Origin of the sequence: Pseudorhizobium xiangyangii (assembly GCF_020531965.1) — a bacterium.
GTDB lineage: Bacteria > Pseudomonadota > Alphaproteobacteria > Rhizobiales > Rhizobiaceae > Neorhizobium > Neorhizobium xiangyangii.
On sequence record NZ_JAJAWH010000001.1, the window covers coordinates 1 to 114,823 of the forward strand.

Here is a 114,823-nt window from a genome sequence, read left to right on the forward strand (position 1 = left end):
GCCGCGTCGGCCGACGCGGCTTTTTTTAGCATCTGCTGGTGAATTTAGCTTTTCACCGCGGTTATTGCATCCTGCAGGCTGGAGAACATCTTCTGCCGGATGTCTTCGTCCGAGACAGAAACACCAGCTGCGTCGAAATCCGCCCGGATCTTGCGGAAAACGTCTTCGTCACCGGCCTCGACGAAGTCGGCATCGATGACTTCCTTGGCATAGGCGTCTGCATCGCGACCCAGAAGGCCGGCTGCCCACTGTCCAAGCAGCTTGTTGCGTCGAACGATGGCCCGGAACTTCTGTTCCTCGTCGAGAGCAAACTGGGTTTCGAAGGCGCGTTCGCGGTCTTTCATATCGGTCATCATCCTGTTCTCCCGGTATCGGTTCGAATTTCGAGCATAAATCAAAACCGGGATCAAAGTGCAATGTGATTTGTCAAAGCAGTGGAAGCCCGGCCGTCCGCCGAATTCATGTCGCATTCAACGACTAGCAATTGCGATATGTCCGCGACAAGCTGCTATCGGCTCTGGATGAATCCACTGGTTCGATGCGCCCTTGGAGAAGGCTCCGCGGGAATCACGTTTGCAAAAGGCTTCGCTCAACACCACTTCTTGTGGTCGTAGCTGCTTTGGCATCGCGGCAGAATCGCGTCATTGTGATTCTTGTTCGTTTCCGCTATGGGACCGCTCAACCGACCTTTCACTGCGCCTCAGTTGCGCCAAACAACGAGACATCAGAAAATGAACCGTCGCCGCCGTATCTACGAAGGCAAGGCCAAGATCCTGTATGAGGGCCCCGAGCCCGGCACGCTGATCCAGTTCTTCAAGGACGACGCCACTGCCTTCAACAAGAAGAAGCATGACGTGATCGATGGCAAGGGCGTTCTGAACAATCGCATTTCAGAATTTCTCTTCAACCATCTCAACAACATCGGCATCCCGACGCACTTCATCCGTCGCCTCAACATGCGCGAGCAGTTGATCAAGGAAGTCGAGATGATCCCGTTGGAGATCGTCGTTCGCAACGTCGCCGCAGGCTCCCTTTCTTCACGGCTCGGCATCGACGAGGGAACCGTTCTTCCCCGCTCGATCATCGAATTCTATTACAAGTCGGATGCACTCAACGACCCTATGGTGTCGGAAGAGCACATCACGGCTTTCGGCTGGGCAAACCCTGCCGAACTCGACGACATCATGGCGCTGGCGATCCGCGTCAACGACTTCCTCTCCGGCCTGTTCCTCGGCGTTGGCATCCAGCTCGTGGACTTCAAGATCGAATGCGGCCGTCTCTATGAAGGCGACATGATGCGCATCATCCTGGCCGACGAGATTTCGCCAGACAGCTGCCGCCTGTGGGATATCGAGACGAAGGAAAAGATGGACAAGGACCGTTTCCGCCGCGACATGGGCGGGCTTGTCGAGGCCTACTCCGAAGTGGCCCGGCGCCTTGGCATCATCAATGAGAATGAACCGATCCGCGGCACCGGCCCGGTTCTGGTGAAGTAAGACACGAAGGGGCGACTGGTGATTAAGGCACGTGTAACGGTAACGTTGAAAAACGGCGTTCTGGACCCGCAAGGCAAGGCAATCGAAGGCGCGCTTTCAAGCCTTGGCTTCGAAGGCGTAGGTCATGTTCGTCAGGGCAAGGTCTTCGACCTCGAACTCGACGGCGCGGACAAGGCCAAGGCCGAATCCGACCTCAAGGCGATGTGCGACAAGCTGCTGGCGAACACCGTAATCGAGAACTACAGCATCGCTATCGACTGATGAGTTGAGAGTGGCCGCGTTGACGCACTGTCAGCACGGCCGGTCGCATTGAAACCGCCTGGAAGCATACGCTGTCCAGAAAGCACAAGCAAAGTGTGAGGCCGTCCATGAAATCCGCAGTCGTTCAGCTTCCTGGTCTCAATCGTGACCGTGACATGATCGATGCCCTCACCAAAATATCCGGCCAGGCGCCGGTCACGGTGTGGCAGACGGAAACCGAAATCCCGGACGTCGACCTGATCGTCATTCCCGGCGGCTTCTCCTATGGCGACTATTTGCGGTGCGGCGCCATAGCGGCGCGGATGCCGGTCATGCAGGCCATTCGCGACAAGGCCGAAAAGGGCGTCAAAGTCCTCGGCGTCTGCAACGGCTTCCAGATACTCGTCGAAGCAGGCCTGTTGCCCGGCGCGCTGATGCGGAACACCTCCCTGCGTTTCGTCTCCAAGGAAGTCATGCTGGAGGTCGTCAACGCCGACACGCATTTCACGCGCACCTACGAAAAAGGGCAGCTCATCCGCTGCCCGGTGGCACATCATGACGGCAACTACTTTGTCGACGACGCGACGCTTGCAGCACTTGAGGACGGCAATCAGGTCGTCTTCAGGTATGCGGCCGGGACCAATCCCAACGGCTCGCTCGGCGATATCGCCGGCGTCATCAACGCCCATGGCAACGTCCTCGGCATGATGCCTCATCCGGAGAACCTGATCGAGGCAGCGCATGGCGGCAACGACGGTCGCGGCATTTTTGCCTCGGCGCTCGAGGTGATCGCCGCCTGACGCCCAGACTATCGCAATCCACACCCAGCCGCAGCGCCAAGCTCAAGGATACTCATCCATGTCGTATCGTCCTGCAGCCGGTCTGCTTGCGCTCTTTGTAGTCGCGGCCTTCGGTCTTTCCTCCTGTCAGTCCGACCGCAGCGCCGCGCCGACAGCCAATCGGGCAGCTCTTCCCACGATGGAACGCGTCGCCCTCAACGCAAATGCCTGCTGGTTCAAATCCGGTGACGCGACCTTCAAGCCCTATCGTCTGGCACCCGAGCTGAACTCTTTCTCAGGGCGCCCGCGCATCCTTGCGGTGCCACGCAACAGCCCTGAATCGCGCCCTGCCCTTGTCGTGCAGGCTGAAGGCAATCCCGCAAAGCTCGATGCCTTCGGCCCTCTGATGGATGGCGAATCGGGGAAACGCATTCGGCATGACGTGCTGAAATGGGCCGGCGGCAACAAGGGCTGCTGACCGCCAGGTTGCAACCGGTCAATCACCTCATCAGGAAGTAAATAGTCACTCCGATGGTAGCCACACTCACCACTTCGGCTGTCGCGTGCCCGGGCTGATGGCCAGCCATAGGTTTTGAGAGACGCTCCCGCTTAACAGCCTGGGTAGAACTGAGGCGTGAAAGGAATTTTCCTATCGCGCCTTTCTCATGCTTAGGCTAAAGAGACGGCCAATTCCCGTCCCAGCCAGAGAAGATTATGACCATTCCGAACAGCATTGCGATTACGCCGGAACTCGTTGCCTCGCATGGGCTGAAGCCGGATGAATATCAACGGATCCTCGACCTGATCGGGCGCGAGCCGACCTTTACGGAACTCGGCATCTTTTCCGCTATGTGGAACGAGCACTGCTCCTACAAATCCTCGAAGAAATGGCTGCGCACCCTGCCGACCAAGGGTCCGCGGGTCATCCAGGGCCCGGGCGAAAACGCCGGCGTGGTCGATATCGATGACGGCGACGTCGTCGTCTTCAAGATGGAAAGCCACAACCACCCATCCTACATCGAGCCCTATCAGGGTGCTGCCACCGGTGTCGGCGGCATCCTGCGTGACGTATTCACCATGGGCGCCCGACCGATCGCTGCGATGAACGCGCTTCGCTTTGGGGCTCCCGACCACCCCAAGACCAGGCATCTCGTTAGCGGCGTCGTGGCTGGAGTGGGCGGCTATGGCAATTCCTTCGGTGTTCCGACAGTGGGCGGCGAAGTCGAGTTCGACGAGCGCTACAACGGTAACATTCTCGTCAACGCCTTTGCGGCGGGCCTCGCGAAGTCCGACGGCATCTTCCTGTCGGAAGCCAAGGGCGTCGGACTGCCTGTCGTCTACCTCGGTGCCAAGACCGGCCGCGACGGCGTCGGCGGCGCTACGATGGCGTCCGCTGAGTTCGACGAAACCATCGAGGAAAAGCGCCCCACCGTCCAGGTCGGCGACCCCTTCACGGAAAAGTGCCTGCTGGAGGCCTGCCTTGAACTGATGAAGACCGGCGCCGTCATCGCCATCCAGGACATGGGTGCGGCCGGCCTCACCTGCTCGGCCGTCGAGATGGGCGCCAAGGGCGGCCTCGGCATCGAACTCGATCTCGACAGCGTGCCGGTTCGCGAAGACCGCATGACAGCCTACGAGATGATGCTCTCCGAAAGCCAGGAGCGCATGCTCATGGTCCTGAAGCCGGAGAAGGAAGAGGAAGCCAAGGCCATATTCGTTAAATGGGGCCTCGACTTCGCCATCGTCGGCAAGACCACGGATGACCTGCGTTTCCGCGTCCTCCACCAGGGCGTGGAAGTTGCCAACCTGCCGATCAAGGAACTTGGTGACGAGGCGCCCGAGTACGATCGCCCCTGGAAGGCGAGCGAGGCACGCCCCGCCCTTCCTGCTAGCGAAGTCGCGGAGCCAGACGATTACAATGCCGCGCTCCTGCAGCTGATCGGCTCGCCGAACCAGTCGAGCCGCCGTTGGGTCTGGGAACAGTACGACACGTTCATCCAGGGCAACTCGCTGCAACGCCCGGGTGGCGATGCGGGTGTCGTCCGCGTCGACGGTCATCCGACAAAGGCGCTGGCCTTCTCCTCCGACGTCACGCCGCGCTACGTCGAGGCCGATCCGGTCGAGGGCGGAAAGCAGGCTGTCGCCGAATGCTGGCGCAACATCACGGCCACCGGTGCAGAGCCGCTTGCCGCAACCGATAACCTGAACTTCGGAAATCCGGAAAAACCGGAAATAATGGGCCAGCTCGTCGGCGCCATCCAGGGCATCGGCGAAGCCTGCCGCGCACTCGATTTCCCCATCGTCTCGGGTAACGTGTCCCTCTACAATGAGACCAACGGTGTCGCGATCCTGCCCACGCCGACCATTGCGGGCGTCGGCCTGCTGCCCGATTGGTCTAAGATGGCTCGCATCGGCGGCATGCAGGACGGCGACGTCCTGATCATGATTGGCGGCGACGGTACGCATCTTGGCTCGTCGATCTACCTCCGCGACGTTCTGAATTCCACGGAAGGCCCTGCCCCGTTTGTCGAACTGGCTGCAGAGCGTCAGAATGGCGATTTCGTGCGAGGTCTGATCCGCAATGACCAGGTGACCGCCTGCCACGACATCTCCGACGGCGGTCTCGCTCTGGCGCTCGCTGAAATGGCAATGTCGGCAACCAAGGGCATGAGCGTGAGCCTGGTGGACCAGCGCGGCGCCACCCACGCATTGCTATTCGGCGAAGACCAGGCCCGCTACATCGTTGCCGTCCCGTCCGACCTTGCCAATTTCATCGGCGCCGGTGCTGAAAGCGCGGGCGTGCCGTTCCGCAGGCTCGGAACCGTCGGCGGCGATCGTCTGGTGGTGGATGGCGTCATCGACGTTGCCATTGTCGATTTGGTAAACGCCAACGAGAGCTGGTTCCCGGCCTTCATGGCTTAAGCGTTAATCCTTCGGACAGGCTTCCCGAATGCCATCGTGGGGCCGCCGCATAAGTCTGCGACGTGGATATGAAGTACATCACGAACATGGTGTTGAACTGGCTGAGTTCGCCGGGTGCCGTCTGGCATTACCGGCGGATCTGGCTTGATGCCTTGGCACTTGCGATCCTTGCCACCGCTTCAGTGTGGCTGATTTCAAGCGCTCGCGGCCTGAGCACAATCCAGATATTTGACGAGAATGCTCCGCATGAGATGTTGCAGTCCGTATTTCTCGGATTGGCGGTAATTCTGGCAGTGGTCGCCGCCTGGCGCGCCGAAGCGTTTGGCCGGTATCTGTCGATCTCGATCGCCCTGATCTGCTACATTTTCTTCTTCCGGGAAGTTCCTGTCTGCAAAGGTGAAATCGTGTCGTTCTGCACGTCACGCCCGCCGCATGTCCTGTCGATCGCAGGCGGGGCGATTGCTTTGCTCATCTGCACGATCTTCTATGAGATCCGACATCGCGGGACAGTGCTCAAGGCGGTCCATCCCGCCCTTTCATGGCCGCTCGCCATTGCAGCATTCTCCCTATTCGGCAGCCAAGTGATGGAACGTTTCCATTTCGTGGCGGTTGAGGAAACGCTTGAGCTTTATGCTTACGCGGTCCTGTTGCTCGCGTCCCTGTGGCTCATGCGGAACAGCGGCCGCTACCGGTAGTACGGCGGATTTGGGAAAGTTCGCATCCGCTGGGCACACGTCCGGTAGCCCCTGCGCCATTCCTTTGACCCCAACGTGGCTTTGAGGCACTCTCGCCTTGGCTTACCCCGCGAATCTGCGGAACGAATTGAAACAAGGATCACACCATGCCAATGAACCCCGGCGACATTGAAGACATGATCAAGGCAGGAATACCCGGCGCCAGGGTGACTATCCGAGATTTGGCCGGCGATGGAGACCACTACGCCGCTGAAGTCGTTGCCGAGGCATTCCGGGGGATATCCCGCGTTCAGCAGCACCAGATGGTCTACGAGGCTCTCAAGGGCAATATGGGCGGCGTCCTTCACGCTCTTGCCCTCCAGACCTCTGCACCCGACTGACCAGCAACCGACACATCCTCACCCGACCGGCGACACATAAGGGAAATTGATCGCTTCGAGTGGTCGCCTATGCTGGAATTTCGCCAAGCACATGCTATTTAGAGGGCGAGCAATCCGGACCTTGAACCCGGACAAATAAGGACATCGACATGAGTGGAATTCAAGAATTCATCGCCAACGAGGTGAAGACGAACGACGTCGTTCTCTTCATGAAGGGCACGCCGCAGTTTCCGCAGTGTGGCTTCTCGGGCCAGGTGGTTCAGATTCTCGACTACCTCGGTCTGGACTACAAGGGCGTGAACGTCCTGGCCGACCAGGAAATTCGTGACGGCATCAAGCAGTATTCCAACTGGCCCACGATCCCCCAACTGTATATCAAGGGTGAATTCCTCGGCGGTTGCGACATTGTGCGCGAGATGTTCCAGTCCGGGGAACTGCAAAGCCATCTTCAGGAAAACGGGATCACCGTGCGGGCTGCATAAGCTCACCCCCGGGTTTCAAAATCTAAATCTGTTCAAGGCGCCGTCCCCACGGCGCCTTCGTTTTCTTTGGGATTTTTTACCGTGACAGCTACTTCGCAAGCCGCAACCGACCGTCTAGGCGGAATGGGCAAGGTTGAATTCATCGCTCTCATGGCGATGCTGATGGCGCTCAATGCCCTTGCCATCGATATCATGCTGCCGGGATTGCAGGAAATCGGCGCCGCTCTCGGTGTCGAGAATGAAAATCACCGGCAATACGTCGTCTCAGCCTACCTCCTCGGATTCGGCGTTGCACAGCTCGCATACGGTCCGATCTCGGATCGCTTCGGCCGCCGCCGTCCGATGCTGGTGGGACTGGCAATCTACGTGATCTCCTCGCTTGCTGTGGTCGCGGCGCCGTCCTTCGCCGGCCTGCTCGCGCTCCGTTTCATCCAGGGGATTGGCTCCGCCGCTATGCGGGTCATCACCATCTCGATCGTCCGCGACATTTACGGTGGCCGGGCCATGGCCGAAGTCATGTCGCTTATCATGATGGTATTCATGGTCGTTCCGGTCATTGCGCCCGGAACCGGACAGATCATCCTCCTGTTCGGAGACTGGCACCTGATCTTCGTCTTCATGGCGGTCATGGCACTGGCGGTTGCTCTCTGGATGCATTTCCGACTGCCGGAAACCCTGCACCCCGAAGATGTCCGTCCCTTCACCGTACGCTCCGTTCTCGGCGGCTTCCGGATCGTGCTCACCAACCGGATCGCCCTCTGCTACACGATCGCGAGCATGTTCATATTCGGGGCCCTGTTCGGCTTCATCAATTCGGCACAGCAGGTCTACGTCGGAATCTACGGCCTTGGCGTCTGGTTTTCCGTGGCCTTCGCGGCAGTCGCCCTGTTCATGGCGCTGTCATCCTTCGTCAACGCTCGACTGGTGGGCCGGTACGGAATGCGCGGGCTCTCGCACGCGTCTCTGCTCGGCTTCGTCGTCGTCACCCTCCTGTGGCTGCTGGTGCAGATCTTCGGGCCGCAGCCGATGCCTTTCCTTCTGTTCCTCGCCTTTTTTGCTGTGGCGATGTTCCAGTTCGGCTGGATTGCTTCGAACTTCAATTCGCTCGCCATGGAGCCGCTCGGTCATGTCGCCGGCACAGCGTCTTCGGTCCTCGGCTTCATGGGAACAGTCGGCGGCGGCATTATCGGCGCGCTGATCGGGCAGGCGTTCGACGGAACGGCGCTGCCGATGGTGGCGGGCTTCTTTGTGGTCTCGGTGATCGGGCTGATCTTCGTGCTGATCGGCGAAAAGGGCCGCCTGTTCCAACCCCAGAACCCGCCCGTGTAGTTCTTGGAGGACAACCGTCAGGATCAAAAAGGGGATCCAGTGCCGCGCGCCATCTGGCGCGCTGCGCGTTAAGAGGCTGCGCATCGTACTTTCCGAAACCCAGTTCAGGCTTTCGGCTCGATGCGCCGGCCCCTTTTACATCTCCAGGATTTCGCGCCTCAGCATGTGCCAGCTTTCCTTGTCGGTTGCGGCAAGCAGACCACCTTCGAGGTGGTGCGGCAGATAGGGCGACCCGTCGAAACGGGCCACATAGCCGCCAGCCTCCTGCGCGACCAGCGTCCCCGCCAGGTGGTCCCAGGGCATCAGCTTGTTGTACATGATGAAGTGCACATGCCCGCCGCCGAAGGTGCGATATTCATGGGCGGCGCAACGGTAGCTCGCTACGAACCGGACCTTGGCCAGATTGCCGAGCACCCGCTCGCGAACTTCGCCGAAGAAATAACCAGCGGAAGCCATTCCTACCATGCTGTCGACGCTGGTCGGCGCGGCTACAGAAAGGCGCTCGGCCTCGCCATTCGGACGACGCAGGTATGCACCTGCCCCCTTCTCGGCGATCACCCAATCGTCTCCCATGGGATCGTAGATGATGCCGGCTACTGTTTCGCCTTTCCAGACGACGGATGCCATGACGCCATAGGCAGGGATCCCGGAGGCAAAGTTGAAGGTGCCATCGATGGGATCAACGACGATGGCAAAATCGGCCGACGCCAACTTGCCGAGAAGATCAGGATCCGCCGCCACCGACTCTTCGCCGATGAAGAGCGCATCCGGCGCAATGGCGGCAATTTCCCGCCGGATCATCCGTTCCGCGGCTTCGTCTGCTTCCGTCACAAGGTCGGTGGGCTCGCTCTTCGAGCGAATATCGCCGGCCCCCAGCTTACGGAAACGCGGCAGGATTTCGGTCTTGGCCGCCAGCCGCAAGCAGTCAGCCAGCTTCGAAACGTCTACGGGATTGGTCATGAAAAACTCAGGAACGGGTTGTGGCCGCAAGGCCGGAGAAATCGAAAAGCTTGGTATCGAGGAGATGAGACGGGTTGGCGTGCGCAAGCGCGCGTAGCATCGTATCCTTGCGCCCCGGCATGCGTGCCTCGATGTCGGCCAACATGGCTTTCATCGCGTTGCGCTGCAGGCCGTCCTGCGAGCCGCAAAGATCGCAGGGGATGATGGGAAACGCCATGGCGGAGGCGAACTTCGCAAGGTCGTCTTCGGAGCAATAGGCGAGCGGCCGAAGCAGCATGAGGTCGCCTTCGTCGTTCAGCAGCTTCGCAGGCATTCCCGCCAGGCGGCCGCCGTGGAAGAAGTTCATGAAGAACGTTTCGAGGATATCCTCCCGGTGGTGGCCGAGAACCAGTGCATCGCAGCCCTCTTCCCGCGCAATCCGGTAGAGATTTCCGCGCCGCAGCCGGGAACAGAGGGAGCAATAGGTCCCACCCGCCGGTACCTTTTCCTTCACGATGGAATAGGTGTCGCGGTATTCAATCCGGTGCTTCACACCGATGGAGGCCAGATATTCCGGCAGTATATGCTTGGGAAAGTTGGGTTGCCCCTGATCGAGGTTGCAGGCGATCAGATCAACCGGCAGCAGGCCCCGCCACTGCAGATCCATGAGGATCGCCAGCAAGGCATAGGAATCCTTGCCGCTCGACAAACCAATCAGCCAGCGTTTCTGGCCCTTCAGCATCTGGAAATCTTCGAGAGCCTGACGAACCTGCCGTAGCAACCGCTTCCTCAGCTTGTTGAAGCTGACGGACTGAGGCGCATCCGCAAAAAGCGAAGGGACCGGCCCCTCGCCCTCCGCATCCAGCCGATCATCGATTGGACCAACCAGTCCCATTTCTTCTCCAAGCTTGCCCGACTGCCGAGTGCGGGAATCAGGCACCCAGTACCGCGGCAACAGCCTCGATTGCTTCTGCCGCCTTCGAACCGTCCGGACCACCGGCCTGCGCCATGTCGGGGCGGCCGCCGCCACCCTTGCCACCCAGAGCGACAGAGGCTGTACGGACCAGATCGACCGCGCTGAAACGTTCCGTCAGGTCTGGCGTCACGGCAACCACGGCGCTCGCCTTGCCGTCCGCCGAAACGCCAACAAGCGTGACGACGCCGGAGCCGAGGCTGGCCTTGCCTTCGTCCGCGAGGCCCTTGAGGTCCTTGGCGTCGATGCCTTCCAGCACCTTGCCGAGATACTTGATCCCGCCGACTTCCCTGAAGTCGTTTTCGCCCGCTGCTCCGTTTCCACCGCCCATCGCCAGGCGGCGCTTGGCGTCGGCCAGTTCGCGTTCGAGCTTCCGACGCTCGTCGATCAGTGCTTCGACGCGGGAAACGACCTCAGAGGGCTGTACCTTGAGAGCGGTGGCGAGCGTTTTTACGCGGTCGTCCTGCTCGGCCAGATAAGCACGCGCTGCTGCACCCGTCACCGCTTCGACGCGCCGCACACCTGCGCCTACAGCGCTTTCGCCCAGCACGCGCACCAGCCCGATATCGCCGGTGGCATTGACGTGGGTTCCGCCGCAGAGCTCGATGGAATACGGCTTGCCGGCCTTCTCACCCTCGATCGCAGTGCCCATCGAAACGACGCGGACCTCATCGCCGTACTTCTCGCCAAATAGCGCCATGGCGCCTTCGGCAATAGCGTCATCGACGCTCATCAGCCGGGTCGTGACCAGCGCGTTCTGGAGAATGATGGCGTTCGCCATCTCCTCCACCTTCTGCAATTCCTCGACGCTCATCGGCTTGGGATGGGACACATCGAACCGAAGGCGCTCAGGCGCAACGAGCGATCCCTTCTGGGCGACGTGCGTGCCCAGGACTTCACGCAGCGCTTCGTGCAGCAGATGGGTGGCGGAATGGTTGGACCGCAGTTGCGAGCGACGGCCGTTGTCGACGGTCAATGCCACCGGTTCACCGGCCTTGATCGTGCCGGAAACGACCTTGGCGATGTGGACGAACAGGCCCTCGCCTTTCTTCTGGGTGTCGGTCACTTCCAGGCGGGCATGGTCGGTCGAAATTACACCGGTGTCGCCCATCTGCCCGCCGGATTCGCCGTAGAACGGCGTCTGGTTCACCACGATCTGCACCTGCTCGCCAGCGGACGCGGCTTCCACCGACGCGCCATCGCGAACGATCGCCTGGATCACGCCTTCGGCCGTTTCCGTGTCGTAGCCAAGGAACTCGGTGGCGCCATGCTTCTCCTTGAGCTCGAACCAGACGGTTTCGGTTGCCTTGTCGCCGGAACCGGACCAATGGGCGCGCGCCTCGGCCTTCTGGCGCTGCATGGCGTCGTTAAAGCCGGTGAGGTCTACACCAATCTCGCGTGCGCGCAGGGCATCCTGCGTGAGGTCGAGCGGGAAACCGTAAGTGTCGTAGAGCTTGAAGGCCGTCTCGCCATCCAGGCTGTCGCCTTTGGTAAGGTCGGCAGTCGCGTCGGAAAGCAGCGTAAGGCCGCGGTCGAGCGTTTTGCGGAAGCGGGTTTCTTCCAACTTCAGCGTTTCGGAAGTCAGCGCTTCGGCCCGCACCAGTTCCGGGTAGGCGCGGCCCATCTCCTGCACGAGCGTCGGCAGCAGCTTCCACATCAGCGGCTCACGAGCGCCGAGAAGCTCCATGTGGCGCATGGCACGACGCATGATGCGGCGCAGGACATAGCCCCGGCCTTCGTTCGACGGCAGTACGCCGTCGGCGATCAGGAAGGCGGAAGAACGAAGATGGTCGGCGATGATGCGGAAGCTTGCCGCCTGGTCGCCTTGCGCCTTGACACCAACAACCTCTTCGGTCGCAGCGATCAGGTTCCGGAAAAGATCGGTTTCAAAGACACTCTGTACACCCTGCAGGATGCAAGCCATGCGCTCCAGGCCCATGCCGGTGTCGATGGAAGGGCGGGGTAGCGGCGTACGTTCGCCGGGCGCCGTCTGGTCGAACTGCATGAAGACGAGGTTCCAGAACTCAAGGAACCGGTCGCCATCCTCTTCAGGAGAACCGGGAGGTCCGCCCCAGACGTGTTCGCCCTGGTCGATGAAGATTTCCGAGCAGGGGCCGCAGGGGCCGGTATCGCCCATCTGCCAAAAGTTGTCCGAGGTCGGAATGCGGATGATCTTGTCGTCGGAGAACCCCGCGATTTTCTTCCAGAGTTCGGCGGCCTCATCGTCTTCCGCATAAACGGTCACAAGCAGGCGGCCCTTGGGCAGGTCGAAGCCCTTGGTGACAAGGTCCCACGCAAACTCGATGGCTTGTTCCTTGAAGTAATCGCCGAACGAGAAATTGCCGAGCATTTCGAAGAAGGTCAGGTGCCGGGCAGTATAGCCGACATTGTCCAGATCGTTGTGCTTGCCGCCGGCGCGAACGCATTTCTGCGAGGACGTCGCCGTCGAATAGGGACGCGATTCAAGACCCGTGAAAACGTTCTTGAACTGCACCATCCCGGCATTCGTGAACATAAGCGTGGGGTCGTTGCGCGGCACCAGCGGGCTGGAGGACACTACCTCGTGGCCATTCTTTCGGTAATAGTCGAGGAAGGTCGACCGGATGTCATTCACACCGCTCATGCTGGGCCCTTTATTCCGCCCCCCTGAGGCGGCTCGTCACTGAAAACCATTGGCTTTTATAGCCCGCGCCGGAGACTGTCCAGCCAAACGAAAACCGGCCGCGCATCTTTGACGATGGCGACCGGTATAAAAGTAAGGGATCAGGCTTGCAGACGTTTACATGTCATCGCCACTATTGTCCTGCGCGTCCGGGCCACCGTTCTGCAGAAGCCGGTCGGCTATGAGGCCGGCATTCTGCCGCAACGACAACTCGATCTCTCGCGCCAGCTCCGGGTTTTCGCGCAGGAAGGTCTTGGCGTTCTCGCGGCCCTGTCCGAGACGCTGGCTGTTGTAGGAGAACCAGGCGCCGGCTTTCTCGACAATGCCGGCTTTCACGCCGAGGTCGACCAGCTCGCCGGTCTTCGACACGCCCTCGCCATACATGATGTCGAATTCGACCTGCTTGAAGGGGGGCGCCATCTTGTTCTTGACGACCTTGACGCGCGTCTGGTTGCCGACAACCTCCTCGCGCTCCTTGACCGCACCGATCCGGCGGATGTCGAGGCGGACGGACGCATAGAACTTCAACGCATTGCCACCGGTCGTCGTTTCCGGAGACCCGAACATCACGCCGATCTTCATGCGGATCTGGTTGATGAAGACGACCATAGTCTTCGACTTGGAGATCGACGCGGTCAGCTTGCGCAGTGCCTGGCTCATCAGACGAGCCTGCAGGCCCGGCAGGCTGTCGCCCATCTCGCCTTCGATTTCCGCACGCGGCGTCAGCGCCGCAACCGAATCGATGACGAGAACGTCGATCGCGCCGGAACGAACCAGCGTGTCGGTGATTTCAAGCGCCTGCTCGCCCGTGTCCGGCTGCGAGATCAGCAGGTTCTCAAGATCAACGCCCAGCTTGCGGGCATAGACCGGATCGAGGGCATGCTCGGCGTCCACGAAGGCGCAAATGCCGCCCTTTTTCTGGGCTTCCGCGATCGTCTGCAGCGCAAGCGTCGTCTTACCCGAGCTTTCGGGGCCGTAAATCTCGATAATTCGTCCCTTCGGCAGCCCGCCGATGCCAAGCGCGATATCGAGGCCGAGAGAGCCGGTGGATACCGTCTCGATCTCGACCACGTTCTCGTTTGAGCCGAGCTTCATGATCGACCCCTTGCCGAAGGATCGCTCTATCTGCGACAGTGCTGCCTCCAGCGCCTTGCTCTTATCCACTGTTTTGTCCTCTACAAGCCGCAAAGAATTTTGTGCCATCTGATCCACCTTTAGGTTATTGACGCCGCGCAGGCAACGAAGCAGCCGATAAAGATCATGTACACGTTTTGTTCTACTATTGCAAGACCAAGTCAAGCCATTGGTATTATGACGTATTCAAGGACGTGTTCTTTTCATGTTCCGGATGCGGCGTATCCGGACGCCTTGGAAGGCGATAGGCAATGGGATCGGTCCCGTTCCGGTCGAATCGCGACCTTCTTCTCGACGTGTCCGGTCCTGTCATGAGCCACCGGATTGTCGTGCTTGGCGGCGCCCATCTGGATCGCCGCGGACGGATCGCCGGCGAAACCGCTCCCGGTGCCAGCAACCCCGGCTCCTGGCAGGAGGATGTCGGCGGCGGCGCCTTCAACGTCGCCCGCAATCTGGCGCGTCTGGGCCATGACGTACAGATGATTTCGCCGCGCGGCGGTGATGCGGCTGGGGAGAAAGTAACGGCGGCGGCGCTTGCAGCCGGGATCGAGGACACACCTTTCGTATTCCTCGATCGCGCAACGCCGAGCTATACGGCGATCCTCGAACGGGACGGTAATCTGATGATTGCGCTGGCCGACATGGATCTCTACCGCCTGTTCACGCCTCGCCGCCTGCGCACCCGCTCGCTGCGTGACGCCATCGCCCGGGTGGATCTCATCATCTGCGATGCCAATCTTCCGTCCGAGACGTTGAGCGCCCTTGCGGCGTTGGCACGCGAAAAGAACCTGCCCATCGCCGGTATTGCCATCTCGCCGGCAAAGGTGGTTCATTTCGAAAACTGCCTGCCGGACCTGACCTATCTGTTCATGAATGCCGCCGAGGCGACCGCGCTTGCCGGTCGTCGCGCCCTACATGCCGGCGAATGGCCGGAACTGCTGCGCATCCGGGGCCTGAGAGGCGGCGTCGTAACAAGGGGTGGCGACGAGCTGGCCGCCTTCTCCGATGCTGGGAGCTTTACGGTTCATCCCCCCGCCACCCCGGAGATCGCCGATGTCACGGGAGCGGGCGACGCACTGGCCGCAGGTACACTGGATGCGCTTCTGAGCGGCCGGCCGCTCGCGCAATCCCTGCGATTCGGCATCGCCGCATCGCGGATCACGCTCGCCTCGCCGCATGCAGTTGCACCTGAATTCAACCGCGACCTTTTGCGGCGTGAAGCCGCGCTTGTGGCAAACCCTGAAACAGTATCCTAAGACCGTTGTTGGAGATCCTCACCATGAACCAGTCCGCCCCTGCCCTTCCGATCGTCTATTCCCAGGAAGTCGCGGCTGCCCGCAAGAAGGGCCTCCCGCTGGTCGCACTGGAATCCACCATCATCACGCATGGCATGCCCTATCCCGGCAACCTCGAAATGGCGCGAAGCGTGGAGGCCATCATCCGCAACGGCGGAGCCGTGCCCGCCACGATCGCGGTCATCCGCGGCACGCTTCATGTCGGGCTTGAGGAACAGGAACTGGAAGAACTGGCACAGGCCAAGGACGTCATGAAATTGTCCCGTGCCGACCTTGCCTTTGCCGTTGCGCTCGGGCGCACCGGCGCCACGACGGTCGCGGCAACGATGATCGCCGCAGCACTCGCCGGCATCCGCGTCTTTGCAACAGGCGGTATCGGCGGCGTCCACCGGGGCGCGGAAACAAGCTTCGACATCTCCGCCGATCTGGAAGAGCTTGCGAAGACGGACGTTATCGTCGTCTGCGCCGGCGCCAAGGCGATCCTCGATGTCCCGAAGACACTGGAAGTGCTCGAGACGCGCGGCGTACCCGTCGTCACCTACGGTTCAGATGAATTCCCAGCCTTCTGGTCGCGCGCATCCGGCCTGCCGAGCCCGCTGCGGATCAACGACGCACAGGGGATTGCAGCCTTCCAGCAGTCCCGGCGCGCGCTTGGCATCGAAGGCGGCATACTGGTGGCCAACCCGGTTCCGGCAGCGGATGAAATTCCGCGCGCGGAAATGGAAACCTTCATCCAGACGGCACTGAGTGCGGCTGATAAACAGGCAATCGTCGCCAAGGCGGTCACGCCGTTCCTGCTCGATCACATCTTCCACCAGACGTCCGGTCGAAGCCTGAAGACGAATATCGCACTCGTCGAGAACAACGCGCGCCTGGCCACCGAGATCGCTGTCGCGCTGGCAGCGTGATCCGGCGCCAGCCGAAATACCCCCTGACCGCCGGAGCCTCACCGTGACGTCCATATCGAATGCCGCTCGCGCGCCAGAGCAACGCGCAGCCCTTGCATGCCTCGTCCTCGGCGGCATCGCCATTGGCGCCTCTCCGATCTTCGTCAGGCTCTCGGAGGTCGGACCGATCTCGACGGGGTTCTGGCGGCTGGCACTGGCACTGATCCCGCTTTCGATCTGGAGTATCGTCAGCAGCCGCAAGGACGAGGTCGGGCCGGTCGGCCTGCGCGACTATCTTCTCCTCATCCTGCCGGGACTGACACTCGCGGTCGATCTCGTCGCCTGGCATATCTCCCTGCACATGACGTCTGTCGCCAACGCTACCCTCTTGGCAAACCTGGCGCCGGTCTTCGTCACACTCATCGGCTGGTTCCTGTTCAAGACGGTGGTGTCGCGCATTTTCCTGCTGGGGCTCGGGTTGGCGATCGCCGGCGTCGTCACCTTGAAGGGCGGCCCTGCAGCGCTGGCCGATGGCCACCTGACAGGAGATGCGATTGCCGTTCTCGCGGCCGCCTTCTACGCCTGCTATATCCTGGCGATAGGACGCTTGCGGAGCCGCTTCGGCACCAACCGCATCATGATCTGGAGCTCTGCGTCGGCAGCGCTCTCCATTCTTCCCTTCGCTCTCTATTTTGAAGGCAACATTCTGCCCTTCAGTCTTTACGGCTGGGCAATCGTTGCTGGCCTTGCGTTCATAAGCCATGCGGGAGGACAGGTGGCGATCACCTATGCGCTGGCCTATTTGCCAGCAGCCTTCTCGTCGCTCACCTTGCTGCTGCAGCCGGTCGTCGCTGCCATCCTCGCCTGGTGGATACTGGCCGAAGCCGTCACACCTCTTCAGGCAACGGGCGGGATCATCGTTCTGATCGGCATCCTCGTCGCCCGTCGCGGCTGAATAGCCGCGATACCCAGGATCAGCGCATAGACCCGAAAACCGGAGTTGGTTTTCGGGTCTATGGAAATTTTAGCTGTCCAGCATTTCACGGACTGCGACCGCCAGTTGCTTCAGCGAGAATGGCTTCGGCAGGAAGCCGAACTTCGCGTCAGCGGGCAGGTTACGGGCAAATGCGTCCTCGGCGTAACCCGATACAAAGATGAACTTCATGTCCGGGTAGATCTTGCGCAACTCACCGAGCAGCGTCGGCCCATCCATCTCCGGCATCACTACGTCGGAGACGACAATATCAACCTTGCCTTCGAGCTCTTCCATGATTTCGAGCGCTTCGGTGCCCGAACCGGCTTCATGGACAGTATATCCCCGCGTTTCCAGCATTCGCTTGCCGCCACGACGCACCGCTTCCTCATCCTCGACGAGAAGCACGACAGCAGAATTGCCGGTGAGATCCAGCGGCTCGCCAGCGGGCGCGGCCGACGCATTCGGTACGGGTGCAGCCCCTAGAGCGGCAACCTGCCCTTCCGGGACGATCACGATTTCAGGAATATGGCGAGGCAGGAAGAGGCGGAAGCTCGTTCCGCGCCCCATCTCCGATTCAGGATAGATGTATCCGCCCGACTGCTTGACGATACCGTAGACCATGGAAAGGCCAAGCCCTGTCCCCTTGCCCACTTCCTTCGTCGTGAAGAAGGGCTCGAAGATCTTGTCCATGATCTCCGGCGGAATGCCCGTGCCGCTGTCGGAAACCTCGACCATGACGAAATCCTCGGCTGGAAGGTCCGCTTGCGGGAAGTTCGCCGTCTCTGCCGCGGTCACATTGCGGGTCTTCAGGAGGATAGCGCCGCCGTCCGGCATTGCATCGCGTGCGTTGACGCAGAGATTGATCAAGACCTGTTCGAACTGCGAAAGATCGGTACGGACCGGCCAGAGATCACGGCCGTAGTCGACCTCGAGCTTGACGTTCGTGCCGGAAATCAGCCGGTCCACGAGCATGCGCAGGTCGCCGACGACATCCGTCAGGTTGAGAACCGCCGGCCGCATCGTCTGCTTGCGCGAGAAGGCCAGCAACTGGCGCACCAGCACTGCTGCGCGATTGGCGTTCCGCTTGATCTCCATGAGATCGGCAAAGCTGGCATCAGATGGCCGCGCCTGCAACAGAAGGTGGTCGGACGATAGAAGGATCGCCGTCAGCACGTTGTTGAAGTCGTGCGCGATCCCGCCTGCCAGGGTGCCGACCGCATTCATCTTCTGGGTCTGCGCCATCTGCGTCTCGAGCGCCTTCTGCTCGGTCGTCTCCACGGCATAAACGATCGCGACCTCTTCGGGTGCCTCGTCGCTCTCGTCGATCACGGCATTGACGTAGAAGCGGACGTAACGGCCCTCATCGCCGGGATGACGGGAATCGATCGGGGCGATATCGCCCTGCCTGTCCTTGGCGGCCGCCAGCGCATCCATCAGTTGCTGCCGCGCACCCTCGTGGACGATCGCGTCGAGATGCGCTCCCCCATCGACATCGTCACGCGAGACCACGCCCGCGAACACGCGCAGGAACGGCGCGTTGATACGCAGAATCTTGCCGTTGCCGTCTACGGACGCAATGGCCATCGGCGTGTTGTTGAAGAACCTCGTGAAACGCATCGCCGAGGCCGATTGGTCCCCTTCGGCACCCATCTGGCGACCAAGCACGATCGTCCGGCTCTCACCGGGTGCACCGTCACGCATGGAGGTAACCGAATGGATCAGCCTAGCCGGCAGGCTCTGACCATTGGCCCGGCGAAGATCGAGATCGAGCGTCTCCGTGCGCTGTAGACCCGGCGCAGCCTGCACAGACTGGATCAAGGCCATGCCTTCGCCCGCGACCAGATCGGAAATGCTGAGCGACCGCGGGACGAACTTCGTCAGGTCGATGCCGAGCCACTCTGCGAGCGTCGCGTTGATATAAAAGACCTCTCCCTTGCGCCCGGCCGAGAAGAAGCCCGCAGGCGCGTGGTCCAGATAGTCGATGGCGTTCTGCAATTCCCGGAAAAAACGCTCCTGGTCGTCGCGCTCGGGTGTAATGTCGGTGATCTGCCAGATGTCGAACCGGTCCGACTTGCTCTCGCCGCTGCGGAAGATCCGAGCCTTCAGCCGATACCAGTGCGCACCGGAGCCGCTGCCGGTCGCACGCCCGAGCGGCTGCGGCAGCCGGAATTCCTCATGACCTTCGCGTTCTTCGCGCAAGCCGTTTGTGAGCCGGTAGAGAGCTTCGCTGGATTCGCGGTTGCGCGCCAGAAGCGGCTCCAGCGACTGGACGTTCGTGGTTTTGGCAGCGCCGGTCAGCCTCCCGTAGGCGGCGTTGGCATAGACGATGCGTCCCTTGGCATCCGTTACCAGAATTCCATCCGGATGGTTGGCAAGGAAACCCCGCGACAGAACATCCGAACGGGACTGCGGCATGACCTCCACGAAGCCGATGACCGAGGAGACGAGGAAAAATATCCCGACCATTGCCAGGATACCCAGGATCCCGAGCACGATCTCGTTGTCCAGCGCATGCTGGAAAAACACGAATCCCACGGCGACGCCAATAAGCACAAGGGCAAGCAGAAGAATCCGGATGACCGTTCCACTGCGCCCACTACGCTCGACCAGTGGCGCTTCGTAGTTGCCGCTCTGCTGCAACTTCGTCATCAACCCCTCACACTTCGGTTGTGCGTCAAGGCACCTACCTGAAATTTGCCGGCAAAGCGCCGCGATTCTCTCTTAGCAAGTTGCGAATGAAGCCAAAAGCGCGCAAGCGCAGAAAAGCTGGGATAGAGCGACAGGCGTTACCGGGTATTAGCGCCCACACTTGCCACTCTGCTAAAAAAGTCGTCACTATCTACCTACATATAGTCAAGGAGTACGAGCGATGGTGGAAGAACTGATGGGTGCCTATGGAGGACGGCTGGTTATCGCCGTTCTCGGCGTTGCAGTCGGTCTGGCCTGCCTGGTTGGCGTGCTCTGGCTCGTCCGTGGAAGGCGAGGCCCTTCCCCGTTTGTCCGGGGCGGCAAGAATCGCCAACCCCGCCTTCAGGTTCTGGATGCCGCAGCCGTTGATACCCGCCGGCGCCTGGTCCTCGTGCGTCGAGACGATACCGAGCACCTCATCATGATCGGCGGACCCACCGATATCGTCATCGAAACCGGCATTTCCGCTGGCCGCGCTCCGGCAGCCGTCTCGACCGAAGAAAGCTCTACTATTTCACGACCCGCGGAACAGGCGGAAAGGCCTGCCGCGCCGCCCCGCGCACCGGCCGTCGCGACCGCTCACGAACCTCGGCGCGAACAGCCCAGGCCATTGCCCCAACCCGTTGAAGCCGCGCCACGGAAACCGGTGGCGCCTCCTCAGCCACAGGCACCACAAGCGCCAGCCGTCGCGGCACGAATCCCGGAGCCGACGATTGCTTATGTCGCCAATCCGATAGCCCCACCAGTCACCGTTCCCCCGCGAACCGAGCCGGCTCTGGACAACGCGGCGGACATTCTCGATGCGGCCCGCATGCGTGTCTTCCAGGGTCCGACAGTCCCCGTTCGCACTCCACCGCCGGACCTTCTCATTCCGACAGGCGATGGATCGAAAGGGCTCGGCAGCGACTTTGAACGCGTCCTGGAGGAAGAGATGGCAAGCAATCTCGCGGCCCGCGAGGCCGGATCGCCGCCGCGCCCGACCGGCAAGCCACCCATTACGGGCACAACGGCTGAGCCTTCCCTCCAGTCGGAAGTCGCCCGCATATTCGGCGAGATGTCGGTGACCCGGGAGAAGTAGCACCCTGCGTTACAGTCACCATCAAACAAAAAAGCCGGGCATCACGCCCGGCTTTTTTTCTGCATCCAGTGCCGTCAGGCGGCGTAGCTTGAACCTGACCGATCACCATAGGCAGCACCAGAACCGCCCGCATCCCCGGTCTTGAAGCGATCGATCTTGTCGGTAAGCAATTCAACGCGCTGGCGAAGTCCGTGGATCTCGGCGTTGTTTTCCTCCACCATCGCAGCGTTCTGCTGGGTAATGAGCTCGACCTCATGCACGGCCTGCGTCACCTCGTTGATCCCGGTGGACTGTTCACCGGTCGCCGTGGAAATAGCGGCCACCAGCTTCCGGACGTCGCTGACATGGGCAATGATCTTGCCGAGCGCCTCGCCGGTCTCTTCGACCAGATGAACGCCACTCTTGACCTGGGTGGAGCTGGCCGAAATCAGTTCCTTGATTTCCCGCGCGGCACCCGCGCAGCGTTGCGCCAGTTCGCGCACTTCCTGCGCAACCACGGCAAAGCCGCGACCCGCCTCTCCCGCACGCGCAGCTTCCACACCCGCGTTCAGCGCCAGAAGATTGGTCTGGAATGCAATCTCGTCGATCACACCGATAATGGTGGCGATTTTCTCCGACGAACGGCTGATCTCGCCCATCGCGCCGACGGCGCGCGACACGACCTCGCCCGACCGCACCGCGAACTCCTCGGTCTCGTTGACGGAGCTTGCTGTCTGGCGCGCGCTTTCAGCTGTCGAGCGGACGATATCGCTGAGTTGCCGCAACGCACGCGAGCTCTGCTCGAGTGCCGAGGCCTGCTGCTCCGTCCTGCGGGCAAGATCGTCTGCCGACGCAGCCAGATTGCCGGTCCCACCATGAATTTCCTCTGACGTCGCCCTTACGTCGTCGAGCGTCGCCCGCAGTGCCTCGACGGCCGTATTGTAAGTCCGCGCCATGGGAACGAAGTCCTCGGCGAGGTTCTCATCCATGCTCCGTTCAAGGTCACCTTCCGCCAGCTGTGTCAGCGCACTGGAAAGTGCAGCCAGCGCAGCGCGTTGCTCGGCGGCAATGCGAGCGCGCTCTTCGGCACGGCCGGCAGCTTCGGCGCTGGACTGGTCCCGAGCGGTTGCCGCCTCCTGCTCGAGGCGGACGTTTTCAAGAGCCGCATCCCTGAAGACGGTCACGGAACGCACCATGTCGCCGATCTCGTCGCGGCGGTCGCGACCGTCGATATTGACCGCCAGGTCGCCTTCGGCCAGCCGTTTCATGATGTCTGTCACGCGCTTCAAAGGTCCGCGGAGTGTTTCGACGAGCATCAAGCCGCCGGCGATCGCAAGCAGTGTGCCCACCACCATCGCCACGACAGAGAGGTTGGCGGACCGTTCGCTGTCCTCTTTTCCGACTTCCTGCGCCTGGGCGATGAATGTCTGGAGACCTGCCATGCCTGCCGAAAGTGTCCCGGAGGCTGCGGCTCTGGCAGCATTCCATTCCGTCTCGATCGTCAACATGTCGGAAGACGCCTGCTCGAGGTTCGCAAGAGGTGCCTCGAGGTCAGCCGCAAAGTTGCTCATGGCGGTGTTCGAGTTGCCCAGCTCCGAAATCTTCGCGCTGGCGGTCCTGAGGGCTGCAATATCGTCGACGACCACCTGTCGGGCGTCTTCGGTGAGAAGGCTCCGCAGCCGCTCCATATGCAATTGAAGGGCATCGACCAGCGCCAGCGACGTTTCCACCTGTGCAAGCAGGTTCTTCAGCGTCATGACGTCATTTTCGAGCGTTACGAAGCGTTCCGCCGCATCGCCTGATCTCTTCAGGACGTTCTGCTGGAGTTCGTTCTGGAGGCGCATGAAGCCGCTCGCCGCTATCCGCAGGTTCTGCGCCTTTTCCACGATGGGAGTGTCGCTGACCGCCAACTGGACCAGAGCTTCGGTCGCCTCCCGAATCGGCTGCATGCTCTGCATGACCTTTTCGGTCACCAGCGGCTTGACCGCCTCGAACTCGCTCAGCAGAACCTCCGTCTGAACGACGGCTGACTTGACCGTCGCGTCGTCGGCACCCGCGTTGCGGATCCCATTGCGCAGATTGTCTATGCCTTCCGCAATCGTTTTGAAGGCGAACGATTCGAAAAGCGCGCTCTTGGCAAAACGCTCCTGGCCGTCAAATTTCTTGCGCAGATTGCCGAGCCTTTGGTTCACCTCGGCAGTCACGCCTGCAACCGCATCGAGATCGGAAGCGATCAGTCCGGCATTGGCGTCACGTTGTTCCTTGACGGCCCAAAGCGTCGCGGTCCGTTCCCTCATCGCCGGAGCAAGCTGCTCGACAACCGCGATGCGCTGCCGATCCTCTGCACTTGCGAGCAGCTTCCCGAGCACGGCAACGCCCTGTTCCTGCCGGTCGATGCCCTGCTGCAATTCTGCAAGCGTCGCGTCATCCGGCGTTTCGTTGAAATTCTGCAGCACGGATTGCACGTGCTCGAAATCGGCAATGTTCTCGATCGTTGCACGCGTGACGGTCATATGGCCGTTCAACATGTTCGACGTGTAAAAGCCGGCCAATCCCACGCCCGCGATCAGAAGGACAAGGGGAACGACAAACAGCAGGACCTTCGTGACGATACGACGGCTTTGAAGAAGGCGGTCGATGAAAGACATGCGCACTCCGCTGAGAACCTGGCCCCTCTGCCATCCATTGCAAAGCGGCTGACTACCGATTCCTGCGTCATGCTGGAGGCCGCACAATCCGCCAAATCCGTTGATCAAGCGTTAATTCAAGGCATAGCCGCACTATGCTTAGAAATTGGTCAGCTTGTCCGGCAACCCATCATCAAGTACCGCTCCTGCCCGAACTGATCTGGCCGCCTTCGGGGCGATGCAATAGAACGTTTCGCTGCAGTGGCAAGGAATCGTTATGGCATCCTCTGAAAACTCCAAGGGCGCGCTCTACATGTCGCTCGCAATGGCTTCCTTCACCTGCAATGACGCTCTCGTAAAATCTGTAACGTCATCTTTGAGCGTCGCGCAGATCATGACGGTGCGCGGCGTCATGACGACGATCCTCGTCTATTTCGTCGCCCGTCACTTCGGGGCATTGCGCCCGTTGAAGGTGGTCCTCAATCCGCTGATCCTCCTCAGGACGTTCTTCGAAATCGGCGCAACCCTCACGTTCATCACGGCCCTCGGGCGCATCGATTTTGCCAATGTCGCATCGATCATGCAGTCCCTGCCTCTGGCCGTGACGCTGGGCGCGGCCCTGTTCCTGAGAGAGCCGGTCGGCTGGCGTCGATGGACGGCGATTGCCGTCGGGTTTTCGGGCGTGCTGATCATCCTTCGTCCGACCACGGAAGGGTTCGCACCGGCGTCCCTCCTGCTCCTTGCGGCTGTCTTCTTCACATCCGGGCGCGATCTCGTAACGCGGCGTATTGTTGCCAACATTCCATCACTGACCATTACCCTGTTCACGGCAGCGGCCAACACCGTAGTCGGTGCATTCCTCATTCTGCCCATGGGTGGCTGGCAGCCGGTTTCCCTCGACAACTTCCTTCCGCTCGTCGTCGCTGCAGTGCTGACCTTTGCCGGCTATCAGGCAGTCATCATGGCGATGCGGACAGGTGAGATTTCCTTTGTCGCCCCCTTCCGCTACACAAGCCTCATATGGGCGCTCGTCATCGGCATCCTCTTCTTCGGCGAGCGTCCGGACGTTTTTGTCTTCGTAGGTGCTGCGATCATCATCGGCTCGGGTCTCTACAGCTTCTACCGCGAGAACGTGCGAAGGAGGCGCGCCGAGGCGGCCATCCAGCAAGCGCCATCCGTGGCAGAATGAGCTTTAAGGGAAAGGGGAAACGGCATTGAAACAGGCACGTTTTCTGGACAGCGGGACACCTCCGCACATTGCGACGCTCGTGCTTGCTGCCGGGCTTGCCGCCATGTCCATGAACATCTTCCTGCCCTCCCTGGCGACGATGGCAACATACTTCGGCACCAGCTATGCAGTGATGCAGTTTGCTGTTTCCGGCTATCTCGCCGGAACTGCGGTCATACAGCTTGCGATCGGTCCGCTGTCGGATCTGTTCGGCCGCCGGCCGGTGATGATCGCCGGGATAGCGCTTCTCCTCGTCGGAACCGTCATCTGTGCGCTGGCACCCAATGTGCTTGTCTTCATGCTCGGCCGAATGATGCAGACCGGCGTCGTTGCAGGCATCGTGTTATCCCGCGCCATCGTCCGCGACATGGTGCCTATGGATGAAGCCGCCTCGATGATCGGCTATGTGACGATGGGCATGTCGCTGGTGCCGATGATCGCCCCGACCCTGGGCGGCGTGCTGGACGACCTGTTCGGCTGGCAGGCCAGCTTCGTCGCTCTCTTCGTCGTCGGGATCGCCACCCTGCTTCTCGTCTGGCGTGATCTCGGGGAAACGAACCAGGCGCAGGCAACAAGCTTTGGCGCGCAGTTCCGAAGCTGGCCGCAATTGCTGCGCTCGCGGCGCTTCTGGGGCTACACGCTGACCGCGGCATTTTCGTCCGGCGTATTCTTTTCGTTTCTCGGAGGCGCACCCTTCGTCGGCACTGTCATATTCAAGCTGTCCCCGTCGGCGCTCGGCCTCTACTTCTTCAGCATCGCCGGCGGCTACATGTTAGGCAACTATCTGTCCGGGCGCTATGCACGCCGCTTCGGCATCGGTCCGATGATGCTGTCCGGAAACATCGTCAACATGGTAGGCATAGCCGCCGCCTTCCTGTTCGTCCTACTGGATGTGGCGCATCCATTCGCCTTCTTTGGTCCCATTTCGCTGATCGGCATCGGCAACGGCCTGACGTTGCCCAGCGCCAATGCCGGAATGGTCAGCGTCCGTCCCCACCTCGCCGGCTCCGCCTCGGGGCTCGGCGGCGCAATCACCCTGGCCGGAGGCGCGGCGCTTTCCGTTTTGGCCGGCGCCGTCCTCACGCCACAGACGGGAACCGTTCCCCTTTTGGTGGTCATGGCTGTCACTGTCGTCCTGGCGATCGCCGCCACGGAGTATGTCCGCTGGGTTGACCGCCGGGAGGGAGAATTGGAAGGGAGGTCCACGGATGACTGACTTGAAACCGCCTGCCCTCATCCTTGCAGGAGGCAGGTCGCTTCGAATGGGCGCTGCCAAGGCGTGGCTGCCGTTCGGCTCAGGCACACTGCTCTCCCACATACTGCAGCGCCTGGAACCGCAGGTCTCGGACATCGCCCTCAATGTCAGTCCAGGAGTGCCTGTGCCGGCAGGGATCCGTACCGTCTCCGACACGCTCGCAGGACAGCCCGGCCCGCTTGCCGGCGTGCTGGCGGGCTTGCGCGATCTCGGCACCCGGGAAGCCAGGGCATCGCATCTCCTGACCGTCCCGTCCGATGCTCCGTTTCTGCCCCTGGACCTTTCAGAACGTCTCACGGCCGCCTGCGCCCCCGATACGATCGTCGTGGCTGCCTCGCTGGATCGGGCACATTACGTCTTCGGGCTCTGGCCCCTCTCGATAGCCGAGGATCTGGAAGATTGGCTGTCGGATGCGGATCACCGGCGCCTGTCCGACTTTACTGCGCGTCACCGGTCGGTGACCGTGGCTTGGCCCGCGACACAGACCGCCGTCGGGACGCTGGATCCGTTCATGAACCTCAATACGCCGGCCGACCTTGAAGAGGCACGCCGCTTTCTCGAGGTGCTGTCATGAGCGCACCACGTATCTTCGGCATCGCCGGCTGGAAGAACTCGGGCAAGACCGGCCTTGCCGTTCGGCTGGTGGAGGAATTCACCCGCCGCGGCTACCGCATCTCCACCATCAAGCATGCGCATCACGACTTCGACATCGACAAGGTTGGCGCCGACAGCTACCGCCACCGTCAGGCCGGGGCCACCGAAGTAGCGCTCGTGTCGGGCACGCGCTTCGCCATCATGCACGAACTGCGGGGAGAGCCCGAACCGGCGTTCGAAGACATCCTGGCTCGACTGGGGCCTTGCGACCTCGTCCTTATCGAAGGCTACAAGCGGGAGCCCGTTCCCAAGATTGAAGCTCGACGGCTGGACGCTGCGAAACGGGAGCCGCTTGCTCCGACCGACCCTCATATCGTGGCGATTGCAGCCGACCATTCCGTCGAGGAAACCGGTCTTCCGGTCTTCGACCTCGATGATACCGTCGCGATCGCCGACTTCGTTGCGTCCGTCACCGGGTTGCCGCCGAAGCCCTGATCTGCCTTCGCCACGGGATGCGACCTCCCAAACAAAAAAGGCCGGCTTATCAGCCGGCCTTTTTGTTTTCAGATCCAACGGCACTCAGCCGTTGGCGACCATCCGCTTCTCGTCGCGGCCGGTCTTCATCCGCTCGGCGAGCAGGAAGGCCAGCTCGAGCGCCTGGTCAGCGTTGAGGCGTGGATCGCAATGGGTGTGGTAACGATCCTGAAGGTCGCTGGCGGCAACAGCGCGCGCGCCGCCCGTGCATTCGGTCACGTCCTTGCCGGTCATCTCGATGTGGATGCCGCCCGGATGAGTGCCTTCGGCGCGATGGATCTGGAAGAAGCTCTCGACTTCCGACAGGACCCGCTCGAACGGACGGGTCTTGTAGTTGTTGAGCGTGATCGTGTTGCCATGCATCGGGTCGCAGGACCACACGACCTTGCGGCCTTCGCGCTCGACCGCACGGATCATCTTTGGCAGATGGTCCGCGACCTTGTCATGGCCGAAGCGGCAGATCAGCGTCAGGCGGCCGGCTTCGTTTGCCGGGTTGAGCGCGTCGATCAGTTCCAGCAGGTTGTCGGGCTGTAGCGAAGGGCCGCATTTAAGGCCGATCGGGTTCTTGATCCCGCGGCAGTATTCGACATGCGCATGATCCGCCTGGCGGGTACGGTCGCCAATCCAGATCATGTGGCCGGATGTCGCGTACCAGTCGCCAGAAGTGGAATCGACGCGCGTCAGCGCTTCTTCGTAGCCAAGCAGCAGTGCTTCGTGGCTGGTGAAGAAATCGGTCTCGCGCAGGCTCGGATTGTTGTCGGCGCTGATGCCGACAGCCTTCATGAAGTCCATGGTTTCGCTGATGCGATCGGCGAGCTTCTTGTAGCGCTCGCCCTGCGGGCTGTCCTTCACGAAACCGAGCATCCACTGGTGCACGTTTTCGAGATTGGCGTAGCCACCCATCGCGAAGGCCCGAAGCAGGTTCAGCGTCGCAGCCGACTGGCGGTAAGCCATCAGCTGCCGCTCGGGGTTCGGGGTGCGGGCCTCTTCGTTGAACTCGATGCCGTTGATGATGTCGCCGCGGTAGGACGGCAGGCTGATGTCGCCCAGCGTCTCGATATTGGACGAGCGCGGCTTGGCGAACTGGCCGGCAATACGACCGACCTTCACGACCGGCTGCTGGGCGCCGAAGGTAAGGACGACAGCCATCTGCAGGAATGCCCGGAAGAAGTCACGGATATTGTCCGCGCCATGCTCCATGAAGCTCTCGGCGCAATCACCGCCCTGAAGCAGAAAGCCGTTGCCTTCTGCTACATTGGCAAGATGCTTCTTCAGCCGGCGCGCCTCACCGGCAAAGACCAGTGGCGGAAAGGTGGCGAGTTGCGCTTCCGTCGCGCTGAGAGCAGCAGCATCCGGATATTCTGGGACCTGCTGAACCGGTTTTTGCCGCCACGTGCTCGGGGTCCAGTTCTGTGCCATATTCCCACCTGTCTTGGCTCCGGCGAGTGCGTGAGCCTCTAAGCTTCAATTTGGCGCGGCTTATAAACCTTCCCCCCCCTTTTGCCTAGTCTTTTACACCACATTGCCGCCCACCTTGCGACATGCGAACGGGTTTTGCCGGTAAGGTCTCCGTTAAGCATCTTCGTTGGCATTTTAGCGATATCGCCGCGCTAATTCCACATTAGTAAAGCCGCATGAGCCGGCCATCCAGCAGCATGAAGCCGCGACAGTTCGGAATATCTATCGGGGCGCCTACCATGCTTGCTATGTTGAAGACGCTGCTGCGCGATCGCGCCGGCAATTTTGGAATGATGACCGCCTTGCTGGCCGTACCTATTGCCGGCGCCGCCGGATTGGCCATCGATGTGACGCATGCCCTTGCGCTTCGCACACAGCTCTATTCAGCGGCCGACGCTGCTGCGGTGGGGGCAATCTCGGAAAAATCCCTGGCGGTTGCCGAAGCGATGGCCATGCAGGGGGACGGCACGATCACGATAGGCTCCGGCGATGCCGAAAACGTCTTCATGAGCCAGATGCATGGCGAGGCCAGCGAACTGCCGGTCGATCTCGAAATCAGCGTGACAAAGGCCGGTGGCGTCATCGAGTCGCGCGTCGCGTTCAGCGCCTCCGTGCCAACCACCTTCATGCGGGTGCTTGGCCACGAGAGCATTACCATCGGCGGTGCGGCAACCGCGCGCAACCAGACGCCCGCCTTCATGGACTTCTACATGCTGTTGGACAACACGCCGTCCATGGGTGTTGCCGCGACACTGGATGACATCACAAGGATGGAGCACGCGACCCGTTTTGGTGACCCCGCCGGGGGAAACAAGAAATGCGCGTTTGCCTGCCACATTGTCAGTGAGAGCGGCGTCGACGACAAGTCGAGCTTCTACAACGTTGCCCTGAACAACGGCATCCCGATCCGGATCGATGTCGTCGCCCGGGCGACGAAAGCCCTGATGGAAACCGCCAAGAATACGCAGACGGTGGAGAACCAGTTCAGGATGGCCGCCTACACGTTCGGAAAGACCGCCCAGGACGCTCAACTCTTCAAGGTTGCCGAACTCAGCGAAAACCTGGACACGGTCGGCGATGCCACGAGCAAGATCAAGCTGATGAGCATCCCTAAGCAGAACTACAACTATGACCAACAGACCAGCTTCGATAGCGCTTTGGTCAAGATCGGTGACGAGATAACCGAAACGCCTGGCAACGGGACCAGCGCGGCCGACCGCCAGAAGATCGTGTTCTTCGTGTCGGATGGCGTCGGCGACCACTACAAGACGCACGGCTGCGGCAACAAGAAGGGGAAAGTCCCCAACACACCGGGACGCTGCATCGAGCCCATCGACACCAAATTCTGCGAAGACCTGAAGAAAAACAACATCAAGATCGCAATTCTTTACACGACCTATCTGCCATTGCCGAACAATGACTTTTACAAGACCTGGGTGAAGCCTTTCAGCGACAACATCCCGAACAAGATGAGGGAATGTGCAACACCCGGCTACTTCTTCGAAGTCTCGCTCAAGGACGGGATAGAGGACGCCATGAACGCTCTTTTCAAGAAGATCGTCAGCAGCCCCCGTATCACCAGCTGAAGCGCATGCTTGCGAAACAGGGCTGAAGCGGGCGCGTCAGACGCGCTCGCCGTTTCTGACGCGGTAGGTCGGCTGATACATCGTCACCAGTTCCTCAGCGGCAGTCGGGTGCACGGCCATGGTGCGGTCGAAGTCCTCCTTCGTGCATCCGGCCTTCAGTGAAATGCCCAGAAGCTGCGCCATCTCGCCGGCGTCATGGCCCAGCACATGGGCACCGACCACCTTCCGGCTGGCAGAATCGACGATCAGCTTCATGATCATCTTTTCGGCGCGCCCCGACAACGTCGCTTTCATGGGGCGAAACTCCGCCCGGTAGACTTCGATCTCCGGGTAGCGCTTGCAAGCAGCCTCCTCCGACAGCCCTACGGTGCCGATTTCCGGTTGCGAGAACACGGCCGTCGCGATCAGGTCGAGGTCGGGCGTCGTCGGATTGTTCCTGAACTCCGTCTCTATGAAGCACATGGCCTCGTGGATCGCCACCGGCGTCAACTGTACCCGGTCGGTGACATCGCCCAGGGCAAAGATATGCGCAACGCTGCTGCGCGAGTACTCGTCCACGACGATCGCGCCACGTTCGGTCACCTCGACGCCTGCGGCTTCCAAACCAAGTCCCTGCGTGTTCGGATCCCGTCCCAGCGCCAGCATCACCGTGTCCACGGCCAGGGTCTGGCCTGCCAGCGTCCGCGCGACAAGGCCGCCTGCGGGTGCCTTCGACACATCCTCGATCACATCCGTGCAGATGATCCGGATGCCCTTCTCCTCCATCGCCTTGTGCAGGCCCCGGCGCATGTCTTCGTCGAAGCGGGACAGGATCTCCTTGCCGCGATAGATCAGCGTCGTGTCCACACCGAGGCCGTTGAATATGTTGGCAAACTCGACCGCAATATAACCGCCGCCGGCAATCAGGATCGACCGCGGCAGCTCCGGCAGGTCGAAGGCCTCGTTCGAGGATATGCACAGCTCGTGCCCGGGCAGTGCGGCGTGCGGGTTTGGCGCCCCGCCGGTAGCGATGAGGATCCTCTCCGCGGTAACCGTCTGCCCCGTCTTCACGAGCCGAACGGTATGCGCATCGACGAGTTCCGCCCGGGTCTCGAGGATCTCCGCCCCCGCGTTCTCCAGACCACGGCGATAAAGCCCTTCGAGGCGCGCTATCTCACGGTCCTTCGCAGCAACGAGTTTCGTCCAGTCAAAGCTCGTTTCGCCAACCTGCCAGCCGAAACCGGCGGCATCCTCGAAATGTTCAGGAAACTGGGAAGCGTAGACGAAAAGCTTCTTCGGCACGCAGCCGCGGATGACGCATGTGCCGCCGAACCGGTATTCCTCGGCGATCGCAACCCGCTTGCCGAGCGACGCTGCAAGCCGTCCGGCCCGAACCCCGCCGGAGCCTCCGCCGATCACGAAAAGGTCGTAGTCAAAGGCGGTCATGTGAGGCTCCTTGGTCTGCGTGGCGTGTCGGCTCATATAAGGGTTGAAGCCATAAAAGAAAAAGCCCGGATTGCTCCGGGCTTCTTCAATACACAGTCATGATGCAGCGTTACTGCTGCGCCGGGGCTGGTTGTCCGGCATCGACCGCCGGCGGCTGGATCGCGGCGGCGTCGATGACGCCGCGCAGCTTTTCCGTGGCCTGGTTGGTGAGATCGCGCGAAATGCCGTTGGCCCAGATCTCGACCGCCCTGGTCAGTTCCCGCGCAACCAGCGGGCCGTTGGACAGCAGCTTCTTGCCGGCTTCGGTGGCGTAAAATGTCGAAATGGCCTGCAATTCTTCCTGCGTGAACGATTTGGCGTAGATCGTCGCCGCCTCGCGCTCGAGATCCGCGCGACGCGATGCAAGCACCAGTGCCTGCTCATCGACAGCCGCCGAAATCTGCTCCTGGAAGTTGGGCGAGGCCTGAATGAACTCGGCCTTCAGACGCTCGGCAAGTCCCGGAAGAATATTGTCGTAACGGTCTGTGGCGTTGATCGCGGCAATTGCTTCGCGGGCAGCGGTAAGATGCGCTTCGGAAATTTCCTGCGCCCGGAGCGGCATCGCGAGGCTGCCTGTGACGATGACAGCAAGAGCGGCGGCGCGCCCGAAAACCGCGAGTCTGGTCATGGATAGTGTGCTCCTATCTTTCACTTTGCCTTGAGTGTCCGTGCACCCGCCTCACCGGCGATGATCGCGAACGACGCTATATTTATAAACAGCCCATGCTCGACAACGCCGGGTATGGAATTCAATTGGATTGCGAGTGCCTCTGCATCAGGAATACGGCCAAAAGATGCGTCGAGAATATGGTGTCCACCGTCTGTGGTGAACGCATCTTCGGCTGCCTGGCGTAGCTTGATTTCGCCACTTAGGCCAAGTCTTGCGGCAAGCTTCTCAACCGCGATCCGGGTGGCGAGCAAGCCGAAGGGATTGACTTCGATCGGCAACGGAAACGCGCCGAGTGTGTCGACCACCTTGGTCTCGTCGGCAATGACGATCATCCGGGATGACGCCGCCGCCACGATCTTCTCGCGCAGAAGAGCACCGCCGCCGCCCTTGATCAGGCGCAGGTCGGCATCCACCTCGTCGGCGCCGTCGATCGTCAGATCCAGTTCCGGCAGCTCGTCGAGAGATTTCAGCGGCACGCCAATGTCAAGGCACAGCCGTGCGGTCCGCTCGGATGTCGGCACGCCCTGAACCTGCAGGCCATCAGCCACTTTCTCCGCCAGAAGCCTCACGAACTCCTCGGCTGTCGATCCTGTGCCGATGCCGAGCCGCATGCCGTCTTCGACATGTGACAACGCCGCCTCTGCGGCCTTAATCTTCATTTGACGGGCGTCCATGCGCCAGAAGCTCCCCCGCTGTTTCGCCGATGCTGTTTACACGCCTACCCGTGCAAGGGAAAGTCCCCTCGCCCTGCTTGCCGTTTGCTTTTGCCGTTCCGGTATCCTAAGCGAAGCGCAGCACGCGTTCAGGCTTAGAGGTACCCATGACTGTTCCCCTGGTGATCTTCGATCTCGACGGCACCCTTATCGACACGGCACCGGATCTTGTGTCGAGCCTGAACCACACGATTGCAGCCGCCGATCTGGCGCCGGTCACTTATCAAGACCTGACACATCTCGTCGGCCAGGGTGCCCGCGTCATGATCCGCCGCGCCTTCGAGCTTCGCGGCCGCACGATTGATGACGCGTCGGTGGAGCCATTGCTGCAGCGTTTTCTCGAGCACTACAAAAGCGAAATGCCGGGTGGCAGCAAGCCCTACCCCGCGCTCATCGAAGCGTTGGATCGGCTGGCTGATGCTGGCATGAAGCTTGCCGTCTGCACCAACAAGCTTGAGGAACTGGCCATTCCCTTGATCGAAAAGCTCGGCCTGTCCGACCGGTTTTCGGCAATTACCGGAGGCGACAGCTTTCCGGTCAGGAAGCCTGACGCGCGCCACATATTCGGCACGATCGAAAAGGCCGAGGCCGATCCTGCATCGACAGTCATGATCGGCGACAGCATCAACGACATCCTGGCCGCCCGCAACGCCGGTGTTCCGTCGATTGCCGTTACCTTCGGTTATTCGGATGTACCCGTTGCAAAGCTCGATCCTGATCACATCATCGAACATTACTCGGAGCTGACCGCAGACCTCGTGCGCGATCTTCTCGCCGGTCGGATCGGCCAACCGATCGCCTCTGCCGGCTAAGACAGGCGACAGGGAAAAGCGGACAAGGAAAAGGCGGCTCAAGGCCGCCTTTTCGCAGGGTATTGCTGTTTTCTCAGATCGATCGCGCCGTGGTGGTCGCCGCCATCGCTTTCAGCGTGGCCGCGTCGCGGTCGTAGACGTCGTCGAAGTATTCCACGATCCCGTCCTTGTTCGGCCAGGCGGTGAAATAGGCGATGTAGACGGGAATTTTCGCGTTTACCTTCTCGCCTATATTCTTGCCCTGCGCGATGCGGGCGGCAACGTCCTGCTCGGTAATTCCGAGAACTGCAGCCGCCATCTTTCGCGGTTCGGCCAGGCGGATGCAGCCGTGGCTGAGAGCTCGCGTATCCCGGTTGAAGTAGCTCTTCGAGGGCGTGTCATGCATGTAGATCGCATGATCGTTGGGGAACAGGATTTTCAGCTCCCCGAGCGCATTGTCGCTCGATGGCGGCTGCCGGACGGCGATCGCCTGGGTTGATCCGTGCCAGTTGACGCTGGTCGACGACACCGGCCGACCGTTGACCTCGACCTGGTAACCCATGCGGTCGAGATACGAAGCGTCGGCCCGCAGGTGAGGCAGCATCTCGTTGATGATGATCGACTGCGGCACGCCCCAATACGGGTTGAACTCCACCGTCTGCAGCTCGTCCTGGAAGAAATAGGTCTGGTTTGCCTTCGAGCCCACCACGACGCGCATGGAGAACTGCTCGGTTCCCTTGTCGTGATAATAGGCCATGTAGGCGGGCTGGTTGATGAAGACGTTGCGCTCGCCAAGATCGTTCGGAAGCCACCGCGCCTGCTCCATCGCCACGATCAACTTGTTGATCTTGGCTTCGTCGCTGTGGCCAACCAGCGCGCGCACGGTTGCACGCCCGATGACGCCATCCGGCTTCAGGCCGACTTCCTGCTGAAAGGCTTTCACCAGATCGACAAGCTCGGGCGTGTAGTCGCCCGTTTTCTGGTAACTGGCGAAGGTTACCGCATGGCTCGTCTTCAGCGTCTCCGATCCATTCTTCTGAATCGCATGGACGACACCCGCCATGTCGGGGCTATTGTTGCCCGGCTTCAGGAGCAGGTCGTCGCTGATCGCGATCCGGTCACCCACATCGGCAAGCTCCGCCTTCAGCGTGGAGAGTTCGGTCTTGAGAGCGAGGAAATGTGCGCTCTGCGGCGCGAGACTTTCGAGATAGGCAGCCGAGTCGGACTTGGCGAACGGCAGCACCACCGAAAGATTGACGTCCTTCCGCTTGAAGTCGTGATAGCCCGAGATCCGATTGGGATCGATCCGGCCGCGCACCATGTCCTGCGCGAATGTCAGGACCTTGGCTGACATCGCGAGTTCGAACTGCATGAGCGCGATGTCGTGCCCATCCGCGGCTGTCGCTGCGGTATCCGTCGTCGATGCTGAAACCGGCTCTACGCTTGCGGTCATCAGTTCCGGGACTGCGACATCGTAGTCTGCCGGATCCAGACCGTAGTCTCCGGCGCGTGCGAAAAGCGCGATCACGCTCCGCGCCCTCTCGTTCACGTCGCCGTCTGTGACCCAGATCGGCTTTGCGTTCTTGCCGTAGAAACTTTCAACCGCCGCCGCCACGTCGGATGGTGCAGCAACCTTTGCGGACGCCAGCAGACGTTCGCTGCCCGTCGCACCGAGAGCGGCAAAACCACCCGTCTTCACAGTGCGCAGAACTTCCGGCTTGTACGCGTGGTACTTAGGCCCGGCGACCTTCGGCAGCGGCTGTGGATCGACGTTACGCTGCTGGGGCGCGGGATTTCCGCGAACGCCCGGCAGTCCATTGCCGGGTCCGCTGTCGCGCTTGCCCGGCCCGCCTCTGATGAGGTCCATCAACGTTATCGCATGGGCCGGCGCCGCTCCGGCAGCGAACATGGAAAAGCTGGAAACGAACGCCAGTGCGATCGAAGTTCGTCTGGATATGGTCTGCAATTTTATCCCCGTCGCCTTTTGGTGGCCAATTACCGGTGCGCCTCACGCTCTAATGGATCGCGTGAGGTATGGAAAGAAAGCGGTACGCTACGCGGAGAAACTAGATACTGCCCGTGCGACGCAAACCTGCATCGCCAACGTTAAGGAAATATTCGTTAAATTTTTACTGATAAGAAAGATATGGACGCAAATGAGCCGCGTCTGCATTTCCCACAAATCCGTCACCGTGTTATAAATAGCACGAATACATGACTGCCTCCATCGGCGCGGGCCGACCCTTCCCCGGCGATTCGACTTTGCCATCAAAAGCCGCCGTTGCCCTTGCGCGCCGGCTGTTTGTTGAATAACTCCGCTGCATCATCCTGAGCAGCAGAGGCAGCAAAATGGCACCCAACCGCACCGAAACCGACACATTTGGCCCGATCGAGGTCGCAGGCGACCGCTATTGGGGCGCGCAGGCTCAGCGTTCGCTTGGAAACTTCAAGATCGGCTGGGAAAAGCAGCCGCTCGCCGTCGTGCGTGCCCTTGGCATCGTCAAGCAGGCCGCTGCGCGCGCCAACATGGAACTCGCCGGCCTCGACCAGGCGACCGGCAAGGCGATTATCGAAGCGGCACAGGAAGTCATCGACGGCAAGTTGAACGACCATTTCCCGCTCGTCGTCTGGCAGACCGGCTCGGGTACGCAGTCCAACATGAACGCCAACGAGGTGATTTCGAATCGCGCCATCGAAATGCTCGGCGGCGAGATGGGCTCGAAGAAGCCCGTGCATCCGAACGATCACGTCAACATGAGCCAGTCGTCGAACGATACCTATCCGACGGCCATGCACATCGCCTGCGTCGAGGAAATCGTCCATCATCTCATCCCGGCGCTGACGAAACTGCATGCGGCGCTGGAAGATAAGGTCAAGGCCTTCTCCCACATCATCAAGATCGGCCGCACCCACACGCAGGATGCCACCCCCCTGACGCTCGGGCAGGAGTTTTCCGGCTACGCCGCGCAGGTTGCTTCCGCCATCGCCAATATTGAAATGACGCTGCCGGCGCTTTCCAAGCTCGCCCAGGGCGGCACCGCCGTCGGCACCGGGCTCAACGCGCCGGTCGGCTTTGCCGAGAAGGTGGCCGAGGAAATCGCCAAGATCACCGGCCTGTCCTTCGTTACCGCGCCGAACAAGTTCGAGGCGCTCGCCTCGCATGACTCGATGGTGTTTGCCCATGGCGCCATCAACGCGGCGGCGGCAGCGCTCTTCAAGATCGCCAACGACATCCGCTTCCTCGGTTCCGGCCCGCGCGCCGGCCTTGGCGAGTTGTCGCTGCCGGAAAACGAACCCGGCTCGTCGATCATGCCGGGCAAGGTCAACCCGACCCAGTCGGAAGCACTCACCCAGGTCTGCGCCCACATCTTCGGCAACCATGCGGCACTGACTTTCGCCGGTAGCCAGGGCCATTTCGAGCTCAACGTCTATAACCCGATGATGGCCTACAACTTCCTGCAGTCGGTCCAGCTTCTTGGCGACGCAGCGGTCTCCTTCACCGACAACTGCGTCGTCGGCATCGAAGCTCGCGAAGACAACATCAAGCGCGGCGTCGAGAACTCCCTGATGCTGGTCACAGCCCTCAACAGCAAGCTCGGCTATGACAACTGCGCCAAGATCGCAAAGACCGCGCACAAGAACGGCACGACCCTTCGGGAGGAAGCTGTCGGCGGCGGCTACCTGACAAACGAGGAGTTCGACCAGTACGTTCGCCCCGAAAATATGATAGGTCCGCGTTAATCGAAATTTGACGACCACCTCTTCCGGGCGGCAGCTTTTCAGGTTCTCATGAACTTGCATCTGCCGCCCGCATTCGTTCCGGCGAGCGGTTCAAGTCCGAAAAGCACAACTAAAGTATAACTTAAACAAAACGTTAGTGCAGAACAGAGGCTGAAACATAGCCCTCCCCTTACATGAGAAGGCGGTCACATTTCTAAGCGGCCCCTTAATTGTTTTCCAACATTTTTCATATAATGCTTATCAAGTATTTTTTTGAGAGCTGGGGGCATTGATGACGACGCCTACTGCGCCGAAAGCGCAATCGAACGACGTTGTCGGTCAGATCGTATACGCATTGCGTACTATGGGCGTGGCACCGATCCCGAGAAACTACCAGCTATTCTATGAAGCCTATATCGGCTCCAATGGGGTGCTCACGCAGCAATTGGCAGCGCTTGGCACCCATGCCAGCCAGGAAGAACTCGACGCGCTGGCGGCACAGCACCTGGGAACCGGCCATGTCGAAGTCATCGAGAAGGCGCACGACAAGCTTCTCGTTGAGCTCGACAACCTTCTCCGAGTGCTGAGGCAGGAGCAGCGGTCGATGGAGGGTTACGCCAAGCTCCTGGGCGAAACTGCCTCGCATGTGAATTCCAAGGCCAACGTCTCTAACGACATCATCAGCAACGCGATCAGCCTGTTGGCCTCTGCCACGTCGGATACAAAGGCACACGGCGAGAAGACAGTCGAAACGGTGGCGGAACATTCCAACGAAATGGATCAGGTCCGCCGGGAGCTTGACGAGTACAAGCGCATAGCCAACACCGATTCATTGACGCGCCTTTCCAATCGCCGCGCGTTCGATGAGAAGCTGGCCGCCATATTCGACGGGACAGGAAACCTGCCGGTAACCGCACTCGTGCTTGCGGACATCGACAACTTCAAGAAGATTAACGATACCTACGGTCATCCAGTCGGTGACAAAATCCTGGCCACTGTCGCATCCGTGATCCGTTCCAATGTCCGCAAGGACCTGTTCGTAGCGCGAACCGGAGGCGAAGAGTTCGCGGTTCTGGTGGAAGGCAACACGGCCGATGAGGTGAGGGTTATCTGCGAGCGCATTCGCGGGGCGCTCGAGACCCGCCAGTTCCGCAACTCGCGCTCCGGCGTGCAATACGGCCCGGTCACGATATCACTCGGCTACTCCATGGGCTCACAGGCAGACGATGCCGGCGGGCTCTATGCGAATGCGGACGTCGCGCTTTATCACGCAAAGCACTCCGGCAGAAACCGGACGATCTTCTTCAACGAAGTCATGCGCAAGGACTATGTCGGCAAGAACTGGCTGATCTACAAAGCCTAGGGTGCCGGTCCAATCGACCTTCACCACATGGTCGCTGATGCCCGCCCTGCCCATTCCCTGTCATAGGTCTCCTGGTCGAAGTCCGCTTTCGCGGCCTTCAACAGTGCGCCGGATGTGGGCAGCTTGGCCGGATCGACGAACCGTTCCGGATTCCAGAGCTCGGCACGCATCAATGCGCGGGCGCACTGGAAATAGACTTCACCGATGGTGATGACCACGATGCTTCGCGGATGCCGGCGATCCATCTCGAAACTCTCGATCAGCCTCGGATCGACGGAGACCACGGCGCGACCGTTCACGCGCATCGTGGTGTTCGATCCGGGTATAAGAAACATCAGCGCCACGCGCGGATCGCGCACGATATTGAGAAGCGAATCGATGCGGTTGTTTCCACGCCAGTCGGGCAAAAGCAGGGTCGCATTGTCCTGCACCCTGACGCAGCTGCCGGCATCTCCACGCGGCGAGCAATCAAGACCTTCAGGCCCGACCGTCGCAAGCGCCATGAACGGCGACGCCTCGATCATCTGGCGATACTCGGCGGTGAGCGTCTTCGTCACCTTGGCCACCGACGCCTCGGCGACGCCGCTGTAGATTTCCCGCAATTGCTCAACGGTCTGGATGATGGTCATGACGCCCTCGCCCGCCCCCTATGACGGTCAACGACGACACTAGGGTGACAGGTGCCGGCGATCAACGGTTCATGCAGCGGAACTGCGATCTCGCTCCACCTCGTCGGAGGTCATGAACCTGCAAACCGCTTCGATAACCTCGGGCGCGCTGATGATTCGCCGGTGACCGTGACCGTTGGCCCAATGGATCCTGGCGCTCGGGGTGGAGGCATAACGGCGGGCATGGCCCGCATCGACTTCCTTGTCTTCCTCCGCATGAACCACGAGCAGCGGCGTCCCGATTCGTTGGGCGACCGCTACCGCGTCGAATTCCGCCAAGGTCGTGCCGGCAACATTCTCCGCATGCCGGATCAAACCCTGCTTGACCACCGCACTCAGCCCGACCTGTTGCGAAAACCCATCGAACAGCCATTCGATTCGGGTCGGCGAGCCGATGACCGCGAGGCGACTCGGCGAGATCCGCCCTGCCCCGGGCAGGACGCCACCCGCAGCCAGCATGAGACTGGCACCGCCGAACGAATGGCCGACGGCACCGTCGAACGGGCCAAACCGGCGCTCCGCCTCAACGATGGCCTCTACCGCCATACGCATGTTCAACCGCCTGCCGCTGGAGCGGCCATGGCCAGGAAAATCGAGAACGACCACTTCCGCCCCTTCGACGGCCAGCCCCTCTGCCAGCGCGGAAATATAGGAGGCGGACGATCCCCAACCGTGCACGACGAGGATACGCCGACGCGGTTCCGTTTGGCTCCCGTTGAACCGATAGGCCATCACACTTGTTTTTCCCGTCCGAAAAGGCATGGTTTCGGCGGTGGCAAGACGTTTGTGCCCTTCCGCGTGAACCCGGCGAGCCTTGGCGCCGGCGGGGCGTCGCGAGGGGGTCAGGCAGAACAGCTCGAAGGCTAACCGGCCGGCCAGCTTCGGCGACAAAGCGCTGGTGGCGGCGAAAACCGAACGGATGACCTTGAACGCAAACGGTGGCATTGTGAGACATCCTCTGATAATGTTCAACAATGAACAATAAAGTACAAGAATGAACAAAAATCAATCCCTGCCGTGGGATCATCCGCGCTTTAAAAGCTGGATCACCGTCGCCCGTGCGTGCCAGCTGATGCAAACGGTCCTGACCCGCGAGCTCGCACCGCTCGACATCAAGCCGCCGCATCTGGACATCCTCATCAACCTCTATCGCTTCGAGGCGATCTCGCAACAGGAACTGGCCCGCAAGCTGCTGGTCGGCAGATCCAATATCAGCATGACCCTGCCGCAGATGGAGAAACGGGGACTGATCGAGCGTCGCGGCGACAAGCGCGACAAGCGCGTGCTTCGTCTTTTTCTCACCGAAGAGGGCCGCCGCATCACGGTGGAAGCCATGAGCATTCAGACGGCGCTTATCGACCGTATCCTCTCGGCAACCCCGATCGAGCAATGTCTGGCGATCGCCGAGGACATGGAGCGTGTGGTCGGCGCCCTTCAGGCCGAAATCGTCGAGGACGCCGAGCCCGGCTGAGCCGCAGGGCTGGGTTGAGAGCCCGAATCTCTTGCCGGAATGGCACGCCAGGCAGCAAGAGATACGTCCTTCACCTCTGCGGCGGATCGCGACTGAGCCCCTTTTCCGTCAGTTCGCGTTCGTAGTCGGCAAACAGCCGCTCGCCATCCTCGCCAAGCTCGCGCAGATATGTCCAGGTGAAGATGCCGCTGTTATGGCCATCCTCGAAGCCAATTCGCACGGCGTAGTTGCCGGTGGGAATGAGGCTGCCTATACCGACGTTGCGCTTGCCCGGCACCGTCACCTTCTGCCCCGGCCCGTGGCCCTGCACCTCGGCGGAGGGTGACAACACCCGGAGCATCTCCGCCGCCAACGAATAGGCCTGACCGTCGTTGAAGGTGACATTGAGCACCCGTCTGTCCTTTGATACGCGCAATTCGGTGGGCCAGATATCGCTCATGTCGCTTCCGTTCGCTCCCTGAAAAATCGGCACAGGATTAGAAGCTTGATGCCTCTGTCGCAAGCCGCTTCCCCCTTGACGCGCCCGCCAATGCCGCCCACTTTGAGATCTCAGGAGGATAGTCCTTGAACTCTTTGGCAAAACCACCGAGCGACGCTCGCCCGCTTTCAAACGAGAAGGCACCGATGATCGATCCATTCGGCCGCGCCGTGACCTATCTGCGCGTGTCGGTCACCGATCGCTGTGATTTCCGCTGCACCTATTGCATGGCGGAAAACATGACCTTTCTGCCAAAGAAGGACCTCCTGACGCTCGAAGAGCTGGATAGGCTCTGTTCCGCCTTCATTGCCAAGGGTGTGCGCAGGCTGCGGCTGACGGGCGGAGAGCCGCTGGTGCGCAAGAACATCATGCACCTGGTGCGCGCGCTCGGTCGCCATATCGAGACGGGCACCCTCGACGAACTCACCCTCACCACGAACGGGTCGCAGCTATCCCGCCACGCCGAGGAACTCTATGACTGCGGCGTTCGCCGCATCAACGTGTCTCTGGATACACTCGATCCCGACAAGTTCCGGACGATCACACGCTGGGGCGACTTTTCCAAGGTCATGGAAGGCATCGATTCCGCCCAGAAAGCGGGATTGAAGATCAAGCTGAATGCGGTCGCGCTCAAGGGTTTCAACGAAGACGAAATCCCCGACATGCTACGCTTCGCCCATGGTCGCGGCATGGACCTCACGGTCATCGAGACGATGCCGATGGGCGAGATCGAAGAAGACCGCACCGACCGCTATCTGCCGTTGTCGAAGGTTAAGGCGGATCTGGAGCAGCATTTCACGCTGACCGACATTCCCTACAAGACGGGTGGCCCGGCCCGCTATGTCGAGGTCGAGGAGACGGGTGGTCGTCTCGGCTTCATCACGCCTCTGACGCACAATTTTTGCGAAAGCTGCAACCGTGTCAGGCTTACCTGCACCGGGACGCTCTACATGTGTCTTGGCCAGAACGATGCAGCCGACCTGCGAACGGCGCTGCGTGCATCCGATGACGATGCCCTTCTGTCGCAGGCAATCGACGAGGCGATCCTTCGCAAGCCGAAAGGTCACGACTTCATCATCGACCGCACGCACAACCGGCCGACCATCGCTCGCCACATGAATGTCACCGGAGGGTGATGCCTCGGCGTTAGCCGTCCAGACGCCGCGATCTTTTCACGGACATGAAAAAGGGCGCAGTTTCCCGCGCCCCGAATTTCTGGTGATCGGCTGGCGTTCTACTCGTCCCTGTAAACCTTCTCACGGCGCTCGTGGCGCTCCTGAGCTTCGATTGACAGGGTCGCGATGGGTCGGGCGTCCAGACGCTTCAACCCGATCGGCTCACCGGTCTCCTCGCAGAAGCCGTAAGTGCCTTCATCGATCCGTTGCAGAGCCGAATCGATCTTCGCGATGAGCTTGCGCTGTCTGTCGCGAGCCCGAAGTTCGATAGCCCGGTCCGTCTCGGAAGACGCCCGGTCGGCAAGGTCAGGATGATTGGCACTTTCTTCCGCGAGATGACCAAGCGTCTCGCGCGCTTCCCGAAGAATGTCGTTCTTCCAGGCAATCAGCTTGGCCCGGAAATACGCCTTCTGGTTTGCATTCATGAACTCGTCGTTTTCAGAGAGCACATAATTGCCAAGATCGATCTTCTCACTCAACGCGATTCTCCCGAAGAACATCTCAAGGCGCGCTCTATATCCCAATCAGCTAGGGCCATTCAAGCCCGTTAAGCATTGTCCAGTACTTTTTTAAAACTGTCACATTGTTAGGCTAACGGCCTAATATTTAAACAGTATATTCCTTCAGCGATATTGAATGCTTCCTTGGGTCTGCGACAGTAACGCATGAAGTCCGGAGCCGTGGCCGTGGTTGACGGAACTTTCGCCGAGGGCTACGCATCGCGAGAGCTTTCCTCAGGCGGCGGACAGATGAACCTCACTTCCCCTTCCCGCATCTATCTGCTGCGCCATGCGAAGGCGGCGTGGGCCCAGCCCGGCGGGCGCGATTTCGACCGACCACTGGATGACGAGGGATACTCGGAAGCCGAAGTCGTGGCCGAAAAAGCGGCAGATCGCAACTATCGCCCGGATCGGGTCGTCAGCTCCACCGCAACGCGGTGCCGCCAGACGGCGGACGCGGTTCGCCGGGCAATGGACGTGGATATGGACGTGAGCTTTGTCGACGAGCTCTACAATGCTCCGGTCGATACCTATCTCGAGCTTGTGTCGACCAACGGTGGCGCATCGCTGATGTTCATCGGTCACAATCCGACAATCGAGGAAGTGCTCGAGAGGCTGGTCGGCCCCGACCAGGCCACGGCGGCCATTCCCAGCGGCTACCCGACCGCGGGACTTGCTGTTCTCGATCAACCGCCCGCCACCGGCGGGCGATACTGGCGGCTCGTCGATTTCCTGACGGCCTAGTGGCGGGCGATGCCAAAGGCTGCTTCTTTTCTCTTTGGTTTCAGACCCCTATATAGGCGGAAACGAAGGACCCTGCCTTGCCGCCCTCTCTGACCAGCTTCACCGACGACGCCCGCATCGCGCTCGACAACCTCGCAGACAGGGCATCCGGTCTCGTTCATCCCACGGTAAGGCTCGGCGTTACCGGGCTGTCGCGGGCCGGCAAGACCGTGTTCATCTCCTCGCTTGTCCACAATCTGCTCAACGGCGGACGCCTGCCCCTGTTCGAGCCGGTCCGATCTGGCCGGGTTTCGCGGGTCAGGCTGGAGCCGCAGCCGGACGACGCCATCCCCCGCTTCCAGTACGAGGACCACATCCAGGCACTCGTGCGCGAGCGGATATGGCCCGATTCGACACGTGCTATTTCGGAACTGCGCATCACATTGGACTACCAGAGTGCCAGCGGCTGGGGACGGTTGTTTTCTCCGGGGCGCCTGTCGATCGACATCGTCGACTATCCCGGCGAATGGCTGCTGGATCTTCCCTTGCTGGGACAGGATTTCCGCACGTTCAGCGCCAATACCGTGGCCCTCGCCCGCACAGGCATCCGCGCCGAACTCTCCCGGGAATGGCTGTCGCTGGCAGCCAGCGTCGACATGAATGCCGCAGCCGATGAAATGACGGCTCGACGGCTGTCTGAGGCATTCTCAGGCTACCTGAAGGCCTGCAAGGCCGACGAGCGCTCGCTTTCCACCCTGCCTCCGGGCCGCTTCCTGATGCCGGGCGATCTCGAAGGTTCCCCCGCCCTCACCTTCGCACCCTTGCTGGAAATGACCGAAGAGCGCGCGCCGAAGGACTCGCTCAGGGCGATGATGGAGCGCCGCTTCGAGGCCTATAAGTCGGTTGTCGTAAAACCCTTCTTCCGCGAACATTTCGCCCGTCTCGACCGGCAGATCGTCCTGATCGATGCGCTGCAGGCGATCAACCGCGGACAGGAGGCCATTCTCGACCTCGAGCGCGCCCTGGGCGACGTGCTGGCGTGCTTCAGGCCGGGCGGCAACAGCCTTCTGTCCTCGCTCCTCGGCAGACGGATCGACAAGGTTCTTGTCGCCGCGACAAAGGCAGACCATCTTCATCACGAGAGCCATGACCGGCTGGAGAGGATCACCACCCGCTTCGTCGATCGTGCGATCCAGCGTATAGGCATGGCCGGTGCCGGGATCGAAGTCATGGCGATCGCATCCGTCCGTGCTACCCGCGAGGCCACCGTGAACGAAGGCGGCCACACGCTGCCGGTCATCGTCGGCACCCCGATGGCCGGAGAGAGAATCGGGTCGGACCTGTTCGATGGAAACAGAAAAACCGCTGTATTTCCGGGAGACTTGCCGGAGGATCCTGAAGTGTTGTTTAAGCATCTCGAAACGGGATCCGCCGATCTTCCCGACATCAACTTTGTTCGATTCCGTCCACCTGCACTGGAGGAAACCAGCGGCGGCATGAAGCTTTCCGTTCCCCACATCCGTCTGGATCGCGCCATGCAGTTCCTCCTGGGAGATCGCCTCGCATGACGTCATCGGACAACAATGGACGCCGGCCAGGCGCCTTTCCCGTGGAGGAGGAGCGGAAACGGGAGCCTACCCCCACCGTCCGTCGCGCGCCCCGCAGCTTTGAAGGCAACGTCGTCGTCACCTCGGACGAGAACGACCCCTTCCTGACACCGCCCGAACTCGCGGGCCGGGACGTACCTGTCGCCGAGCCCAGACGCCGTCGGCGCTTTTCTTTCGGCAACATGGCGCTTGCCGCATTCGGCACATTTCTCTCGCTGGCCTTCGGCCTTTGGGCGGATAGCGTCGTGCGTGATCTTTTCACCCGCGCCGACTGGCTGGGTTACGCTGCCCTGACGACGCTGGCGATGGGGCTGATCGCCATTTCGGTCGTAGTCGGGCGTGAGGTCTACGGGTTGATGCGCCTTGCGGCCGTCCAATCCCTGAAGAGCGAGGCGGAACAGGCCGCTGCGGCACCTATTCCGGCTGCTGCCCGCACTGTGGTCGCAACGCTTTCCCGCATCCTCTCTCACCGGGCGGAAACGGCCAAAGGCCGCGCTGTTCTCGATGCCACCAAGGATGAGATCATTGACGGACCGCACCTGATCGACCTTGCCGAACGGGAACTCCTCACCCCTCTGGACCGGCAGGCCCGCGTCCTCATTCTCAACGCGTCCAAGCGGGTGTCCATCGTCACGGCCGTTAGCCCCCGCGCCATTGTCGATCTTGCTTACGTCGTCTTCGAAGTGTCGCGGCTCGTCCGCGCGATGGCAGAACTCTATGGCGGCAGGCCCGGCACCCTCGGACTTGTCCGGCTGATGCGCGACGTGGTCGCCCATCTGGCGGTGACCGGCTCCATTGCCGTCGGGGACGGTCTTGCACAACAGGTGCTCGGCCATGGCGTCGCGGCCAAACTGTCCAAACGGTTGGGCGAAGGCGTGATCAACGGAATGCTCACCGCACGTATCGGCATCGCCGCTATGGACCTCTGCCGCCCGCTGCCCTTCCGGGCGCTGAAACGACCGGGAATCGGCGATTTCCTGGCCGATCTTGCACCTCTCGGCGGCAGCCGGCAGGACCAGAATTGATCCGGATTACAGCCGGCGCCAACAGCGCGGATACCACTCGTTAACCATTCCGACGGTAGACTGGAGGCTAGAAAACGGCTCCGGGCCTGGCCAAGGAAAACCACATGTATCTGCGCATCTTTTCCCTGATTGGCGGGCTTGCCGCCGCATTTGCAGCCACCTCGGCTCTCACGCCCGATGCGTCGGCAGCGCCACGCGACAAGGCGTTCTTCCAGTCCGTCGCGGGCGCATGGAAAGGACCGGGCGAGATCGTTGCCGGAAAATACAAGGGCACCAAGTTCAACTGCAACCTGATCGGTGAACCGGCGCTGAGCGGCGAAGTCGGCATCAAGCTCGACGGCACCTGCCGCGTCGGCGTCTTCAAGCAGCCGATGTCCGCCGTCATCACGCAGAAGGGCAAGGGCTATACGGGTCAGTTCCTCGACGGTGCTGAAGGCAAGGGCCTCGACATCGTCTCCGGCGCCGTCAACGGCGACAAGGTCGTCATGGGCATCAATCGCGCCCAGCTGAACGGCGCCATGGTTGCCAGCCTGCGTGGCGACAACATCATGAACATCACCATTTCGGTGAAGGTCGAGGATCAGATGGTGCCGGTAATCGGCCTGACGCTTGACCGGGACCTGGACGCGATCGCCGTCGGCTCGATCCGCTAAGCGACCAAGGCGGGGGCTAGCTCTCCCGCCACCAATTCCCGTTCGCGCTTGCGACTTCGATCCCGCTCGTATCGACGCTCGGCAGCCACTCTCGCACAGTTTTGCCTTCGACAGGCAGGTTGTCGGCGATCTCTGCCAGCGGCAAGAGCACGAAGCCGCGCTGCGTCATGCGTGGATGCGGCAATTCCAGCCTTTCCCCTTCACTATGACGTCCCTCATAGGTGAGGATATCGATGTCGATGGTTCTCGGCCCCCAGCGCTCGATTCGCTCCCGCTTCATGCCGCGCTCTATGGCGAGGCAGGCGTCCAGCAACGCTTCCGGCTCCAGGAATGTCCGGACCACGGCACAGCAATTGATGAAATCAGCTTGATCCGTCTTCCCCCATGGGGGCGTCTTGTAGAGACGCGAAACCGCAATTACCTCGCAATCGTCCCGCTGGTCCAGCTGCCGAAGGGCCTCGGCCATGGCAGCGCGCGGGTCGCCGATATTGCCGCCGAGACCAAGCGATGCGGTCCGGCCAATCGCTTCAGCGACAGTGCTCAACGCGCACCTCGGCATAATCGAGAATTCCCTGCACCGGCGCGCTCGGCTTGCGCACGGTGATCGCCGCCCGGACAATCTGCGGAAAGCGGTCGCAAAGCGCCTTTGCGATATCCAGAGCCAGCGCCTCGATAAGCTTTCGCTGCCGGCCGGTCACCACGTTTTCGATCAGAGCAAACGCTGCTCCATAATCGACGGTCTGCTCGACAAGGTCCGTCTCCAGCGCATCGCCGGCCTCCACGTCCAGCACCGCATCCACGAAGAAGCGCTGCCCGATCGCGTTCTCTTCGGCAAGGACACCGTGGCGCGCGAAGAACGCGCAGTTCTTCAGGGTAATGGTATAGGTCTTCATATGCCGCTCTCCGTCGCCTGGGCCGACAGCAAGGCATCCGCCATCGCCAGTGCATCCCTGTTCATCGCTACGTTGTGGACGCGAAAGATCGACGCTCCGGCAAGCCGCAGGATTGCCGTGGTTGCCGCCGTGCCGACATCGCGTTCCTCCGCGTTTTCGCGGCCGGTCACCGAACCGATGAACCGCTTCCGCGAGGTACCAACCAGCCACGGCAGTCCAAAACGCTGCAGCTCCGCAAACCGCGCCATGAGTTCGATGTTCTGCGCGGCATTCTTGGCAAACCCGAAGCCCGGGTCCAGCATGATCGTCTCGCGCTTCACGCCGGCTGCATCCGCAATGCCGAGCGATATGTCGAAGAACGACTGCTGATCCGCGATCACGTCGTCGACCATCTCTCCCTCACGCCCTCGCCCGGTATGCATGATGCAGAGGCCCGCGCCGGTTTCCGCAGCCACCGAGGCTATCGCCGGCTCTCTCTGCAAACCATGCACATCGTTGATGATATGCGCGCCGGCCGCCATCGCCAGCCGAGCCGTCTCCGCACGATAGGTATCCACGGAAATGAGCGCATTCGTCTCGGCCACGAGCGCCTCGATCACCGGCAGCACTCGGTCCTGCTCCTCGGAGGCACTCACTTCGGCCGCGCCCGGCCGCGTCGATTCTCCGCCGATATCCAGGATTGCAGCCCCTTGCGTGACGCACCTAAGCGCGTGCGAAACGGCCCGCCCGGCATCGACATAGCGCCCTCCATCGGAGAAAGAGTCCGGCGTTACATTGATGATCGCCATGATATGGCCGCGGTTGCCGAGTTCAAGAACACGACCCTGGCCCATCAGCCAGGACTTGTGGCCAGGCGATGCCTGCTCGACGTCATTTGTCTGGGAGGAACGCAAATTTTTATGCCTTTGTGTTGCGCTGCCGACGCCTATGCCCCAAGCTTATCCGAACTTCAACGTCCGCAGGCCCAAGAATGTCGCTGATTTCCAGTTTCCGCCGCATCATCGGCGGGCTGCTCTTGTCGTGTATGCTTTCCACTGCAGCTACCGCCGCCCCCTCGATCGCCAAGACCTACGGCTATTTCAGCATAGGCGGCAGGACGGCCGAGGACCTGGACCGTGAGTTGGGTCGCCGCGGACCGATGACCAACGCCACCGGCCACCGCCACCCGGGCGCCACCGAAATCAAGTTCGGCGGCGAAGTTACCTATGTCGAACGCGGCGGGCAATGCTCCGTCGGCGAAGCCAAGGTCACCTTGCGCACGCACCTCATCCTGCCGCGCTGGAACAACCGTCGCCGCGCGGAAAAGGATCTCCGCTTCATCTGGGACACGCTCTCGGCCGATATCAAGCGGCACGAGGAACGTCATGCCGAGATTGCCCGCAGCTATGCGCGCACTCTTGAGCGGGATCTGCTCAACCTGAAGCCGACGGGAACCTGCGAGAACCTGGAGAAAAAGGTCGGATCGACCACGAAACGTGTGCTGGAAGCGCACGACCGCGATCAGCTGCGGTTCGACAAGGTGGAATCGAAGAACTTCGACAACCGCATGATGCGCCTCCTGAAATACCGGCTGGAACAGCAGGGCGGCTAGATCTGGGCGTCTTTCATCCTGCGAGCACAGGAAACGCTTTCGCCTTCCACACGCCCCACAGGGCATCGGCATGACCGGCCGTCACCCCATCCGTTAAACGCTTTGCGCTTCGGACCCTACAAGCCCTTGGTCAGGCCTGCCGCTCGGGGACGTTCACGACAAGGCCATCCAGCGCGTCCGTCATCTTGATCTGACAGGACAGTCTGGAGGTCGGCCTCATGTCGTATGCGAAGTCCAGCATGTCCTCTTCCATGGCGGTCGGCGGACCGACCGTTTCCGTCCATCCGTCGTCGACATAGACATGACAGGTGGCACAGGCACAGGCACCGCCGCATTCAGCCTCGATCCCGGGCACCGAGTTGCGGACTGCATTTTCCATCACCGTCGATCCGTTGCTCGCATCGATATCGAAGCGCGTTCCGTCGAAGGCGACGATCGTCAATTTCGTCATGATCTGGAAATCCGATAAGAATAGTCAGGCACAGTGGATTGCTCATTGAACATATCCGCCAGCCAGTCAACATAGGTTGCGCCATGCCACGCCGCAATGGCGGGCCGGCCGCGGCTTTTAGCGACAGAGCTTCAGGATGAAGTTCTCGGCTTCCAGTACCGCTGCACCCAACTTGGCCAGAAGTGCCGCATCCGGCCCCTTCTCTTCGAGACGGAGTGCCGCGTCGGCCACGATGAAGGCGCCCACGGCAGACGCCGCGCCCTTGAGCCGGTGAGCCGCGGCGATGACGTCCGCAGGCTTGCCTTCCGTCATTTCCTGCAGCGCGCGCCGCGCCTGGCTTGCGAAGAGCTGCAGCACCTCGATCTCGAGGGTCTTGTCCCCCATGGTCTGCCCTGCCAGATGAACGAGATCGATCGGTCTGGACTGCGACGGGCAGATTGCGCGGGCGTTGACTGGCGCTTCGAATGCGAGAGTGGACACGGCCATGAAACTTGATGATCCTCTGGAACCTGGCTGCACCGACTTTTGCCGGATGGCACGTTCTATCCCGTTAAATTCCGGCACAATCGAGGTAGGAATCTGGCGCTATGGTTAATTTCGACTAAGGCGCTTGATTTGTAGGACTTTCCACGGACTTTATGGTTTAAATCCTGTTAACAACCAGAAACCCATCCGCCGCACCCGGGGCTCGCTGAATTGTTAAGGCAACGGAGATGTGCCACTACGATACGCTTGGATTGGCGGGAGTCCGCTCCCACTTCCAAGGATGGCCTGATGGTAAGTATTCCTTATCATCCGTTTGTAAGAAGGCCATCTAAGTGTGAATGAAAAGGAAAATGCTGACGCCATGACGGCGCAGCTTTCCGGCAGGCATAATCTCATCCTGTATCTGCAAAGGCGGGCAGAAATGGATGGGTTTGGCCGGGCGAGTATGTAGCGAGGCGTAACCGCATGGCGAAGAAGACAAGCAACGAGTCGATCGACGAAACGGCATTCCAGGCATTGGAAGACGCTCTGAAAATCGATTTCATTGACGAGCAGGATGCACGTCGGCAAGCGACGCCTGCCGCCTCGGAGGCCAGAGTGTCTGAACCAAAGCAGCGACCCGCCCAGGCGCGCCGGGAGAACCCGGCTGAGCCGCCACGCACCCAGCCAGCCGAGCCCGCGGCCCGTACGCCTTCATTCGAACCGGCGAACGACGGCAGCCGGCGCAGCTCCGTGAATTTGCTGAAGTCGCTCGAAAGCGGGACCATGCAGTCCTCGCTGCGCAGCGCGGCGATCGTATCGGTGCTCTGGACAATCGGCGGCGTCGGTCTTGCCCACCTCATCTACGGCAACCAGCTTTGGCAGATCGGATCCGTTTCCGCGCTTCTGGCCAATCCGGGTATTGTCGCGATCCTGATCGGCATCGTCGTGCCGGTCATGCTGTTCTTCGCCTTCGCGACAATGATGGCGCGCGCCCAGGATTTGCGCAACGCCGCCCGCTCCATGGCCGAAGTGGCACTGCGCCTGTCCGAGCCGGAGACGGTTGCATCCGAACGGATCATGTCTGTCGGCCAGGCCGTCCGCCGCGAAGTGTCGGCCATGAACGAGGGCATCGAGCGCACGATCGCCCGCGCGACCGAACTCGAAACCCTCGTCCATTCCGAGGTCAACGCCCTCGAGCGCAGCTATGCCGATAACGAGCTGCGGGTTCGCGGTCTCGTGCACGAACTCGGCACGGAACGCGATGCCGTGGTCAATCATGCCGAACGCATCCGCTCGTCCATCGTCGGCGCCCATGAACAGCTCAAGGAAGAACTGTCGCTGGCGACGGAAGAGATTTCCATCCGTCTCGCAACCTCGGGCGAAGCCTTCGCCTCGATGATCGACACGCGCGCAGCCGCCCTCACCGAGAAGACCAATGCCGCAGGCGAGGCTCTCGGCTCGCTTCTGGCGGCAAAGGCCGACGATCTGGTCCAGACGCTCAGTTCCTCCGGCATCGCCCTTGCCACCGAGTTCGATACACGCCTCGAATATATCTCGCTGACGCTCGTCGAACGGGGACAGGCGCTGCTTGGCGAGTTCGAGACACGGGCATCCACGCTCGATGCCAATACGGAAAAACTCAACGCCGCTCTCGCGGATCGTACCCGCCAGCTCAACGAGACGCTCGTCGCGCGTACCCGCGAAATTGCCGAGGGTCTTTCCGAGGGCGAACGTTCCATCACCGGCTCGCTCGATACGGTCATTGCCTCGCTGAACCACGCACTCGATACCAAGGGCGCCTCGTTCCGTCAGAGCCTTCAGTCAGCCGCCGACGATGCCGTCATGGATATCGATCTCCGGACCGGCCTTTTCGAGGAGCGGATGCTGGCAACCGTCGGCCAGCTCGGCACCACGTTCGACGATGGGCTTGCAGAGTTCACCACCGCCTTCGACCAGCGCGCCGGCAGCCTCGACAGCAAGCTGATGGACAGCCTGGCCCGCATCAACGAAACCGTCGCTGGCGGTTCCGAATCGCTCGAAGGCATCCTCAGCAGCAGCATCGAGCACATCGGCAACACGCTGACCGATCAGTCCTTTGCCTTGGCAACCACGCTGGGTACCGGCCAGGAAGTGCTCGATTCGATGTTCGAGACCCGCAGCCGCGAACTGAATGAAGCACTCGCTGCACGCACCGGCGAGATCACCAATGCCTTCGGTTCGACCCATGAAGCGATGGATAGCGTTCTCGCCGTACGCAGCAGCGCCCTGATCGGCGCGTTGAGCGACAGCCACAGCAAGTTCGAACGGACGTTCGGCGAGCGCTCGGACGCCGTCATCAATGCCCTGGAAAGCGGCCAGGAACGGATCACCAATGCTCTGGACCACAAGACAGCGGCCATAGAGTCCGCCGTATCCGAAGCCCCCGAGCGACTGGCGAACCTGCTGGACGAGCGTGCATCCACGATCGCCCGCCACCTGCAGGAAGGCGAGCAGCGCCTCACGGAAGGCCTCGATCGTCGCGTCACGGATCTCGCCCAGACGCTGGGTGCGAACGGTGACCGGATCGGCGAACTCCTCGACGACAAGACGATGGAAATCAGCACCGCCTTCGCCCTTGGCGAAGACCGGATCGCCGGCATCCTCACCAATCTGGCCGATACGCCAGAGCGCCTCTCCAGCGTCCTGGACGAACGTGCAGCCTTGATCGCCCGCCACATCGAAGAAGGCGAACAGCGCCTCGGCGAAGACCTCGACCGTCGTGTGAGTAGCCTCACCCAGGCGCTGAGCTCCAACGGCGAACGCATCGGCGAGCTCCTCGACGACAAGACGATGGAAATCAGCACCGCCTTCGCCCTTGGTGAAGACCGGATCGCCGGCATCCTCACAAATCTGGCCGATACGCCAGAGCGCCTCTCAAGCGTCCTGGACGAGCGCGCAGGCCTGATCGCCCGTCACATCGAGCAAGGCGAACAGCGCCTTGGCGAAGACCTCGACCGCCGTGTCGCGGACTTTTCGAAGACGATCATCGCCAATGGCGATCGGCTCGGCGAAATCCTCGACGACAAGGCAATGGAAATCAGCACGGCCTTTGCACTCGGAGAGGATCGTCTCGCCACGTCCCTGGAAGACAAGGCCAGCGTCCTGCTCGCCGCAGCGTCCGAGGCGGGCAACCGCATCGAACAGTCCGTTGGCCAGGTCTCGGAGCAGATCGGCAGCATCCTTGGTGACGGTTCGCGCCGCTTCGAGGAAAGCCTGACCGGCGGCGCAGACCGTATCGAGGCAGCGATTGGCACGGGTCAGGAGCGCATTGCCGCCACCATCGGCCTTGGCCATCAGCAGTTCGCAGATACCGTCTCCTCCGCGAACCAGCAGATGGAAGAGACGCTTGGAACCGGCTACGAGCGCATGCGCGCCACTCTGGAAGAGCGTAGCGAAGTGATTTCGTCTGCACTTTCGCATGCACACGAGCAGATCGCGGAATTGATGTCCGATCAGGTGACGACGATCGGCACCACGGTCGCGACCAGTGCCGGAATGCTCGAAATGTCCCTGGAAGGCCAGCAGGATGCCATTCGTGCCGCCATCAACGGCGCAGGCTCCGATCTGGAGCAGCGTCTGAGTTCGACAGCCGGCGACATCGCCCTCAGGCTCAACAACGCCGCACAGGAAATCAGCCGCTCGGCAGACGATTTCTCTGGCCGCATCGAGCAGACTGTCGGCAGCGTTACCGCAGCACTCGACGATACCGGCGTCCGCATCGAAAGCACCTTCGGTGGGCTGGAAGGCCGGATCCGCAACGAACTGTCGAGCGTCACCGATCTCGTCGACGGCGCGGGCCGCAACATCGGGGAAACTCTCGCGGCGCGTGCAGCAGAACTCGAACGCGTCAGCACCGAAGCGCATGATCGCATTGCCGGCACCATGGATTCCGGCACTGCCCGCTTCGATGAGCGCCTGTCCACCATGGACCGGGCCCTCACGGTCGGTCTCGACAACGTCACCAGGACCATCGAAGGCAAAGCAACCAACCTCGCAAGCGCCCTCCGCGATGCCGTCAGCGCCGCAGCACAGGGCATGGACAGCGAAGCCATGCGCTCGGCAGAGATGCTGACCCGCGCCGGCTCCGAGTTCACCGAAGAGCTGTCGAACCGCAACGCCGAGTTCACGCGCTCGATCGAAGAGCGCTCGACCGACATCGTCAGCCGGATTTCTGAAACCCAGAACCGCCTCGCGGGTCAGGCCGCAACCGTGGCACAGGCCTTCTCAGAGGCCGGAAACGCGATCGTCCACAAGGTCGCGGAAGCCGATTCGCTTGTGAAGAAGCAGGTTGCGGCAATCTCGCAAGCCCTCGGTGAAGCCGAGCAGGCCTTGGAGGCCCGTGGCGGCTCGCTTCGCGGCTCGCTGTCGGAAACGGCAACCGAGTTGCAGAACGCCATGGATGGCGTCGACAAGGCCCTGGCGGCCCGTGGCGACGCAATCCGGTCCGCGCTCGACAGCCGCGCCCGCGATCTCAACTCCATGCTGGCAAGCCGGACAACGGAACTGTCGCGCCTCATCGAGGAGCAGGCAAAGCCCGTCGTCGAGCAATATGCCGAAGCAAGCCGCACTGCCGCCGAGCAGATCGCAGCGGCTGCACAGGAAAGCACCGACCGTCTGGTCGCTGCAGCTCACGAAAACTCCGGCCGGATCCGCGACGAAAACAGCGCGCTTGTGGACGCCATTGCAGCGCGCACCAACGAGGCACTCTCGGCTCTCTCGCAACGGACGGAAAACACCACCGGTGCCATCCTCGCCGTCGAACGCGGCTTGTCGGGCAGCGTCAACGCGCTGATCGAAAAGCTTGCCGACAGCAATTCCGGCATTGCCGATCTCATCCACCGGGCAGCGGAGAGCATCACCTCGGCTGCGGATCAGGCCGCCGAGCGTCTCGCAGGTGTGGACGAAAAGCTCGACGCCACCGCGAACCGGTTTGCCGAGTCGGCAGGCCATGCGGCCGACATGGTTTCGGGATCAAGCCGCCTGCTCGAAAACAACATCGACCGCCTCGCCACCATCTCCGGCGAGACGCTTAATCAGGTCGGCGGTATCGTCGGCCGCTTCGACGAGCATTCGAAGGTCCTTGCCCAGGCGTCCGAGCTTCTCGGTGCTGCACAGTCCAACCTGGCGAATACGCTCGATGAGCGTCAGACCGCGCTGCGCAGCCTGTCCGCCGGACTGGTCAAGCGCTCCGAGGAAATCGAGGCAACGATGCGCGGCCTCACAAATCTGGTCGACGGAGCCTTTGAACGTGCCGAAGGCCGCTCCAATCAGGTTGCCTCGCATCTGCGCGACAGCCTGCAGGGCGCCTTTGCCGACATCGGCCGCACCTTGGGTGAAACCCAGCAGCGTGCGGATGTCACGGCACAGACCATGCGCAGCGCCTTCATGGGTGCAACCGAAGAAGCAAATCGCACGATCGACAGCACGATGGCCGAGGCCGAACAGCGTGCGCGGGGTCTCTCCGAGCGCATCCGTGGCGGCGTCGAAGGCTCGCTCGCGGACGTCGAGCGCATGCTCGGCGACGCGACCAGCCGCTCCGACAACGCGGCTTCCCAGCTGCGCGATACCCTTCGCAAATCCGTAGAGGAAGCGGTTGGCCGCTTTGCCGGCGCGACCGATGAAATCCGCCGGTCGGCCAACGAGATCCGCGAAGAACTCGACAGCACCCGCACGGAACTCAAGCGCGGCGCCTTCGATCTTCCGGAGGAGGCAAAGGAGAACGCCGCTGCCATGCGTCGCGCCGTCGCCGAGCAGATCAAGGCACTGCAGGATCTGTCGCAGATCGTCGGCCGCTCGGCGCAGCAGCTGGAGGTCTCGCAGCCTGCTCCGACCCGCGTCGCCGCACCTGCTCCCACAGCCGCAGCACCTACGCCTGCAGCGCGTCCGCAGCCCACTGCCGCAGCGCTGCCCCCGCAGACGCCGGCTGCCCCGCGCAACGACATCCTCTCTACAGGCCTGCGCGGCAGCCTCAACATGGACCGTGGCACCCAGCCGCGCCCGGCGGAGCCTGCTCCGCGTCGTGAGGACGGTGGCTGGATCAGCGACCTTCTGCGTGGCGCCTCGCGCGAAACCCAGCCGCAAACCCCTGCCCGACCGGCCACACGCCCGCCGGAACAGGCAGCCGCTCGCGGCAACGGTGACAACCGCAATCCGCGCCATATGGTCGAATCGCTGAACTCGCTGTCCGTGGATATCGCCCGCGCGATCGACCACGATGCCTCGGTGGACCTGTGGCGTCGCTATCAGCGGGGCGAGCGCGACGTGTTCACCCGTCGCCTCTACACGCTGAAGGGCCAGCAGACGTTCGACGAGATCAAGCGCAAGTACGAGCGGGAGCCGGAATTCCGCACCGCCGTCGACCGCTACATCGCCGATTTCGAGAAGCTGCTCGCGGACGTGGCTCGCACTGATCGCGACAAGTCGGTAACCCAGAGCTACCTGACGTCCGACACGGGCAAGGTCTATACCATGCTCGCCCATGCGGCCGGCCGCTTCAGCTAACGGCAGAGAGTGTTTTCAAAACCAAAAATGGCCGCCCGAAAGGCGGCCATTTTCTTTAGAGGCAATTGATCGTGGGGGCATAACCGGAGCGAAGACGCAGCCATTGCGGCATGTGCCTATGCAAACGCTGTAGCCGGAAAGATCCGTCAGGTGCGAACGGGGCTAAATGCGCGAAGGGGCTTCGATTTGCGGAAATGCCGCCATCGGCCGGCCGTTGAGCCAGCCGCCATTTTGACGCCTTACGAATTCACGATCCAGGTTGCGGTCACATGACCCCCAGCGACCACTCGACGATTTCCGCACCCACGTTGGCAAAGGCACGGTCCAGCCCGGCAATGAAGTCCCGGTTCGCCGAACCGGATACCGGCACGCTGGCGCGGAAGACCTGCTGTGCCCGCACGGTGCCGTTGCGATCGTTGAGGATTTTCACCGAGATTTCCACGTTCGCCACGTCGGCGCCGCTCGTATCGACCTCGAAGCTCCGGATGTTGGTGACGACCTGATAGTCGATCGCCAGGCCCTGCCCCGGTCTGCCGACCCCGCCGAGCCTGCCGCTGTTCTCGAAGGCTTCCACCAGCTTCGACTGAACCATGCGCGGCAACGTGTCGCCCCACTGCGAATTCGCCAGATACTGGATCTCGGAGGGCGAAATGCGGATCACGACCTGCTCGCTGTCCAGCGGCTTCAACGCCGTCGGCTCGGTAACGAGGATCTGCCGGCTGCGTGCCGCAGGCCCGCTGCTGGCAGGCGTGATGGAAAGGTCGAACGTATCGTTCTTGGCCTTGGACCCGCAACCTGTCGCCAGAACGGCGACGAGCGGCAGCACGACCAGTGCGGACGGGCGCCAGTTTTCTCGCCTGAAGTAGCTCGATCCGGTCATGAAAACTCCGCTCTTATCGACGTGTCCTGCCGTCATATTGCTTTACCGTTTCCCCGCCGAAGATAAGCCGCTGCGGGTTCTCGTCGAAATTGCTGATCGTATCGTTGAGGCTGCGAACCGTCCGGCGGGTATCGTCCACCAGCGTCTGGATGTCGCGCAGCCCGGAAGCCGAGAAGCGCTGCAGGTTGTCGGCAATCGGGCCGACGCGGGCATTGATGTTGTCGGCGACCGTACGGAAGGATTCCAGCGTACGGCGGGCCTCGGCAAACAGGGACTGCGAATCGCCGCCGGACACCATCGTGTCCACCTTGGCGAGGATCCCATCGACGCGGCTCGAGGCACTATTGAGTTTCTGCGCCAGTTCGGTGAAGTCGCCGATGGCCCGGTCGATATCCTCCCGTCGGGCAGCCACATCGTCCACGACACCGCGCGCCGACGAGATGGCGCTGCGCGCATCCTCGCTCGCCGCGGTGATGTTGTTCACGGCCGTGCCGATGTTCTTCGGGTCTATCGCCGCCATCAGCTCGTCCGCCCTTTTCAGGACGGTCTGCGCATCGACGGTCGCCCGCTGGAAGCCGGATGCAGCGTCGCGAACGTCCTGGGCGATCTCGTCGAAATTCTCCGATGCGTTGGCAATGTTGCGGGTTGTGCGTTCCGCATTGGAAACGACCTGATTGATCTTTTCGGCGTCCACCGCGCGAACCAGTTGCTCGGCGGCTTCAAGCGTAGAATCAAGACGTTCCGATATGCGGTTGAAGGTTCCCGAGAGAGCCGACATGCTGCCCAGGAATTCATCGATCGCACCGGCATTGTCGCTGAGCGCCGCCGTGAATGTCTCCGCGTTGCGGATCGTCTGCGTAAGTGGCCCACGGGAATCGGCAACGAACCCCTGGATGTCGCCGATCGCCTGATTGGCGCGGTCGAGGATCTTGTCCGCGGTTGCCAGAAGGTTGGTCACGCTCGACTGATCGGCGATCAGCACGGCGGGACGCTCCGTCTCGATGGCCTTCTGGAGGATGTTCTCCTCGCCCTTGTTACCACCCGAAAGCTCGATATAGGCGGCGCCTGTCAGGCCCTGCACTTCAAGAACCGCGCGGGTCGAGGGGTAGACAGGGGCATCCGCCCGCACTTCGGTGAATGCGATGGAATACTGCGGATCATCCGGGTCGATCGAGAGATTGCGGACCGATCCGACCGGAATACCGTTGAAGCGCACCGGCGATCCCACGGAAAGACCGTTCGCGGATCCGGGGATTCGGATTGCAAGCTCTGCCATCGGTCCACCGCGTCCGGACTGAGCCATCCAGTAGACAAAACCGAATGCGGCAGCGATCACCAGAATGGTGAAAAAGCCGACGATCGCATAATTTGCTCTGGTTTCCATGGCGTCAGATCACTTTTCTGCAGGGCTTGCGGCGGGCTGCTCGCTCGTCACGACGGAGCGGGCGCGTTTGCCGCGGAAGTAGGATTGGACCCACGGATCGTCGAAAGCGAACATTTCCTCTAGTGTCCCTTCCACCAATACCCGCTTCTGTCCAAGTACGGCAATACGGTCACACACCGAAAAAAGGCTGTCGAGATCGTGGGTTACCATGTAGACCGTCAGCCCGAGCGTGTCTCTCAGCCTCGCGATCAGCATATCGAATTCCGCAGCGCCTATCGGATCGAGCCCTGATGTCGGCTCGTCGAGGAAGACGAGATCCGGGTCAAGCGCAAGCGCCCGCGCCAATGCGGCGCGCTTGATCATCCCACCGGAAAGCTCGGACGGATACTTATCGGCCGCGTCTGGCGCGAGGCCGACCATCTCGATCTTCAGATAGGCCAATTCGTCCATCAGCGACTGCGGAAGGTCCAGGTATTCCCGCATGGGAAGCTGGATGTTCTCCTTGACGGTCAGGGCGGAGAACAGCGCACCGTGCTGGAAGAGAACGCCGAGACGGGTATCGAGCTTCATTCGCCCCTCGTCGTCCGCCTCGTCATAGTCGGTCCCGAGAATCTCGATCTTGCCCGACTGCCGCGGCAAAAGCCGCAATACCGTCCGCATGAGGACCGATTTCCCGGTACCGGAAGCGCCAACGAAACCCAGGATTTCGCCGCGATAGACATCCAGATTGAGTTTTTCGAGCACGACATTGGAGCCGAACGCGACAGTAACGTCGCGAACGGACAGCACCACCTGCCTGTCCCTGCCGTTCTTGTCTTTTACCGTACCGTCCACCCGCCGCCCCTAAAAATCGATTGCCGAGTAGAACATGGCAAACAGCGCATCCATGAGGATCACCGCGAAGATCGCCTTCACCACCGAAGCCGTCACGTGCCGTCCGAGTGATTCGGCGCTGCCGCCCACCTTCATGCCTTCTACTGCCGCTACGATGCCAATGGACAGCGCCATGAACGGCGCCTTGATCATGCCGGAAGCCACCGACGTGTGGTCGATTGCCTCGTGCAAGCGGGAAAGGAACGTATCGAAGGTGATGCCGGAATAGACCAATGCCACCACGGCGGCTCCGTAGAGTGCCGAGAAATTCGCGATGATCGTCAGCAGCGGCAGGACGATGGTCAGCGCCACCAGCCGGGGGAAGATCAGCACGCCCACCGGGTTCAACCCGATAACCGTCAGCGCATCGATTTCCTCGCGCATCTTCATCGAGCCGATCTCGGCCGTGATGGCGCTTCCCGAACGGCCGGCGATCATGATCGCTGTCAGGAGCACGCCGATTTCGCGCAGCTGGAGAATACCAACCAGGTCGACCACGAAGATTTCCGCGCCGAAATAGCGCAGCTGGAAAGCACCCTGCTGGGCGATGATCGCGCCGATCAGGAACGACATCAGCATGATGATCGGGACCGCGCGGACGCCCATATGGTCTATCTGGTTGACCACCGAGGCGGGAGAAATCCCGCCGCCACGTCCGAATTTCATCTGGGCGCCGCGCACTGCCGAGCCCAGAATATGCATGGCCGACATCAAATCCCGGCCAAACGCAGTGACGACCTTGCCGACGGGCGTGAAGACACGCTCGAACAGCGTACCCTCCGGCCCCGTATTTGCCGGTGGCGCAGGAGCCTGCTCGGGGAGAATCGCCACCAGCTCGTCGATGGAGGCTGGTGCGCCGACAAGGGCCACGTCGCGGCCCTGCGCTTGTTTCGCCGTGATCAGGCGCCGGATCAGCCAGGCGCCCGCCGTGTCGATTGCCTCCACGTCGGAGACGTCGATTTCCAGACGCCCAGTTCCGGAGCCTTTTTCCAGCTTCTCGAGCGTGGGCAGAACCTTGGCTATTCGATGGTTTCGCCAATCGCCGCTCGCAACAAAGCGCTCGCCATCGCCCCCGGGCATTTGTTCGGCGGCCATTTCGGCAACCCGGGTTTCAATCGACTGTGACGGCACTGGCATCTTTCGCGGTTTTACGGTGGGCATCGACGCCGAGGTTGTTGATCGGGCGAAGCACTCGGCAATATAACGGGCTCATCTGGAAATACCACGCACAGGACGCTCAAAAGCATGCGCCGTAACCTCGAAGCCACAATCGAGACCTTCCCCATCGCCGGTCTCTTCACGATCTCGAGAGGGTCGAAGACGACTGCCGACGTGGTGGCATGCACCATCGTGGCGGAGGGGGTGAGCGGCCGTGGCGAATGTGTGCCCTATAAGCGCTACGGCGAGACGCTTGATGGCGTGATGGCGGAGATCGAGGCTGCAAGCCGGGCAATCCGCGAAGGTGCGGATCGAAATGCGCTTCAGTCCATCATGAAGCCCGGGGCTGGCCGTAACGCCGTCGACTGCGCGCTCTGGGACCTGGAAGCGAAGCTCTCGGGAAGGTCTGCCGCATCCCTGCTCTGCGTTTCACCCGTCCCGATCACCACGGCTTTCACTCTTTCCCTCGGCGAACCGGAGTCGATGGCGTCAGAGGCTGCCAAAAACGCTCACCGCCCGCTCCTGAAGGTGAAGCTTGGCACGCCTGACGACGAATCACGCATGCGCGCGGTGCGGAAGGCAGCACCTCAATCCGCCATTATCGTCGATGCAAACGAGGGATGGACCGAGGCGAACCTTGAACGGCACCTGGAAATCGCACTCGAAACAGGAATAGCGTTGATCGAGCAGCCACTGCCCGCGGGCAAGGACCAACTGCTCGCGCAGATCGACCGTCGCGTTCCGATCTGCGCCGACGAGAGCGTGCATTCGACAGGAGACCTGGCAAGCCTCCGCGACCTCTACGATGCCGTGAACATCAAGCTCGACAAGACAGGTGGGCTGACGGAAGCTCTCCGCATGAAGGCGGAGGCAAAGCGTCTGGGGTTCCAGGTGATGGTCGGCTGCATGGTGGGAACCTCTCTTGCGATGGCGCCCGCCGTCCTGCTGGCACAGGACGTCGAATATGCGGATCTCGACGGCCCGCTCCTGCTTGCGCGTGATCGCCAGCCGGGATTGCGTTACGAGGGGTCGATCGTATTTCCGCCGACCGCAGAGCTTTGGGGCTGACCCTCTAGCGCAAGCGCGATCCGTTCAGGCAGCCTTCATGTCGCTGACGACCTCGGCTTGACAGGTCCGGGAAAGGAGCACCGCCGCGGACCCCTGCCAGGTGATCATCTCCAGAGTGCCGTCATGCCGTTCCGCCACCGCGGTGCAGCTTTCCACCCAGTCGCCGGTATTCACGTAGTGGATCCCGTCGATATCTTCCATCACGGCGTGGTGAATATGGCCGCAGATGACGCCGTCCACATGGTTGCGGCGGGCCTCGTCGGCCACGACGCGCTGGAACTCGCCTATGAAGTTGACGGCCTGCTTCACCTGCAGCTTCGCCCAGGCGGAGAAGGACCAGTAAGGCATGCCCAGCCGACGCCGTACTGCGGCGAGAACAACGTTCAGCGCGATCGCAGCGTCGTATGCCCAGTCACCGAGATAGGCGAGCAGACGGGCATTGCGGACCACGACATCGAACTCGTCCCCGTGCAGCACGAGATATTTCCGGCCATTCGCCGTCTCGTGGATGATACGCTCGGCGACTTCGATGCCGCCGAAATGCATGCCCGGAAATTCCCGCAGGAACTCGCCGTGATTGCCCGGAATATAGATGATGCGTGTTCCCTTGCGGGCCTTGCGCAACAGCTTCTGCACCACGTCGTTGCAGCCCTGCGGCCAGTGCCAGCTCCGCTTCAGCCGCCATCCATCGACGATGTCGCCGACAAGTACGATCGTGTCGGCCTCGTGATGACGGAGGAAATCGAGGAGAAGGTCCGTCCGCGCCGCCTTTGAACCCAGATGGACATCCGAGATGAAGATCGTCCGGAAATTCCTGCTGTCGGCCATTTTGATCGCAAGCCCCTGTTTCAAAACCTGGCTGCCGCCTGAAGACCAGACTCGTGTTTCAGGAGCATGACACTTTCGCATCACGGCATACGAAGCCCACCCACCCCACCTGGGGCAAATTACCTGCTGTCCATGGGCGGCGATTGTTGTAATGAAGGCGCGAACCATCTGTTCGACGAATGACAATTTTCTGGAGGCGCATAGGGCATGCAGGACAACGCGGACGCAAACGGTACGACCAAAACCGGCGATCTCGATGAGCAGGCCCTGTTCTTCCACCGCTATCCGCGCCCGGGAAAGCTCGAGATCCAGCCGACAAAGCCGCTCGGAAACCAGCGCGACCTGGCGCTCGCCTATTCGCCGGGCGTTGCAGCCCCGTGCCTTGCCATTCGCGACAATCCCGACGCTGCGGCCGACTACACTGGACGTGCGAACCTCGTCGCTGTGATCTCGAATGGAACCGCCGTTCTCGGCCTCGGCGACATCGGCCCACTTGCCTCCAAGCCGGTCATGGAAGGCAAGGCGGTGCTGTTCAAGAAATTCGCCGCCATCGATGTCTTTGACATTGAGATTGCGGCAAACGACATCGAGTCGATGGTCTCGACCATTTCTGCGCTGGAGCCGACCTTCGGTGGCATCAACCTGGAAGACATCAAGGCCCCGGAATGCTTCGAGGTCGAGCGTCGTCTGCGTGAGAAGATGAACATCCCGGTCTTCCACGACGACCAGCACGGAACGGCCATCATTGTCGCTGCCGCGATCCTCAACGGGCTCGAACTGGCCGGCAAGAACATTGCAGACGTCAAGATCGTCGCATCCGGCGCCGGAGCCGCTGCACTCGCCTGTCTCAACCTCCTCGTCTCGCTCGGCGCTCGCAAGGAAAACATCTGGGTCCACGATATCGAGGGCCTCGTTTATCTTGGCCGCGAAACGCTGATGGACCAGTGGAAGGCAATCTATCGCCAGGACAGCGACAAGCGCGTGCTGGCTGACAGCATCGACGGCGCCGACGTCTTCCTCGGCCTGTCCGCTGCCGGCGTCCTGAAGCCCGAACTGCTCGCCAGGATGGCCGAAAAGCCGCTCATCATGGCCCTCGCCAACCCGACGCCTGAAATCATGCCGGAGCTTGCCCGTGCGGCAAGGCCGGACGCGATGATCTGCACCGGACGCTCGGACTTCCCGAACCAGGTCAACAACGTCCTATGCTTCCCCTACATTTTCAGGGGTGCGCTGGATTGCGGCGCCTCCACCATCAACGAGGAGATGAAGGTCGCGACCGTCAGGGCTATTGCAGCCCTGGCGCGTGAGGAAGTCTCCGACGTCGCAGCCCGCGCCTATACCGGGGAGACACCGGTATTCGGACCGGACTATCTCATCCCCTCGCCGTTCGATCCGCGACTGATCCTGCGCATCGCGCCGGCCGTCGCAAAGGCGGCGGCCGAGACCGGCGTCGCATCGCGTCCGATTCAGGATTTCGATGCCTATCTCGATCAGCTCAACCGTTTCGTGTGGCGCTCCGGCTTCGTCATGAAGCCGATCTTCAGCGCCGCCAAGATCGCCGAGAAGAACCGCGTCATCTTTGCCGAAGGCGAGGATGAGCGCGTGCTTCGTGCCGCCCAGGTTCTGCTGGAGGACAAGACGGCTCGGCCTATCCTCATCGGTCGACCGAGCGTCATCGAGGCGCGGCTGGCACGCTTCGGTATCCGGATCCGCCCCAATGTCGACTTCGAAGTCATCAATCCGGAAGACGATCCGCGCTACCGTGACTATGTCGATGACTATTTCGCGCTCGTCGGACGTGCCGGCGTGAACCCGGAGGCGGCCCGTACCATCGTGCGTACCAACACCACCGTCATTGGCGCGCTCGCCGTGCGCCGAGGGGAAGCGGATGCGCTGATATGCGGCCTCGAGGGTCGCTACGACAAGCACCTGCGCGACGTGAACCAGATCATCGGCAAGCGCCCCGGCGTGTGCGCCTTCTCCGCCATGAGCCTGCTCATCTCTCAGCGCGGCACCATATTCTTCACCGATACCTTCGTGACCTACAATCCGTCCGCAGCGGAGATTGCCGAGATGACGGTTCTGGCCGCACAGGAGGTCCGGCGCTTCGGCATAACGCCGAAGGCAGCGCTGATCAGCCATTCGAACTTCGGCTCCCGCCATTCCGAGAGCGCCGCCAAGATGCGCGAGGCGCTCGCCCTCATCCGCCAGCGTGCGCCGGACCTCGAGGTCGATGGCGAGATGCAGGGCGGTTCCGCCCTGTCCGAACCCCTGCGCAAACGGGCAATGCCGGACAGCACGCTCACCGGCGAAGCAAACCTCCTCGTCTTCCCGAACCTCGACGCGGCCAACGCCTCGCTCGGCATCGTCCGCACAATGATGGATGCGCTCCATGTGGGGCCGATCCTTCTTGGCGCCGCCATGCCTGCACACATCCTGTCCACCTCGGTGACCTCCAGAGGCGTTGTCAACATGGCTGCCCTGGCGGTCGTGGAGGCTAATCAGGGCTGATTTCCCTCTGTTATGATAATCTCAACCAGCATCCCGGATGATCGTTGACGCATCGACCTGAAAATGGGGACCTGTTTTCGCAAGGTACGATGCGCCGGTTTGGGAGCCAAAGCGTCCTCGGTGCGTCATAAGCGGCGCGCCGATGTTGAGATTGCAGAAACGGAAGGACCATCATGCGTCTGCGCCTGATTGCAACCGCGGCCATTCTGGCCTTTGCGCCCGTCGCGGCGGAAGCTTCGGATATCTGCCAGGCGCTTCAGCGCCGGCTCGCGACACTGCCCCAGATTATCGGCAGCACCGCGGACGTGCGCCGGCATGCCGACACGTTGCGTCAGCACAATGACGAGATCCGCTTCCTGCGGACGGAAATGCGCCGTGCCCGCTGCGGGGGCCGCAGTATCGTGACCTTTGGCCAGGACGATGTCTGCGGCGAGATGGCTTCCGAATTGCGCGAGCTAGAGATGCAACGCGACGGCATCCTCGCCCAGCGTTCGGCGGCCCGGCAGATCATTCGTCCGAGCGGTGAGCGGAATGCCATCATGGCAGCCCTCGACGCCAACGCGTGCAACACCGGCGAGGCGACAGCACCGCTTCCCGTTGCGATCGATCCCGAGACCGCACCGGACGCGGACAGGGAGAAGAAGCCGTTTTCCAGCATCACCACCCTGCCTTCAAAGAGTGAAACAGCGCCGCCGGCTCTCCTGCAGTCCGAGGCCCCGCCTGTGCAGCCCGAGCGTCCCTATGATCCCTCACGCAATGTCCGAAGTGTCGGCCCTGTCTTCCTGCCGGACGATTCGTCCATCGATCTGAGCAATCCCGCCGCAGACGGCGCTCAACCTAGGCAATAGGGTCCCTATCACCCCAACGGTCCTGGAATACGAGGTCCTCCAGCGGCAGCCGCTGGCGCCATCCCTTCACCGCCAGTTCCGGCTCGCAATACAGTTCTTCCACGTAGCCGACGCACAGCCAGGCGACGATCTCTATCCTTTCGGGAATGCCGAGGATCTCGCGGATATCCTGGTCATGGAAGATACTGACCCAGCCCACGCCGACACCTTCCGCACGGGCAGCAAGCCACAGGTTCTGCACCGCGCAGACCGTCGAATAGACATCCGTGCGCCGGTTGTGGGTTCGGCCCAGAACGACCGGGCCTGCCCGGTCCGGATCGCAGGTAACGCAGATGCTGAGCGGTGCCTTGCGGATGCCTTCGAGCTTCAGGCTGCGATAGAGCCCCTTACGGTCGTCGGGAAACATGCCCGCCGCTTCCTCGTTGGCACGCGAGAATGCCTGCCACGCCGCATTCCTGACGGCGGCATCGCGGACCACGATGAAGTTCCAGGGCTGCATGAAACCCACGGATGGCGCTGCGTGCGCGGCACCGAGAAGCCGTCCCAGCACGTCATCCGGCACGGGTTTGGGCAGAAACTGGTCGCGCACGTCGCGGCGCGTCTCGATGGCACTGTAGACCGCGGCCCGGTCCTGATCGGAAAACCCTGCGGCCGGCACCAAAGCGCCGGCAGATGAATCAGCTTGCATCGTCAATCCCCACGAATGCCAGAGCATCCCGCGCTATCGCGCAGGAGCATCGCAACCTCGCCGCCGTCCACGCGGTCTGGTCATGGCATCAGGCCGGTCTTCTGACTTGGCTTCATCTGCCTGCCGCAGCCTTCCCGGACGAACCAGTGGCATCGCGAACAGCAGGCATCCACCTTACAGCGTTGGGCACGTTCCGGACCTTCACCGGATTCCCGATTCTCCGGCCTTGCGGCCGGCACCTGACCCGGCAGTTATGCCGAACAGCCCACGCGCAGGCAAGCTTGATCAGCCGGTTGCGAAGTAGCGCACATAGGCGAAAGCATTGCCGCGGGGCGACCAGTTGGGCGAATTCATCGTTCCCTGCCCGCCGAAAAGCTCGAGCAGCGTTTCGACGTTGCCGCCGTCCATATCCATCATGCGGATACGGACCTGTTTGTCGCGCGGATGGTCGAAAACGTCGCTGTCGTAGGACAGGAAAATGACCTTGTCACCCTTCGGTGACGGGTGAGGAAACCAGTCGCCATAGAGGCTGTCGGTGATCCGTTCGGCGCTGCCGCCGCCCGCCGGCACCCGCCATATCTGCATCAGCCCCGTACGGCTCGAATTGAAATAGATGAAGCGGCCGTCCGGCGAATAATCGGGGCCGTCATTGCGTCCATCGCCGAACGTCAGCCGTTGCTCCGTTCCGCCGTCGACGTCGATACTGTAGATGTCGAACGCGTCGTCACGGATGCCGCAATAGGCGAAGCGCTTTCCGTCCGGAGACCATCCGTGCCAGTAGGACGGCAGGTTCTGCGTGACCAGCCTCGGCGTTCCGCCGTCGATCGGGAGCACGTAGATCGCCGACTTGCCGAACTCCACCTCGTCGGAAATCGCCATCGACCGGCCGTCCGGCGAAATACCGTGGTCGTTGTTGCATTCGACGGCAAAGCCCGTATCGACCGGTTCGACAACCGCCGTCTCGTCGAGCCTCAGCCGGTAAATCCGGCCTTCGCTGTTGAGCAGCAGGTAATTTCCGCAGGGCGACCAGTTCGGCGCTTCGAACAATGCATCCGTCTGCCAGATGACGCGGCTGGTCCTGCTGCCGAGATCGAAAATCTCGACGGAGCTACGCAGCATGCTGTCTCCTCCCAACCTTGCAAGAGGATCTAGTCGACCGAACGCGAGCTCCCGATGACCGACTGGATCTTGCAAAAAACCGAATGCCCGAGCTTGTCGTAATGCCAACCTCGGATTTCGCCGACAAAACCCCATGCGAGGTTCGCCAGCAAGGTCAGGAAGCCGATCCCGAGCACTTTGAAATCGGCCGAATAGAGACCGTAGCAACCGATGACGATCGACGGGATGAAGAACACCATATTGGTTACGACCTTCATCCGAAGGCCGCCCGGTGTGACGTCAGTGGTCGCGGCCACGAGATCGATATAGATCTTCTCTTCCTCGGTGAACAATGACCGGAAGGAGGGCTGATTGTCTGTCGTCATGCCGGTCACGAGCGATCCCTGTACCGGTTGGTGATCGGGTAGCGCCGGTCACGACCGAAATTCTTCTTGGTGATTTTCACGCCCGGAGCAGACTGCCGTCGCTTGTACTCCGCGAGATAGAGCAGATGCTCGATCCGATGCACGGTTGCGATATCGTGGCCACGCGCGACGATATCCTCGACCGACATCTCCTGCTCCACGAGGCACTCCAGGATATCGTCCAGCGCCGGATAGGGCGGCAGTGAATCCTGGTCGGTCTGGTTCGGACGCAATTCCGCCGAGGGCGCCTTCGAAATAATGTTCTGCGGGATCACCATGCCGGTCGGTCCGAGCACGTTCGGCGGCAGGTGCTTGTTGCGCCAGTCGGCAATCGCGTAGACCTGCATCTTGTAGAGGTCCTTGATCGGATTGAAGCCGCCGTTCATGTCGCCATAGAGCGTCGCGTAGCCGACCGACATTTCCGACTTGTTGCCGGTGGTCACCACCATCGCGCCGAACTTGTTGGAAATGGCCATCAGGATCGTGCCGCGCGTGCGGCTCTGCAGGTTCTCCTCGGTGATGCCTTCCTCGGTTCCCTCGAACAGTTCGGAAAGCGACGACAGGAACCCTTCGACCGGATCCGAGATCGGTACGATGTCATACCGCGTGCCGAGCGCCTTGGCGCAATTGGCGGCGTCCTTCAGCGATTCCTCGGATGTATAGCGATAGGGCAGCATCACGCAGCGGACCCGCTCCTCGCCCAGCGCATCCACGGCGATTGCCGCGCAGACGGCCGAATCGATGCCGCCCGAAAGCCCGAGCACCACGGACTTGAAGCCGTTCTTGTTGACGTAGTCGCGGAAGCCGAGCACGCAGGCGCGGTAATCCGCCTCTTCCTTCTCCGGAATGCGCGCCATCGGCCCGCGCGTGCAGCGCCAGCCATCCTCGCCCTTGCGCCAGTCCGTCACCGTGATCGCAGTTTCGAACTGGCTCATCTGGAAGGCCAGCGTCCTGTCTGCGTTGAAGGCGAAGCTCGCGCCGTCGAACACGAGTTCGTCCTGACCGCCCACCTGGTTGGCATAGATCATCGGCAGGCCTGTCTCGATGACCTGTTTCAGGACCACCTGGTGGCGCACGTCCACCTTGCCGCGATAATAGGGAGAGCCGTTGGGAGACAGCAGAATTTCCGCGCCGCTTTCCGCCAGCGTCTCGCAGATACCGAGTTCTCCCCAGATGTCCTCGCAGATCGGAATCCCGAGCCGGACGCCGCGGAAGTTGACCGGGCCTGGCATCTCGCCGGCCACGAAGACGCGCTTTTCGTCGAATTCGCCATAGTTCGGCAGGTCGATCTTGTCGCGGATGGCGATGATCCTGCCATCGTTGAGCACGGCGATCGAATTGTGCCGTCCCTGATCCCCCAGGCGCGGAAAGCCGACGACCATTCCGGGGCCGCCATCGGCAGTGTCCGCCGCCAGATCCTCCACTGCCTTCAGGCAGGCCGTCAGGAAGGATGGCTTCAGCACCAGGTCTTCCGGCGGATAGCCCGAAATGAAGAGCTCGGTGAAGAGAACGATATCGGCCTTTTCCCGCGCCGCTTCCGCCCTCGCCTCTCGCGCTTTGGCGAGGTTCTGGGTCACGTCTCCAACGGTCGGATTGATTTGGGCGATAGCGATCCGCAAGGTGCGGCTGTCGGTCTTTTCCTGGGTCATGACAATGATTTAGCGCAGCGCCGGAAACTCGGCAACGCCACAATCGCTTAACTCACCTGTTGGCAAATGCAACTTTGTGCCTGTTGTGGGGTTCACCTCCGGTTCATGACGGTTATGTGACAGTTTCATAACGTTGAATCGTGTGGAGTGCGCCCGTGTCAGAAACCGCCAGGAGAGAGTTGCTATTGGCGGAGGCCACGAACCGAACTGCTGCTGTCATCGCCTATCAGGCCGCATTGATCGCTTCCCTGTTCGCCCTGTCCGTTGGGCTGGTGGCACTGGTCGAGGCACTTGCCGGTCGTTCGCCGGAAAATCTTCTGTCATTCATGCTGTCGTCGCCGGGCATCACCACGGTGGTGTTCGTCTTCGTCGTGGCGCTCGGGCTTGACGTGCTGATGGGACGTGCCTTCCGCTCGCTGATCATCCTCGCACCGGCGATGATCCTCCTGGCCTTCCTCTCCCGTCAGAAGCAAACCTATCTGTCCGACCCGCTCTACCCCTCCGATCTTCTGTTCGCACGCCAGATCAAGGAACTGCTTCCGGTGATGATCAGTGCGAAGCCATGGCTGGCGATCGGCATGGGACTTGCCGGCATCGCCACGTTGGCGCTGCTCTTCTACTGCGCATTCTTTGCCTGGAAGCGCTTTCCCGTCCTGTCTTCCCGAGCACGGCTTTTCCGCCTTGTGCTTGCGCTTCCGTTTCTCGTCGGCTTCACGCCGATGATGAAATACACCGATCATTCCTGGCTGCGAGATCGCCTGTCGATCGTCCCGATAATGTGGGATCAAGCCGAAAACTATCGTCACAACGGTTTTCTGATCGCCTTCGCATTCAACCTGCCGATGTCGCATGTAAGCCCGCCACATGGTTACAGCGACAAGGCCATCGCGAACATCCAGGTCGATCCCACGGCCTTTGCCGTATCCAGCAAACCGTCCCCCGACATCATCATGATCATGAGTGAATCGCTGTGGGATCCGACGCGCCTGTCCAATGTCCGCCTCGATTCCGACCCCATGCCGACGATCAGGCAGAACCAGGCCGGCAATATCTTCTCTCCGGAATTCGGCGGCATGACCGCCAACGTGGAATTCGAAGCCCTGACCGGTTTCTCGAACGCATTCCTGCCCTACGGCAGCATTCCCTACCAGCAGTACATTCGCGGTCGCCAGCCCTCGCTCGCCACGTTCTTCCGGCAGAAGGGCTACACGTCCGTGGCCGTCCACCCGTTCGAAGGCTGGTTCTGGAACAGGAACAACGTCTATCAGCATCTCGGCTTCGACAAGTTCCTCTCCCAGGAAAACCTGCCGGCCCTTGAAAAGCGCGGCATGTTCGCCTCCGACACCGCCTTGATGAAAGAGATCATGCGGATCGGCGACGAGGCCGAGCAACCGCTCTTCCTGTTTACGGTGACGCTCCAGGGGCACGGGCCCTATGAGGCAAACCGCTATGCTCACAACCGCATCGCAGTCGACGGCCCCCTTTCCGAAGCCGCCGCGCAGCAGCTCGCCACTTACAGCGAAGGTGTCCGGGAAGCCGATGACAGCCTGGAACAGCTGATGGATTGGGCAAAAAATCGCCGCCGCGAAACCATCATCGTTCTCTTCGGCGATCATCTCCCGCCCATGGGGCAGGTATTCATGGAAACGGGCTACATGCAGGAAGCCGTGGCGACACGCCGCGCGTCCCTTGAGACCATGCTGAGCGAACACGAGACACCTTTGCTCGTCTGGTCCTCGAAGACCGGCCCCAAGAAGGACCTCGGAACCATCAGCCCGGCCCTGCTCTCCCACCATGTGGTCGAGGCGGCAGGCTTCAGCGATCCCTTCTATACCGGCTTCCTGGGCGATGTTGCCAAGCAGTTCTCCGTCATCGACCGGTACATGCTGGTCGATGCGGACAGCCGACCGGTTCCGGGCTGGAACGACGGCGGCAAGAAGGCGCCCGATCTTCTGAAGGACTACCGCCTGCTGCAATACGACATGATGTTCGGCAAGCAGCATGCAAGGGAGCGGTTCTTCCCCGCTCTCGACGACCTCGCCCCGATGCCGGAGACACCCGTCGCGGACGTACCGCACGTGCCATCCATGCCCGGTTAAGCGCCGGCCTTCAGTCTTCCATCGGACGACAGAGAGCCGACAGCCCGTTTTTGCCAGCTAGAAAACTGCGCGCCGATAGCTTCCTGCTCGGCGTCGCGCCATTTGGCACCGGCAGCGCTCTGCTACCCGCAAGGTCCAGCGCGCCACGGTCGCGGCTCAGCTTCCAACGGACGCTTCACAATCTCATCCTCTTTGCCCGCAGCTTGGTGCTCGACTGACATCATCGGAAGGGCAATCTCAAACTCGCCGGCGCCTCCTGATCGATCCAACGGATATATCCAGGACACACAAGCCCATCCGAACCGGCTCAACATTGGCCACCGCACACCGGTTACATATTGACCGGACCACACGCGGGCTCCGCCACGGGCTTTGCCCGGATACCTCTCCGAACGCCCCCCTGCCGGGGCATGACTTGAGGAATTTCCCTGCGACCCGACATCCTGCAGGCTCGCACACGGCCGACCATGCATGCAAAAAGGCCGCCGGATCGCTCCGGCGGCCTTTTGTTCAATAAATCGAACCTACTGATTGGAAGCGATGGGCTTCACCAGCGGCGTGATGCGCCGGATGGTGACGCGCCGGTTTTCCTGGTTTTCCGTCTCGGTGCGAACCTTCAGATACCGTTCGCCATAGCCTTGGGTCGTCAGGTTCTCGGGCGGGATACCGAAAGCGTCGGTCAGGACGACCGCCACGGATTCCGCACGCTCGTCGGACAGGATCAGGTTGCTGTCGTCGGAGCCAACCGCATCGGTATGACCTTCGATCAGGAAGGTTTCCGCTGGATTGTCCTTCAGGATCTTGTCCATCGCCGCGGCGACCTTCTTCAGTGAACTTGCCTGGTTCATCGGGATTTCGGCGCTGCCTGTCGCGAACTTGATCGTATCAAGATCGATGCGGCGGGCCTTGTCGCGAATACGGGCCGAGTACCTTACCTCGTCGAGCGAATACACACGCTCCACTCGCTCCACCGGCGGCTGCTCGAGGAACTCGTAGTAGTCGCGGTCCGGGTCACTGGAGGTGTCGATGATGTATTCGTCGAGCGGCACGGTCAGCCGCATCGGCGGCAGGTCGAGGGCGGGATCGCGCCATACATACTCATCCTCTTCGTAGAGGTCCGGCGCATAGTAGAGGACGTATTCCTCACCATCGACGATACGCGACCGCTGCACCACCGTTCCGTAGCTGTTGCGGATCGTCACGACCTGAACACCACCCTCGCGATCCACCACCTCGCGGTAGCGGTCGCCCGGAAGGCGCTCGTAGTAGACCTCGCCGCTGTCACGATAGAAGCGGCTGGAATCGTCGTGGCGAACAACGGTACGATTATCGATGTTGACGATCACACGCGTATCGTCGTCACGCCAGTCACCCCAGCGATCGTCGCCACGGTTACCCCGGCGGTCACGGTCGCCGCGGACAGCGCCTTCACGATAATCCCATCCCGAGAGGCGGCGGAATTCGGGACGACCCTCGATCCGCTCGCCCTGCTCCGCCGTTGCGGCACGAAGTTCGACACGGCCACGCTCCTGCAGGGGCGCCTGGGCCTCCGCATCGGATGTCGGGGCAGCAACGGGTTCTGCCGGCTGCGCCTGGGCCGGAGCTTGGCCAGGAGCCTGAGCCGGTGCAGCACCGGTGGTCGTTGTCGTCGTCGTGGTGGTCGTGGTCATCGACTCCTTCTGGCTGTCGAGTACCGCCGCGCCGTTTTCAACCGGCAGTATCACCGGCTGGCCTTCGGGAGCCTGGGACGGATCATCGGCAATCGCTCGGGCCCGCTCGACCTCTTCGGGCGTGGTCGGCGACTGCGGTGCCGCCTGCTCTACAGGCTGATCGCCAGGCTGTTGCGTGGCGGCGCCATCTGGGGCGGCCTGCCCTGCGGCACCATCTGCGGGCGCTGCTTCACCCGGCTGCGCGGGGGCTTCACCCGTTGCCTCGGCGGGCTGTTCGGCCGGAGCTTGCGTCGAGCCGTCCTGTCCACCAGCGGGCGCTTCTGCCGCAGGAGCTTGCGCGTCAGGCTGCTGTTCGGTCGCAGCAGGAGCTTCCGGCGCTGCCGGAGCCTGCTCTTCGGCTGCAGGGGCCGGCTCAGCTTGGGGTGCTGCTTCAGGGGCTTCCTGCTGCTGTGCCGGTTCCTCCGCGGCGGGCTCTTCGGCCTGCGGAGCGGGCTCTTCGGCCGGAGCTTCCTCCGCTTGCGGTTCAGCCGGTGCCTCGGGCTCGGCTTGCGGAGCAGCTTCAGGTTCAGGGGCAGCTTCCGGCTCGGGCGCTACTTCCGGCTCGGGTGCCGGTTCAGGTTCCGGGACCGCCTCCGGCTCAGGCGCGGGGGCTTCCGGCTGCACTTCGGCAGGCGCCTCCTGCTGCGGCTCAGGTGCCTGTTCGGGAGCTGCCTCAGGGGGAGCCTCCTGCGCCGGCGGCTCCTCGGCCGGCGCCTCCGGCGGGGGTGCTTCCTCTTCCTGCGGTTGTTCACCTTCCGGCGCGGCGCCTGGCGGCAGGATCAGTTGTTCCTGCACTCTCACGACATTGCCCGCAGCGCCTGCCTCGAAAGCGGCTTTCGGCGGGACGGCTGCTGCCGGCTGCATCATCAGCGGCAGCGACACGAGCGGCGCTGCCACGCCGGCAAACAGTCTAAATCCAATGGACATCGATATCTCCTCGACTTGGGATTTTCGTCCCTTCTTCTCGCGTCCTTGTCCCGGACGTCGAGCGCAGTAAGCGCGGCTCCAGAACGGCGCGCAGCGCGTTTGGTTCCCCCAAACGTTGCCGCCCGCGTCATGAACGTTTCCTGAACGGACCGGATCTCGGGACCTCACCTCCGGCCGGCCAGCCCATGCGCCACAATGCCTGCTGCAGTGCACGTAAAATGCCGTTGCAATTTTGGGCGGGCCGTATCTATAAAAGCCATGGCCGGAGCCTGCTCCGAGCCTGCCGAGCGTGAAGAAGACAATATCAACAGCCACGCCGGCACCAACAGAGAGGATCATTATGCGCATCGCCACACGTTTCCTTGCCGCCGCCTCGATCGCCACGGTTGCCCTGTTCGCCGGACAGGCATCCGCTCAGGAGAAGATCGTTATTGCGACGGAAGGCGCCTATCCCCCCTTCAACGCCCTTGCTGCCGACGGAACGCTCAGCGGCTTCGATGTCGATATCGCCCGGGCACTCTGCGAGCAGATGAAGGCGGAATGCGAAATTGTCACCAACGACTGGGACGGTATGATCCCGGCGCTGCAGGCCAAGAAGTTCGACGCCATCATCGCGTCCATGTCCATCACGCCTGAGCGCCTGCAGCAGGTCGACTTCTCGAAGAAGTATTACAACACCGGACCGGCTATCGCCGTGCCGAAGGATTCCGAGATCACCGACCTGGCCGGCCTGGCGGGCAAGACGCTCGGCGCACAGACCTCGACGACCCATGCCAATTATGCCGAGAAGCATATGCCGGATACCGAGCTGAAGCTCTATCCGACGGCCGACGAATACAAGCTCGACATCCAGAACGGCCGCGTCGATGGCGTGATCGACGATGTCGTCGTCCTGTCGGAATGGGTCAAGTCGGAAGACGGTGCCTGCTGCAAGATCCTGACCCCGCTTGACGTCGACGTCGAGATCAACGGTCAGGGCGCGGGCATCGCAGTCCGCAAGGGTGATGCTCTTGCCGACAAGTTTACGGCAGCGATCGCGGCCATCCGCGAGAACGGCAAGTACAAGGAAATCAACGACAAGTACTTCGATTTCGACGCCTACGGCAAATAAGTCGCCATTACTGATGACAGTGTCGGCGGGAGGCTTGCCCTTCCGCCGTTTTTCTTTTTAAACAGAAGCACGATAACAAGCGGCAAAGCCGCAAGGGGAAAGCAGTTTGATGAGCGGATGGCTCTCCGCCCTCGCCACGGCCCTCGATCCGCTCTGCGGGCCGATAGGAATCTTTTCGCTGGTCGGTCAAAACAGCCTGATCAGCTGCGGTGACAGCGGCTGGGGCGACGAGATCGCCTTTGGCGTCAAGGTTACAATCACCCTCGCCGTCGCCACGCTTCCCATCGGGTTGCTGCTCGGATTTCTCATCGCCCTGGCCGCACAGTCGCAAGACAGGATGCTCCGCGCGGCCGTCGGCATCTACACGACGATCTTCCGTGGGCTTCCGGAGCTGCTGACGCTCTTCATCGTCTATTACGGGATGCAGTTGCTCATCCAGTCCGTCCTGTCCGCCTTCGGCATAAACGAGCGGATCGAGATCAACGCCTTCCTGGCGGGCATGATCGCGCTCGCGGTCGTGTTCTCGTCCTACTCCTCGGAAGTGCTCTTGTCTGCTTTTCGCGCCATACCCAGGGGCCAGTACGAAGCCGGCGACGCACTTGGCCTGCACCGGTCGCGCACGATGATCCTCATCGTCCTGCCGCAGCTCGTGCGGATCGCGCTGCCCGGCCTTGGCAATCTCTGGATGATCCTTCTCAAGGACACGTCCTACGTATCGATCATCGGCCTTGCCGACATCATCCGCCAGACCGGCATCGCGGCCCGGGTCAGCAAGGAAGCCTTCTTCTTCTATTTCCTCGCCTGCATGCTTTATCTGGCGCTGGCCGTCATCTCCTCCTTCGGTTTGAGTTTCATCGAGCGCTGGTCACGTCGCGGCGAGGGTCGCCGATGACCTACGCCCGTGAACTGATTGCGCCACGCCCTGCACCACCTGCTGCCAGCAAGCCTTGGACGGCATCCCGGATCGTCGCAATCGCCGTCCTGGCACTCTGGGCGGCACTCGCAGTGGCCATCGTCGCGCTGATGGTCGGTGGCTGGGACGAAGCGAAGTTCCTGCGCTACGGTCCACGCTATCTCTCGGGTCTCTGGATTACCATCTCGCTGGTCGGGCTCGCGGTTGTCCTCGGCGCGATACTGTCGCTGCCGATCGCCTTTGCGCGCATGTCGAAGAACCGTATCATCGGCGGCATCGCTTACGCCTATGTCTACGTCTTCCGTGGCACGCCACTGCTTGCCCAGCTCTTCCTGATCTATTACGGGCTCGGCAGCTTCCGGCCGCAGCTAGAAGCCGTAGGCCTGTGGTGGTTCTTCCGCGAAGCCTGGTATTGCGGCCTTCTCTCGCTCACCTTGAACACGGCTGCCTACCAGGCGGAAATCCTGCGTGGTGCGATCGGCAGCGTGCCGCACGGACAGCACGAAGGAGCGGCCGCCCTTGGCCTGTCGAAGAGCGTTGCTTTCCGCAAGATCGTCCTGCCGCAGGCGCTCATCGTTGCACTGCGCCCCTACGGCAACGAAATCGTCCTGCTGATCAAAGGCTCGGCCGTCGTCGCCATCGTCACAGTCTATGACCTGATGGGCGAGACGCGTTACGCGTTTTCGCGCACCTTCGACTACCAGACCTATCTCTGGGCTGCGATCTTCTATCTCACCATCGTCGAGGCGCTCCGTCACATCTGGGCCGCCCTCGAAGCACGTCTTACCCGGCATTTGAAACGCTGATCGGCTTTCGATGCGATAAATCTTCTGGCCGTGCGTCTGTAAAGACTTCGGTAACCACACCATGTTCATCTGTAGGCGTCTCCTACGCGTCGTCACAAAAGAGTGGGAACGATGATGAACAAGGAAATGGAACTGATGCTGAAGGGCTATGGCCTGACCACAGCCCAGATCTTTTATCGCATGCCCGATCACCCAGCGTTGCTGCAAAGCTATGTCTGGCAGGACTACGACCTCGCCCCCGACTTTCCCGAGATGAAGAGCTTCCTGAAATTCTGGCAGGAAAAGCTGGACGGCCCCCTTCACTCGGTGCGCTACGTCCACCGCAAGATGATCTCTGCCAGTGAATGGCGCGCACTTCAGGGCGAGTTCATCCTGCACTGACGTCAGACATGCACCTCGCCATGCGCGAGCTCGCCTTCATCGGACGCCCGATGAAGCGAAAAGTAGAAGATGAGCCCGTAGAACACGGCGACACCGGCGATGACGATCCACCCCGGCAAGGGGCCGAATGCCGCATTCTGCACTGCCTCGCGCCACGAAAAGACGACATCGGCCTCCGTTTCGCCGGGCAAGAGCTTCGGCGTCGAGATCTTGAGGCACCACGCCAGGAGCAGGATCAGATACATCCATGAATAGTTCCGGCGCACGCGCCGGTACAGCGCCTCTCGGTAGCTGATGAGAAAGCAGGGGTTCCGCAGGCTTTTGGCAATCGCCTCGGCCCAGTCCGGCTTGAGGTCCTCGTGGGGAAAGAGCGCCTGCGCAAAATAGTGCCGCTCCAGCTTCCTGACCCGCGCCCGGTAGACGTCGAAGAAGCGGTACCGCCGCGCCTCGATAAGCAGCAGGAGCGAGATCAGCAGCATCGCGAACAGCACGACGCCATGGTGCGATGTCGGCGTGGACAGCGAAACCGACAGCAGCGCCGCAACAACGGTGATGGCCCAATTGGAGGTACGATCGATACGGTCACGCCAGCTCGTCATCCGCCCCATCTCGCCCCGGTAATAGTGGATGATCATGTTGGCTTTTTCGGCCGACGTGATGGGAAGCGACGGCGCCCGCCGTTCGATGTTCTCTTCGAGCGCTGTCGGTGCTTGGGTGGCGGACATGTCTCCTCTCCTGCTCACCGCACGATGAGCCGCTTTACTCCTTCAACGACCTGTAGCTTCCCCTGTTCCACCGGCATCATTGCCAAACGGCGACAAGACGCATAAATCGCTGCCAGACACGGAGTAGCATCATGAAGAAGATCGACGAGGAAGCGCTGGCCGAGGCCTATAACCGCGCACTGGCACTTGAAAAGGCCGGCGATATCGATGCTGCCGTAAAGGCCTATCAGGAAGTCCTTTCCATCGACCCGGAAGATCACGGCGGCGCGGCCGTACGCATCGCCGCCCTCGGCCGTGGAGAAACGCCCGCCAAGGCGCCTGACGCCTATGTCGAGACGCTGTTCGACCAGCACGCCGAGAGCTTCGAGGACATTCTCGTCGAGCAACTCGGCTATGCCGTTCCGGTTCTGGTGCGCCAGCGCCTGCATGAGCTCAAGCTTGGCCCGTTCAAGCGCATGCTCGATCTCGGCTGCGGAACCGGGCTGACCGGTGGCACGCTGCGCGACATGGTCGACGACATCACCGGCATCGACATTTCCGAGAACATGGTCGAGGTCGCCCATGAAAAGGATCTCTACGAGACCCTCTACGTGGCCGAGGTCGAGGATTTCCTCGAGGACAATGACGACGAGCCGTTCGACCTCGTGACGGCCACCGACGTGCTGCCCTATCTGGGTGCGCTGGAGCCGCTGTTCTTCGGCGCCGCCGAAAACATGGTCGCCGGCGGCATCTTCGTGTTTTCGTCGGAGACGCTGCCCGACGACATATTCGCCGGCCGCCCTTACATGGTCGCTCCGCACCAGCGCTTCGCCCACGCCGAAACATATGTTCGCGAACGCCTCGCAGCCACCGGGTTCGAAATCCTGGAAATCTCCGACATCAACGTCCGCATGCAGGACGGCAATCCGACGCCCGGACACCTGGTGATCGCACGATTGCAGGGTTGAAAATACAGCGACAGGCAAGCGCCACAACCTGAGAGAGCATGTAGTCGCTGGATTGGTGGCTGCGCTTCCTGTTTAATGACCCATGGCAGGGACAAAACGCCATGGGTCAATGGTTGAGCATCCTTCACGAGCATGGGCTTCCGGCTGCACTGGCTGCCGCGGAGGACCATATCGATATCCGTTGGCCCATCCTGCTGCTGGCGATCCTGACGCCTCTCCTCATCATCTACTGCCGCAATGAGTCACGCGTCAGGCGGCTGAAGATGATCCAGGACTTCATCGAGGCTTACCCTTCCACCGAGGCTCCCGATTACCGGAGCGACTACGAGGGGGCACAGGATCCATCCCTCGAGTTCGTCAAGTCGAAGTATATGGCCGATGTCCGCCTATCCCGGGCAATGTCCGAAGAATTTCAAAGTGCCGGGCCGACCGAACAGATCCAGATCATCATTCGCGCCACTCGCGGCCTCGGCAATCCCGGGGATTTCCAGCTTTTTGCCTCCTCGCTCGGCTTCATCGTCATTTCGTATTTCGGCTTCTCCACACTGTTCGACGTCCTGGAAGACGGTTTGGTGACAAAGACGGCAAGCACCCCTGGAGCCTGTCCGCCAGAAATCATGACCTTGCAGTTTCAGGTCATAGGATCACTCGCCTTTGCGGGGGCCTTCGTGGCAGCGGTGCGCATGTTCATGCGCGGCCTCGCAGCCTTCGATCTGTCTGCCTACACGTTCCTGAAGCAGACCATCGAAATGCTCGCCTCGATCCTTCTGATCATCGTCGCGTTCAAGGCCTTCCCCGATCCGCTTCGCGCCATCGGGGACACCATCCTGGCCTCGAATGAGGAAGGCGCCTGCTCCGAAATACCCTGGTACTGGCTGGCATTGGCCCCTGTCCTCGCCCTCCTTCCGGAAAGCTCCTCGAATTTCATGCTGACGCGCATGCAATCCGTCATCAGATGGGTAAAGCGTGATGACGATCGGTTCGCTGACGTCACACGTGTCATCCCCCTCAACGTCATTGAGGGCATTGACTACTTCACGCGCTTCCGCCTCGAACAGTGCGGCATACATGAGGTCCAGAACCTCGCGACATACAATCCCATCATGCTGTTCGTGGAGTCGCCTTATGGGATCTATCAGTGTGTCGATTGGGTTGGGCAGGCCCAGCTATGCCACATCGTGGGTATCGACCGCTTCCTGATGCTGCGCGAAATACATGTGCGCACCGTCTTCGATCTCGAACGCGCCATCGACTTTCGGGGCCGTCGACAGGCAGACGATCCGCCGGAGGACGGACCGGAGGAATTCGACCTGATTTTTGCCGCCATTCTCCTTGCCACGACCGAGGTGATGCGGAACATCGAGAAAACGGGAAAGTTGAAGCCGTTCCATAGAAAGGACGGCAGCATCATCGCAGCAAGCGTCGAGGACTACTGTGCCTGGGCGCACGACTATGTAACCCGCAACCCTGCAAGGGCGAAGATCTGCATCGAACATCTGATGGGCTGGATCTCCGATGACCTCCACGTCCGCCGGCTCCGTCGCATCTGGCAGGAAATGAGCGATAGTATCGGGCTGCGGTCCGAACGTCTCGACAATCCTCGGCGCCCGGCCCGCGATCCATGCCCAAACTCCGACGCCCTACCACAGAACGACAGTGATGCTGGTGACCAGCCTTCGACGGTAACCGCGTAAATCGCGGTTGCGGGGCAAAGACGCTTCGGACTCGTCATCTGCAAGCCGAGACGCTAGTTTTCCTCCACGACATGGAGGATGCGCGATGACGCCCCAGCGATACCTTCTGGCCCAGGCCTACAACAACGCATGGGCCAACTACCGCCTGCTGAATGCCTGCAGCCAGTTGCGGAAGGAGGAGCTGGCCGAGCCACGGGTGAGTTTCTTCCCGTCGATCATTCACACGCTCAACCACATCCTCACCGTCGACTGGCTCTACATCGGCGCGCTCGAAGGCAACTGCATCGGCGATGCGGCGTTCGATCCCGAAATCCCCTTTCCGCTCCTCGTCGACCTCGATCGTGAGCAACGCGCGGCCGACCGGCGCCTGATCGACCTCTGTCGTCAGCTTGATTCGACAACGATCGGCACGGAGGTCCAAATCCCGCGACACAGCCATATTCAGGTGGAGCGCGCCGATCGCGTGCTGTTGCACCTGTTCCAGCACCAGATCCACCATCGCGGCCAGGTTCATGCCATGCTGTCGGGCACATCCGTGCCACCGCCGCAGCTGGATGAATTCTTCCCCGCCGATCCATCCGAGCAGGCGCTTCGTCGCCAGGACTTTGCCGAACTTGGCTTCACCGAAGCCCTCATCTGGAGCTGAGCATGCTGTATTTCGTTCTCAAGTCCCTCCACATCATTTCAGACATCATCTGGATCGGCGGCATGCTGGTGAATGCCTTCGTCATCGCCATGGTGCCGCCCACCATCCGCACGGCCGTCATCTCGGCGCTCAGACCCTATGACCGCAAGGTCACCACCACCGCGCTGGGTTTCGCCTGGCTCTTCGGCCTGATCCTTGCAGTGTCGTACGGCTGGTATGCGACCGGCTGGTTCGGCTTGAAGCTGCTAATCGTCATCATGCTGTCTGCGCTGCACGGAATGCAAAGCGGCTGGCTGCGGCGCATGGAAGCCGATCCGCACCTCGATCCGCCGGCCTTCGTGCGCGTCGGCATGCCGATCGTGCTCGTCTCGGTCGTGGCGGTCGTGGGGCTCGCCGTGGTCAAGCCGTTCTGACGGACGGTTGAGGCTACAGCCCTATTCGGCTATTGCTCGAGCAATCGAATTCTGGAGGAGAACGACATGGCCAAGGTGGCATTCATCGGTCTGGGTGTAATGGGTTTCCCGATGGCGGGCCACCTGAAGGAAAAGGGCGGCCACGACGTCACCGTCTACAACCGCACCGCATCCAAGGCCGATGACTGGGCAAGGAAGTTCGGCGGCAAATCCGCCGCGACACCCGCGGAAGCTGCCCGCGATGCCGATTTCGTCTTCACCTGCGTTGGCAATGACGAGGACCTCCGCTCCGTCACCATTGGCGAAACCGGTGCCATTGCCGGAATGAAGCCGGGCGCAATCCTGATCGACAACACCACAGCCAGCGCCGAGGTCGCCCGGGAACTTGGCGAAGCCGCCAGCGCCAGAGGCGTGGACTTCATCGACGCCCCGGTGTCCGGCGGTCAGGCGGGCGCCGAGAACGGCATGCTCACCGTCATGTGCGGCGGCGACGAGGCAGTCTTCGAAAGGGCCAAGCCGGTGATCTCGGCTTATGCGCGCATGGTCGGCCTGATGGGGCCGGTCGGCGCCGGCCAGCTGACCAAGATGATCAACCAGATCTGCATCGCCGGTCTCGTTCAGGGCCTTGCCGAAGGGATTCACTTTGGCAAGAAAGCCGGCTTGGACATTGAAAAGGTTGTTGAAGTCATCTCCAAGGGCGCCGCTGGCTCCTGGCAGATGGAGAACCGCCACAAGACGATGAACGATGGCAGGTACGATTTCGGCTTCGCCGTTGACTGGATGCGCAAGGATCTCGGCATTGTGCTCGCGGAAGCGCGAAGCAATGGCGCGAAGCTCCCGGTCACCGCGCTCGTCGATCAGTTCTACGGCGACGTCCAGGCCATGGGCGGCAATCGCTGGGACACGTCCTCGCTTCTCGCCCGGCTCGACAGAAAATGATGCGGGAATGATCGATCCCTCCTCCGATGCCGGGCATATGAAGACGCTGGGCTCGGAGGAGAACATCGCTGGCTGCGTCAGCCTGCTGCAAAAGCAGAGCCGACGGGGACCTCAGTCTTCTCCGGACTTGCTGTCGAGCATCATGTAGTCGAGCGGAAGTTCCGTCGTGTACTTGATCTGCTCCATGGCAAATGCGGACGAGACGTCGCGGATTTCGATGCGCGCGATAAGCCGCTTGTAGAAAGCATCATAGGCTGCGATGTCCGGCACCACCACGCGCAGGAGATAATCCACGTCGCCGCTCATGCGGTAGAATTCGACGACTTCAGGGAAATCCACCACGACTTCCGAGAACCGTTTCAGCCACTCGATCGAATGGCTCGAGGTGCGAATGGAGACGAAGACGGTAACCTTCGTGTTGACCTTCACCGGATCAAGCAGCGCGACCCGGCGACGGATCACACCGTCTTCCTCCATGCGCTGAATGCGACGCCAGCAGGGCGTCGTCGACAACCCGACCTTCTTGGCAAGATCGGCAACTGCCAACGTCGAATCCTCTTGGAGGATACGGAGGATTTTTCGGTCGAGGCGGTCCATCGCACTGTCCTTCGGAATGATTTTCTCCTGTATAGCCCATTCAGGCACAAAAGCGCGAATTATGTTTTAACGCGCCAGGCTATCCACATGCTGTTTCAGCACCGGAAGAACCTCCTGTTCGAACCATGGATTGCGCTTCAGCCAGGCGGTATTGCGCCAGCTCGGATGCGGTAAAGGCAGCACGCGCGGCGCCTCGTTGGAAAAGAAATAGTCTCTCCAGTTCCTCACGGTCTCCGTCATCCCCTTGCGACTTCGACTGCCGAGATGCCACGCCTGGGCGTACTGGCCGATAGCCAGCACCAGCTCGACTTGCGGCATCGCATCGATCACCGCCCGTCGCCACAACGGCGCGCATTCGCGGCGCGGCGGCAGATCGCTGCCCTTCTCGTCATAACCGGGAAAGCAGAAGCCCATGGGCACGATTGCAAACCGGTCGGGGTCATAGAATTCCTCCCGGCTCACTCCAAGCCAGGTGCGCAGCCGGTCACCGGAGGCATCGTTGAAAGGCAGGCCGCTCTCATGAACCCTGAGCCCCGGCGCCTGTCCCGCGATCAGTATCCGGGCTTTCCTCGACAGAACCACAACCGGACGCGGCTCGTGGGGCAGCCGGTCGACCGGTCCACGGGCCGGGCCGTCGAGACAGAGCCGGCAGGCGGCGATCACAGACCGCAGGTCGTCGAGCCCATCCGACGGCCCGGGCCGGTCGATCTCGGTCACTCGCTCCTGAACAGTCCCTTGAGCCATGCCACAAACCCTTCCGCCATGCCGGAATCGTCCATCATCCCGTGCATGATGCGCCACTCGCGCGGCTTCTCGAACTCGCCGGTCCACAGGCCGGCACGCTTCTCCCGCGCCGCCGTCTCTTCGGACCGGTAGTCTCCCGACGACACCGCCATGCCGAGGCGCACCATCTCGGCATTGATGTCCTGACTTCCGGCGCGACAACGCACCAGAAGTCGCTCATAGCGATCCCGCTCCGATGCCTTGCATTCCACACCCGGGGCGGCGATGAGGCGTTCGAGCGCTACCCTCGCCTCTTCCCCGCACGACCATTCCCTGCCCTCGCCGTCCTTGCAGACCTGGCGGATTTCGGGCGCGTCGATACCTTCGAGCCGCAGCCGCTCGATCCCCGCCGCCAGCGTATCGCCGTCGATCGTCGCGAAAGGTCCGCCAATGGACAGCGTCCCGACATCATCAAGCTTCGCCGCGATCAGAGATCCGAGAAAGATGAATGCCAGGAACAGGCCCGCACTTCGGATCTTACGAATAAAACGTGTCACAATCCGGCCCTAATCAAAAACAGAAACTTCAGGGAAATGGCAAACAAATCCTTGCCTGACAGCATCTTCTTAAGGTTTCCGCCCTAGGCTCGCAATCATCGGGGTAATCTATCCAGTGGTCATGAGTAACGGCGTCAGCGCCTCGGCGGACAAGAACATCGTTGATCTGTCTCGCGGCCACCGCAACAAGGCGGTGTCCAAGACCGTCCGCGCGACTCGTGAGCGCCTGCAATCTACTGGAAGAAATGCACCTGCCTTCGATCGCGACGTGCTGGCCATGCATGTCAATACTGTGCTTCAGAGCGCGCTCGTCACCCCGCTCTTCGTGACCGTGGTCACGGCGATCGGCCTCTACCTGAACCCGGCGACGACCCTGGTGGGCTGGGCGCTTCTGGCTCTCAGCGTTCACGCCATCAACGTCCTGATTGCGCGCCGGGCCAGCCGTATCGAGATCACCGCCCCGAATATGCGCAAGTGGCGGCTGCGTCTTCTCATCGGTCAGGTCCTGGTCGGCTGCAGCTGGGCTGTCTTCTCGCTGCAGGATTGCGCCACCTGCTCCGGAGAGGGCTACTATTTCTATCAGGGCGCCGTGCTGCTGGTCGCGATTTCCATCAGCGCCATGAGCTGCGTCATGCTTCGCCAGGGCATTCTGGTCGGTTTCCTGCCGCTGGTGCTTGCGCTCCTCGCTGCAGCCATCATCTCAGGCCACTTGCTCGATATCGGCATGACCGCGATTTCCGCCACGGCCGTCGTCTTCTTCCACTACATCGCGGACCGGCAATACCGCTCCAACCTGACGCTCATGTCCTACCAGTCGGAAAAGGATGACCTGATCGCCGAACTGGAAGTGGCAAAATCGATGTCAGACGAGGCGCGCCGCCGCGCCGAAGAGGCAAATCTTGCCAAATCCCGCTTTCTGGCGTCCATGTCCCATGAACTGCGCACACCCCTGAACGCTATCCTCGGTTTTTCCGAGGTCATGAGCTCGGAAGTGCTCGGCCCGCTGGCGAACCCCACCTACAAGGAATACTCCGGCGATATCCACCGCTCCGGGGAGCACCTTCTCAACCTGATCAACGAAATTCTCGACCTGTCGCGGATCGAGGCAGGACGCTACGAGCTGTACGAGGATGCCCTGTCGCTGCTCGACATCGCCGAGGACTGCATCGGCATGGTGCAGTTGCGCGCAAGCGCCAAGCGGATCGTCATCCACGATCAGTTCGAACCGGGCCTGCCGCAGATATGGGCCGACGAGAAGGCCATCCGCCAGGTCGTCCTCAACCTCCTGTCGAATGCCGTGAAATTCACCTCCCAGGGTGGCGAGATCACCGTGAAGGTCGGCTGGACGGCCGGCGGCGGCCAATACGTCGCCGTCAAGGACAACGGTCCCGGCATTCCTGAAGAAGAGATCCCGGTCGTCCTGTCCGCCTTCGGTCAGGGCACGATCGCCATCAAGAGCGCCGAACAGGGCACCGGCCTCGGCCTGCCGATCGTCCAGGCCATTCTTGCCAAGCACGACGGCCAGTTCGTCCTGCGCTCAAAGCTCCGCGAGGGAACCGAGGCCATCGCCATCCTTCCCGCCACCCGCGTGTTGCAGAGCCTTCCGGCCATAGAAGATGCCGCGCCCGTCGAGCGCCGCCGCAAGTCGTTTGCCTAGAAGATAAGCCGCTCCGCAATCACATACAGCACGAACAGCCCATTCGCGCAGAGCAGGCAGAAGACGGCGAATGAACCCAGGTCCTTGGCGTTCCGGCCAACCGTCGAAATCTCCGGCGAGATGCGGTTGACCAGTTCCTCGATCGCCGTGTTCAGCGCTTCGACCGCGAAGAGAAGCAGCATGAGGATGGCGAGGATCAGGTAGTGGGCAGCATCGGCCCCGATTGCGGCGAACAGCACCAGTCCGACCACGAAGGCCGCCGCCTCGGTCCGGAAGGCCTTCTCGCCCCATAGCCTCGCCAGACCCTGTAGCGAATAGCGCGTCGCAGCCAGCACGCGTCTCGGCCCGCTGGCTTTCCTGATCGCGCTGTCCTTTGGCGTCTTTTCCAAGGTTACGCCCCCGAGCTCACGCCGGCCTGGTCAAACGTCGCCATGCCGGAATGGCAGGCGGCAGCCGCCTTGACGATGCCGGCTGCGAGTGCTGCACCGGTGCCTTCGCCAAGCCGCATGCCAAGCGCCAGAAGCGGCGTCTTGCCCAGCATCTCGATCGCCTTCATGTGACCGGGCTCGGAGGAAACATGCCCGATCAGGCAATGGTCGAGCGCCGAGGGATTGGCGGCCTTGAGGATCGATGCGGCGGCAGTCACCACATAGCCGTCCAGCAGGACCGGGATCTTCTCGACGCGCGCGGCAAGGATTGCGCCGGCGATCGCGGCAATCTCGCGACCGCCCAGGCGGCGCAGGATTTCAAGCGGATCCGTCAGGTGGTCCTTGTGGAATTCGACCGCGGTCTTCACCGCCTGGATCTTCCGTTCCAGAAGTTCTCCGTGCGAGCCGGTGCCCGGGCCTACCCAGTCCTCCGCCTCGCCGCCGTAGAGCGCCAGGTTGATCGCCGCCGCGATTGTCGTGTTGCCGATGCCCATCTCCCCGATGCAGAGCAGGTCCGTGCCACCGGCGATCGCTTCCATGCCGAAGGCCATGGTGGCGGCGCAATCGCGCTCCGAAAGCGCCGGCTCGCAGGTAATGTCACCGGTCGGATAATCCAGCGCCAGATCGAATATCTTCAGGCCGAGATCGTAGGACACGCAGATCTGGTTGATCGCCGCGCCGCCGGCTGCGAAATTCTCCACCATCTGCTGGGTCACTGAAGGCGGATAGGGCGTGATGCCGTGCCTGGTCACTCCGTGATTGCCGGCGAAGATCGCCACCAGCGGTCGCGTCACTGCCGGCGCGCGGCCGGTCCAGGCGGCAAGCCACATGGCGATTTCCTCAAGCCGTCCGAGTGAGCCCGGCGGCTTGGTGAGCTGGGCGTCGCGCTCGCGGGCTGCGACCAGCGAATGTGAATCCGGACCGGGCAGGTTCTGCAGCAGGGTACGGAAGTCATCGAAGGGCAGGCCACTCATGCTCATGGGGATGTTCTCTCTGGTGTTCCGTCGGTCACTTGTGTTTACCGGCAAATCAAGCTTTGCTGTTCTCATAGTCGGGCACGGACGGAGGGACAACTGTCAAACGCCACGGAATTCATCGGTGATCTTGCCCGCTCGCTCGGTTTTCTGAGCCGCCTGCCGGTCCCGTCCCGCTATTTCGAGGGTCACGACGGTTCCGTCAGCCGCGCCGTTCGCGCCTTTCCGCTGGCCGGACTGCTGCTCGCCATCCCCTCTGCGCTGCTGCTGTGGCTTCTCCTCGAATGGCAGGCCGAGCCTCTGCTCGCGGCGCTGATCGCGATCGCCGTCGTCACCCTGCTCTCGGGCGCGCTCCACGAGGACGGGCTCGCCGATGCCGCCGACGGGTTCGGTGGCGGACGGGACCGCGACCACATCCTCTCGATCATGAAGGACAGCCGCACGGGAAGCTACGGGGTCATTGCGCTGATCCTGTCGTTTTCGCTGCGTGCGACGGCGCTTGCTTCACTGGCCAGTGATGCGCAAGCCCTGCCCGCACTTGCCCTTCTGGCCGCAGCCGCGCTCAGCCGCGCGCTCATGGTCGCCCATTGGCAGACCCTCCCGTCTGCACGGCTGGGCGGCGTCGCCTCCGGCGCCGGAAGGCCGGAAGCCAGCGCCCGCTCATTCGCGCTGATCAGCGCCGCGCTCGTCTGCATGCTGCTGCTTTTGTCCCCGGCCGGCCCGGTTGCGCTACTCGTGGCGCTTGTACTCGCTTCCCTTGCCGCCTACGGCATCACGCGCCTCGCCGACGAGAAGATCGGCGGACATACCGGCGACACCATCGGCGCCACGCAACAAGCTGGCGAAATCGTGTTCCTTGTCGCCCTTGCGCTGGCTGTGTGAGACGCCGATATGTCAGACATGATCTCACCCATGATTTCACCCTGTATTCTCGTCTGTTCCATCGATGACAGGACCGGCTACTGTTTCGGCTGCGGGCGCACCCGCGACGAGATCGCCGGCTGGATGGAATATGCCGATAGCGAGCGTCGCCAGATCATCGACATCCTGCCCGGACGCCTCGACCTGATCGAACGCAAGCCGCGACGGGAAACGAAGCGCCAGAGGCTGGCCAAGCGACAGGACCAGGAGCGAACCGCGCAATGAACGGCCTTACCTTCGTCCTCCTCATCCTCGGCGCCGGTCTCGCACTGCTTCTCTTCAACCATGAGAGCGGTCAGACCTTCGGCATGGCGAACGAGGATTTCGGCCAGATGATTTTCCTGCTGCCGATCGCCGGCCTTCTTGCTGCCGGTGTTCTCGCCGGCCGGCGCGGAAACATGAGCCAGATTCTTCGCTACGTCGCCATCTGGCTCGTCATTATCCTCGGCCTCGTCACGGCCTATCTCTATCGCAACGATTTCAATCAAGTCGGCGCGCGCCTCTCGGCAGGCCTCATGCCCGGCAGCGCCGTGGTCACCAGCACGACGGATGGCGTCAGCGAAGTCATCGTTCACCGCAGCATGGGTGGCCATTTCGAGACCCAGGTGGATGTCGACGGGCAACCTGTCTCCATGCTGATCGATACCGGCGCAAGCGCGGTGGTGCTGTCCTACGACGACGCCGAGCGCATCGGCCTCAACCCGCAGCAACTTTCCTACACGGTCACCGTCGCCACCGCCAACGGCCGCGCGACCGCGGCCCCCGTGCGCCTCAGCGAGATCTCCATCGGCCCGATCGTCCGGCGCAATGTGCGCGCCATGGTGACCGAGGAAGGCCGCCTCGATCAGAGCCTGCTCGGCATGACCTTCCTGTCGACGCTCAACAACCTGCAGATGCAGACCGACGAGCTGCGACTAAGGGACTAGCCGCGGACCCAGACCGCATCCCGTGTCGCCCCATCGAAGACCCGGATCTGCTCGAAGACCTTCCGTAAGGATAGAATTGTGCTAGACGGTCGCCATGAACGCGCTTTCAGATGTCGCCCCCATTTATAATCCGCCGCTGGACCCTTACGTTTCACTCCTCCATCGAGACGCGGATTTTCTTGTCTTCGACAAACCGAGCGGTCTCCTGTCGGTGCCGGGGCGCCACCCCGCCCTCCAGGACAGTCTCCTGACGCGGGTGCAGAAGGAGTTCCCGCAGGCGTTGATCGTCCACCGGCTGGACAAAGACACATCGGGCGTTGTGCTGATGTCCCTCAACCGCAAGGCTCACGCCTTTATCGCTGCGCAATTCGAGGCCCGCACCACCCGGAAGTCATATATCGCCGAGGTCTGGGGTCGGGTCGAGGATGAGGAAGGAACGGTCGACCTGCCTCTGGCTATCGATCCCGACAACAAGCCTCGGCATCGTGTCGATACCGATCACGGCAAGCCTGCCCAAACCCGCTGGCAGGTCATCGGTTATGGCGAGAACACGACCCGTCTGCGCCTGTTTCCGCTGACAGGACGCACCCATCAATTGCGTGTGCACATGAAGGCGCTGGGCCACGTCATTCTCGGCGATGAATTTTACGCGGACGGCGAAGCGCTGTCTGCCGCGAACCGGCTGCTTCTCCATGCGGAGCAGCTGAGCTTCCGCCATCCTGACGGGTCGGATGTTACATTCACTGCTCCCGTTCCATTCTGAGGCCGGACAATGGCGCAAAAGCTCGAAAACTCGTCGCTGATCGTCGATTTCGTCGGTGGGGCGGTCGGTCACCGGTTTCGCTCCGGCGAGGGGCGCGGGCAGCCGCTCGCCAAAGCCGCAGGGTTTTCGAGCGGCGTAACTCCGGACATCGTCGATGCGACAGCGGGCCTTGGGCGCGATGCGTTCTTCCTGGCAGCACTGGGTGCACATGTCACCCTCATCGAACGCTCGGCCACGATGCATGCGCTCCTTGCGGAGGGGCTGGAGCGAGCCCGGGCGGAAGGTGGTCGCTATGCGGAAACTGTTGCGCGGATGACGCTGATACACGGCGATTCCCGCGCACTGCTTCCACAACTGAAGCCGCAAGTCGTCCTGATCGATCCGATGCATCCGCCGCGCGACAAGATGGCGTTGGTAAAGAAGGAAATGCGGTTGATACGGGACATCGTCGGCACCGATCCCGACGCCATGCAACTCATGCAGGTCGCGCTGGACAGTGCGCAAAACCGCGTGGTGCTGAAGTGGCCCTTGCGCGCGGACCCGATGCCGGACATACGCAAGCCGTCCCATCAGATCGTGGGAAAGAGCACCCGTTACGACGTTTTCGTCAAGGCGAAGATCCCCAGCATCGGCTCATAGCCAGGCAGTTGCCGGTCTATAAGCGGGCCGGTCGGCGCGGGATAAAAACGACCAAGGATCTGGTCTCCTCAGCCGCAGCTCTCCTCGTGCGGCGTTCCCTTCAGTTCTCCTCCTTCAAGGCTGATGGACATGGCGATCCTGCTCCTTTCGCCATGCGGCGTGTCGCAGGTATCGACGAATGCGCCAGACAGCATCTGCGCCACGCTCGCCTTCATCTCGCCTTCCAACCGGATGGCGTAGACGGCGGTGTGCAACTCGCCCATGTTCATGGTGTTGGCCTCGAGCAGCACTTCGCTGGCGCCGTCGCCGTCGATATCCACGGCGCCCACCACCCGGGTAAACTGCAGCTCCTCCGGCAGGTGGAAACTACCGGCCGCCTGTTCGTTCTTCAGTGCGAGGATCACCTGCCCCGGCCTGTCCACAAACGGCTCGATAGCAACAGGTTCCTCGGACGAGATAAGGTGAAAATCCACCTCGCCCGCCCCGAACAACTTACCCTCCGCTCCACCGAGTATGACGAAGTCGTTGCCAAGCGCCTTGACCTCCTCGGTGGCAACGGAGCGTAGCGCCATGGCAATGTGTCGCCGCTCGGCGGCGTTCGATCCGGGCATGGCCATGCGGAACTGCGGATCCTGGTAGTCGAGAATGACCTGTTCTTCGGCGCGGGACGTCGTGGCAGAAAATATCACAGCCGCACACATCACAGCCCCAAACATCGCAGTCCAAGACTGGATCATCCGAAAACAGCGCAGTATCGCCAAGCCCCGGTCCTCCTCCAAGCGTCGATCAGGCGACCATCCCGGAGCAGTAAGGCGAGAGAATGAACTTTAGCCGATAGGTGATCAGCTTCTGAGGCGGTAGCCGGTCCGGAAGATCCAAGCCACGAGCGACAGGCAGAGCGCCAGGAACAGCCCGATCATCGCAAGACTGATCAGCGGATTGACGTCGGCAATCTCGTAGAAACTCCAGCGGAAGCCGCTGACGAGGTAGAGCACCGGATTGAAGTGGCTGACCGCCTGCCAGAACGGCGGCAGCATGTCGATCGAATAGAAGCTGCCACCGAGGAAGGTCAGCGGCGGCACGACCAGCATCGGCACGATGTTCAGCTGCTCGAAGTTTTTCGCCCATATGCCGATAATGAAGCCGGCAAGGCTGAAGGTGATCGCCGTCAGAACCAGGAAAACCACCATCATGAACGGATGGGCGATCGAGATATCGACGAAGAACGACGCCGTCGCAAGAATGATGAGGCCAATGATCAGCCCCTTGCTCGCGGCGGCCCCCACATAGCCGATCAGGATTTCGGTCATGGCGATCGGCGCCGACAGGATTTCGTAGATCGTCCCGGTGAACTTCGGAAAATAGATGCCGATAGAGCCATTGCTGATGCATTGCGTCAGCAATGTCAGCATGATCAGCCCCGGAGTTATGAAGGAACCGTAGGAAACGCCGTCAACTTCCTGGATACGCGAGCCGATCGCGGTTCCGAAGACGATGAAGTAAAGCGATGTCGTGATGACGGGCGAAACGACGCTCTGCAACAGCGTGCGGCGCATGCGGGCCATCTCGAAGAGATAGATGGATTTGATGGCTTCGAAATTCATGACCGTTGTCCCACCAGTTCCACGAAAATGTCCTCGAGCGAACTTTGCCGTGTCGAAAGATCGCGGAACTCGATCCCCTGCGCCGCGAGCGAGCCCAGCAACGTGGCGATCCGCCCCTGCTCCGCTTCGCCCTGGTATTCGTAGATCAGCGCCCCGCCATCTTCTGCCAGCGTCACGTGATAGGAATCGAGGCCTGACGGCAGCGCCCCCAGAGGCTCAGCCAGTTCCAGCCGCAGTTCCTTGCGGCCAAGCTTCTTCATCAGCGCCGCCTTGTTCTCGACAAGCAGCAGTTCGCCGCCATTGATGACGCCGACCCGATCGGCGATCTCCTCCGCCTCTTCGATGTAGTGGGTGGTCAGGATGACGGTGACGCCGGTCTTCCGCAACCGCTCCACCACTTGCCACATGTCGCGCCGCAGGGTCACGTCGACGCCGGCAGTCGGCTCGTCCAGGAACAGGATTTCCGGCTCGTGGGCCAGCGCCTTGGCGATCAGGACGCGGCGCTTCATGCCGCCGGAAAGCTCGCGCAGCATGCTGTCGCGCTTATCCAGCAGCGAGAGATCCTTGAGGATGCTTTCGATCCGCGCCGGATTGGCCGGCTTGCCGTGCAGTCCGCGCGAAAAGGTCACGGTGTTCCACACGGTCTCGAACTGGTCGGTCGTCAGCTCCTGCGGAACGAGGCCGATCAGTGCCCGCGTCTTGCGGAACTCACGAACGACGTCGTGCCCCCCGACAAGCACCTGTCCGCCGCTCGGATTGACGAGACCGCAGACGATCGAGATGAGCGTCGTCTTTCCTGCCCCGTTGGGGCCGAGCAGCGCTAGGATCTCGCCACGCTTTATCTCGAGGTCGACACCTTTCAGCGCCTGGAAACCATTGCCGTAGGTCTTGGTCAGGTTGCGGATCGAAACGATGGGGGTCATGCGAACGGATCTTTGCGAAAATTCATCTCGGGAACGGCGCTCAATATAGGTAGAAAGCGCGCCTAAACCATCCCCGAAGGAAGAACATTGCGTTCGCGTAAGCTGACCAATGACGATCAGCTCCTCAACCTAGACGATAATCGTCAGCGCGAACTGCAGCGACACAAAGATCAGGAAGATGCCGAATCCGACCTCGAGCTGACGCTTGCTCATCGCATGGGCGAGCCTGGCCCCGACGGGCGCAAGCGCAAGCGTGATGGGGATCATCAGCAGCACGGCCAGCCAGTTGATGTAGCCGGTCGAGAAAGGCGGCAAGCCGGGAAGCTCCCAGCCACCCCAGATATAGCCGGCAAGCCCCGGCAGGGAGATCAGCACGCCGACACCGGCGGACGTTGCCACCGCCTGATGGATCGTGCGCCCGTAGAGCGTCATGAACGTATTGTTGAGAACCCCGCCGCCAATCCCCATCAGCCCTGACAGGACGCCGATACCGGACCCGACCACGAACCGCACGGGATTGCCGGGAATGTCGGTCCCGAGGCTCCAGCTCGCCCGGTTGAAGATCATCCGGAACGCAAGCAGCAGCGCTATCACGGCGAAGATGATGCGCAGTTCCACGCTCGACGCCTTGGCAGCAATGACGGCGGCAACGAGCGTTCCCAGGGGCACGGCTATGATCCATCCCTTGAGAAGCGACATGTCGACGGCGCCTCTTTGCCTGTGCGCCATGAAGGAGCGGATCGAGGTCGGCACGATGATCGCGAGCGACGTACCGAGCGCCAGCTGCATGCGCACGTCCTCAGGCACGCCAAGAAGGCCGAACACATGGAAGAAGATCGGCACGAGGACAGCGCCTCCGCCAATCCCGAACATGCCGGCAAGAAGACCTGCGACCACGCCCGCTGCTGCGAGCGCGAGGACGAACAGAAGGATTTCGGATACCGGGGGCATTGCTTATCGCCAGGAGATGCGGCCGGAACCGGCCTGTAGATGTCATTTTCTGGAACGACTTCTGGCATCTCCGGACTTGTCGGACAAGCCGCCCGCGCCCGATCCCGGTACGCCGGTCACAGAATGCGGCCTCGACCTAATCGCAGTAACGCGACCCGGACTTGCGGGAGCGCAGGTCGAAATGGAAATGGTTCCAGTGTTCCTTGTTGCTGCCCGGTCCGAGCACCGTATGGAAATACTTGCAGCTGTCGTCCCGCACGGTGTTCAGCAGACCGCGCTCGCGGAAGGCGAAGATACTCTTCTTGCGCACATCGATGCGCTTGCCGTTCTTCAGCACGAACTTGCCCAGGTCGATCGCATTGCCGCGGGCATGCTCCGACATCGGATTGCGCCTCTGGCGGCTGTTGTTCATGCGCCGGCAGGAATAGCCGCCCATGGATTCGATCGTCTTCACCCCGGAGAGGTAGCGGTATCGCGACGACGGGGCGAGTTCGAACTTGACCCACTTCGCCAGCGCCAGTGTCGTCTGGCAGTTGAGCTTCGTCGCCGGCTTGAGGTTGATGCCGCCTGAGAAGCCGCTGAGCAGGACAGGATGCTCTATGCCGCAGCTCGGACCATCTGCGATCCGCTGGATGTCGCGGAATTCGACACCGAGCCGGCGCAACTCCGCCCGGCAGCTCACTTCCGATTGCGGCATCACGGCGCGCGGGCGGATCGCCTCACGCTCCGTCATTGGATTGTCGGGTTTCGCCAGCATCGCCACCTGCTGCGGCTCCTCCGGCGGCAGCCGCGTCGGAGCGACGACCGGCGTCTGGTCGCTCCACATCGGTGCACCCCCGGACTGGGCGCCCTGCACGCCTGCGCCCTGCCGCTTCGGGGGGATGGTGATCACCTGATCGTTCTGGCCGGGCGGCATGCCGGCGCTCGCGCCGAGCGCCATCGGATTGTCCGTTCCTATTCCGTCCACGACCGGCTGCGACGTTCCGCCTTCGGCGATCATCGAATCCTGTTCCTGCGCAAGACCGATGACCTCGTCGCTCGCCCCGCCATTTGCGCCATTATCGGTGAAGCCGAACTGGGCATCCATGTTGACGCCATCCTGCGGAATGACGCCCGGATTTCCCTGTGAGGCCTGCATGCCCATCGCCTGGTCGCTGTCGATCATCGGCAACTGGCCGGCTTGCCCCTCGGACACCCCCATCGGGGCAGGCTGCTGCGGAGCAGGCTGGACCGGCGCGCTCGCCGGATAGGGCTGGCTATAACCGCCGGACTGCGGAATGGAGGCCATCGGGCTGATGGAGCTGACGCGTGTCTCGCCATCGACGCTGGCAGGCGGCACCAGCCCTTCGGCCGAGCAACTCACCAGCATGGTCGTGATCATCAACGATGCGAGGACTCGCTGGGAAAGGGAAGCATACGCCATACCGATTGCCGCTCTCCGTGCCGAAATGGCAACCTGCAGCAAATTAGGCCAACGAGGTAAATGAACACTTTCCGAAACGTGACCATATCACGTCATCTTCGCGGCCGGCATCGCCATACGGCCGGACTTTGGACAGCAGAAACCCGCCGGAATTGCCCCCGGCGGGTTTCGCAAATGCCGACCGGCAGGTCCTAGGCGGCGCGTACGCCGTGGCCGGACGCGCCCGCGGCGTCCGAGAGGTCGTGCCCGTCCAGCTGGAAGGCCGAGAGAAGACCCTGCAGCTGCAAGCTCTGCTCCGCCAGCGTCTGGCTCGCAGCCGTGGTCTCTTCCACCATGGCGGCATTCTGCTGGGTCATCTGGTCCATCTGGTTCACCGACGCGTTGATTTCGGACAGTGCGCCCGCCTGTTCGCGCGATGCCGTGGCAATCGTCTCGACATGGGCATTGACCCGCTCGACAAGCTGGGCGATTTCGACCAGCGCATCGCCGGTCGAGCGCACCAGCGAGACGCCGCTGTCGACTTCGCGGGCGGAGTTCCGGATCAGGTCCTTGATCTCCTTGGCGGCTGTTGCGGAACGCTGCGCCAGCTCCCGAACCTCCTGCGCGACAACCGCAAAGCCTCGGCCCGCCTCGCCGGCACGTGCCGCCTCGACGCCAGCGTTCAGCGCAAGCAGGTTTGTCTGGAAGGCGATCTCGTCGATCACCGAGATGATCTGGTTGATGCGGCTGGACGATTCCTCGATCCGGCCCATCGCATCGACCGCATTGCGGACGATGTCGCCCGAACGACCTGCACTTGCCTTGGTCTCCGCGACCATGGCGCGTGCCTCGTGGGCGCGCTCCGAAGCCGTCTTCACCGTCGCGGTGATCTCGTCGAGCGCGGCCGCCGTTTCTTCCAGCGATGCCGCCTGCTGCTCCGTGCGGCGCGACAGGTTGTTGGTCGCGCTGCTGATGTCGGCGGCGCTGTCGCGAACGACATGGCTCGTCTCGGTGATCGAGACGATCGTCTGGCGTAGCGAGCTCACGGCTGCGTTGAAGTCCCCGCGGAGCGTTTCGTAGTCACTGCCGAGGTCGCCCGCATGAGCCGACAGGTCCCCTTGCGCGAGTTCGGAAAGTGCCCGCCCGAGTTCAGCCATGGCACGCGTCTGCCGGCCAGCGGCGGCCGAGATCGTGCGCTCGTTGTTCGAACGCTCCTCGGCCAATGCGCGGCTCTGCTCGCTCTCGCGTTCCTGCAGAGCCAGCCGCTCTTCCACGGCATCGCGCAGCACCACGAGCGCCCGCGCCATTTCACCGATCTCGTTCTTCTGCTGCGTATGCGGCACGGTCACGTTCGCCTCGCCCTCGGCGATGTCGCGCAGCGCGCCCTTCACCTGCCCGAGCGGACCGGTAATGCTGCGGATGACGATGAAGGCGCCCCCGAGCAGGATCACGGCGCAGGTGCCGAACGTTAGCGCATAGCTGATCATGTTGTCGCGGAACATGGCGTGCATGTCGTCCACATAGACGCCGGTGCCGACGATCCAGCCCCAGGGCTCGAAGCCGATCACGTGTGAATACTTCTCGACAGGCTCAGCCGCGCCGGGCTTCGGCCAGTAGTAATCGACGAAGCCCTCGCCGCCGGCCTTGACCGTTTCCACGAACTCGACGAACAGGAATTTGCCGTTCGGGTCCTTGTTCTGCGAAAGGTCCGTGCCGTTCAGCTTGGCATTGATCGGATGCATGACCATGTAGGGCCGCATGTCGTTGATCCAGAAGTAGCCATTGCCGCCGTCGTAACGCATCCCGCCGATCGCCTTCATGGCCTCGGCCTGGGCGTGCTCGCGGGTCATGGCACCGGAAACCTCCAGCGCGTGATACTGGTTCAGAACACTGACCGCGATATCGTCCATGAAATCGAGCCCTGCCTTCCGCTCCTTTTCGGAAGAGGCATAGCTTTCGAACAGGCTGAATGTCATTGCACTGCCCAGGATGACGAGTGCGAAGACGATGAGGCAATACATTCGCGTGGATATGGCTAGGCGCTGCATAGAATTCCCCCCTTTGCAACAAACTGTCGCCAACGATAGACGGGGATAGTTACCGGGTAGTGAAAACACAGGGACTTCGCCTCCTGCGCGAGTTAGGCGCAACTAAAGTCTAATTCACCGCTAAACCCGCCACATTGCCAACGAGACTGGCTTCCGTGCCGAGAATCGGCTCTTTTGACGTGAAAAGGATCGACCATGACCGATAGCACGCGCCCAACCGGCGAACTCACCCTGCGAACGCTCGCCATGCCCTCCGATGCCAATCCTGCCGGCGACATCTTTGGCGGCTGGGTCATGGCGCAGATGGACCTTGCCAGCGGCATCCGTGCCGCCGAGCGTGCGCGTGGCCGGGTGGTCACCGCCGCCGTCAAGGAAATGGCCTTCCAGCTGCCCGTGAAGATCGGCGACACGTTGAACGTCTATACCGAGATCACCCGGGTAGGACGCACGTCGATCACGCTGCTCGTGGAAGCCTGGGCCCAGCGTGCACGACACCGGATGCTCGAGAAGGTCACTGCCGGCACATTCATCATGGTGGCGCTCGACGAACAGGGCCGCCCCATGCCGGTCCCTGCCGACTGAGGCACCGACTGAGCCGCCGCCCGAACCATCATTGCCGCAACGCCTCTGTCAAAATTATAAGTACCCTCTTATATACCTGAATGATGGCAGGCTTTCTGCCTTCCGGGTAGGAGCACGATGCCGAAACATCGCCTCACAGATGCAGATGCGATCGAGGCGGGAATTCGCATAGCTCGAGCCCAACAGGCCGTCGGTTCGCTGACCCTCTCCATCTGGGCCAATTGCTTCATCGGCCTGACAACCGTCGCCATCCTCTGGAGCCAGAACCCGGCGCGTTCGCTGGTCGTCTGGTTTTGCGGCCTCGTCGTCCTGAACATGATGCGCCTGCTGATGTGGCGGTCCATCCACAGCAGGGATTTGCCGAGGATTGATCCGGAACTGACACTTCGCATCCTGGCTGCAGCAGCCGGTCTCGTCGGTTGCATCTGGGCCGTTGCGCCATTTCTGGAAACCACGCTGCTCGGGGCGGCGGCACACGCCTATATCATCTTCATCATCGGCGGCCTCTGCTGCGGTGCCATCGTCCAGAGCCCGGCCTCGTCAAACATCGCAATCGCCTTCTGCACGCCGCCCATGCTGTCGGCCATCGCCTCGCTCTTGTGGACGGGCACGACCGTCAACATCATCGTGGCGCTCGATGTCGCTCTCCTGATGGCCATGATGGTTCGCAGCAGCCGCAGGAGCCAGGCGGCATTCGTCGAGAGTCACCGCGCGCGCCTGGCAGCCATGTCGCTGGCGGATTCCCTGTCGACCGCCAATACCGAGATCCGCAAATCCAACGAACAGCTCGAAATTCTTGCCAGCCATGACCCGCTGACCGGGCTCGGCAACCGCACGGCCTTCAACCGGGGCCTGACGCAGATCCTTCAGCAGAACGGCGACGCCGGCTGGCCGGTCGCGCTGCTCGTCATCGATCTGGATCGTTTCAAGCTGATCAACGACACGATGGGGCACTCCGCCGGCGACATCGTGCTGACAACCTTCGCCTCCCGCCTGTCCATGTTGAAGGATCCGTCGGACCTCGCCGTGAGGCTCGGTGGAGATGAGTTCGCCGTCGTCGTCCAGGGCCCCTTGGCCGAGGAAAGGGCACAGGCGCTCGCACTGAAGATCCTCGACGCGGGCGCTCAGACCGTGCCGATCCAGGGGCGCTCCGTCACCAGTGGCGCAAGTGTCGGGCTCGCCGTCTTCCCCGAGCACGGCATCACCCAGGAGGACATATTCGCCTCTGCCGACATCGCCCTCTATGCCGCCAAGGAACAGGGCCGCCGCTGCGTCTGCATCTTCAATCCGGAGATCAAGCGGCAACTGGATCGCCAGAGGCTGATTGAGATGGCCCTCGAAAACGCAATCGCTGCGGGTGAGATCCGGGTCCTCTTCCAGCCACAGGTCAACCTGCTGGACGGAAGCGTTATCGGCTTCGAAGCGCTCATCCGCTGGAACCATCCGGAAGTCGGCCCCATACCTCCGCCGGAAATTGTGCGAGCCGCAAAAGCCCTTCATGTGTCCGACAAGCTTACCCTGCATGTCGCGACCGCCGCCGCCGACCTCGCCCGCCAGTTGCCGGACCTCGGCATGCACGGCGTGCCGGTCGCCATCAATGTTTCGCCCTGCGAGTTTTCCGCCTACCTCCTGTCGCAGAACCTGCTGGAAGTCGTGACCGCGGCAGGCATCCAGCCCTCGCAGATCGAGATCGAGATTACCGAGGAAGCGATCCTCGATACGGTCACCGCCGGCACGGAGCTTGCCCGGCTCGAACAGGCCGGCTTCCGCCTTGCGGTCGATGATTTCGGCATGGGGCACTCGTCTCTCGCCTATATCGTCGGCCTCAGGATCGACCGCCTGAAAATAGATCGCAGCTTCATCACCGGCATCGCCGCCAGCCGGGAGAACCAGGCGCTCGTGGCAGCCTTGGTCGGCATGGGCCGCGCACTCGCCATAGATATCGTCGTGGAGGGCGTCGAGACGGCCGAGGATGCCGAAGTCTTGCGGATGCTCGGCTGCCGCTTCGCCCAGGGCTATCTCTATGCCATGCCCATGCCGCCGGAAGTCTTGCTGGCCTGGATCACCGGTCAAAGGCAACCGGATCAGCCGCCGGTTTCCCTCGCCTGACGAGCCTCAGCCTCCCTCCGCTCCCGCCGTGTCCATCGCACGGGAAAGCACTGCAAAGACACGCGGATCGGCGCACTGCGCCACGTTGAAGCGCATGAAGGATCCTGCCGACTGCGATACGCTGAACACATCGCCCGGCGCCAGAACCACATCGTCCACCAGGGCACGCCGCGCCACGTCCGCCGCGTCCACGCCATCCGGCAGCAGGCACCACAGGAAAATTCCGCCACGCGGCTCGACCCACGGCACGATCCCCAGCGCCTTCAGCCGTATCCGCACCTCGCCCATCGCCCCAACCAACCGGTCGCGCATTCCGCTGATATGCCGGCGATAAGTGCCGTCCTTCAGCACCGCATGGACGATTTCCGCCGATACCGGATTGCCTGCAAAGGTGGTGGCGATCTTCAGATCCACCAGACGCTCGATCCAGTCCGGCCGGGCGGCGATATAGCCCGTGCGCGCCGCCGCCGTCAGCGTCTTCGAAAAGCTGCCGATCTGGATGACCCGTTCCAGCCCGTCGAAAGCGGAAAGCCGCGGCGCCGGTTCCGGCTCGAAATCGCCGAAGATATCGTCCTCGATGATCGTCAGCCCCGCCTCCTCGGCCAGCTTGAGCAGTCGGTGCGCGGTAACCGGCGAGAGCGTCGCTCCCGTCGGGTTGTGGATGGCCGAATTGGTGATGTAGAGGCGCGGCCTGTGCTCCTTGACGACTGCAGCGAACTGCTCGAGGTCGGGGCCGGTCGGGGTATAGGGCACACCGACGATCCGAACCCGATGCGCCCGCAAGAGCGCCAGGAAATTGAAGTAGCACGGATCGTCAACCAGCACCGTGTCGCCCGGCTCGACCAGCAGGCGGCACAGCATGTCGATCGCCTGCGTCCCGGACTCCGTCAGCATGATCTGCTCCGCCGGGGCCAACAGCCCGCGCTCGCCCAGTCGCATGGAGAGCAACTGCCGCAGCGGCGCGTGCCCGAGCGGCGTCCCGTAATCCGTCAGCTTCGCCGTATCCGCGCGCGAAAGTGTCCTCAGCGAACGCCGCAGCTCCTCCTCCGGCATCCAGGATGCAGGCAGCCAGCCGCAGCCCGGCTTTAGGACCTCCCTGCCCGCCTCCAGCGACTGCCGCGAGACCCAGAACGGATCGACCGCCCGGTCGAGGCGTGGCCCGATCTCAGCTAGGGCCAGCGGCTGTGGATTGCGCATCACATAGAAGCCGGAGCCGCGCCGCGACTGGATCATGCCTTCGGCCACCAGCCGGTCATAGGCTTCCACGACTGTCGAAGTGGAGACCCCCATGGTCTTGGCAAATCCGCGGATCGAGGGCAGCTTCGCGCCGGGTAACAGGGCGCGCCCGGCGATCCTCTGCCGGATCGCCATGGCGGTTTTCTCCAGCTGCGTCTCGCCAGAGGGCATCGATGACACGTCCATCTGTACTGCTCCTGCCACCATTACAGTTTGGGTAAACTGTAATGGACCGTCGCTGGAGAATCCATCCCTCGACGTCTATTGTCCGCGCAAACGGGCGCTGGACGCCAGAAACAGCAGGACATCATGGACAAGACGACAAGCGGCTGGCTCAACGGATTTATCGGAGTGCTGATCTTCAGCGGATCGCTTCCGGCGACACGCGCGGCGGTCGCCGACTTCCACCCCCTGTTCCTGACGGGCGCCCGCGCCGTCATCGCCGGCCTGCTGGCGCTTCTGCTCTTGGGGTCCTTCCGGGAAAAGCGCCCCGCTGCCGGCGATCTGATCGCACTCACCGTCGTGGCGCTTGGTGTCGTTGTCGGCTTCCCGCTGCTGACGGCCCTCGCGCTGGAGCATGTCACCGCCGCGCATACGATCGTCTTCGTTGGCCTTCTGCCCCTGGCGACTGCCATCTTCGGTGTTCTGCGTGGCGCGGAGCGCCCGAAACCAGCTTTCTGGCTGTTCTCCTGCATCGGCAGCGGGATGGTCGCAAGCTTCGCCCTCACGCAAGGGTTCACGGCATCACCGCTCGGAGACATGCTGATGCTTGCCGCGATCCTGGCCTGCGGCCTCGGCTATGCGGAAGGCGCCAGGCTTTCCCGCAGGCTCGGCGGCTGGCAGGTGATCTGCTGGGCGCTGGTCCTGTCACTGCCGGTAATGCTGGTGCTGGCGTTAGCAACCCTGCCGGCCACGTTCTCAGGCACCGGACACTCCGCATGGTTCGGCCTCGCCTACGTCTCCGTGTTCAGCATGCTGATCGGCTTTATATTCTGGTATCGCGGGCTGGCCCAGGGCGGCATCGCCGGCGTCGGACAGCTGCAGCTGCTCCAGCCATTCTTCGGTCTGGCGCTCGCCGCAACGCTTCTCGGCGAAGCCGTGAGCCCGTCCATGATCGCCGTCACCCTCGCCGTCATCCTCTGCGTCGCCGGCGCGAAGAGGTTCGCGCGGTAGAGGGATTAATGGCGCGACGGACAGCGATTCAACCCAACCGCCAGCGGCGACAAATGTGTCCGTTTACTGAGACAACATAAGGACTTGCCGTGGCCTCCGCGTCCACTTACGGTGACATGCACTGGGGCAGCGGATAGCAGGTTGGAATGGTCAATGCCGTCTTTTATCACAAGGACGACAGCATCTATAAAGATGTCAGAGGCAAGCTTTACCACTTTCCGGGCAGCTATCTGTCACGTGTCGTCCAGACAATCGGCAGCCTGATCGTCTATTACGGACCTTTGCCAAGTCTACGCAGCCGCTACTATTCCGGCATAGCCCGTGTACTTTCCGTTCAACCTGATCCGGATCTCGCGAACCACCACTACGCATTCCTCGACGAATACATCGATTTCGACAGACCAGTCGATTATCTAGAAGCCGGCGGCTTTGAAGGGCGGCTAGTTAGGCCTGACGGCTCGGTGAATGGCGGCCGCAGCGTCCAGGCGGTCCGCCTGATCGAAGAACGGGAATTCGCTGCGATCGTGGCCGCGGGACTCTCAGAACCCGACGAATGGCCCGACCGCATCGACAGCCCGGAGCAGAGACAAGAGATCGATGAACTCCCACAGGCCATCTACCTTGCCGACAATGACGCCCGTCCGATCCTGACGCATACGATCAACCGCCCCTTCCGAGACGCGAAATTCCGTCAGCATATCCGCAAAGTCTATGACCGCCGCTGCGCATTTACCGGCCTGCAACTGATCAATGGTGGCGGACGGCCGGAGGTTGAGGCTGCACATATCATTCCGGTCGAGCGCGGCGGCAATGATTCCATTCAGAACGGTATCGCGCTTTCCGGTACGGTCCACTGGATGTTCGACCGCGGCCTGCTATCGCTTGCGGACGATCACCAAATCCTCTGTTCGCGGCACCTGAATGCCGATGTCTCGCATCTGCTGGTTCCCGACCTGATCGCCCGCGTGCCGAGTGCCAGACATCAAAGGCCGCATCCCCACTATCTGGCTTGGCACAGGGAAAACGTCTTCAAGCAGTGATAGAAGCGGCCACTCCCGCCCGTTTCCCTTTTGTACTCATTTTACCATCCCGGGCCCTTCACTTTCGCCGGGACTCTCTCCATATTCGCGGCATGGCCAGATCCCCGAAAAAGTCTCCCGCCTCGAACCCCGGATTCAGCAAGGGTTTCGAGGAAGCCCCGCAATCGTCCTTCGAAGGCGCGCCGCTGGAAGGCAGCGTTTCCGACTGGGTGAAGCAGCTCGAGGCAGAGGCGGAGATGTCCGGCGTCGAGACGCAGCGCGAGATCGCCTCCAAGGCCGGCAAGCACCGCAAGAAGATCGAGATCGCGGCCCGCGAGGAAGCCATCAAGGCCGCGGCCAAGGCGGCCCCGAAAACGGCCAAACACACCACCGCCCAGAAAACCTCGCGCGGCGTCTCCATCGGCGCCTCGTCCGACCCGAAGACGCGCGCCGCCGCCGGCCTCAATCCGGTCGCCGGCATGGATGTCTCGCTCGAGGATGCCGAAAGCCTGGCGCCCGGCGCGGTCACCGCCACCGTCGAGGCGCTGTCGGCGCTGATCGAAAGCGGCAACCCGCTGTTCAAGGACGGCAAGATGTGGACGCCGCACCGTCCCGCCCGGCCGCCGAAGTCGGAAGGCGGCGTCACCATCCGCATGACGTCGGAATACCAGCCCGCCGGCGACCAGCCGACCGCGATTGCCGATCTCGTCGAGGGCATCGACAACAACGAGCGCTCCCAGGTCCTGCTCGGCGTCACCGGATCGGGCAAGACCTTCACCATGGCCAAGGTGATCGAGGCCACCCAGCGCCCGGCCGTCATCCTCGCCCCCAACAAGACGCTCGCCGCCCAGCTCTATTCCGAGTTCAAGAGCTTCTTCCCGGACAACGCGGTCGAATATTTCGTCTCCTATTACGACTACTACCAGCCGGAAGCCTATGTGCCGCGCTCGGATACGTTCATCGAGAAGGAATCCTCGATCAACGAACAGATCGACCGCATGCGCCACTCCGCCACCCGCTCGCTCTTGGAGCGCGACGACTGCATCATCGTCGCCTCGGTCTCGTGCATCTACGGTATCGGCTCGGTCGAAACCTACACCGCCATGACCTTCCAGATGGCGGTCGGCGACCGGCTGGACCAGCGCCAGCTGCTGGCCGATCTCGTCGCCCAGCAGTACAAGCGCAAGGAGATCGATTTTTCCCGCGGCTCGTTCCGGGTGCGCGGCGATACGATCGAAATCTTCCCGGCCCACCTTGAGGATGCCGCCTGGCGCATCTCCATGTTCGGCGACGAGATCGACAGCATCACCGAGTTCGACCCGCTCGCCGGCCACAAGACCGGCGACCTGAAATCGGTAAAAATCTACGCCAATTCGCACTATGTCACCCCGCGCCCCACCCTCAACGGCGCCATCAAGTCGATCAAGGAAGAGCTGAAGCACCGCCTCGCCGAGCTGGAAAAAGGCGGCCGCCTCCTGGAAGCGCAGCGGCTGGAACAGCGCACCCGCTACGATATCGAAATGCTCGAAGCCACCGGCTCCTGCGCCGGCATCGAGAACTATTCGCGCTACCTCACCGGCCGCAATCCCGGCGAACCGCCGCCGACGCTGTTCGAATACATCCCCGACAACGCCCTCCTCTTCATCGACGAAAGCCACGTCTCCGTCAGCCAGATCGGCGGCATGTACCGGGGAGACTTCCGCCGCAAGGCGACGCTTGCCGAATACGGCTTCCGCCTGCCGTCGTGCATGGACAACCGCCCGCTGCGCTTCGAGGAATGGGATGCCATGCGCCCGCTCACCGTCGCCGTCTCGGCCACGCCCGGCAACTGGGAGATGGAACAGTCCGGCGGCGTCTTCGCCGAACAGGTCATCCGCCCGACCGGCCTCATCGATCCGCCCGTGGAAGTCCGTGCCGCCCGCTCCCAGGTGGACGACGTGCTCGGCGAAATCCGCGAGACCGCAGCCAAGGGCTACCGCACGCTCTGCACCGTGCTCACCAAGCGCATGGCCGAGGACCTGACCGAATACCTGCATGAACAGGGCGTGCGCGTCCGCTACATGCACTCCGACATCGACACGCTGGAACGCATCGAGATTATCCGCGACCTGCGGCTCGGCGCCTTCGACGTGCTGGTCGGCATCAACCTTTTGCGCGAGGGTCTGGACATCCCGGAATGCGGCTTCGTCGCCATCCTCGATGCCGACAAGGAAGGCTTTCTGCGCTCCGAAACCTCGCTCATCCAGACGATCGGCCGTGCGGCGCGTAACGTTGATGGCAAGGTCATCCTCTATGCCGACAAGGTCACCGGCTCGATGCAGCGCGCCATGGACGAAACCAGCCGCCGCCGCGAAAAGCAGGTCGCCTATAACGAGGAACACGGCATCACGCCGGAATCGGTGAAGCGCAACATCACCGACATCCTCGATTCGGTCTACGAACGCGACCACGTCCGCGCCGACATTTCAGGCGCCGCCGGCAAGGGCTTTGCCGATGGCGGCCACCTGGTCGGCAACAACCTGCAGGCGCATCTCAACGCGCTCGAAAAGGACATGCGCAACGCCGCCGCCGACCTCGACTTCGAAAAGGCCGCCCGCCTGCGCGACGAGATCAAACGCCTCAAGGCCGCCGAACTGGCGGTCATGGACGACCCGATCGCCCGGCAGGAGTCCAAAGCCATGGAAGGCACCGGAAAGAAGGGCAAGGGTGCCGCAAGCGCAAGGAACTCCCTCGCACTTATGGGGACGGTTGGGGATGGAAAAGCCTCAATCGAAACCCCTCCCGGTCCTTCGGACCACCCTCCCCACAAGGGGGAGGGTTTACCGGAGCAAGCCTCCTACTTCGCCAAACCCACGCTCGACGACATGGGACCGGGCACCGACACGGCCACACCGCTCTTCCGCCGCAACACGCTCGACGAAATGACCGTCGGCCGCACGGAAAAGCCGGTCGACAAGAGGCGTGGAGGGCCGGAGGCCCGACAGGGAGACGAAAAAATCCCGCTGCCCGAACGCCCACCGGAAACCTACTCGACCAAAAAACGCTTCTCGCCGCTCATGGAAGGCCAGCCGGAACGCGGCCCGGCCGACAACCCGCGCCCCATCGTCCGCGGCAAGGTCGGCGCGGGAAGCTACGAGGATCCCGGAGAGCAGAAGCGCAAGAGCCGCACGAAGGGCAAGACGGGACGTCCGGGGCGGTAAATATTTATCAACCTGACAAACCTAGAAAATAACGATCGTTATCCGGGCATGCTCGCATGAATATTCAAAGAAACATCCACGAAATGAAGATCAAAGTAAGCTGTGCTGGGTGGCTACAGGCTCGGTATGGCGGCGTCGGTGTGGGCACGCTAATTAACGAGTTTAGCGCCAACAGATCTAAAGCACGAGCTGACCTCGTATATATCTCTTCCACTGAAATCGTCGCAGTGGAAATCAAAAGCAGCAGTGATAAAATCGGGCGATTAGAAAGTCAGATCTCATATCTTCGGACGCTTTATAACCGCGTTGATGTAGTAACAACTTGCAAGCACATTGCGAAAGCGCGCGCAATCTGCAGTAACCTGCATGTTGGACTCCATCTGGTCGACGGGGAAAAATTCACCACAGTTTTGAAGGGACGGCGCAGGAGCATTGGCGCGCTCACACTCGAAAATCGTGTATTCCCGAAACATGTTCGGCAGAGGAGAGATTTTCAAGCGACCGAGAGTTTCTATCGCAACTACCTAGTTCAGAGATATGGTGTCTCCCAGCTCTGTAAACTGCAATCGAGCGACGACCACAACATGGACCCTGGATTCATACGGAGCTTAAATCCTCACTACATCCTCAGCACACAAGCAAAACAGAGGCGCGATTTATACTACGAAGAACTTCAAGCTTTATCGACAAATCTTCAGTCTACCCACTCTTCCTCTAAGTCCTCTGCTGAAACATCTACACCGTAGAGCGACTGCTTTGTGAGATGGATATTTATTCGACACGCTGTTGCTTTAGCAGGTGACGTTATTCCAAAGGGGCTGCGTAGTTGGGTGATTTTGATCAACTGCGTTCCCCAGACATTGAGATTTTCATCCCAATCTGGACTCTCGGTCGCCATATCCGCCATTTGGCCGTAAGCCTCGATTCTTCGCTCCCGAAAGTCGTCGGCGCTCTCGCCATCTTCTTTTACGCAGTCGCTTCGGAAGAAATTCCAGTGCGATTGTGTTGGCAGATCAATCCTCGGGCGCGGAACACCTCCGCCGCCTTGCTCACTCGCTCTCGCACTACCGCGATCACTGAAGACCAATCCCCCGACTTCGGAATTTACGATATTAAAAAAATTTCGCTCAAAGATCTCTTGTGAGTTTCTGGCCCCGAAGGCAGATGGGAACGTGGTTGAAGAAAGAGAGATTACGGATTCGGGCAAGCGCTCTCTAATGTAAATTACATCCTGTATCGCGGGTATGGCGCTCGCCAAAAGCTTCGAGTCTCTCTGACCATAATCGATCACTATTGTGAATTGGATGTTTGGACGTAGGGCCAGCAGATCTACGATCGGAGCAACAGGCAATGCAGCGTGGCCGCCGAATGTTCGATCTATTCTTACCCCAATTCGGTGGTGATGCAGTTCTGCTGCGCGATCGATTTGTGCCAACAACTGCTCGGAGGATTGAGCTCCACGAAGCTGAAGCACTGGCATCGCTTGATGCAGTTGGCCCACAAATTCAATCCAGTTACCAAAGCCATGAGCAGGATCACGTAATTGCTCTATCTCCGAATACGTATCTGATCCAGCAGCTGGGTAATATTCGGGATCAAGTTCAGCAAACCAAGGACGACTTGGAAAACCGTGAGAAATTTTGTCCAACCCACGAGATAAAGCACCTCCGCCTAACCACGGTTTAACAAGAATAAGAGGGGTCATTCGATCTTTTGAAAGATCTGGCAATTCGGAAAGCGCCACCACTTCAGCTGGCCGAATTGAAAGCACTGGTATATATGACATCATTTCATTCCCAGTCGAATGCGCATAGCTTCTTCGGACACACCGAATTTCGCAGCCAATGGCGAAACCACATCCGCCAATCGCTCGACAGCAAGTTCCGCCCTAAGCTCTTTTACCTTTTCAACTGGCATTAGAATGTCTGAGGCTAACCGGTTGGCTTCTGCCTCATACAGGTCACTAAGTTTCGAGCGATACAGAATGTTGTCACTGATGCCTGATCCGATTAGATGCCTATGCAATAGAAAGTGGGCCAACTCGTGAGCAAGAGTAAATCTCTGACGATATGACGGCTCGTGCTTATTGATTACTATTTTATGCCCGTCACTCGACGGAAATATCATTCCGGATATACCAATATCCAATGTTGAAACCTTCAATTCAACACCAAATGATTTGACAACTTCGCCAATTTTTACTGGAATTTCCTCTTGAAACTGAGATATCACTCCCCTTACTTCAGGTGAAAGTCCAGACCACTCCTTAGAATATTTAGTCATTCCCCGTACTCCGATTCAGGATTGGGGAAGTCGCGATCAGAAATCCTCCCACGTTGTAATTCAGCGACAAGAGCGTTTACACGCGCAACAATAATCGAATGAAGCTCCCCATCTTCGCTTAATTGTTCATTTGTGTGATCAGCCGCGGCATTTATTGCCGCGCTTTGTAGAAGACTAAAGCCAAAGGCACCAACAACAGCTATAATTATTCCGAGAGCTGTCAACATTATTGACAAGGCTGAAAGGACGACGGTTATTGTCGTTGCCGAGTCAAAATTAAGGTTCATCTTAGGAGAGTCCTGAAAACTGATAGCTCCAGAAAATATAAACGCACTCAATATAACGCCACCGAAGAAGCCTCCTAAAGCCACTCCGGTCGTGAACGTTGCTCTTTTACGACTCTTAGTCATAGCGTTGATTCTACCAAGCCGCGATAAGCTATATTTGTTACTTCTACCTGCAGATGCAACTTGCAAGAACAACATATCCACGACAGCTGCGCATCGTCACAGCAACACCACCCTGTCAGCGCATAAAATCTCCGGACGCTCCCGGCATCGAATGCTGCAGCCCGAACAGCCGGTCGTGGTTACGACGCTACGGGACCCGAAACATATAAATGCCGCGAGCGTGCTGGCAGCCGACAGCCACAAGACACGGCTTCCCGCCTCGACATTCCGTCCCCAACCCGCAGCCCTGCACCCCACATCGATGCGACGACTTTGCACGCCCCGCTAACCCTCCATCAACCCATCGATGCCATATCTCCCTCGACCAGCCAGGAGGGAGAAACACATGGCAATGATCGGCTTCAAGAACACCCACAACCAGCCCGTCTACGTCAATCCTGCGCAGGTCCTCTACGTCACCATGTTCGAGCCCGACGTCTCGGTCATCGCGCTCGCCGTGGCCGGCACCGGCGGCAAGCCCGTGACCCTGCACGTACGCGGCAGCGTCGAACTGGTGCAATCCAAGCTCTGAGATTGCGGCAGCGGCGACGGGCCACCTCGGGATGAGGTCTTGGCTCGGCGGCCCCTAATACACTCCGTCATTCCTGTCCTCGGACTTGATCCGGGGATCGGTCACAGGAATCCGGCAGCGCCATGTCCATGGCGCGCAAGACTCAACGATACGCCGCAGCAGTTCTCTCGCCGCGCAGACGCGCGGAGGCTGGATCCCGGCCCAAGGCCGGGATGACGGGGGAGACGATGGCCTACGCCGCCGGCAGATCCCGCCCTCTCGCCATCCCCTCCGCCCAAAACCGCACACCCACCCACGAAAAATCAAACACTTCCACCCATCCACATCCCCGTCCCCGAAACCCGTGCCTACAATCTCCCCGTTCCGCCCTCGGATACACTGCAAGGCGTTGCAGCGAGGCGGGGCCGGCGCGGGTCGTGAGGGTGAGACGCAAAACCTCATGGTTCGGGTCCGTGTGAAAATGGTTTCCCTCCGGCGACACGGGGGAAGCGGGACAGGTCTCGGACCGGCCACCCGCTTCTGATGCCCGAAAGAGCGCGCCGGGCGTGCCTGTGCGGCACACATGAGGGCTCGACGGATGGTTTCGCCGGATCTTTGAAAGTCCGCCGAGAACATCGGGAAACCGGCGGCCAAAGCCGTCCGGACGGGCCTTTGCAGAGAAACCGGAGTCACGGGCAGAAACCGCCGAACGGGGCGCTGAGAGGTGCCACCCAAACCAAAACCTTGCGAGGCAGCTTTCAGCGCCCCGTCCGTTCAACGAAAACCGCAATCGCCAAGGGGTCAGCATGTCCAAAGCCGAGCAGACCGCCATCGACGCCAATCTCGCCGGACACACGGCCGACATGCTCGCGCTGCCGCACATGGCCTGCTGGCGGCGCGACTGCCGTCGCCGCAACCGTTGCTACTGGCACTTCGCGTCGCGCGGTGAACCCTGCTGCCTTAAGAACCTGACGGAGGACGAGCGCCGCGTCTTCGACGAACTCTATGCAGACGCCGTCCTCGTGCGCGACAACTGGCGCGGGCTCAATTTGATACCGGCCACCCAGCGAAAACGAGACCTGCGGGACGCCGCCTTTGCCATCGTTCGCGCCGCCCTGCCCCGTTGCGACCGTCGCCGGTTCGCCGCCCGCATGCGCGCCCGCGCGGCGGAACGCCCGGCTCCGGCGGGCTCTCCGGAGGCCTGGGACCGGGAAGCCTTCGAGATCTACCTGATCTACCGGCCCCGCGGCATGTAGTGCCGGATGGAGGACGACACCCCTTCCCTCGCGGGCCGGTGTCGCCTAGGGTTCCGCCATGCTTCATTTCCGTTTTCCCGCCCCGCCCGCAGCCCCCATCTTGCTTGCGCTTTCCGCACTCGTCCCGGCTCTTGCCCTGATCGCCCTGGCCCCGGTCGCATCAGCCCAGGAACAGGCGTCCGCCTTTCCGCCGGCGCCGCGTCCGCCCGCGCAAGCGTGGCAGCCGGTGGAGCAGGTGAAGACCTATGCCGTCTCCGGCAGCTCCGGCATGGCGCTCTACCAATCGATCGGCGAGCGCGGCCCGTCGGCCGGCCTCGGCGCGGCGATTGCCCATACCGCCTTCAAGCTCACCTGGACGCGCGACTATCGCCCGCAGCCGGACGGCTCCTGCACGCTGGCGATCGCCAGGCCGAAGCTGATCGTCACCTATACGATGCCGAAAGCGTCGAAGGATCTGCCCGCCGGCCTGAGGGAGAAGTGGCAGCGCTTCATCACCGGCGTCGAGAAGCACGAGCGGGTGCATGGCGACCAGATCATCAACATGGTGCGCGGCATCGAGGCCTTCAGCATCGGGCTGAATGCGCCCGACGATCCGCAGTGCCAGAAGGTGCGCGCCAGGCTGCAGGCGCGGCTGAAAGGGTTTTCCGACGAGCGGGTGCGCCAGAGCCGCGACTACGACAAGGTCGAGCTGACGGAGGGCGGCGCCGTCCACCAGCTGATCCTGGCGCTGGTGAACGAGCCCTGATCGTCGGGGGCTGAACGAGAAGACCCCCCGCAGCGGCGCTGCGAGGGTGTCTGCCAGGATCTGGCACGAGCAGTGTTGGTTGGCTTACTGCTGCTCCTGCGTTTCGCTGCGCAGCCCTTCGAAGGCCGGGGCGTCTTCCAGCTGCTGGCGCGTCACGTTCAGCACGATCCGCTCCGGCAGTCCGTCCGGGCCGATCTTGATGGCCCCCTCGTTGGCCGGGGCCTTTCCGGCATTGCCGGCGACCAGCGGGTCGTCGCCGGTGGCCGGCAAGCCGGTGCCGTTGGTGGTGTCCGGCATGGCGGTATTGGCGGGCGCCGCATTATCCGGCGTTCCCGGAGCCGCAGCCGGCGGCGTGGTTGTCTCGGTCGAGGCGGTGGTTTCGTCCGAAACCCCGCCCGGCGCTACTTTCGGATTGGCGGCGGAGGCGGCATCCGCTTCGGCCTGCGTCGCGCCGGGGCCGAGCTCCAGCGCGCTCATATCGACCGCAACGTCCTTCTCGCCGACGCCGAGGAAGCCGCCGACGCCGATGATTACCGCATTCATCGAGCCGTTCTGGCTGACGAGGACGTCGCTGATCGTGCCGATACTTTCACCGTCGGTGCCATAGACCTGCTTGCCCTCGAAATCGCTGACCCGCCACGCCCCGGTTTCGGGAACGGTCACGAAGGGGCCGGCGGTCGTGGCGCTGGCATCCGCAGACTGGTCCATCGCGGTCGCGCTGCTCTGGGCACCACTATCGGCTGGCGTGTCGGGATTGGTGATCGTCGTCCCCGCCTCGCCGGTCGTCGTCTGCGCAACGGCAGCCAGCGGGAAGGCGGCGGATAGAAGAAGGATCGGAAGCAGGCGCTTTGTCATTGGGTGGCTCCTTGGTCATGCGAATTGAACAAGGGGCAAACCCACTGAAACTTAGAAACGTTCCGCATCTCGCGTTTATGTGAAGTCGCGTCAGCCGGCCCGCAGCTGAGCCTCGACCTGCTGTTTCGGACCGCTTTCGATGTCGACCGCGGCAAAGGCCACCTCGATCACCTCAGAACCGGCACCGGGCTTGGTCGATTCCGTCGACAGGATCTGCCGGTATCGGCGCGCCCCGACAAAGCCCTGAAACAGGCCGACCATGTGGCGCGTCACGTGGTTCAGCCGCCCGCCCGATGCAACCACTCCATCCGCATAGGCCATCATCACGTCGCGCAACGCGGTCCAGTCCGTCTCCCGGTGCGGCTCTGCGAAAAATCTCCCGTCCACCTCCG

106 protein-coding genes and 1 riboswitch (1 of these 107 cut by a window edge) are annotated in these 114,823 nt (G+C 61.6%); of the genes, 57 read left to right on the forward strand and 49 right to left on the reverse strand.

What is annotated here, in order from left to right; genetic code table 11:
- Positions 1-44: 44 nt before the first annotated feature.
- A complete protein-coding gene (locus tag LH464_RS00005) occupies positions 45-356 on the reverse strand; it encodes a DUF1476 domain-containing protein (RefSeq protein WP_226784300.1) in 312 nt (103 codons plus the stop codon).
- Between the two features lie 375 nt (positions 357-731).
- Between LH464_RS00005 and purC the strand changes: the two genes are divergently transcribed.
- From purC to LH464_RS00050, 9 genes are all read left to right on the forward strand, one after another.
- Positions 732-1,496: a phosphoribosylaminoimidazolesuccinocarboxamide synthase gene (purC, locus tag LH464_RS00010; protein WP_226784301.1), complete on the forward strand. Its 765-nt coding sequence runs from the start codon at positions 732-734 to the stop codon at positions 1,494-1,496.
- A gap of 18 nt (positions 1,497-1,514) precedes the next feature.
- Positions 1,515-1,757 (forward strand): phosphoribosylformylglycinamidine synthase subunit PurS, encoded by a 243-nt coding sequence (gene purS, locus LH464_RS00015; protein ID WP_226784302.1) that lies wholly within the window; start codon positions 1,515-1,517, stop codon positions 1,755-1,757.
- Between the two features lie 107 nt (positions 1,758-1,864).
- Positions 1,865-2,536 (forward strand): phosphoribosylformylglycinamidine synthase subunit PurQ, encoded by a 672-nt coding sequence (purQ, locus tag LH464_RS00020; RefSeq protein WP_226784303.1) that lies wholly within the window; start codon positions 1,865-1,867, stop codon positions 2,534-2,536.
- Positions 2,537-2,594: 58 nt separating this feature from the next.
- Complete coding sequence (locus LH464_RS00025; protein WP_226784304.1) at positions 2,595-2,993, forward strand: hypothetical protein; 399 nt, start codon at positions 2,595-2,597, stop codon at positions 2,991-2,993.
- A gap of 236 nt (positions 2,994-3,229) precedes the next feature.
- Positions 3,230-5,437 (forward strand): phosphoribosylformylglycinamidine synthase subunit PurL, encoded by a 2,208-nt coding sequence (gene purL, locus LH464_RS00030; protein WP_226784305.1) that lies wholly within the window; start codon positions 3,230-3,232, stop codon positions 5,435-5,437.
- Positions 5,438-5,505: 68 nt separating this feature from the next.
- The gene (locus LH464_RS00035) at positions 5,506-6,132 is read left to right on the forward strand and encodes a hypothetical protein (RefSeq protein WP_226784306.1); all 627 of its coding nucleotides are present in this window, start codon (positions 5,506-5,508) and stop codon (positions 6,130-6,132) included.
- Positions 6,133-6,278: 146 nt separating this feature from the next.
- On the forward strand, positions 6,279-6,512 hold the full coding sequence (locus LH464_RS00040) for a BolA/IbaG family iron-sulfur metabolism protein (RefSeq protein WP_226784307.1): 234 nt from the start codon (positions 6,279-6,281) through the stop codon (positions 6,510-6,512).
- Between the two features lie 149 nt (positions 6,513-6,661).
- Positions 6,662-6,994, forward strand: coding sequence for a Grx4 family monothiol glutaredoxin (gene grxD, locus LH464_RS00045; protein ID WP_226784308.1), 333 nt, complete (start codon positions 6,662-6,664; stop codon positions 6,992-6,994).
- Positions 6,995-7,075: 81 nt separating this feature from the next.
- Complete coding sequence (locus LH464_RS00050) at positions 7,076-8,323, forward strand: multidrug effflux MFS transporter (RefSeq protein ID WP_390624887.1); 1,248 nt, start codon at positions 7,076-7,078, stop codon at positions 8,321-8,323.
- 135 nt (positions 8,324-8,458) lie between these two features.
- Here LH464_RS00050 and LH464_RS00055 read toward each other — a convergent pair whose 3' ends face one another.
- The 4 genes from LH464_RS00055 to recA all read right to left on the reverse strand — a co-directional run bounded on the left by LH464_RS00055 (position 8,459) and on the right by recA (position 14,100).
- Positions 8,459-9,283, reverse strand: coding sequence for an inositol monophosphatase family protein (locus LH464_RS00055; protein ID WP_226784309.1), 825 nt, complete (start codon positions 9,281-9,283; stop codon positions 8,459-8,461).
- A gap of 7 nt (positions 9,284-9,290) precedes the next feature.
- Entirely contained in the window at positions 9,291-10,157 is an 867-nt protein-coding gene (gene ttcA, locus LH464_RS00060) for a tRNA 2-thiocytidine(32) synthetase TtcA (protein WP_226784310.1), read from the reverse strand.
- A 37-nt stretch (positions 10,158-10,194) separates the two neighbouring features.
- On the reverse strand, positions 10,195-12,858 hold the full coding sequence (gene alaS / locus LH464_RS00065; protein WP_226784311.1) for an alanine--tRNA ligase: 2,664 nt from the start codon (positions 12,856-12,858) through the stop codon (positions 10,195-10,197).
- Positions 12,859-13,014: 156 nt separating this feature from the next.
- Complete coding sequence (gene recA / locus LH464_RS00070) at positions 13,015-14,100, reverse strand: recombinase RecA (RefSeq protein WP_226784312.1); 1,086 nt, start codon at positions 14,098-14,100, stop codon at positions 13,015-13,017.
- A gap of 242 nt (positions 14,101-14,342) precedes the next feature.
- Here recA and LH464_RS00075 point away from each other — a divergent pair, with 242 nt between their 5' ends.
- Genes LH464_RS00075 through LH464_RS00085 form a run of 3 tightly spaced genes read left to right on the forward strand, consistent with a single transcriptional unit; the run spans position 14,343 to position 17,168 of the window.
- Complete coding sequence (locus LH464_RS00075; protein WP_226784553.1) at positions 14,343-15,287, forward strand: carbohydrate kinase family protein; 945 nt, start codon at positions 14,343-14,345, stop codon at positions 15,285-15,287.
- Between the two features lie 23 nt (positions 15,288-15,310).
- Positions 15,311-16,234 (forward strand): pseudouridine-5'-phosphate glycosidase, encoded by a 924-nt coding sequence (locus LH464_RS00080; protein ID WP_226784313.1) that lies wholly within the window; start codon positions 15,311-15,313, stop codon positions 16,232-16,234.
- A gap of 43 nt (positions 16,235-16,277) precedes the next feature.
- Positions 16,278-17,168, forward strand: a complete 891-nt coding sequence (locus tag LH464_RS00085; RefSeq protein ID WP_226784314.1) for a DMT family transporter — start codon at positions 16,278-16,280, stop codon at positions 17,166-17,168.
- A gap of 69 nt (positions 17,169-17,237) precedes the next feature.
- Here the strand turns inward: LH464_RS00085 and cckA are convergent, their stop codons facing one another.
- Positions 17,238-19,838: a cell cycle histidine kinase CckA gene (gene cckA / locus LH464_RS00090; RefSeq protein WP_226784315.1), complete on the reverse strand. Its 2,601-nt coding sequence runs from the start codon at positions 19,836-19,838 to the stop codon at positions 17,238-17,240.
- Between the two features lie 220 nt (positions 19,839-20,058).
- On the opposite strand from cckA, the gene LH464_RS00095 reads away from it, so the two are divergent.
- On the forward strand, positions 20,059-20,955 hold the full coding sequence (locus LH464_RS00095; RefSeq protein ID WP_226784316.1) for a flagellar biosynthetic protein FliO: 897 nt from the start codon (positions 20,059-20,061) through the stop codon (positions 20,953-20,955).
- A gap of 74 nt (positions 20,956-21,029) precedes the next feature.
- Here LH464_RS00095 and LH464_RS00100 read toward each other — a convergent pair whose 3' ends face one another.
- Positions 21,030-23,582: a methyl-accepting chemotaxis protein gene (locus LH464_RS00100; protein WP_226784317.1), complete on the reverse strand. Its 2,553-nt coding sequence runs from the start codon at positions 23,580-23,582 to the stop codon at positions 21,030-21,032.
- A 256-nt stretch (positions 23,583-23,838) separates the two neighbouring features.
- Here LH464_RS00100 and LH464_RS00105 point away from each other — a divergent pair, with 256 nt between their 5' ends.
- Genes LH464_RS00105 through mobB form a run of 4 tightly spaced genes read left to right on the forward strand, consistent with a single transcriptional unit; the run spans position 23,839 to position 27,133 of the window.
- Entirely contained in the window at positions 23,839-24,750 is a 912-nt protein-coding gene (locus LH464_RS00105; protein ID WP_226784318.1) for a DMT family transporter, read from the forward strand.
- A 25-nt stretch (positions 24,751-24,775) separates the two neighbouring features.
- Positions 24,776-26,005, forward strand: coding sequence for a multidrug effflux MFS transporter (locus LH464_RS00110; protein ID WP_226784319.1), 1,230 nt, complete (start codon positions 24,776-24,778; stop codon positions 26,003-26,005).
- Positions 25,998-26,618, forward strand: a complete 621-nt coding sequence (gene mobA, locus LH464_RS00115; RefSeq protein WP_226784320.1) for a molybdenum cofactor guanylyltransferase MobA — start codon at positions 25,998-26,000, stop codon at positions 26,616-26,618. The genes LH464_RS00110 and mobA overlap by 8 nt, the downstream gene beginning before the upstream one ends.
- Positions 26,615-27,133, forward strand: coding sequence for a molybdopterin-guanine dinucleotide biosynthesis protein B (mobB, locus tag LH464_RS00120; protein WP_226784321.1), 519 nt, complete (start codon positions 26,615-26,617; stop codon positions 27,131-27,133). Before mobA ends, mobB begins: the two co-directional genes overlap by 4 nt.
- 84 nt (positions 27,134-27,217) lie before the next feature.
- On the opposite strand, the gene LH464_RS00125 is transcribed toward mobB, so the two are convergent.
- On the reverse strand, positions 27,218-28,591 hold the full coding sequence (locus tag LH464_RS00125; RefSeq protein WP_226784322.1) for a class II 3-deoxy-7-phosphoheptulonate synthase: 1,374 nt from the start codon (positions 28,589-28,591) through the stop codon (positions 27,218-27,220).
- Positions 28,592-28,878: 287 nt separating this feature from the next.
- Between LH464_RS00125 and LH464_RS00130 the strand changes: the two genes are divergently transcribed.
- Complete coding sequence (locus tag LH464_RS00130) at positions 28,879-30,216, forward strand: TadE/TadG family type IV pilus assembly protein (RefSeq protein ID WP_226784554.1); 1,338 nt, start codon at positions 28,879-28,881, stop codon at positions 30,214-30,216.
- Between the two features lie 36 nt (positions 30,217-30,252).
- On the opposite strand, the gene gor is transcribed toward LH464_RS00130, so the two are convergent.
- From gor to rpiA, 3 genes are all read right to left on the reverse strand, one after another.
- Positions 30,253-31,641 carry a glutathione-disulfide reductase gene (gene gor, locus LH464_RS00135; protein WP_226784323.1) on the reverse strand — a complete coding sequence of 463 codons (1,389 nt, stop codon included), beginning with the start codon at positions 31,639-31,641 and terminating at the stop codon, positions 30,253-30,255.
- Between the two features lie 109 nt (positions 31,642-31,750).
- Entirely contained in the window at positions 31,751-32,308 is a 558-nt protein-coding gene (locus LH464_RS00140) for a DUF2059 domain-containing protein (protein WP_226784324.1), read from the reverse strand.
- Between the two features lie 20 nt (positions 32,309-32,328).
- Complete coding sequence (gene rpiA / locus LH464_RS00145; protein WP_226784325.1) at positions 32,329-33,024, reverse strand: ribose-5-phosphate isomerase RpiA; 696 nt, start codon at positions 33,022-33,024, stop codon at positions 32,329-32,331.
- A gap of 146 nt (positions 33,025-33,170) precedes the next feature.
- On the opposite strand from rpiA, the gene gph reads away from it, so the two are divergent.
- Positions 33,171-33,875: a phosphoglycolate phosphatase gene (gene gph / locus LH464_RS00150; RefSeq protein WP_226784326.1), complete on the forward strand. Its 705-nt coding sequence runs from the start codon at positions 33,171-33,173 to the stop codon at positions 33,873-33,875.
- A 73-nt stretch (positions 33,876-33,948) separates the two neighbouring features.
- Here gph and LH464_RS00155 read toward each other — a convergent pair whose 3' ends face one another.
- Entirely contained in the window at positions 33,949-35,763 is a 1,815-nt protein-coding gene (locus LH464_RS00155) for a L,D-transpeptidase family protein (protein ID WP_390624893.1), read from the reverse strand.
- Between LH464_RS00155 and LH464_RS00160 the strand changes: the two genes are divergently transcribed.
- The 3 genes from LH464_RS00160 to LH464_RS00170 all read left to right on the forward strand — a co-directional run bounded on the left by LH464_RS00160 (position 35,762) and on the right by LH464_RS00170 (position 38,937).
- Positions 35,762-36,055 (forward strand): hypothetical protein, encoded by a 294-nt coding sequence (locus LH464_RS00160; RefSeq protein WP_226784328.1) that lies wholly within the window; start codon positions 35,762-35,764, stop codon positions 36,053-36,055. The genes LH464_RS00155 and LH464_RS00160 overlap by 2 nt on opposite strands.
- A 148-nt stretch (positions 36,056-36,203) precedes the next feature.
- On the forward strand, positions 36,204-37,595 hold the full coding sequence (fumC, locus tag LH464_RS00165) for a class II fumarate hydratase (protein ID WP_226784329.1): 1,392 nt from the start codon (positions 36,204-36,206) through the stop codon (positions 37,593-37,595).
- A 271-nt stretch (positions 37,596-37,866) separates the two neighbouring features.
- Positions 37,867-38,937: a GGDEF domain-containing protein gene (locus tag LH464_RS00170; protein WP_226784330.1), complete on the forward strand. Its 1,071-nt coding sequence runs from the start codon at positions 37,867-37,869 to the stop codon at positions 38,935-38,937.
- A 20-nt stretch (positions 38,938-38,957) separates the two neighbouring features.
- Here LH464_RS00170 and LH464_RS00175 read toward each other — a convergent pair whose 3' ends face one another.
- Together LH464_RS00175 and LH464_RS00180 are read right to left on the reverse strand one after the other, a co-directional pair.
- On the reverse strand, positions 38,958-39,566 hold the full coding sequence (locus LH464_RS00175) for a pyridoxamine 5'-phosphate oxidase family protein (RefSeq protein WP_226784331.1): 609 nt from the start codon (positions 39,564-39,566) through the stop codon (positions 38,958-38,960).
- A gap of 69 nt (positions 39,567-39,635) precedes the next feature.
- Positions 39,636-40,550: an alpha/beta hydrolase gene (locus tag LH464_RS00180; RefSeq protein ID WP_226784332.1), complete on the reverse strand. Its 915-nt coding sequence runs from the start codon at positions 40,548-40,550 to the stop codon at positions 39,636-39,638.
- A 49-nt stretch (positions 40,551-40,599) separates the two neighbouring features.
- Here LH464_RS00180 and LH464_RS00185 point away from each other — a divergent pair, with 49 nt between their 5' ends.
- Entirely contained in the window at positions 40,600-41,076 is a 477-nt protein-coding gene (locus LH464_RS00185) for a MarR family winged helix-turn-helix transcriptional regulator (protein WP_226784333.1), read from the forward strand.
- A 70-nt stretch (positions 41,077-41,146) separates the two neighbouring features.
- Here LH464_RS00185 and LH464_RS00190 read toward each other — a convergent pair whose 3' ends face one another.
- Entirely contained in the window at positions 41,147-41,515 is a 369-nt protein-coding gene (locus tag LH464_RS00190) for a gamma-butyrobetaine hydroxylase-like domain-containing protein (RefSeq protein WP_226784334.1), read from the reverse strand.
- A 185-nt stretch (positions 41,516-41,700) separates the two neighbouring features.
- Between LH464_RS00190 and moaA the strand changes: the two genes are divergently transcribed.
- Positions 41,701-42,690, forward strand: a complete 990-nt coding sequence (gene moaA, locus LH464_RS00195) for a GTP 3',8-cyclase MoaA (RefSeq protein WP_226784335.1) — start codon at positions 41,701-41,703, stop codon at positions 42,688-42,690.
- 98 nt (positions 42,691-42,788) lie between these two features.
- On the opposite strand, the gene dksA is transcribed toward moaA, so the two are convergent.
- Positions 42,789-43,208 (reverse strand): RNA polymerase-binding protein DksA, encoded by a 420-nt coding sequence (gene dksA, locus LH464_RS00200; RefSeq protein WP_226784336.1) that lies wholly within the window; start codon positions 43,206-43,208, stop codon positions 42,789-42,791.
- Between the two features lie 270 nt (positions 43,209-43,478).
- Between dksA and LH464_RS00205 the strand changes: the two genes are divergently transcribed.
- The 4 genes from LH464_RS00205 (at position 43,479) to LH464_RS00220 (ending at position 47,237) form a co-directional block, all read left to right on the forward strand.
- On the forward strand, positions 43,479-43,973 hold the full coding sequence (locus tag LH464_RS00205) for a SixA phosphatase family protein (RefSeq protein ID WP_226784555.1): 495 nt from the start codon (positions 43,479-43,481) through the stop codon (positions 43,971-43,973).
- A gap of 77 nt (positions 43,974-44,050) precedes the next feature.
- The gene (locus tag LH464_RS00210; protein ID WP_226784337.1) at positions 44,051-45,520 is read left to right on the forward strand and encodes a YcjX family GTP-binding protein; all 1,470 of its coding nucleotides are present in this window, start codon (positions 44,051-44,053) and stop codon (positions 45,518-45,520) included.
- Positions 45,517-46,584 carry a YcjF family protein gene (locus LH464_RS00215; RefSeq protein WP_226784338.1) on the forward strand — a complete coding sequence of 356 codons (1,068 nt, stop codon included), beginning with the start codon at positions 45,517-45,519 and terminating at the stop codon, positions 46,582-46,584. The genes LH464_RS00210 and LH464_RS00215 overlap by 4 nt, the downstream gene beginning before the upstream one ends.
- A 104-nt stretch (positions 46,585-46,688) precedes the next feature.
- Positions 46,689-47,237: a hypothetical protein gene (locus tag LH464_RS00220; protein ID WP_226784339.1), complete on the forward strand. Its 549-nt coding sequence runs from the start codon at positions 46,689-46,691 to the stop codon at positions 47,235-47,237.
- 16 nt (positions 47,238-47,253) lie between these two features.
- On the opposite strand, the gene folK is transcribed toward LH464_RS00220, so the two are convergent.
- From folK to folP, 3 genes are read right to left on the reverse strand one after another with little or no spacing between them, the layout of a single operon-like run.
- The gene (folK, locus tag LH464_RS00225; protein ID WP_226784340.1) at positions 47,254-47,781 is read right to left on the reverse strand and encodes a 2-amino-4-hydroxy-6-hydroxymethyldihydropteridine diphosphokinase; all 528 of its coding nucleotides are present in this window, start codon (positions 47,779-47,781) and stop codon (positions 47,254-47,256) included.
- Positions 47,765-48,130 (reverse strand): dihydroneopterin aldolase, encoded by a 366-nt coding sequence (folB, locus tag LH464_RS00230; RefSeq protein ID WP_226784341.1) that lies wholly within the window; start codon positions 48,128-48,130, stop codon positions 47,765-47,767. The genes folK and folB overlap by 17 nt, the downstream gene beginning before the upstream one ends.
- On the reverse strand, positions 48,127-48,963 hold the full coding sequence (gene folP, locus LH464_RS00235; protein WP_226784556.1) for a dihydropteroate synthase: 837 nt from the start codon (positions 48,961-48,963) through the stop codon (positions 48,127-48,129). Before folP ends, folB begins: the two co-directional genes overlap by 4 nt.
- Before the next feature lie 137 nt (positions 48,964-49,100).
- On the opposite strand from folP, the gene LH464_RS00240 reads away from it, so the two are divergent.
- Positions 49,101-49,721, forward strand: coding sequence for a DUF922 domain-containing Zn-dependent protease (locus tag LH464_RS00240; RefSeq protein WP_390624888.1), 621 nt, complete (start codon positions 49,101-49,103; stop codon positions 49,719-49,721).
- A gap of 130 nt (positions 49,722-49,851) precedes the next feature.
- Here LH464_RS00240 and LH464_RS00245 read toward each other — a convergent pair whose 3' ends face one another.
- Positions 49,852-50,172 carry a 2Fe-2S iron-sulfur cluster-binding protein gene (locus LH464_RS00245; RefSeq protein WP_226784342.1) on the reverse strand — a complete coding sequence of 107 codons (321 nt, stop codon included), beginning with the start codon at positions 50,170-50,172 and terminating at the stop codon, positions 49,852-49,854.
- Positions 50,173-50,289: 117 nt separating this feature from the next.
- The gene (locus LH464_RS00250; protein ID WP_226784343.1) at positions 50,290-50,658 is read right to left on the reverse strand and encodes an Hpt domain-containing protein; all 369 of its coding nucleotides are present in this window, start codon (positions 50,656-50,658) and stop codon (positions 50,290-50,292) included.
- 465 nt (positions 50,659-51,123) lie between these two features.
- Here LH464_RS00250 and LH464_RS00255 point away from each other — a divergent pair, with 465 nt between their 5' ends.
- Positions 51,124-57,180 carry an apolipoprotein A-IV repeat region-like domain-containing protein gene (locus LH464_RS00255; RefSeq protein ID WP_226784344.1) on the forward strand — a complete coding sequence of 2,019 codons (6,057 nt, stop codon included), beginning with the start codon at positions 51,124-51,126 and terminating at the stop codon, positions 57,178-57,180.
- Between the two features lie 265 nt (positions 57,181-57,445).
- Here the strand turns inward: LH464_RS00255 and LH464_RS00260 are convergent, their stop codons facing one another.
- From LH464_RS00260 to LH464_RS00275, 4 genes are read right to left on the reverse strand one after another with little or no spacing between them, the layout of a single operon-like run.
- Positions 57,446-58,060, reverse strand: coding sequence for an ABC-type transport auxiliary lipoprotein family protein (locus tag LH464_RS00260; protein WP_226784345.1), 615 nt, complete (start codon positions 58,058-58,060; stop codon positions 57,446-57,448).
- 13 nt (positions 58,061-58,073) lie between these two features.
- Positions 58,074-59,444, reverse strand: coding sequence for an MlaD family protein (locus LH464_RS00265; RefSeq protein WP_226784346.1), 1,371 nt, complete (start codon positions 59,442-59,444; stop codon positions 58,074-58,076).
- A gap of 9 nt (positions 59,445-59,453) precedes the next feature.
- Positions 59,454-60,278 (reverse strand): ABC transporter ATP-binding protein, encoded by an 825-nt coding sequence (locus tag LH464_RS00270; protein ID WP_226784347.1) that lies wholly within the window; start codon positions 60,276-60,278, stop codon positions 59,454-59,456.
- 9 nt (positions 60,279-60,287) lie between these two features.
- On the reverse strand, positions 60,288-61,454 hold the full coding sequence (locus LH464_RS00275; protein WP_390624889.1) for an ABC transporter permease: 1,167 nt from the start codon (positions 61,452-61,454) through the stop codon (positions 60,288-60,290).
- Positions 61,455-61,562: 108 nt separating this feature from the next.
- On the opposite strand from LH464_RS00275, the gene dgcA reads away from it, so the two are divergent.
- The gene (gene dgcA / locus LH464_RS00280; RefSeq protein ID WP_226784349.1) at positions 61,563-62,543 is read left to right on the forward strand and encodes an N-acetyl-D-Glu racemase DgcA; all 981 of its coding nucleotides are present in this window, start codon (positions 61,563-61,565) and stop codon (positions 62,541-62,543) included.
- A 24-nt stretch (positions 62,544-62,567) separates the two neighbouring features.
- Here dgcA and LH464_RS00285 read toward each other — a convergent pair whose 3' ends face one another.
- A complete protein-coding gene (locus LH464_RS00285) occupies positions 62,568-63,371 on the reverse strand; it encodes a UDP-2,3-diacylglucosamine diphosphatase (RefSeq protein ID WP_226784350.1) in 804 nt (267 codons plus the stop codon).
- Between the two features lie 207 nt (positions 63,372-63,578).
- Here LH464_RS00285 and LH464_RS00290 point away from each other — a divergent pair, with 207 nt between their 5' ends.
- The gene (locus LH464_RS00290; RefSeq protein WP_226784351.1) at positions 63,579-65,882 is read left to right on the forward strand and encodes an NADP-dependent malic enzyme; all 2,304 of its coding nucleotides are present in this window, start codon (positions 63,579-63,581) and stop codon (positions 65,880-65,882) included.
- 173 nt (positions 65,883-66,055) lie between these two features.
- On the forward strand, positions 66,056-66,730 hold the full coding sequence (locus tag LH464_RS00295) for a hypothetical protein (protein WP_226784352.1): 675 nt from the start codon (positions 66,056-66,058) through the stop codon (positions 66,728-66,730).
- Here the strand turns inward: LH464_RS00295 and bluB are convergent.
- The 4 genes from bluB to LH464_RS00315 form a co-directional block, all read right to left on the reverse strand.
- Positions 66,720-67,418, reverse strand: coding sequence for a 5,6-dimethylbenzimidazole synthase (gene bluB, locus LH464_RS00300; RefSeq protein ID WP_226784353.1), 699 nt, complete (start codon positions 67,416-67,418; stop codon positions 66,720-66,722). The genes LH464_RS00295 and bluB overlap by 11 nt on opposite strands.
- 74 nt (positions 67,419-67,492) lie before the next feature.
- Positions 67,493-67,676: riboswitch (cobalamin riboswitch) on the reverse strand.
- 27 nt (positions 67,677-67,703) lie between these two features.
- Entirely contained in the window at positions 67,704-68,534 is an 831-nt protein-coding gene (locus tag LH464_RS00305) for a TolB family protein (protein WP_226784558.1), read from the reverse strand.
- A 32-nt stretch (positions 68,535-68,566) separates the two neighbouring features.
- Positions 68,567-68,902: a hypothetical protein gene (locus LH464_RS00310; protein ID WP_226784354.1), complete on the reverse strand. Its 336-nt coding sequence runs from the start codon at positions 68,900-68,902 to the stop codon at positions 68,567-68,569.
- A 5-nt stretch (positions 68,903-68,907) separates the two neighbouring features.
- Positions 68,908-70,590: an NAD+ synthase gene (locus tag LH464_RS00315; protein ID WP_226784355.1), complete on the reverse strand. Its 1,683-nt coding sequence runs from the start codon at positions 70,588-70,590 to the stop codon at positions 68,908-68,910.
- 155 nt (positions 70,591-70,745) lie between these two features.
- On the opposite strand from LH464_RS00315, the gene LH464_RS00320 reads away from it, so the two are divergent.
- Positions 70,746-72,689, forward strand: a complete 1,944-nt coding sequence (locus LH464_RS00320) for an LTA synthase family protein (protein WP_226784356.1) — start codon at positions 70,746-70,748, stop codon at positions 72,687-72,689.
- Positions 72,690-73,213: 524 nt separating this feature from the next.
- On the opposite strand, the gene LH464_RS00325 is transcribed toward LH464_RS00320, so the two are convergent.
- Positions 73,214-75,325, reverse strand: coding sequence for an OmpA family protein (locus tag LH464_RS00325; protein WP_226784357.1), 2,112 nt, complete (start codon positions 75,323-75,325; stop codon positions 73,214-73,216).
- Positions 75,326-75,665: 340 nt separating this feature from the next.
- On the opposite strand from LH464_RS00325, the gene LH464_RS00330 reads away from it, so the two are divergent.
- From LH464_RS00330 to LH464_RS00345, 4 genes are all read left to right on the forward strand, one after another.
- The gene (locus LH464_RS00330) at positions 75,666-76,436 is read left to right on the forward strand and encodes a transporter substrate-binding domain-containing protein (RefSeq protein ID WP_226784358.1); all 771 of its coding nucleotides are present in this window, start codon (positions 75,666-75,668) and stop codon (positions 76,434-76,436) included.
- 109 nt (positions 76,437-76,545) lie between these two features.
- Positions 76,546-77,328 (forward strand): ABC transporter permease, encoded by a 783-nt coding sequence (locus LH464_RS00335; protein ID WP_226784359.1) that lies wholly within the window; start codon positions 76,546-76,548, stop codon positions 77,326-77,328.
- Complete coding sequence (locus LH464_RS00340; protein ID WP_226784360.1) at positions 77,325-78,155, forward strand: ABC transporter permease; 831 nt, start codon at positions 77,325-77,327, stop codon at positions 78,153-78,155. Before LH464_RS00335 ends, LH464_RS00340 begins: the two co-directional genes overlap by 4 nt.
- Positions 78,156-78,269: 114 nt before the next feature.
- Positions 78,270-78,536: an usg protein gene (locus LH464_RS00345; RefSeq protein ID WP_226784559.1), complete on the forward strand. Its 267-nt coding sequence runs from the start codon at positions 78,270-78,272 to the stop codon at positions 78,534-78,536.
- Positions 78,537-78,538: 2 nt separating this feature from the next.
- On the opposite strand, the gene LH464_RS00350 is transcribed toward LH464_RS00345, so the two are convergent.
- On the reverse strand, positions 78,539-79,261 hold the full coding sequence (locus LH464_RS00350; RefSeq protein ID WP_226784361.1) for a DUF2270 domain-containing protein: 723 nt from the start codon (positions 79,259-79,261) through the stop codon (positions 78,539-78,541).
- A 131-nt stretch (positions 79,262-79,392) separates the two neighbouring features.
- Here LH464_RS00350 and LH464_RS00355 point away from each other — a divergent pair, with 131 nt between their 5' ends.
- The 5 genes from LH464_RS00355 (at position 79,393) to LH464_RS00375 (ending at position 83,900) form a co-directional block, all read left to right on the forward strand.
- On the forward strand, positions 79,393-80,208 hold the full coding sequence (locus LH464_RS00355; RefSeq protein WP_226784362.1) for a class I SAM-dependent DNA methyltransferase: 816 nt from the start codon (positions 79,393-79,395) through the stop codon (positions 80,206-80,208).
- 101 nt (positions 80,209-80,309) lie between these two features.
- Positions 80,310-81,902 (forward strand): hypothetical protein, encoded by a 1,593-nt coding sequence (locus LH464_RS00360; protein WP_226784363.1) that lies wholly within the window; start codon positions 80,310-80,312, stop codon positions 81,900-81,902.
- An 85-nt stretch (positions 81,903-81,987) separates the two neighbouring features.
- Positions 81,988-82,548, forward strand: coding sequence for a DinB family protein (locus LH464_RS00365; RefSeq protein WP_226784364.1), 561 nt, complete (start codon positions 81,988-81,990; stop codon positions 82,546-82,548).
- A gap of 2 nt (positions 82,549-82,550) precedes the next feature.
- Positions 82,551-82,961 (forward strand): CopD family protein, encoded by a 411-nt coding sequence (locus LH464_RS00370; protein ID WP_226784365.1) that lies wholly within the window; start codon positions 82,551-82,553, stop codon positions 82,959-82,961.
- 51 nt (positions 82,962-83,012) lie between these two features.
- On the forward strand, positions 83,013-83,900 hold the full coding sequence (locus tag LH464_RS00375; RefSeq protein WP_226784560.1) for an NAD(P)-dependent oxidoreductase: 888 nt from the start codon (positions 83,013-83,015) through the stop codon (positions 83,898-83,900).
- A 111-nt stretch (positions 83,901-84,011) separates the two neighbouring features.
- Here the strand turns inward: LH464_RS00375 and LH464_RS00380 are convergent, their stop codons facing one another.
- From LH464_RS00380 to LH464_RS00390, 3 genes are all read right to left on the reverse strand, one after another.
- Entirely contained in the window at positions 84,012-84,497 is a 486-nt protein-coding gene (locus tag LH464_RS00380; protein WP_226784366.1) for an Lrp/AsnC family transcriptional regulator, read from the reverse strand.
- A 66-nt stretch (positions 84,498-84,563) separates the two neighbouring features.
- The gene (locus LH464_RS00385) at positions 84,564-85,241 is read right to left on the reverse strand and encodes a uracil-DNA glycosylase family protein (RefSeq protein ID WP_226784367.1); all 678 of its coding nucleotides are present in this window, start codon (positions 85,239-85,241) and stop codon (positions 84,564-84,566) included.
- Complete coding sequence (locus LH464_RS00390; protein WP_226784368.1) at positions 85,211-85,777, reverse strand: thermonuclease family protein; 567 nt, start codon at positions 85,775-85,777, stop codon at positions 85,211-85,213. The genes LH464_RS00385 and LH464_RS00390 overlap by 31 nt, the downstream gene beginning before the upstream one ends.
- A gap of 121 nt (positions 85,778-85,898) precedes the next feature.
- Between LH464_RS00390 and LH464_RS00395 the strand changes: the two genes are divergently transcribed.
- Positions 85,899-87,434: a sensor histidine kinase gene (locus tag LH464_RS00395; RefSeq protein WP_226784369.1), complete on the forward strand. Its 1,536-nt coding sequence runs from the start codon at positions 85,899-85,901 to the stop codon at positions 87,432-87,434.
- Here the strand turns inward: LH464_RS00395 and LH464_RS00400 are convergent.
- Both LH464_RS00400 and cobT read right to left on the reverse strand, forming a co-directional pair.
- Positions 87,431-87,823, reverse strand: coding sequence for a diacylglycerol kinase (locus LH464_RS00400; protein WP_226784370.1), 393 nt, complete (start codon positions 87,821-87,823; stop codon positions 87,431-87,433). The two genes, LH464_RS00395 and LH464_RS00400, sit on opposite strands and share 4 nt — an antisense overlap.
- A gap of 2 nt (positions 87,824-87,825) precedes the next feature.
- On the reverse strand, positions 87,826-88,842 hold the full coding sequence (gene cobT / locus LH464_RS00405; protein ID WP_226784371.1) for a nicotinate-nucleotide--dimethylbenzimidazole phosphoribosyltransferase: 1,017 nt from the start codon (positions 88,840-88,842) through the stop codon (positions 87,826-87,828).
- A gap of 93 nt (positions 88,843-88,935) precedes the next feature.
- Between cobT and LH464_RS00410 the strand changes: the two genes are divergently transcribed.
- From LH464_RS00410 to LH464_RS00430, 5 genes are all read left to right on the forward strand, one after another.
- Entirely contained in the window at positions 88,936-89,718 is a 783-nt protein-coding gene (locus LH464_RS00410; RefSeq protein ID WP_226784561.1) for an adenosylcobinamide-GDP ribazoletransferase, read from the forward strand.
- Positions 89,719-89,748: 30 nt separating this feature from the next.
- Positions 89,749-89,982 (forward strand): DUF1289 domain-containing protein, encoded by a 234-nt coding sequence (locus LH464_RS00415; protein WP_226784562.1) that lies wholly within the window; start codon positions 89,749-89,751, stop codon positions 89,980-89,982.
- Positions 89,979-90,683, forward strand: coding sequence for a retropepsin-like aspartic protease family protein (locus LH464_RS00420; protein ID WP_226784372.1), 705 nt, complete (start codon positions 89,979-89,981; stop codon positions 90,681-90,683). The genes LH464_RS00415 and LH464_RS00420 overlap by 4 nt, the downstream gene beginning before the upstream one ends.
- 94 nt (positions 90,684-90,777) lie before the next feature.
- On the forward strand, positions 90,778-91,446 hold the full coding sequence (locus LH464_RS00425) for a pseudouridine synthase (protein WP_226784373.1): 669 nt from the start codon (positions 90,778-90,780) through the stop codon (positions 91,444-91,446).
- A 9-nt stretch (positions 91,447-91,455) separates the two neighbouring features.
- On the forward strand, positions 91,456-92,085 hold the full coding sequence (locus LH464_RS00430) for a class I SAM-dependent methyltransferase (RefSeq protein ID WP_226784374.1): 630 nt from the start codon (positions 91,456-91,458) through the stop codon (positions 92,083-92,085).
- A 68-nt stretch (positions 92,086-92,153) separates the two neighbouring features.
- Here the strand turns inward: LH464_RS00430 and LH464_RS00435 are convergent, their stop codons facing one another.
- The 6 genes from LH464_RS00435 to LH464_RS00460 form a co-directional block, all read right to left on the reverse strand.
- Positions 92,154-92,774 (reverse strand): hypothetical protein, encoded by a 621-nt coding sequence (locus LH464_RS00435; protein WP_226784375.1) that lies wholly within the window; start codon positions 92,772-92,774, stop codon positions 92,154-92,156.
- 153 nt (positions 92,775-92,927) lie between these two features.
- On the reverse strand, positions 92,928-93,689 hold the full coding sequence (locus tag LH464_RS00440) for an ABC transporter permease (protein WP_226784376.1): 762 nt from the start codon (positions 93,687-93,689) through the stop codon (positions 92,928-92,930).
- Positions 93,686-94,612 carry an ABC transporter ATP-binding protein gene (locus LH464_RS00445; RefSeq protein WP_226784377.1) on the reverse strand — a complete coding sequence of 309 codons (927 nt, stop codon included), beginning with the start codon at positions 94,610-94,612 and terminating at the stop codon, positions 93,686-93,688. Before LH464_RS00445 ends, LH464_RS00440 begins: the two co-directional genes overlap by 4 nt.
- Positions 94,613-94,741: 129 nt before the next feature.
- Positions 94,742-95,563, reverse strand: a complete 822-nt coding sequence (locus tag LH464_RS00450) for a sulfite exporter TauE/SafE family protein (RefSeq protein WP_226784378.1) — start codon at positions 95,561-95,563, stop codon at positions 94,742-94,744.
- Between the two features lie 136 nt (positions 95,564-95,699).
- Positions 95,700-96,986, reverse strand: coding sequence for an extensin-like domain-containing protein (locus LH464_RS00455; protein ID WP_226784379.1), 1,287 nt, complete (start codon positions 96,984-96,986; stop codon positions 95,700-95,702).
- A gap of 191 nt (positions 96,987-97,177) precedes the next feature.
- Positions 97,178-99,013 (reverse strand): methyl-accepting chemotaxis protein, encoded by a 1,836-nt coding sequence (locus tag LH464_RS00460; RefSeq protein WP_226784380.1) that lies wholly within the window; start codon positions 99,011-99,013, stop codon positions 97,178-97,180.
- A 195-nt stretch (positions 99,014-99,208) separates the two neighbouring features.
- On the opposite strand from LH464_RS00460, the gene LH464_RS00465 reads away from it, so the two are divergent.
- Entirely contained in the window at positions 99,209-99,595 is a 387-nt protein-coding gene (locus LH464_RS00465) for an acyl-CoA thioesterase (RefSeq protein ID WP_226784381.1), read from the forward strand.
- Positions 99,596-99,712: 117 nt separating this feature from the next.
- The gene (locus LH464_RS00470; RefSeq protein WP_226784382.1) at positions 99,713-101,704 is read left to right on the forward strand and encodes a putative bifunctional diguanylate cyclase/phosphodiesterase; all 1,992 of its coding nucleotides are present in this window, start codon (positions 99,713-99,715) and stop codon (positions 101,702-101,704) included.
- A gap of 6 nt (positions 101,705-101,710) precedes the next feature.
- Here LH464_RS00470 and LH464_RS00475 read toward each other — a convergent pair whose 3' ends face one another.
- Positions 101,711-103,126 carry an aminotransferase-like domain-containing protein gene (locus LH464_RS00475; RefSeq protein ID WP_226784383.1) on the reverse strand — a complete coding sequence of 472 codons (1,416 nt, stop codon included), beginning with the start codon at positions 103,124-103,126 and terminating at the stop codon, positions 101,711-101,713.
- A gap of 123 nt (positions 103,127-103,249) precedes the next feature.
- Here LH464_RS00475 and LH464_RS00480 point away from each other — a divergent pair, with 123 nt between their 5' ends.
- The 3 genes from LH464_RS00480 to uvrB all read left to right on the forward strand — a co-directional run bounded on the left by LH464_RS00480 (position 103,250) and on the right by uvrB (position 108,332).
- Positions 103,250-104,113 (forward strand): DMT family transporter, encoded by an 864-nt coding sequence (locus LH464_RS00480; protein WP_226784384.1) that lies wholly within the window; start codon positions 103,250-103,252, stop codon positions 104,111-104,113.
- A gap of 146 nt (positions 104,114-104,259) precedes the next feature.
- Entirely contained in the window at positions 104,260-105,153 is an 894-nt protein-coding gene (locus LH464_RS00485) for an HNH endonuclease (protein WP_226784385.1), read from the forward strand.
- Between the two features lie 92 nt (positions 105,154-105,245).
- Positions 105,246-108,332, forward strand: a complete 3,087-nt coding sequence (uvrB, locus tag LH464_RS00490; RefSeq protein WP_226784386.1) for an excinuclease ABC subunit UvrB — start codon at positions 105,246-105,248, stop codon at positions 108,330-108,332.
- A 694-nt stretch (positions 108,333-109,026) separates the two neighbouring features.
- Here the strand turns inward: uvrB and LH464_RS00495 are convergent.
- From LH464_RS00495 to LH464_RS00505, 3 genes are read right to left on the reverse strand one after another with little or no spacing between them, the layout of a single operon-like run.
- Positions 109,027-110,121 carry a beta family protein gene (locus tag LH464_RS00495; RefSeq protein WP_226784387.1) on the reverse strand — a complete coding sequence of 365 codons (1,095 nt, stop codon included), beginning with the start codon at positions 110,119-110,121 and terminating at the stop codon, positions 109,027-109,029.
- Positions 110,118-110,615, reverse strand: coding sequence for an ImmA/IrrE family metallo-endopeptidase (locus tag LH464_RS00500; protein ID WP_226784388.1), 498 nt, complete (start codon positions 110,613-110,615; stop codon positions 110,118-110,120). The genes LH464_RS00495 and LH464_RS00500 overlap by 4 nt, the downstream gene beginning before the upstream one ends.
- Entirely contained in the window at positions 110,612-111,025 is a 414-nt protein-coding gene (locus tag LH464_RS00505) for a hypothetical protein (RefSeq protein WP_226784389.1), read from the reverse strand. The genes LH464_RS00500 and LH464_RS00505 overlap by 4 nt, the downstream gene beginning before the upstream one ends.
- A gap of 385 nt (positions 111,026-111,410) precedes the next feature.
- Here LH464_RS00505 and LH464_RS00510 point away from each other — a divergent pair, with 385 nt between their 5' ends.
- The 3 genes from LH464_RS00510 (at position 111,411) to LH464_RS00520 (ending at position 113,576) form a co-directional block, all read left to right on the forward strand.
- Entirely contained in the window at positions 111,411-111,596 is a 186-nt protein-coding gene (locus LH464_RS00510) for a hypothetical protein (RefSeq protein WP_226784390.1), read from the forward strand.
- A 785-nt stretch (positions 111,597-112,381) separates the two neighbouring features.
- Positions 112,382-112,831, forward strand: coding sequence for a hypothetical protein (locus LH464_RS00515; protein WP_226784391.1), 450 nt, complete (start codon positions 112,382-112,384; stop codon positions 112,829-112,831).
- Positions 112,832-112,889: 58 nt separating this feature from the next.
- Positions 112,890-113,576, forward strand: a complete 687-nt coding sequence (locus LH464_RS00520) for a DUF922 domain-containing Zn-dependent protease (RefSeq protein WP_226784392.1) — start codon at positions 112,890-112,892, stop codon at positions 113,574-113,576.
- 84 nt (positions 113,577-113,660) lie between these two features.
- Here the strand turns inward: LH464_RS00520 and LH464_RS00525 are convergent, their stop codons facing one another.
- Together LH464_RS00525 and dusA are read right to left on the reverse strand one after the other, a co-directional pair.
- A complete protein-coding gene (locus tag LH464_RS00525) occupies positions 113,661-114,431 on the reverse strand; it encodes a PRC-barrel domain-containing protein (RefSeq protein ID WP_226784393.1) in 771 nt (256 codons plus the stop codon).
- Between the two features lie 90 nt (positions 114,432-114,521).
- Positions 114,522-114,823, reverse strand: partial view of a tRNA dihydrouridine(20/20a) synthase DusA gene (gene dusA, locus LH464_RS00530; RefSeq protein ID WP_226784394.1) — the 3' end only. The gene runs 730 nt beyond the window's last position; only the last 302 of its 1,032 coding nucleotides appear in the window; its start codon lies off the right edge, out of view; it ends in the stop codon at positions 114,522-114,524.

Bases quoted from the DNA above. Each gene is read 5' to 3' on its own strand.
- LH464_RS00005 (WP_226784300.1), bottom strand. From the start codon at position 356: ATGATGACCGATATGAAAGACCGCGAACGCGCCTTCGAAACCCAGTTT.
- purC (WP_226784301.1), top strand. From the start codon at position 732: ATGAACCGTCGCCGCCGTATCTACGAAGGCAAGGCCAAGATCCTGTAT.
- purQ (WP_226784303.1), top strand. From the start codon at position 1,865: ATGAAATCCGCAGTCGTTCAGCTTCCTGGTCTCAATCGTGACCGTGAC.
- LH464_RS00025 (WP_226784304.1), top strand. From the start codon at position 2,595: ATGTCGTATCGTCCTGCAGCCGGTCTGCTTGCGCTCTTTGTAGTCGCG.
- purL (WP_226784305.1), top strand. From the start codon at position 3,230: ATGACCATTCCGAACAGCATTGCGATTACGCCGGAACTCGTTGCCTCG.
- LH464_RS00035 (WP_226784306.1), top strand. From the start codon at position 5,506: ATGAAGTACATCACGAACATGGTGTTGAACTGGCTGAGTTCGCCGGGT.
- LH464_RS00040 (WP_226784307.1), top strand. From the start codon at position 6,279: ATGCCAATGAACCCCGGCGACATTGAAGACATGATCAAGGCAGGAATA.
- grxD (WP_226784308.1), top strand. From the start codon at position 6,662: ATGAGTGGAATTCAAGAATTCATCGCCAACGAGGTGAAGACGAACGAC.
- LH464_RS00055 (WP_226784309.1), bottom strand. From the start codon at position 9,283: ATGACCAATCCCGTAGACGTTTCGAAGCTGGCTGACTGCTTGCGGCTG.
- ttcA (WP_226784310.1), bottom strand. From the start codon at position 10,157: ATGGGACTGGTTGGTCCAATCGATGATCGGCTGGATGCGGAGGGCGAG.
- alaS (WP_226784311.1), bottom strand. From the start codon at position 12,858: ATGAGCGGTGTGAATGACATCCGGTCGACCTTCCTCGACTATTACCGA.
- recA (WP_226784312.1), bottom strand. From the start codon at position 14,100: ATGGCACAAAATTCTTTGCGGCTTGTAGAGGACAAAACAGTGGATAAG.
- LH464_RS00075 (WP_226784553.1), top strand. From the start codon at position 14,343: ATGAGCCACCGGATTGTCGTGCTTGGCGGCGCCCATCTGGATCGCCGC.
- LH464_RS00080 (WP_226784313.1), top strand. From the start codon at position 15,311: ATGAACCAGTCCGCCCCTGCCCTTCCGATCGTCTATTCCCAGGAAGTC.
- cckA (WP_226784315.1), bottom strand. From the start codon at position 19,838: ATGACGAAGTTGCAGCAGAGCGGCAACTACGAAGCGCCACTGGTCGAG.
- LH464_RS00095 (WP_226784316.1), top strand. From the start codon at position 20,059: ATGGTGGAAGAACTGATGGGTGCCTATGGAGGACGGCTGGTTATCGCC.
- LH464_RS00100 (WP_226784317.1), bottom strand. From the start codon at position 23,582: ATGTCTTTCATCGACCGCCTTCTTCAAAGCCGTCGTATCGTCACGAAG.
- LH464_RS00105 (WP_226784318.1), top strand. From the start codon at position 23,839: ATGGCATCCTCTGAAAACTCCAAGGGCGCGCTCTACATGTCGCTCGCA.
- mobA (WP_226784320.1), top strand. From the start codon at position 25,998: ATGACTGACTTGAAACCGCCTGCCCTCATCCTTGCAGGAGGCAGGTCG.
- mobB (WP_226784321.1), top strand. From the start codon at position 26,615: ATGAGCGCACCACGTATCTTCGGCATCGCCGGCTGGAAGAACTCGGGC.
- LH464_RS00125 (WP_226784322.1), bottom strand. From the start codon at position 28,591: ATGGCACAGAACTGGACCCCGAGCACGTGGCGGCAAAAACCGGTTCAG.
- LH464_RS00130 (WP_226784554.1), top strand. From the start codon at position 28,879: ATGTTGAAGACGCTGCTGCGCGATCGCGCCGGCAATTTTGGAATGATG.
- gor (WP_226784323.1), bottom strand. From the start codon at position 31,641: ATGACCGCCTTTGACTACGACCTTTTCGTGATCGGCGGAGGCTCCGGC.
- LH464_RS00140 (WP_226784324.1), bottom strand. From the start codon at position 32,308: ATGACCAGACTCGCGGTTTTCGGGCGCGCCGCCGCTCTTGCTGTCATC.
- rpiA (WP_226784325.1), bottom strand. From the start codon at position 33,024: ATGGACGCCCGTCAAATGAAGATTAAGGCCGCAGAGGCGGCGTTGTCA.
- gph (WP_226784326.1), top strand. From the start codon at position 33,171: ATGACTGTTCCCCTGGTGATCTTCGATCTCGACGGCACCCTTATCGAC.
- LH464_RS00160 (WP_226784328.1), top strand. From the start codon at position 35,762: ATGGAAAAGCTGGAAACGAACGCCAGTGCGATCGAAGTTCGTCTGGAT.
- LH464_RS00155 (WP_390624893.1), bottom strand. From the start codon at position 35,763: ATGTTCGCTGCCGGAGCGGCGCCGGCCCATGCGATAACGTTGATGGAC.
- fumC (WP_226784329.1), top strand. From the start codon at position 36,204: ATGGCACCCAACCGCACCGAAACCGACACATTTGGCCCGATCGAGGTC.
- LH464_RS00170 (WP_226784330.1), top strand. From the start codon at position 37,867: ATGACGACGCCTACTGCGCCGAAAGCGCAATCGAACGACGTTGTCGGT.
- LH464_RS00175 (WP_226784331.1), bottom strand. From the start codon at position 39,566: ATGACCATCATCCAGACCGTTGAGCAATTGCGGGAAATCTACAGCGGC.
- LH464_RS00180 (WP_226784332.1), bottom strand. From the start codon at position 40,550: ATGCCACCGTTTGCGTTCAAGGTCATCCGTTCGGTTTTCGCCGCCACC.
- LH464_RS00185 (WP_226784333.1), top strand. From the start codon at position 40,600: ATGAACAAAAATCAATCCCTGCCGTGGGATCATCCGCGCTTTAAAAGC.
- LH464_RS00190 (WP_226784334.1), bottom strand. From the start codon at position 41,515: ATGAGCGATATCTGGCCCACCGAATTGCGCGTATCAAAGGACAGACGG.
- moaA (WP_226784335.1), top strand. From the start codon at position 41,701: ATGATCGATCCATTCGGCCGCGCCGTGACCTATCTGCGCGTGTCGGTC.
- LH464_RS00205 (WP_226784555.1), top strand. From the start codon at position 43,479: ATGAACCTCACTTCCCCTTCCCGCATCTATCTGCTGCGCCATGCGAAG.
- LH464_RS00215 (WP_226784338.1), top strand. From the start codon at position 45,517: ATGACGTCATCGGACAACAATGGACGCCGGCCAGGCGCCTTTCCCGTG.
- LH464_RS00220 (WP_226784339.1), top strand. From the start codon at position 46,689: ATGTATCTGCGCATCTTTTCCCTGATTGGCGGGCTTGCCGCCGCATTT.
- folB (WP_226784341.1), bottom strand. From the start codon at position 48,130: ATGAAGACCTATACCATTACCCTGAAGAACTGCGCGTTCTTCGCGCGC.
- folP (WP_226784556.1), bottom strand. From the start codon at position 48,963: ATGGGCCAGGGTCGTGTTCTTGAACTCGGCAACCGCGGCCATATCATG.
- LH464_RS00240 (WP_390624888.1), top strand. From the start codon at position 49,101: ATGTCGCTGATTTCCAGTTTCCGCCGCATCATCGGCGGGCTGCTCTTG.
- LH464_RS00245 (WP_226784342.1), bottom strand. From the start codon at position 50,172: ATGACGAAATTGACGATCGTCGCCTTCGACGGAACGCGCTTCGATATC.
- LH464_RS00250 (WP_226784343.1), bottom strand. From the start codon at position 50,658: ATGGCCGTGTCCACTCTCGCATTCGAAGCGCCAGTCAACGCCCGCGCA.
- LH464_RS00255 (WP_226784344.1), top strand. From the start codon at position 51,124: ATGGCGAAGAAGACAAGCAACGAGTCGATCGACGAAACGGCATTCCAG.
- LH464_RS00260 (WP_226784345.1), bottom strand. From the start codon at position 58,060: ATGACCGGATCGAGCTACTTCAGGCGAGAAAACTGGCGCCCGTCCGCA.
- LH464_RS00265 (WP_226784346.1), bottom strand. From the start codon at position 59,444: ATGGAAACCAGAGCAAATTATGCGATCGTCGGCTTTTTCACCATTCTG.
- LH464_RS00275 (WP_390624889.1), bottom strand. From the start codon at position 61,454: ATGCCAGTGCCGTCACAGTCGATTGAAACCCGGGTTGCCGAAATGGCC.
- dgcA (WP_226784349.1), top strand. From the start codon at position 61,563: ATGCGCCGTAACCTCGAAGCCACAATCGAGACCTTCCCCATCGCCGGT.
- LH464_RS00285 (WP_226784350.1), bottom strand. From the start codon at position 63,371: ATGGCCGACAGCAGGAATTTCCGGACGATCTTCATCTCGGATGTCCAT.
- LH464_RS00290 (WP_226784351.1), top strand. From the start codon at position 63,579: ATGCAGGACAACGCGGACGCAAACGGTACGACCAAAACCGGCGATCTC.
- LH464_RS00295 (WP_226784352.1), top strand. From the start codon at position 66,056: ATGCGTCTGCGCCTGATTGCAACCGCGGCCATTCTGGCCTTTGCGCCC.
- bluB (WP_226784353.1), bottom strand. From the start codon at position 67,418: ATGCAAGCTGATTCATCTGCCGGCGCTTTGGTGCCGGCCGCAGGGTTT.
- LH464_RS00310 (WP_226784354.1), bottom strand. From the start codon at position 68,902: ATGACGACAGACAATCAGCCCTCCTTCCGGTCATTGTTCACCGAGGAA.
- LH464_RS00315 (WP_226784355.1), bottom strand. From the start codon at position 70,590: ATGACCCAGGAAAAGACCGACAGCCGCACCTTGCGGATCGCTATCGCC.
- LH464_RS00325 (WP_226784357.1), bottom strand. From the start codon at position 75,325: ATGTCCATTGGATTTAGACTGTTTGCCGGCGTGGCAGCGCCGCTCGTG.
- LH464_RS00330 (WP_226784358.1), top strand. From the start codon at position 75,666: ATGCGCATCGCCACACGTTTCCTTGCCGCCGCCTCGATCGCCACGGTT.
- LH464_RS00335 (WP_226784359.1), top strand. From the start codon at position 76,546: ATGAGCGGATGGCTCTCCGCCCTCGCCACGGCCCTCGATCCGCTCTGC.
- LH464_RS00340 (WP_226784360.1), top strand. From the start codon at position 77,325: ATGACCTACGCCCGTGAACTGATTGCGCCACGCCCTGCACCACCTGCT.
- LH464_RS00345 (WP_226784559.1), top strand. From the start codon at position 78,270: ATGAACAAGGAAATGGAACTGATGCTGAAGGGCTATGGCCTGACCACA.
- LH464_RS00350 (WP_226784361.1), bottom strand. From the start codon at position 79,261: ATGTCCGCCACCCAAGCACCGACAGCGCTCGAAGAGAACATCGAACGG.
- LH464_RS00355 (WP_226784362.1), top strand. From the start codon at position 79,393: ATGAAGAAGATCGACGAGGAAGCGCTGGCCGAGGCCTATAACCGCGCA.
- LH464_RS00360 (WP_226784363.1), top strand. From the start codon at position 80,310: ATGGGTCAATGGTTGAGCATCCTTCACGAGCATGGGCTTCCGGCTGCA.
- LH464_RS00365 (WP_226784364.1), top strand. From the start codon at position 81,988: ATGACGCCCCAGCGATACCTTCTGGCCCAGGCCTACAACAACGCATGG.
- LH464_RS00370 (WP_226784365.1), top strand. From the start codon at position 82,551: ATGCTGTATTTCGTTCTCAAGTCCCTCCACATCATTTCAGACATCATC.
- LH464_RS00380 (WP_226784366.1), bottom strand. From the start codon at position 84,497: ATGGACCGCCTCGACCGAAAAATCCTCCGTATCCTCCAAGAGGATTCG.
- LH464_RS00385 (WP_226784367.1), bottom strand. From the start codon at position 85,241: ATGGCTCAAGGGACTGTTCAGGAGCGAGTGACCGAGATCGACCGGCCC.
- LH464_RS00395 (WP_226784369.1), top strand. From the start codon at position 85,899: ATGAGTAACGGCGTCAGCGCCTCGGCGGACAAGAACATCGTTGATCTG.
- cobT (WP_226784371.1), bottom strand. From the start codon at position 88,842: ATGAGCATGAGTGGCCTGCCCTTCGATGACTTCCGTACCCTGCTGCAG.
- LH464_RS00415 (WP_226784562.1), top strand. From the start codon at position 89,749: ATGATTTCACCCTGTATTCTCGTCTGTTCCATCGATGACAGGACCGGC.
- LH464_RS00420 (WP_226784372.1), top strand. From the start codon at position 89,979: ATGAACGGCCTTACCTTCGTCCTCCTCATCCTCGGCGCCGGTCTCGCA.
- LH464_RS00425 (WP_226784373.1), top strand. From the start codon at position 90,778: ATGAACGCGCTTTCAGATGTCGCCCCCATTTATAATCCGCCGCTGGAC.
- LH464_RS00430 (WP_226784374.1), top strand. From the start codon at position 91,456: ATGGCGCAAAAGCTCGAAAACTCGTCGCTGATCGTCGATTTCGTCGGT.
- LH464_RS00440 (WP_226784376.1), bottom strand. From the start codon at position 93,689: ATGAATTTCGAAGCCATCAAATCCATCTATCTCTTCGAGATGGCCCGC.
- LH464_RS00445 (WP_226784377.1), bottom strand. From the start codon at position 94,612: ATGACCCCCATCGTTTCGATCCGCAACCTGACCAAGACCTACGGCAAT.
- LH464_RS00450 (WP_226784378.1), bottom strand. From the start codon at position 95,563: ATGCCCCCGGTATCCGAAATCCTTCTGTTCGTCCTCGCGCTCGCAGCA.
- LH464_RS00455 (WP_226784379.1), bottom strand. From the start codon at position 96,986: ATGGCGTATGCTTCCCTTTCCCAGCGAGTCCTCGCATCGTTGATGATC.
- LH464_RS00460 (WP_226784380.1), bottom strand. From the start codon at position 99,013: ATGCAGCGCCTAGCCATATCCACGCGAATGTATTGCCTCATCGTCTTC.
- LH464_RS00465 (WP_226784381.1), top strand. From the start codon at position 99,209: ATGACCGATAGCACGCGCCCAACCGGCGAACTCACCCTGCGAACGCTC.
- LH464_RS00470 (WP_226784382.1), top strand. From the start codon at position 99,713: ATGCCGAAACATCGCCTCACAGATGCAGATGCGATCGAGGCGGGAATT.
- LH464_RS00475 (WP_226784383.1), bottom strand. From the start codon at position 103,126: ATGGACGTGTCATCGATGCCCTCTGGCGAGACGCAGCTGGAGAAAACC.
- LH464_RS00480 (WP_226784384.1), top strand. From the start codon at position 103,250: ATGGACAAGACGACAAGCGGCTGGCTCAACGGATTTATCGGAGTGCTG.
- LH464_RS00485 (WP_226784385.1), top strand. From the start codon at position 104,260: ATGGTCAATGCCGTCTTTTATCACAAGGACGACAGCATCTATAAAGAT.
- uvrB (WP_226784386.1), top strand. From the start codon at position 105,246: ATGGCCAGATCCCCGAAAAAGTCTCCCGCCTCGAACCCCGGATTCAGC.
- LH464_RS00495 (WP_226784387.1), bottom strand. From the start codon at position 110,121: ATGATGTCATATATACCAGTGCTTTCAATTCGGCCAGCTGAAGTGGTG.
- LH464_RS00500 (WP_226784388.1), bottom strand. From the start codon at position 110,615: ATGACTAAATATTCTAAGGAGTGGTCTGGACTTTCACCTGAAGTAAGG.
- LH464_RS00505 (WP_226784389.1), bottom strand. From the start codon at position 111,025: ATGACTAAGAGTCGTAAAAGAGCAACGTTCACGACCGGAGTGGCTTTA.
- LH464_RS00510 (WP_226784390.1), top strand. From the start codon at position 111,411: ATGGCAATGATCGGCTTCAAGAACACCCACAACCAGCCCGTCTACGTC.
- LH464_RS00515 (WP_226784391.1), top strand. From the start codon at position 112,382: ATGTCCAAAGCCGAGCAGACCGCCATCGACGCCAATCTCGCCGGACAC.
- LH464_RS00520 (WP_226784392.1), top strand. From the start codon at position 112,890: ATGCTTCATTTCCGTTTTCCCGCCCCGCCCGCAGCCCCCATCTTGCTT.
- LH464_RS00525 (WP_226784393.1), bottom strand. From the start codon at position 114,431: ATGACAAAGCGCCTGCTTCCGATCCTTCTTCTATCCGCCGCCTTCCCG.